This is a genomic window from Streptomyces sp. WAC03905 (assembly GCF_057371075.1).
Genome location: NZ_JBXYDZ010000003.1, coordinates 4,195,001 through 4,306,651, shown reverse-complemented (window position 1 = coordinate 4,306,651; position 111,651 = coordinate 4,195,001). Strand labels below are relative to the sequence as shown.

Sequence of the window (111,651 nt, the reverse complement as noted above, 5' to 3'; positions counted from 1 at the left end):
GGTTCACCCACCACCACCTCTACGACGTGCCGCGCGAGCCGGTCTTCGACGCGGAGTTCCGGCGCCGGTGGGCCTCGTACGCGGCGTACAACGAGGCCTTCGCACGCGCCCTCGCCGAGGAGGCGGAGCAGGGGGCCCGCGTCCTGGTGCAGGACTACCACCTGGCGCTGGTCCCGGGCCGGCTGCGGGAACTGCGTCCGGACCTGCGGATCGCGCACTTCACGCACACGCCGTGGGCGTCGCGGGAGTTCCTGGACATGCTCCCGGGCGACGTCCGGGAGCAGCTGGTGCGGGGGATGGCCGGGGCGGACGTGGTGGGCTTCCACACCCGGGCCTGGGCCGACGCCTTCGCGGACGCCGCGCACCCCGACGACGAACGCCGCGTGGCCGTCTTCCCGCTGGGCGTGGACGCCGACGAGCTGCGGGCGCTCGCGCACCGGCCGGAGGTGGACGAGAAGCTGGCGGAGCTGCGGGCCGAGGTCGCGGGCCGCAGGACGATCGCCCGGGTGGACCGGACGGAGCTGTCGAAGAACATCCTGCGGGGCCTGCACGCCTACCGGGAGCTGCTGACGGTCCGGCCCGAATGGCGCGGCCGGGTGGTGCACCTGGCCTCGGCGTACCCGTCGCGGCAGGACCTTAAGGTGTACCGGGACTACACCGCGGCCGTCTCGGAGCTGGCCGCGGACATCAACGCGGAGTTCGGCACGGAGGACTGGCAGCCGGTGCTGGTGTCGGTGAAGGACGACTTCGCGCGCTCGCTGGCGGTCTACCGGATGGCGGACGTGGCGCTGGTCAACCCGGTGCGGGACGGGATGAACCTGGTGGCGAAGGAGATCCCGGTGGTGTCGGAGGCGGGCTGCGCGGTGGTGCTGTCGACGGGGGCGGGGGCGTACGAGGAGCTGCGCGAGGACGCGCTGACGGTGAACCCGTACGACGTGTCGGCGACGGCCGAGGCGTTGCACGCGGCGCTCTCCATGCCGGATGCCGAGCGCGAGGAGCGCACCAAGCGCCTGGCGGCCGCCGCGACCGCCCTCCCCCCGGCCGCCTGGTTCCGCGCCCAGCTCACGGCCCTGGAGGCCTGACGGATTCGGCCCCGCCTGCGTTCGAGGCACGGGGCCCGGGGCGGCGCCCCCGCAGCGGCGCCGCCCGGCAGCGAAGGGTCAGCTCCGCAGGGCCACGGCCAGGGCGGCCAGGAAGGTGGCCACGGAGCCCGGTCCGGGGAGGACGAGGTCGGCGCGGGCGGCGAGTTCGGGCACTTCCGCCGAGCCGCTGCACACCAGCAGCCCCGGCAGTCCCTCGGCCCTGCGCTTCTCGACGGCCGAGTACGCGGCGAGGTCGCCCAGGTCGTCCCCGGCGTAGAGCACCGTCTCGGCGTCCCGTTCCGCCAGGAACTCCGTCAGGGCGACGCCCTTGTCCATGCCCGGGGGCCTGAGCTTCCAGGACCGCCCGCCCCGGCTCGACCATCAGCCCGTGCCGGGCGGCCAGCTCGGTCAGGGGCTCCCGCAGCGCCGCGAAGGCCGCCGCCGGGTCCTCGGCGCGGCGGGTGTGGACGGCGAGCGCCCGGCCCTTCTCCTCGATCCAGGTGCCGCGCCAGGCACCGATCGAGTCCAGGAACCCGGGCAGCTCGGCCCGTACCGCCGCCACCCCGGGGTGCTCGGCGGGGGCGTGGACTATGCCCGTCACGGCGTCCCAGCGTTCCGCGCCGTAGTGGCCGAGGACCACGAGGTGCTCCAGTCCGGGCACCCCGGCGAAGCCGCCGTAGCGGACCGCGACGCCCGCCGGGCGTCCGGTGACCACGGCCACCGAGTCCACTTCGGGGGCGAGCGCGGAGAGCGCGGGAACGGCTTCGGGATGTGCCCTGGCCTGGTCCGGGTCCGGGACGATGTCGGCGAGGGTGCCGTCGAAGTCCAGGGCGACCACGGACCGGCGGGGTGCGCGGAGCAGGGCTTCGAGCCCCTCGCGTCCGGCTGCGGTGTCGGGCATCGGCAGGTCGTGCGGATGGGTCCCCATACGCACGACCCTAACGGGCCGGGGGGACGACGGCTACGGCTACCGCCTCGCTCGCTGGGCTTCGCGGATCCTGCGCAGGCGGTTGACGGTGCCCGGGGCGTGGGCCAGTGCCCGCGGGTCGTCCATGAGGGCGTTGAGCAGCTGGTAGTAGCGGACGGGGGTCATCCCCAGTCCTTCCCGTATGGCCCGTTCCTTGGCTCCGGGCCCCGGCCACGTGCGTCCCTCGTACGCGAGCACCGCGGCCTCCGTGGCCGTCAGCCGCCCCTCGTCCGTCATACCGCCACACTAACGCCGCCGTCCGACAGTCGGCGGCGCCGGGTCAGCGCGGGTCCGCCGCGCGGGCCGCCGTGGCGATGTCCTCCAGCACCTTGGCGGGCTGTCCGCCGGGCTGGACGGTCCTGCCGATGTTCTGCTTGATGTCCTCGCTGACGCCCGCCCAGGACTTCTTGCCGGCCGGGTACAGGCGTGAGCCGGGCAGCGCCGCCAGGAAGGGCTTCAGCCGGACCGCGGGACCGCTGGTGGCGGCCTGCTTCGCCTGGTAGCCCGTGGTGGTGGCCGGCAGCAGGTCGTACTTGTCGGTGAAGGCGGTCACGTTGTCCGGCTGGTACAGGTAGTCCAGGAACTTGCCGGTCTCGGCGCGGTGGCCGTTCTTGAAGGCCATCACCCAGTCGGCGACGCCCATGGCGGGCTGCGGGGAGCCGTCGGACGTCGGCAGGGTGACCATGCCGTACTTCACGCCCTTGGCCTCGGCCTGCTTCATCAGCGTCGGGTGGCCGTTGAGCATGCCGACCTCGCCTTTGGTGAAGGCCTCGAAGGCGGCCTGCCGGTCCAGCCCGCCCGGCTCCACCGGGCCGGTGAGGCCCTGTCCGACCATCTTGTCGCGCAGGAATTCCAGCGTCTTGACGTTGTCGGCGGAGTCGAGGGAGTAGCCCTCTTCGTTGTCGGTGTAGCCGCCGCCGCCCGCGAGCATCCACATCATCGTCTCGGCCTGCGCCTCCTCGCGGCCCAGCGGCAGCGCGAAGGGGGTGGGGACGTTCGCCGCCTTGAGCTTCTTGGCCGCGGCCTCCAGGTCCGCCCAGCTCTTCGGCTGCCAGCCCTTGGCGTCCTTGCCGATCACACCGGCGTCGGTGAGGAGCTTCTCGTTGTAGAAGAGCAGCCGGGTGCTGGAGACGAAGGGCATGCCGTACTGGGTCTGCTTGACCTTGCCGGCGTCGGCGAGCGGGGCGAGGAAGTCGGCCTCGGTCTTCACCGAGAGCAGCTCGGCCGTGGAGTACAGCTTGTCGGCGGCGGCGTAGTCGGCGTAGGCGCCGATCTGCGCGATGTCGGGGGCCTTGCCGGCCTTGACCATCTCGGCGACCTTGGCGTCGACCTCGGACCACGAGAAGACCTGGACCTCGACCTTGATGCCGGGGTGGTCCTTGTGGAAGCCGTCGGCGAGGCCCTTCCAGTAGGCCGTCGAGGAGTTCTGCGGATTGTCCCCGTAGTCGGCCGCCACGACCCGGAGGGTCACCTCGTTGTCTCCGGTGAGTCCGTCGACGGCTCCGCAGCCCGTCAGCGTCACAGCGGTCAGGCACAGCGCGGCGCCCGACGCGGCCAGGCTCAGGTAACGGCCCTTCACAGGTATCGATCCACCCCTTGTTGTACGTACGATCCACGTAAGGTCTACACCACTTTGGCGGCTCGTCCACATCGGGCTCCCCATCAGCACGCCCGATTTGTATGGTCACTCAACAATCCCCCTCAATGGACTAGACCTTTCCCCGCCGAGCACGCGAGACTGTCTCTGTGAAACCCGTGAAACACGTCATCGCCCTCGATGTGGGCGGCACCGGGATGAAGGCCGCCCTCGTCGCCGCCGACGGCACCCTGCTGCACGAAGCGCGCCGCGCCACCGGCCGCGAGCGGGGCGCCGACGCCGTCGTCGAGACGATCCAGGACTTCGCCGCCGAGCTCCTCGCCACCGGCCGGGAACGCTTCGGACGGGCCGCCTCGGCCGCCGGCGTCGCCGTCCCCGGCATCGTCGACGCCGACCACGGGATCGCCGTCTACGCGGCGAACCTCGGCTGGCGCGACGTACCGCTGCGCGCGCTGCTCACCGCGCGCCTCGGCGGCATCCCCGTGGCCCTCGGCCACGACGTGCGCACGGGCGGACTGGCCGAAGGCCGCATCGGCGCCGGCCGGGGCGCCGACCGCTTCCTCTTCGTGCCGCTCGGCACCGGCATCGCCGGCGCCATCGGCATCGCCGGCCGCATCGAGGCCGGCGCCCACGGGTACGCGGGCGAGATCGGACACATCGTGGTCCGCCCCGGCGGCCCCGACTGCGGCTGCGGCCAGCGCGGCTGCCTGGAGACCCTCGCCTCCGCGGCCGCCGTCAGCCGCGCCTGGGCGGCCGCCTCCGGCGACCCGGCGGCCGACGCCGCCGACTGCGCCAAGGCCGTCGAATCCGGCGACGCACGCGCCCACGAGGTCTGGCTGGCCGCGGTCGCCGCCCTCGCCGACGGGCTGGTCACCGCGATCACCCTGCTGGACCCGCGCACGCTGATCATCGGTGGCGGGCTCGCCGAGGCCGGGGAAACCTTGTTCACACCACTACGGAAGGCCGTGGAGGAGCGCGTGACGTTCCAGCGGCTCCCCCACATCGTGCCGGCGGCCCTCGGGGACACCGCCGGCTGCCTGGGCGCAGGGCTGCTCGCCTGGGACCTACTCGCCACGGAGGTACCGGCCTGATGTCCGGAAGCGCACACAGCACCGTTCTCTCCGGCGCCAGGGTGGTGCTGCCCACCGGGACCGTGGCGGGCGGCCGGGTCATCGTCGACGGCGACCGCATCGCCGGCAGCGCGCGCGAGGACGCCGGGATCGTCGACCTGACCGGCCACTGGATCGTCCCCGGCTTCGTCGACATGCACAACCACGGCGGCGGCGGCGCCTCGTTCACCTCGGGCACCGCCGAGGACGTGCTCCGGGGCGTACGCACCCACCGCGCGCACGGCACGACCACCCTGGTCGCCTCCACCGTCACCGGCGACCTGGACGAACTGGCCCGGCGGGCCGGGCTGCTGGCCGAACTGACGCAGGCGGGCGAGATCGCCGGCATCCACTTCGAAGGGCCCTTCATCAACCCCTGCCGCAAGGGCGCGCACAAGGAGGACCTGCTCCGCGACCCCGACCCGGCCGAGGTCCGCAAGCTCATCGACGCCGCGCACGGCGCCGCCCGCATGTTCACCCTGGCCACCGAACTGCCGGGCGGCCTCGACTCCGTACGGCTGCTCGCCGAGCACGGGGTCGTCGCCGCGATCGGCCACACCGACGCCAGCTACGAGCAGACGCGCGCCGCCATCGACGCGGGCGCGACCGTCGCCACCCACCTCTTCAACGCGATGCCCGCGCTCGCCCACCGCGAACCCGGCCCGATCGCCGCCCTCCTGGAGGACGAACGCATCACCGTCGAGCTGATCAACGACGGCACGCACCTGCACCCCGCCGCCCTCGAACTGGCCTTCCACCACGCGGGCGCGCACCGCGTGGCGCTGATCACCGACGCCATGGACGCGGCCGGCTTCGGCGACGGGACCTACCACCTCGGCCCGCTGGAGGTCGAGGTCAAGGGCGGGGTGGCCCGCCTCGTCGAGGGCGGCTCCATCGCCGGCTCGACGCTCACCCTGGACACCGCCTTCAAGCGCTCGGTGACCCTCGACGAACTGCCGGTGGAGTCCGTGGTCCAGGCGATCTCCGCCAACCCGGCCAAGCTGCTCGGCCTGTACGACGAGATCGGCTCGCTGGAGCCCGGCAAGTACGCGGACCTCGTCGTCCTGGACGCCGCCTTCGACGTGCGGGGCGTCATGCGGCGCGGCGAATGGGTCGTCAGCCCCGGCCTCTGAAAGCGGCCCTGACGGCCGAGCGGCTGGAGCGGACGAGGCGGTCGGCCCCCGGGACTGGGCCGACCGCCTCGTGTTTGGCATGATCCCGGCAGCAACAGACCCGGGAGTGCCCATGATCCTGACCGTGACGCTCAACACCGCGCTCGACGTCACGTACCGCGTGCCGCGGCTGCTTCCGCACGCCTCGCACCGGGTCACCACCGTCACCGAACGGCCCGGCGGCAAGGGGCTCAACGTCGCCCGCGTCCTGGCCGCCCTCGGACACGAGGTGACCGCCACGGGCTTCGCCGGCGGCCCGGTCGGCTCCGTCGTACGGAACATGCTGGCGGGCTCCCCCGGGGTGGTGGACGCCCTGCTGCCCTGCGCGGGCGCCTCGCGCCGAACCCTGGCCGTGGTCGACGAAACCTCCGGCGACACCACGCAGTTCAACGAACCGGGCCCGCTCATCACGTCCGCCGAGTGGTCCCGGTTCCTCGCGCACTACGAGGCGCTCGTCGCCCGGGCGCGGGCGGTCGCCCTGTGCGGCAGCCTCCCGCCGGGCGTGCCCGTCGGCGCGTACGCCGTGCTCGTACGGGCCGCCCGCGCGGCCGGGGTCCCCGTACTCCTGGACACCAGCGGCGAGGCCCTGCGGCGCGGAATCGCAGCCCGCCCCGAGATCATCAAGCCGAACGCCGCCGAACTGGCCGAGCTCACCGGCTCCCGCGACCCGCTCCCCGCCACCCGCGACGCCCGCCGCCGCGGCGCGCACGCCGTGGTCACCTCACTGGGCCCGGGCGGCCTGCTGGCCGCCACCGCCGAGGGCACCTGGCAGGCGGCCCCGCCGCGCCCGCTGTCCGGCAATCCCACCGGAGCCGGCGACTCCGCCGTGGCCGGCCTGCTGTCCGCCCTCACCGAGGGCCTCGACTGGCCGGCCCGCCTCACCCGCGCGGTCTCCCTCTCGGCGGCCACCGTCCTGGCCCCGGTGGCGGGCGAGTTCGACCCCCGCACCTACGAGGAGGTCCGGGGGTCGGTGAAGGTCACACCCGCCTGAATCCGGCGGTGGGCCGGGTCAGCCCTGTTCGAGCCAGAGCTGGTCGAGGACGACGTCGCACTGGTTGTTGGCCTCGCACGAGATCTTGATCGTGTTGGGGCCCTGCTTGAGGTCCACCAGCGAGTAGGTGTTCGTCCACCCCTTGGCCCAGTCGCCCGCGGCGGCCTTGGAGAAGTTCGCCATGTTGACCGGCCGGGTCTGCGCCTCGCCGTTGACGGTCAGCGTGGTGTTGGCGTCCTTGCCGGGCACCCCGTAGGTCATCTTCAGCTTGTACTTGCCCGCCTTCGGCACGTCCACCGACCACGTGGCCGCCGCACCGATCGCGTTCAGGCCGGTCACGTACTGGCCGTTCTCGCTCTTGGCACCCGGCAGCGTGTTCTGCAGGTTCGCGCCGCCCGTGAGGGACATGCCGCTGCCGCCGAAGTCGGCCTTCGGCAGCGGGGCCTGGGAGGGCTTCGTGCTCGGGGCGGGGCTCGCCGGGTCCTGCGGGGCCGCCGACTGCTGGCCGCCGTTCGCGGTGTCCTGGGGCTTCTCGTCCTTGTCCTTGTCGCCGAAGGCGAGGGCCGCGCCGATGCCGATCACCACGGCGCCGACCACCGCGACGGCCGCGATCAGCAGACCGCGCCGGCCGGACGCACCGGCACCGCCGCGACCGCCGTGGCCACCGTGACCGCCGCCGGGATGCCCCATCGTCTGGGTCTGCGAAGCCTGCGGCTGCTGCGGAACGCCGTAGCCGCCCGCCTGGAGCGCCTCGGGGGCCTGGTACTGGGCCTGGTAGCCGGGGCTCTGCTGGGGCACGGGGCCGCGCCCGCCGCCGTTCCTGCGCTCGCCGACCGTCCGCACCTGGTGGTGCGAGGTACGGGGGACGCCGGGCTGCGCACCGGGGTGACCGCCGGACGACCCGCCGGGGTAGCCGTACCCGCCGCCCGACGTGGGCGGGGTGGCGCCGGCCGCCTGGCCATCCTCGTAGAGATAGCCGAACGGATCATCGTCCTCGGGCTTGTTCGCCCCACCGTGCGAGCCGTTGTTCGCGGGCGTCGTCATCGCAGGTCACTCCTTTCGACCCACGGGAGCCTACCCCGAACAGGTGCACCTACGGGCGACGGACCGGCTCAGCCCGCCCGGCGGTGCGCCTTGGAACGGGACCTCTTCTCGATGTACATCCGCTGGTCGGCGGAGCGCAGCACCTCGTCCGCCGACATGCCGCAGCTGGCCCAGCCGATCCCGAAACTGGCGCCGACGCGCACCGCACGGCCGTCCACGCGGATCGGCGGGATGATCGCGTTGCGCAGCCGGACGGCGAGGTCCGCGGCGTCCGCGGCACCGAGGCCGTCGGCCAGGACGACGAATTCGTCACCCCCCAGCCGGGCGACGGTGTCCCCGTCCCTGACGCCCGTCGTCAGCCGCCGGGCGACCTCGATCAGGACCGCGTCACCGGTGTGGTGCCCGAACCGGTCGTTGATCGACTTGAAGCCGTCGAGGTCGCAGAAGAGCACCGCGAGCCCCTTCGTCCCGTCGTCGACGTCCGTGGCGGGCGCCACCGTGTGCACGTGGTGGTCGTACGGCCCGTCCGTGGGGGCGGTCGGCGCGCCGGGGAAGTCGAAGGGATCGGCGCCGCCGTACCGGTCGGGGCCGTCGGGCTGAAAGCCGTGCTCACCGGCACCACCCGCCTCCGCCCGCACCTCGTACCCGTCGGGGCCGACCTGGCCCGGCTGACCCGCCTGGCCCGGCTGCCCGCCGTATCCGTCCCGCCCCTCGAAGGCCGCGTCCAGGGCCTCGATCGCGCTCGCCCGCGCCGACTGCGGCCTGCGGCACAGCCGCGCGCCGAGCCGCGCCCGCAGCTCGGCGCTGTTGGGCAGGCCGGTCAGCGAGTCGTGGCTGGCCCGGTGGGCGAGCTGGAGCTCGTGGCGCTTGCGCTCCTCGATGTCCTCGACGTGCGTCAGCAGGAAGCGCGGCCCGTCGGCGGCGTCCGCCACGACGGAGTTGCGCAGCGAGACCCAGACGTACGTGCCGTCCCGGCGGCCCAGGCGCAGCTCGGCGCGGCCGCCCTCGGCGGAGGTGCGCAGCAGGGTGCCGATGTCCTCGGGGTGGACCAGGTCGGAGAAGGAGTAGCGGCGCAGTACGGAGGCGGGGCGGCCGAGCAGCCGGCACAGGGCGTCGTTGGTGCGCAGCAGCCGCCCGTGCTGGTCCCCGCCCATCTCGGCGATGGCCATGCCGCTGGGCGCGTACTCGAAGGCCTGGCGGAACGACTCTTCACTTGCGCGGAGCGCCTGTTGCTCGCGTTCCAGCCGGACGAGGGCGCGCTGCATGTTCGCCCGGAGCCTGGCATTGCTGATCGCAATCGCCGCCTGGAAGGCGTACATCTGGAGCGCTTCGCGGCCCCAGGCCCCGGGCCGGCGGCCGTTGCGCGGCCTGTCCACCGAAATGACACCCAGAAGTTCCCCGCCGGACGCGTACATGGGGGCGTAGAGCCGGTCCTCCGGGTGCCACTCGTCCTCGAAGCGCGGATCGGGGCCGTCGGTGTGCCATTGGGGGACGTCGTCCTCCAGGAGGACCCAGCCCTCGGTGTGCGGGATGAAGCGGAGTCCGTCCCAGCACTCACCCATCGTCAGACGGCGTTCCCACGAGGCGCGGGACCCCACGCGACCTGTGATGAGTGCCTCCGCGGCGGGGTCGCCGGCGAATGCGGCGACGACCAGATCGCCGTCCGGGCGAACGAGGTTGACACAGGCGAGTTCATAGCCGAGGCCCACGACGATGCCGTCCACGACGGTCTGCAGAGTGTCCGCCAGGCTCCGGGCCGTATTGAGATCGGCCACCACCCGGTGCAGCTGCCGCAGGGTCGCAAGACGGACGTACGGCTCCGACTCGGTCTCCATTGCTCGCTCTCCCCGAGACCTCGACAGCAACTCCAGGTTTGTCATCGGCGTTTCGTTGCGGTGTCCCGTCCACTGAATCACAGTGAGCTGTGCGGCAGGTACACAGGGTCAACAAATCTTGCCCTCTGTGACTCAAGTCACATGAGATGAATAACGGTGCGCGTTGCGGAGGTTCGGACTGGGAGCGCTCCCCCTCATTCTCGTGAGCAAACGATACGCCTGGGCCTAGGCCGAGGGGTGGGGGCGCGACTCGGACCAGGGCCCGATGTGCGCCACGGGAGGGCGAGATTAGCGTTTCACCGTGCTGAAGACGACCCCCGTACCCGTCCCGCCCGACGCCAGCCCCCATGCTGAGGGGGTGAGCAACGACGAGTTCCGCGACGCGATGTCCCGGCTGGCCGCGGGCGTGTGCCTGATCACCGCCCACGAGCCCCCGCTGACGGCCGACGGCCCGCGCGGCGAGGACGTCGGCATGACGGCGACCGCCTTCATGTCCGTGTCCCTGGAGCCGCCCCTGGTGCTGGTGAGCCTGCGCGAGGGCTCCCGCATGGACGACCTGCTGGCGGACCAGCCGCTGTGGGCGGTCTCCGTCCTCGCCGACCACCAGCTCCAGATCGCCGGCCGTTTCGCCATGAAGGGGCGCATCAGCGACCGGCTGCTCTTCGCCGACCTCCCGTACGCACGGGGCGAGGCCTCCGGCGCGCCCCTGCTCAGCGGCGCCCTCGCCACCCTGGAGTGCCGTACGGAGAAACGCGTCGAGGCGGGTGACCACACGCTGGTCATCGGCCGGGTCCTGACGGCCGCGCTGCCGTCCCCGGACTCGGCGCCCCTGACGTACTTCCGCGGGCGCTACCGGCACCTGGGCTGAACCCGGCCCGCGCTCCCTTCCCGGCCACCGCACCGGCCACGGCCAGCGGACCGGCCACGGCCACCGGGCCTGCTTCGGCCGGCGAACCGGCCACGGCCGGCAGCGGACCGGGTACGGCCACCGGTCGCGGTCGCCCCCTTCGGCCGACGAAGCCCCGCCGCTACCAGTCCCGGCCGGTGCGGCCCCGCTTGGTCTCGGCCCGCGCCTTCTTCTCCCGCAGCCGCCGCTCGTTGATCCCGCGCGGGATCTTCGTCGGCCGGCGCTGCTTGGGCGGCGGCGCCGTCGCCTCGGCCAGCAGCGAGGCCAGCCGGACCAGCGCCATCTCCCGGTTGCGCAGCTGCGAGCGGTGCTCGGAGGCACGTACGGTCACCACCCCGCCCACCAGCCGGCCGGCGAGGCGCTCCAGCGCCCGTTCCTTCCACACCTCGGGCAGCGCCTTGGTCGCCGCCAGGTCGAACAGCAGCTCCACGCGCGAGTCCGACGTGTTCACGTGCTGCCCGCCGGGCCCGGAGGACCGCGAGAAACGCCAGGAGAGCTCCCCCTCGGGGAGCGCGACCGAACCGCGGATGACATAAGGACCAGGCATGCCCCTATGATCCGTGCCCGCCCGGTCCGCGTCACCCGCATTTGCCGTCATCCGGAATGCGGAGCGGGAACCCGACGGGCCTCTCGTCGCGTTATAGGGGTCAGCGGTAGTTTGACCGCCTGTACGTGCATGTCGGATGAGGAAAGGGACATTCCCATGGCTGTCAGCCTGTCCAAGGGCGGCAACGTCTCGCTCACGAAGGAGGCCCCGGGCCTCGCTGCCGTCACGGTCGGTCTCGGCTGGGACGTCCGCACCACGACCGGTGTCGACTTCGACCTCGACGCCTCGGCCATCGCCGTCAACGCGACGGGCAAGGTCGTCTCCGACGGCCACTTCGTCTTCTTCAACAACAAGTCCACCCCGGACCAGACCATCGTCCACACCGGTGACAACCGCACCGGCGAGGGCGCGGGCGACGACGAGGCCATCAACGTCAACCTCGCGGGCCTCCCCGCCGACGTGGACAAGATCGTCTTCCCGGTCTCGATCTACGACGCCGAGAGCCGCAGCCAGAACTTCGGCCAGGTCCGCAACGCCTACATCCGCGTGGTGAACCAGGCCGGCGGCGCCGAGATCGCCCGCTACGACCTCTCCGAGGACGCGGCGACCGAGACCGCCATGGTCTTCGGCGAGCTCTACCGCAACGGCGCGGAGTGGAAGTTCCGCGCGGTCGGCCAGGGCTACGCCTCCGGCCTCACCGGCATCGCCCAGGACTTCGGCGTCAACGTCTGAGCCGTCCTGCTCCGCAGGACCGGGCCGGCCGCCGAGGCCGGCCCCGGGACACCGGCGCGGGCGAAGCCCCCTCCCGGCCGTCCGGGGAGGGGGCTTCGCTACCGTTCCACAGGTGATCCTCCAACCGCTGGTCCCCGTGGACGGCGCCCTCCCGGGCCCGGTCCTGACCGAGATCGCCGCCCTCTACTCGACCAACCACGCGTTCTTCGAACTCAGCGGCGACTTCCCCGATCCGAACCGCATCACGGTGGAACAGGTCGCGGCCGCCCTCGCCGACGAACTCGCCCACGACAGCGCCGAGATCCTCCTCGCCCGCAGCGCGGGACGCCTCGTCGGCCTCGCCGCCACCCTCGCCCACGACCCGGCCGCCGCCCCCGCGGACGACGACCCGTGGATCGGCCTGCTGCTCATCGACGCCACCGCACACCGCGAGGGATACGGCCGCGCCGTGGCCACCCTCGTCGAGGACCGCTTCCGCGCCGCCGGACGCATCGGCCTGCAGATCGCCGTACTGGACAACAACCCGAAGGCCCTGGCCTTCTGGCGCTCCCAGGGCTACTCCCCCCTGCGCCGGGCCAAGGACCGCGAACTGGGCCGCGACTGCACGGTGCTGCGCAAGCCCCTCGGCCCGGCCTAGGTCCGACAGGACCTAGGGCCCCTGGTGCCGGGCACGGCCTACTTGGGGCGGCCCTCGCCGTACAGCCAGACGTCCCAGACCTTCTTCAGGTCGTGGCCCGTCCGCTCCTGCGCGTAGGCGGTGAAATCGGCCGTACTCGCGTTCCCGTGCCGGTGGTCGGTGGCCCAGCCGCGCACCATCGCGAAGAACTTCTCGTCGCCGACCTCCTGCCGGATCCGGTGCAGCACCATCGCGCCGCGCTGGTACACCGGGCTCCCCGAGATGTCCTCGGGACCGGGCGGATCGGCCGGCGGGAAGGCGGCCCAGTCGGAACCGGCGGCCTCGTCCACGTCCGTGTCACCGGTCATGAGGGCGTCGAAGTGCTCCTGCGCCGTGGGCCCGCCGTGGTCCTCGTCCCACAGCCACTCGGCGTAGGTCGCGAAGCCCTCGTTGAGCCACATGTCCTTCCAGGTCTTCGGCGACACCGAATTGCCGAACCACTGGTGGGCCAGCTCGTGCAGCACCAGCGCCTCGTCGCCGGGCGCACCCGGGTACACCGGCTTGGTCTGCGTCTCCAGCGCGTAGTCGAGGGTCCCGGCGGGCAGGACGACCGCACCCGCCGTACCGAAGGGGTAGGGGCCGAACCGGCGGCCGCCCCACTCCAGCATCTCCGCCTGCCGCGCCAGCGTACGCTCGCTCGCGGCCGCCTCCTCCGGCGAGACCGCGTTGTAGAGGGACACCCCGGAGGGCGTCCGCCCGGTGGTCACCTCGTACGGGCCGACGACGGCGGTGGCCAGGTAGCTCGCCATCGGCTCCGGGCTGTGCCACGCGAACCGCGTACGGCCGTCGCCGCCGTCGGTCCGGGACTTCAACTCCCCGTTCGACACGGCCTCGTAGCCGCGTGGAACGGTGATCGTGATGTCGTAGGCGGCCTTGTCGCCGGGATGGTGGTTGCCGGGGAACCAGGTCATCGACCCGACCGGCTCGCCGACGCCGACCGCGCCGTCCTCGCCCGCGATCCAGCCCTCCTTCGAGCCGTCCGCGTCCGTGAGGGCCTTGGGCCGCCCGCTGTACTCGACCTCCGTGCGGAACACCTGGCCCTTCTTCAGGTCGTCGGCCGGGCGCACGGTCAGCTCGTTGCCGGTCCGGTTGAACCGGGCCCCCTCGCCGTCGACGCTCACGTCCTCCACGCGCAGACCGCTGAGGTCGAGGTTGAAGGAGCTGAGCCCCTGCTCGGCGCGCGCGGTGATGACGGCCCTGCCGTGCAGCACCCCGTCGGCGGGGTCGTAGTCCAGGTCCAGCCCGTAGTGCTCGACCTGGTAACCGCCGTTGCCGGCCTTGGGGAAGTACGGGTCGCGCAGCCCCGACGCACCCGGCCGCCCCTGCACCGGGCCTCCCGTGCACGCCGCGGTGACGGCGAGCAGGGCGGCGACGGCAGGGGCGGCGAGGCGGGTGAGCGCGCGGTGGTCCACACACTCGATCCTAAGCGGGCAAACCGCGCACTCTACTTGCCGAGCGCGTCGACGCCGGCCTTGGCGAACTTCTCGTCCAGGTCGCCGCTCGGGGCACCGGCCACACCGATGCCGGCGACGGGCGCGCCGTTCGCCTGGACCGGGGTGCCGCCCCCGAGGAAGAGGGTGCCGGGGATGTCCTTCAGGTTCGGGGCCTGGGCCAGCCGGCCCACGAGCACCGAGGTCGGGGCGTTCCACGACACGGCGGTGTACGCCTTGCGCTGCGCCGACTCGTAGGACTGCGGGCCGGCGCCGTCGCCGCGCAGGGTGACGATGGTGTTGCCGTTGCGGTCCACCACCGCGACGGTCACCTTCTGGTTCTCGTCCGCGGCGGCCTTGAGGGCGGCCTGGGCGGCGCGGGTGGCGGCGTCGACGGTCAGGTGGGTCGTCGTCGTGAAGTTCTTGTCGCTCGGGCCGTCCTTCTTCCCCGCGACGGCGGCGGCCTGAGCGGTGGTGGGGGCGGCGGGGGTCGCGCTGGCGCTCACGGCACCGAAGGCCCCGGCGCCCAGGGCGACGGCGAGGGCGGTACCGGTGAGGACGCGGGTGCGGGTGTTCATCTCTGCAGCTCCTGAGAACGGTGGCTTCGGTGACGCGGTGAGGCCATCGGATCGGCCCGGGCCGGTCGGACCGGCTCCTTCACTGCTCCAAGCCTGTGCCCGCACCCCCCTCCGCCCCGTCCCCGTACCGGCTCGCCCCGTCCACCGCACCGGCTGACCCGGGGGTCAACCGATCGGCCGATGCGCATCGCCTCCCGGCGGGGCAACCATGACCCCGGACCTCCCCCGCTCTTCCAGCCCCACCGGCGTGTGAGGCGCGGGGCCCGGGCCGGAGCCGCGCTCTTCCAGCCCCACCGGCGTGTGAGGCGCGGGGGCCCCGGGCGGAGCCCCGCTCTTCCAGCCCCGCCGGCGTTTGAGGCGCGGGGGCCCCGGGCGGAGCCCCGGGAGCGGCACTGCAGGCGACAATGGACGCAATCCCCCCACACCAGGAGCACCGGTGAGTCACCCCGCGATCAGGCCGGACACCCGAACCCTCGCGACGGTCGCGCACACCGCCTTCTTCCTGCTCCTCGGCGCCTCCGTGGCCCGCTTCCTGCTGCGCCACCCCGGCGAACCCCGCACCCCATGGGTCCTCGCCCTCAGCATCACCCTGGCCCTGCTCTACGTACTCGGCCCGGCCCTCGGCGCCGCCCCCACCCGCCGCCGCCTCCTCTGGCTCGGCCTGGTCGTCACCACCTGGGTCGTCCTCGTCGTCCTCGCGCCGAGCTTCGCCTGGTGCGCCGTACCCCTCTTCTTCACCGCCCTGCGCACCCTCCCCCCACGCGCCGCCATCGTCCTCGTCGCCCTCCTCACCGCCTTCGTCGTGACCGCCCAGCTCCAGCTGTCCAAGTCCTTCGACCCCAACCTCCTCCTCGCACCACCCGCCGTCGCCGCCCTCGCCACCGCCGTCTTCGTCCACATGGAACGCCAGGCCCAGGCGCAGCGCGCCCTGATCGACGACCTGATCCGGACCCGCCGGGAGCTGGCCGCCACCGAGCGCCGCGAAGGCACCCTCGCGGAACGCCAGCGGCTGTCCATGGAGATCCACGACACCCTCGCCCAGAACCTCTCCAGCCAGCAGATGCTCCTCCAGGCCGCCGACCGCACCTGGGACACCGACCCCGCCACCGCCCGCGGGCACGTCCGCACCGCCACCGGCATCGCCGCCCACGGCCTCGCCGAGGCCCGGCGACTGGTCCACGACCTGGCCCCGTCCGAGCTCGCCGACGGCGCCGGCCTCGCCGACGCCCTGCGCGCCCTCGACGCCGGCCCCGGCATCGAGGTCCGCTTCCACCTCGAAGGCACCCCGGCCCCCCTCCCGGACCGCGTCCAGTCCGCCCTGCTGCGCATAGCCCAGGGCGCCCTCGCCAACGTCCGGGAACACTCCGGCGCCCGTACGGCCGCGCTCACCCTGAGCTTCCTCGGCGACCAGGTCGTGCTCGACGTCGCCGACGACGGCCACGGCTTCACCGAACCCGGCACCGAACCCGGCACCGGTCCCCGATCCGGACCCCGCACCGGACCCCGCACCGGATCCCGCACCGACGCCGACCGGCGCGGCCACGGCCTCCCGGCGATGCGGGCCCGCGTCCGCCGGCTCGGCGGCACCCTGACCATCGAATCCACGCCGGGCGAGGGCACCGTCCTCTCCGCGGCCGTCCCCCTGGAGCCCGCTCCATGACCACGATCCTGCTCTGCGACGACCACGTGGTGGTCCGCGCCGGCCTCCTGGCCCTTCTCGGCAGCGAACCCGACATCGAAGTCCTCGGCGAGGCCGGCAGCGGCGAGGAGGCCGTCGCCCTGGCCGCCAAGCTGCACCCCGACGTGGTCCTCATGGACCTCCAGCTCGGCGAGGGCATCGACGGCGTCGAGGCCACCCGCCGCATCACCGCCCTCCCGCGGCCCCCGCACGTCCTCGTCCTCACCACCTACGACACGGACGCGGACATCACCCGTGCCATCGGCGCGGGCGCCACCGGCTACCTCCTCAAGGCGGAACGCCCCGAGGAGCTCTTCGCCGCGATCCACTCGGCCGCCCAGGGCCGCACCACCCTCTCCGCACCGGTCGCGAGCCGGGTGATGGCCCACATGCGCGGCAGCCGCCCCACCCTCACCGACCGCGAACTCGACATCCTCGGCCAGCTCGCCCGCGGCCTCGGCAACCGCGACATCGCCCGCGCCCTGTTCATCAGCGAGGCCACGGTCAAGACCCACCTGGGCCGCATCTACGACAAGCTCGGCGTCGACACCCGCGCGGGCGCCGTCTCCGTCGCGAAGGAACAGCGCCTCCTGCCCTCCTGACGCCCAGGTGGGGACACCCCGGGACCCGTGACACCATCGGGTACGTGCTCGACATCGGCTACTCCCTCTCCCGGCGGTTCCCCGACCCCCCGCAGACCGACTACCGCTCGGCGGACGTCCGCGCGCTGCGCCACGACCTGTTCTGCGGGGACGTGTACCTCGCCGACACCCACTCGGACCGGGAAGTGTCCACAGCCTGGGGATGGGTGCCGGTCCTGGACTTCGCCTGGGCCCTGTGCGACATCGTCGAGCAGCTCGACCGGGACCCGCGCGGCAGCCGCTCCGCCAACCGCCAGTACGCCGAGATCGACTTCACCGAGTCCACGGACCGCATGCTCTTCGAGCGCCGCTTCGGCTGGGTCGACGTCGAGGCCGACTGGATGCCCGCCGAGGAGGCCCCGCTGACCTTCAGCCACCGGCTGCTGCGCCGCGAGGCCCGCGACTTCCTGCACGACCTGCTCGCGGACCTGATCGACATGCACGACGGCCTCGGCGACAACCCGGCCATCTGGACCCTCCAGGCCCGCTTCCCGCGCGTACCGGCGTAGTCAGAAACGCCTGCCGGACACGCCGGGCACACTCGCCGCGCCTACCGCGCCTGCCGCGCCTGCCGCGCCCGTCACGCCTGCCGCGCCGGAGAGGGACTCCCGGAAGACCCGCGTCGACCGCGGGTTCTCCCCGCACTGCCACACACCGTGCGGGCAGTAGTCGGTGATGCTCTGGTAGAGCGGCTCGTGCTCGGCGAACCAGGCCAGCATGCCCCGCACGTAGTCGGGGTTGTCGCCGTGCCGGAACAGCCCCCACTCGGGGTACGAGATCCGCTTGCCGTGCGCCTTCGCGAAATCGACCTGCTGCCGGAGCCCGTAGGGCTGCGCGACCTGCTCGTCGAAGGTGGCGCCGGGCTCCTGGTCGTAGGAGTCCATGCCGACGATGTCCACCACGTCGTCACCGGGGTAGCAGCTCGTCCACGCGATGGCGTCCCGCCCGCGGTTCGGGGCGAAGTCGAACCGGAACCGCTGCCCCTTCACCGACCGCATGGCGGCCACGATGCGCCGCCAGTACGTCTTCCAGTTCTCCGGGTCGGGACTGCAACGGTGGGCGTAGTCGAAGCCGTTCATCTCCCACCCGAGCACGATCACCGTGTCCGGCACCCCCAGGTCGACCAGCCGCGCGGCCAGCCGCCGGAAGTGCTCGTCGTTCGCCCCCCGCGCGCCGGCGCGGATCAGCTTCGCGACCCCGTCGTCGGGTGTCCCGGCCTCGTTGTGCTCCTGCATGGGCACGTTCAGGACGAACAGCCGGTCGGCCCTCTCCCGGCGCCACCGCGCCCACGTGCGCAGGGAGTCCGGCGCCCCCTCGATGTTCGCCCAGGTGTCGCCCGGCAGGTAGGTGTGCCCCGCGCGCAGCTCGGTACCGCCGAGCCAGCGCGACAGCTCCGCCATCCGCTCGACACCGGGCGAGCCGTAGTGGAGGTAGGCGCCCACGGCCGTCCCGCCGGCCTCGCTCCCCGCACCGCCCCCGGGCCGGGATCCCGACCCCGCGCGCGGCGGCCGCGTGCCGACGAAGACCGCCACGACGAGCAGGGCGACGGCGACCGTGCCGCAGCAGGCGGCCGTCAGGCGGCGGAACCGACGGGTCATGACACCTCCACGGGTTTCGGGCACCGGTGCGTCTGCCTGCGACGGTAGGCAGCGCACACGGCGGGCGCCCGGCCGAGTATCCGGACACTCGGCCATCCGCCGCAGTCGTCCGCGCCCGCCTGACCCGACCGGGTGACCCCGTCGGCGGGACGGACGAGGCGCCCGGTGCCGCCTACGGCACCACCCGCACCCCCAGCTGCGCGGCGAGCGCCGGGGCCAGGTCGAACAGCTGCGCCGGACTGATCACCGCCCCGGCCAGCGCACCGATCCCCCGCGCGATCTCCAGTACCGAGGCCTCCCGCAGATCCACCTCCGTCATGCGCACCCCGGAGAAGTCCGCACCGCGCAGCGCGCAGTCCCGGAACTCCACCCGCTCCAGCACCGCGTCCCCGAAGTCCGGCTCCACGAGCACGCAGCCCTCGAAGACCACGTCCCTCAACCGTGCCTTGCGCAGGTTCAGATAATCGATCTTGCCGCCGCGGACCACCACCCGCTCCAGCGCGGCCCCGTGCAGCTGCACCCCACCCAGGCGGGCGTCCACCAGCTCCACGTCGCGCAGCGACGCCCCCGACAGGTCGGTCCCCACCCCGCGGACCCCCTCCAGCACCGAATCCAGGATCCGCGCCTTCGCCAGCCCCGCCTCGTCCAGCGCGCACCGCCGCACCGCGCAGTCCATGAACCGCGCCCCGGCCCCCTCCTGCCCGGCCAGATCCAGGTCCGCGAACTCCAGCCCGTCGTAGTCCCCGTCCGGCTCCAGCTCCGGCCCCTCCCAGGCCGTCAGCCCCGGCAGCCGCAGCTCCGGCCTCCGCGCCGCCTTCACCGACTGCTGCCGCCCGTTTCGCACCATGCCCCCCATCGTGACCGACGGCACTGACAACGGCCCGCGCGCTTGACCGTCCGCCCCGTCCCCGCCCCCGGCCAGGTCCACAACGGGCAAGGTCGTCCTCGAACCCTGACTTCGGCGGAGCGCGGGCGCGGTCATCGGGACGTCCACCACGCAGTGAATCCGGAGCAACCGACCGCGGCCAGCAGGCTCATCAGGCGCACGGGCGCCTTCTGCACCACGAGGTGGAATCCTCCCGCGCGGAGTTCCAGAAATGGCTTCTTCGACTCGATCTCGGACACGGCACGCTCCGGAAGGTCAGCCGGCCAACGGGACGATTCCTTGCCGATCGGCGGCGCGCGCCGCCATCTCAACAACAGTGCACAGTACGCCAGTTATGACTATGTGAAGATAGCCCATTCGGGCTATGCGCAAAAGGGTCACGGCAGCGCATTGACACCCTCCGGCTATGCCTGTCGGCCCAGCTCCGCCAGCGCCCGGTCCGTCAGCCGGTACACCGACCACTCCTCCTGCGGCCGCGCCCCCAGGGCCTCGTAGAAAGCGATCGCCGGCGCGTTCCAGTTCAGGACCGACCACTCCAGCCGCTCGTAGCCTCGCTCGACGCACGTACGCGCCAGCTCCGCCAGCAGGGCCTTGCCGTACCCGCCACCGCGCACGCCCGGCCGTACGTACAGGTCCTCCAGGTAGATGCCGTGCACCCCGCGCCACGTCGAGAACGACAGGAACCACACCGCGAAGCCGACGACCTCCCCGTCCGCGCTCTCCGCCACGTGCGCGAACACCGCCGGGCGCACCCCGAACAGCGCCTCCCGCAACTGCTCCTCGGTCGCCCGCGCCTCGTGCGGCACCTTCTCGTACTCCGCGAGCTCACGGATCATCGCGTGGATGACGGGGACATCGGCCACTTCCGCACTACGGATCATGCCCGCACCCTACGGGGGGCTCACCGGGCCGGTGCCCGGGCGCTGCCCGGACCCGCGCCTCAAACGCCGGCGGGGCTGGATCGTCGATCCGGGTCGGCCTGGTCGGTACGGGGTGCCGCGCCGAGGAGACCCTCGTGCGGGGCACCACCCCACACCGAGACCCCGCCCAACCAGCCCCGCCGGCGTTTGAGGCGCGGGTCCGGGCAGCGCCCGGAACACCCGCCCGCACCGCCGAGCCGCCCGCAGGGCAAGCGGCAGCCAGCCGCGTATCAGCCCCCGCCCCCCGACACTGCGTCCCTGGCGCCCCGAGCGGAGAACCGGGTAGCAACTCTCCCATGACGATCAACGGCGGCATTTCCTTCTGGTACGCGACCGACGCCCCCACCACCCCGCCCCGCCCGCCCCTCACCGCCCACACCACCACCGACGTCGTCATCGTCGGCGGCGGCTACACCGGCCTGTGGACCGCCTACTACCTCAAGCAGGCCGCCCCCGACCTGCGCGTCACCGTCCTGGAGCAGAAGTTCTGCGGCTACGGCGCCTCCGGCCGCAACGGCGGCTGGCTCTACAACGGCATCGCCGGCCGCGACCGCTACGCCGCCCTCCACGGCCGGCCCGCCGCCGCCCGCCTCCAGCAGGCCATGAACGAGACCGTCGCCGAGGTCGTCGACGTCACCACCAAGGAGGGCATCGACGCCGACGTCCACCGCGGCGGCGTCCTCGAAGTCGCCCGCACCCCCGCCCAGCTCGGCCGCCTGCGGGCCTTCCACGCCGCCGAGCTCGCCTTCGGCGAGACCGACCGCGAACTGCACGACGCCGCCGCCACCCGCGCGCGTATCGACATCGCCGACGCGGTCGGCTCCAGCTGGAGCCCGCACGGTGCCCGCATCCACCCCCTCAAGCTGGTCCGGGGCCTGGCCGCGGCCTGCGAACGCCTCGGCGTGGTGATCCACGAGTCCACCCCGGTCACGGAGATCGCCACGGGCCGGGCGGTGACCCCCTACGGCACCGTCCGCGCCCCCTTCGTCCTGCGCTGCACGGAAGGGTTCACCGCCGCCCTCAAGGGCCAGAGGCGGTCGTGGCTCCCGATGAACTCCTCGATGATCGCGACCGCCCCGCTGCCCGCCGAGACGTGGGCGAGGCTCGGCTGGTCGGGCCGCGAGGTCCTGGGCGACATGGCCCACGCGTACATGTACGCCCAGCGCACCGCCGACGACCGCATCGCGATCGGCGGGCGCGGGGTGCCGTACCGCTTCGGTTCGCGCACCGACCACGACGGCCGCACCCAGCCGGCCACGGTCGCGTCGCTCCGCGACCTCCTCTTCTCCTTCTTCCCGGCGCTCGCCGGCACGGAGATCACCCACGCCTGGTCGGGCGTGCTGGGCGTCCCCCGCGACTGGTGCGCGACCGTCACCCTGGACCGCACCACCGGCGTGGGCTGGGCGGGCGGCTACGTCGGCTCGGGCGTAGCGACCTCCAACCTCGCCGCCCGTACCCTGCGCGACCTGGTCCTCGGCGAGTCCACCGGGCTGACGACCCTGCCGTGGGTGAACCACCGGGTCCGCCGCTGGGAGCCGGAGCCCTTCCGCTGGCTCGGCGTACAGGCCCTCTACGCCGCCTACCGCGAGGCGGACCGCCGCGAGGCCGCCACCCACACCCCGACGACGTCCCCCCTGGCCCGTCTCGCCGACCGCGTCTCGGGCCGCCACTGACCGCACGGACGCAAACGGGCCCGGCACGCGTGACGCGTACCGGGCCCGCCGCTTCACCGCGGGGAGGCGTCAGCCGTCGTGCCCGGGCTTGTGACCGTGCTCGCGCCCGGGCTCGTGATCGTGGCCGGGCCTGTCGCAGTCCTTGTGGTCGTGCCTCTTCTTGACGTGGATCGTGACGGAGCAGGTGCGCGCCGACGAGCAGGAGCCGCCGGGCGCGGTGGGTGCGACGTAGTTGACCAGGGTGCGGTCGCCGGTGTCCGGGGTGTTGACCCGCACCTGGTAGCTGACGGTGGCGGTGCCGCCGGGTGCCAGCGTGCCGGTCCAGGACAGCGTGTTCCCGGTGAGGTCCGCGGAGCCGCTGGTGGAGGTGAGCGAGCCCGGCACGAAGGTGGCGTCGTCCAGGACGTCGCTCAGGTCGTCGGTGAAGTCGCCGTTCGCGGCGACGGTGCCGGTGTTCGTGACGGCGAGCCGGTAGGTGACGGTGTTGCCCTCGTTCACCGGGCCGGTCGGCGAGGCCGACTTCGCCACCGTGTAGGCGGGCACGACGCAGCCGCCGCTGTCCTGCGCGGAGGTGGCCCCGTAGAAGCCGCGGCCGGTCGCCTCGACGGTCGTCACCGGCAGCGGCGCGGTCGACGGCGTGGTGGGCAGGCTGGTCAGCAGGTTGATGTCGCCGTTGGAGGCGAAGGCGTAGACGCTGCCCGCGGACTTGGCCGCGCCGAAGGTCTGGGGGACCGTGCCGATCTGGACGACGGTGTTGTCGGGGCGGATCCGGAACACCGGGGAGAGGCTTCCGGCGCCCGTGGCGCCGAAGGCCAGGACGTCGCCGTCGTCGAGGGTGATGAAGTCACCCGCCGAGACGACGCCGGCCGGGAAGGATGCGGGGAACAGCGAGGAGACGCCCGTGGCGGGGTCGATCAGGAAGATCTGGCTCGAATTGAACGAGCCGGCGATCAGTGCTCCGTCCGCGCGGGCGGTCAGGCCGTTGACGGCGGGCGTCGACGTCACCGCTGCCAGCGGCCCCGAGACCGGCCGGCCGGACGTCTCCGCACCGGTGACGGGGTCGATGGTGTAGAGCGAGGTCGCGCCGGCGGCCCCGGGGAAGTCCACCCCGTACAGCGTCGAACCGTTGGGGCTGAACGCGATGTCGCCGTAGTCGCGGGCCAGCGGGACGTTGCTGAGCGCGTTGCCCGTCGTGTCGTACTGGATGAGCCGCTGGTCGTTCCCGCCGGTGTTGGCCCACAGCGGCGTCGGCGGGCACACCGCACGCGCCTTCGACGCCGGTGCCGTCCCCGTGGACGCCTGCGCGGGTCCCGCGGCGCCGGTGACCGCCAGGACGAGGCCGATCGCCGCGCCCGTCAGCACACGTCGTACGCTGCTCTGCCCGTAACACGCCATGAAGGCTCCTCACTTCTCCCGCAGCCGGCCGCCCGGCTGATCCAGTCGAGGCAGGGTTCCCTCAGCGAAGCCCATGATCACACCGGCCGCGGGGAGCCCCCCTTCCGGCCGAGCACCACCACTCGAACAGGCTGGCCCCCGCGCCGACCCCCGCCCCCGACCGCGCCCGCAGCCCACAGGCACGAAAAACCCCAGGTCACGACAGGTGACCTGGGGTTCACGGAGCCCCCTGTCGGATTCGAACCGACGACCTACGCATTACAAGTGCGTTGCTCTGGCCGGACTGAGCTAAGGAGGCACGACCCACTCGCGCGCACGCCGAGCGAAGCCGCCATCACTCTACACAGCACGCGATTCCCCCTGCCATCACATTGGCCGGCCCCCCACGGGGTACCCCGTCGCCGCAACGGCCTCCGCCACGGCGCCGGGGTCGGCCTGCGGGTTCAGCGCCTTGACCACGTCGCCCGTGAGGGGACGCAGGGCGAACACGTGACGGATCGCGTCCAGGTCCATGGGCCGCTCGTGATACTCCTCGGCAAAGTCGCGGTAGGCCTCCGGTGTGCCCGCCGCGAGCACCTCGAAGAGGGCCCGGGCGCCGTCGCCGTAGCCGCCGGGACCGCCGGGGATCTCCACCGGTCCCGTGTGCCACGCCCCGTCCTCCGCCTCGCGCCAGAACACGACGGTGACGCGTGGGACGGCGGGGCCGTCGTCGTCGTCGTCGCAGAACGCCGGCTCGGTCACGTACGGGCGGAAGGCCTCGGGCACGGCGTCCAGCAGCCCCGGCCAGACCTCCAGGTCGTCGCCGGCCCACGGGCTCATCGCGGACTCGTGGGCGAAGCCGCGCGCGTACGCGCCCGCCGCCGAGAAGACGATCGCGTAGTCGTCGCCCGAGCCGTTGTCCATGAGGGCCGCCTCCTCCGTCTCGGACCAGTCGGCGGCGTACGCGAAGAACTGGTCCCGGGTGTCCATCACCGTCTCCAGCGCGGCCAGGGCCCGGCACCGGTCGCGCAGGACGGGGACGTCGGGGAGGGCCGGGAGGATCTCGTACACGCTCACGGGCGCATGGAAGCAGGCCGCACCGACAATCCCACACCCCCGCAGTGCTGACAGACGCCGTCACGGGAGGTAGCGTCGGGCGGAGTCCGGTTTCTGGACTAGACCTTCCACTCGGATCGTCCGGCACGTTCCTGCCGGTAGAAGGGATTCCTCACCATGGCTTCTGTCACTTTCGACAAGGCGACCCGTCTGTACCCGGGCGGCGACAAGCCCGCCGTCGACCAGCTGGAGCTGGAGATCGAGGACGGCGAGTTCCTCGTCCTCGTCGGCCCCTCCGGCTGCGGCAAGTCCACCTCGCTGCGCATGCTCGCCGGTCTGGAGGACGTCAACGGCGGCGCCATCCGCATCGGCGACCGCGACGTCACCCACCTGCCGCCCAAGGACCGGGACATCGCGATGGTGTTCCAGAACTACGCGCTGTACCCGCACATGAGCGTCGCCGACAACATGGGCTTCGCGCTCAAGATCGCCGGCGAGGACAAGGCCACCATCCGCAAGAAGGTGGAGGACGCGGCGAAGATGCTGGACCTGACCCAGTACCTCGACCGCAAGCCGAAGGCGCTCTCCGGCGGCCAGCGCCAGCGCGTCGCCATGGGCCGCGCCATCGTCCGCAAGCCGCAGGTGTTCCTGATGGACGAGCCGCTGTCGAACCTCGACGCCAAGCTCCGCGTCTCCACCCGCACGCAGATCGCGGCCCTGCAGCGCGACCTCGGCATCACCACCGTCTACGTCACCCACGACCAGGTCGAGGCCATGACGATGGGCGACCGCGTCGCCGTCCTCAAGGACGGTCTGCTGCAGCAGGTCGACACCCCGCGCAACATGTACGACCGCCCCGCGAACCTCTTCGTCGCCGGCTTCATCGGCTCCCCCGCCATGAACCTGGTCGAGGTCCCGATCACCGACGGCGGCGTGAAGTTCGGCGACAGCGTCGTCCCGGTCTCGCGCGCGGCGCTGTCCGCCGCGGCCGACGCCGGCGACCGCACCGTCACGGTCGGCGTCCGCCCGGAGCACTTCGACGTCGCCGAGACCGGCGGCCTGACCATCACCGTGAACGTCGTCGAGGAACTCGGCGCCGACGGCTACGTCTACGGCTCCACCTCCGCGGCCGAGGGCTCGCAGGACCTCGTCGTCCGCGTGGGCGGCCGCCAGGTCCCGGAGAAGGGCTCCAGCCTGCACATCGTGCCGCGGGCCGGCGAGATCCACGTCTTCTCGACGTCTTCCGGACAGCGACTGTCCGACTAGTCGTACCGGAAAAGGAGTTGGAGGGGCGTCCCGCGCAAGGGGCGCCCCTCCGCCGTCCGTTGCGGAAGAGCACCCCCCAGGAACCCCGGCAGACCGGGCCATTCGGACGCGTCCGTCAACCGTCAATTCGAAAAGCCACGTCGAACCATCCCCCGACAGGGTGACTAAATGTCGCCAAATCCTCACCGAGCGCTACTCTCGCCCTCGTGACCCACACTGCCCGCCGAATCGGCCGTTCCCTCGCCCTGGTCCTGCCCGTCGTCCTGGTCCTGTCCGGGACCCTCGCGGTCACCATGGTCCCCTGGGCGGACACCTCCTCCTCCCAGCTCGTCACCGCGTCCGCCGAGGGCGTCTCCACGCCCGCGAAGCCGCGCGCCGCCCACGAGGTGCTGCGCACCCAGCTCGTCGGCGAACTGCAGCAGGGCCAGGCGCCCGGTGACGTCCTGACCCACCTCCAGCAGGAGGTGAACCGTCGCCCGTCGCTCGCCGAGCACTGCGTGGGCATCGCCCGTGCGCTCGGCCGCGCCGCCGTCGAGGCGTACGGCCCGACGAAGGCCCAGTCGTTCTCCCGGCCCGTCTGCGACACCTCGTACGCCTCCGGCGTCGCCTCCATGGGCTGACGCGACCCGTCCCTACGCTGGCCGTCATGACCGACGACGACCCCCGATCCGCCCCCTCCGCAGCCGCGTTCCCCGCCGCCCCCGCCCAGGCAGTCGTCCTGGCGGGCGGCCAGGGGTCGCGGCTGCGTCCGTACACCGACGACCGCCCCAAGCCGATGGTCGAGATCCCGGGGACCGGGCTGCCGATCATCGGGCACCAACTGGCCTGGCTGGCGGCCGAAGGGGTCACCGACGCCGTGGTCTCCTGCGGGCACCTCGCCGGGGTGCTCCAGGAGTGGCTGGCCGAAGCCCCGTTGCCGCTCCGCGTGACCACCGTGGTCGAGGAGGAGCCGCTGGGGCGCGGCGGCGGCCTGAAGTACGCCGCGCGGCACCTCCCCGACCCCGACGGGGCCTGGTACGCGACGAACGGCGACGTCTGGACGCGCTTCTCGCTCCGCGAGATGGCCGCCTTCCACACCGAGCGCGGGGCGGTGGCGACGCTCGCGCTGGCCCGGCCGCGGATCCCGTGGGGGGTGGTGGAGACCAATGAGTTCGGGCACGTACTGGACTTCATCGAGGCCCCGCCGTCGCCCTACCCGGTGAACGCCGGCGTGTACGTCTTCGGGCCCGAATTCGCCGCGCTGCTCCCCGACTTGGGGGACCACGAGCGCACCACCTTCCCGCGGCTGGCGCGGGAGCGGCGGCTGGCCGGCTTCCCGCTGCCCCAGGGCGCCTACTGGCGGGCGATCGACACGGCCAAGGACCTGACCGAGGCCGCACGGGAGTTGGCGGCGCAGACGGGCTCCTGAGGCCCCGCAGCACACGCCACCCCCGGGCCGCGCCCCCCGGTCCCGCCCGGCCCCTCCCGCCAAGGACCCGCCGAGGACCCGCCGAGGACCCGCCAAGGACCCCGCCCAGCGCCCCGCCCGGGCCCCCGCCACGGCTCGGTCGCGCCCCGACCACCGCCCCGGACACACCGCAGGGGCCCGGCACGCTCTCGCGTCCCGGGCCCCTGCGGGCCGGCCCCTGGCGGAGGGCTCAGCCGATGAGCCCGCCGATCAGGCCGGGCTGCTTGGTCGCAGTGGTGCCTCCCCCGCGCGTGCTGCTGCCCGACGAGGAGGACGACGACTTCGGCGCCGTCGACTGCCGGGGCGTGCTGCGCGGGGTCTGCTGCTTGCCGGTCGCGCCCCGGGTCGCCGTCGGCGACTCCGAGCCCGTCCCGGCGGTCCCCCGGGAGGGCGCGCCGGACGCCGTCTTCCCGGCCTTGGCGGACGGCTCGGACGGGGAGGGCGTCGGCGAGGACGACTGCCGGTTCGGCTGCTGCGGTGCGGGCTGCTGCTTGGCCGGCGCCTGGGGCAGCGGACGGCCCGGAAGGTAGTTGCTGGGGGCCTGGCCGGGCCCGGGGACGGTGACGACGGTGGTGGAGCGGACGGCGCCGCCGAGCAGCGAGCCGATGAGCAGGGTGAGGCCGCAGACGACGGTCGCCATGACGGCCCCGCGCCGCAGTACGCGGCGGCGCAGCCGCCAGACCTCGGAGCGGGGGCCGAGGGTGCGCCAGGCCTCGCCCGCGAGCCGCCCGTCGAGGGAGTAGACCGGGGCGCCCGCGATGATCAGCGGGCTCCAGGCGGCGAGGTAGATGATGTCGGGGGCGTCGTAGGCCGGGACGGTCTTCCAGCTGACCGTCATCAGCAGGGCGGCGGACAGCAGCGCCCCGAAGCAGGCGGCGAACCGCTGCCACAGGCCGAAGACCGTCAGCACGCCGACGATGACCTGGAGGAAGGCCACGCTGAGGCCCGCGCCCACCGGGTGCGCGAGCGCGAAGTCGCGCAGCGGCTCGGCCAGCGCCCACGGGGTGAGGGTGTGCAGCCAGGTGACCATGGAGCCGCGCTCGCCGCCGTCGAAGTAGACGGGGTCGCACAGCTTGCCCATGCCGGCGTAGATGGAGATGAAGCCGAGGAAGACGCGCAGCGGGAGCAGCACGACCCCGAGGTTCATCCGGCGGCCGGGGTAGTAGGAGGCCTGCCCGCGGTTGTCGGCCGGGGGGCGCCGGGTTTCCGGCGCGCCGCCGGCCCCGGAACCGGGCGGCTGCTCGTACGGGAGGTCCCGTACGGCGGCCAGCGGGCGCGTCTCGGCCGGGTCCCCGTAGCTGCGCTGGCCGATGACGGTCGGCGTGGCGAGGGTGTCCTCGGCGAGGTCGTGGGCCATGTCGACGCGCGGGATGACCTGGGTGGCTCCGCCGTCGTACTCGTCGTGGCCGCGCCCGGCCTCGCGCACTGCCTGGAGCAGTCCGCCCATGGCCGCGGCGGCGTCTCCGCTGTCGGACTTGCCGCTCCAGACCACGGGGGCCCGGCGGCGGGTGGCCCCGGCGGCCGCCACCACGGCGCCGCCCAGGACGGGCGCGCGGCCGGGGGCCTTCGCGGGCTTGGAACGCGCGCTCGGGCTCGGTGCGAGCCGCACGCGGAAGCTGGCGTGGTTGACGATGACCTGTGCGGGGTCGCACGGCACCTTGACCATGCTCAGCGCGGGCTGGTCGTCGAACCCTGACGTTCTGGTGTCCACACTCATCTAACCGAGTGATCAGTGTTTAGGACACTGCCTTGACATCAGGGATCTGTCCGAGACCCGTCAAGATCAAGCCACCCCGCCCGAAACGGGCGGGGTGGCACGCTCACGGGTCATTTTCCGTGAGCCAAGTGGATCAAGGCGATCAGGTGCGCGGCTGCGTGGCGCGGCGGCGGGCCGCCTCGTAGAGCACGACGCCCGCGGCAACACCGGCGTTGAGGGACTCGGCGCCGCCCGGCATCGGGATGCGCACGAGGTAGTCGCAGTTCTCGCCGACGAGGCGGCCGAGGCCCTTGCCCTCGGAGCCGACGACGATGACGACCGGACCGCCGAGCGCCTCCAGGTCCTGCACCTCGTGCGTGCCCTCGGCGGCGAGGCCGACGACCGCGATGCCGGCCTTCTTGTACTCCTGCAGGGCGCGGGTGAGGTTGGTGACGCGGGAGACCGGGGTGCGGGCGGCGGTACCGGCCGAGGTCTTCCAGGCACCGGCGGTCATGCCGGCGGCGCGGCGCTCGGGGATGACCACGCCGTGGCCGCCGAAGGCGGAGACGGAGCGGACGATCGCGCCGAGGTTGCGCGGGTCGGTGACGCCGTCGAGGGCGACGATGAGGGGGTCCTCGCCGTTGTCGTAGGCGGCGTCGGTGAGGTCCTCGGGGTGCGCGTACTCGTACGGCGGGACCTGCAGGACCAGGCCCTGGTGGTTGAGCCCGTTGGTCATCCGGTCGAGCTCGGGGCGCGGGGCCTCCATCAGGTTGATGTTGCCGCGCTCGCCGGCGATCTGGAGCGCCTCGCGTACGCGCTCGTCGTTGTCGATGAACTGCTGGACGTAGAGGGTCGTGGCGGGGACGCCGTCGCGCAGCGCCTCGAAGACCGGGTTGCGGCCGACGACCATCTCGCTGGTGCCCTTCGGGCCGCCGCGGCGCGGGGCGGGGCGGCGCTTGGCCGCCTGGCGGGCCATGGCGTTGGCGATGCGGTTCGCCTTGTGCTTCTTGCGGTCCTCGGCCTTGGGCGTGGGGCCCTTGCCCTCCAGGCCCTTACGCCGCTGGCCACCGCTGCCGATCGTCGCGCCCTTCTTGTTGGACGTGCGGCGGTTCCTGCGCTGGCTGTTCCCGGCCATGACCTCTACCTGTTTTCGTTGATGCTGCGATATGTACGTATGAAGAGTGTGCCGCCCGGAAGGCCGGGCGGCACAGTCGGACTGCTCCGGGTGCCGGGGGCTCAGCGGGCGCCGAGCGTCCAGCGCGGCCCCGTCGGGCTGTCCTCGATGACCAGGCCGGACTGCTGGAGCTGGTCGCGGATGGCGTCGGCGGTCGCCCAGTCCTTGCGGGCCCGGGCGGACTCGCGCTGGTCCAGGACCAGGCGTACGAGCGTGTCGACGGCGCCGTGGAGGTCCTCGCCGCGGTCGGTCTCACCGGCCCAGTGCGGGTCGAGCGGGTCCAGACCGAGGACGCCCAGCATCGCCCGCACCTCGGACAGGCGGGCGATGGCCGCGTCCTTGTCGTCGGCGGCGAGCGCGCTGTTGCCCTGGCGGACGGTGGTGTGGACGATCGCGAGCGCCTGCGGGACGCCGAGGTCGTCGTCCATGGCCTCGGCGAAGGCGGGGGGGACCTCCTTCGCGGCCTCGACGGGGCCGCCGGCCTTCTCCACGACGCGCTGGACGAAGCCCTCGATGCGTGCGAAGGCCGACTCGGCCTCCCGCAGCGCCTCCTCGCTGTACTCGATCATCGACCGGTAGTGCGGGGTGCCGAGGTAGTAGCGCAGGACGATCGGGCGCCACTGCTTGACCATCTCGGAGACGAGGACCGAGTTCCCGAGGGACTTGGACATCTTCTCGCCGGCCATGGTGACCCAGGCGTTGTGGACCCAGTAGTTCGCGAACGCGTCGCCGAAGGCCTTGGCCTGGGCGATCTCGTTCTCGTGGTGCGGGAAGATCAGGTCCAGGCCGCCGCCGTGGATGTCGAAGGCCTCGCCGAGGTACTTGTGCGCCATGGCGGAGCATTCGAGGTGCCAGCCCGGACGGCCGCGGCCCCACGGGGTCTCCCAGGAGGGCTCGCCCGGCTTGACGGACTTCCACATGGCGAAGTCTCGGGGGTCGCGCTTGCCCGTCTCGCCCTCGCCGGAGGGCTGGAGCAGGTTGTCGAGCTCCTGGTTGGACAGGCTCAGGTAGCCGGGGAAGGATCGCACGTCGAAGTAGACGTTGCCGTCGGCCTCGTAGGCGTGACCGCGCTCGATCAGACCGCGCATCATCTCGATCATCTCGGGGACGTGGCCCGTGGCGCGCGGCTCGTAGGTGGGCCGCAGGCAGCCGAGGGCGTCGTAGCCGTTGTTGAATGCCTGCTCGTTGTCGTAGCCGATGGACCACCAGGGGCGGCCCTGCTCGGCCGACTTCGTGATGATCTTGTCGTCGATGTCGGTGACGTTGCGGATGAAGGTGACGTCGTAGCCGCGGTACTCGAACCAGCGGCGCATCATGTCGAAGTTGAGACCCGACCGGATGTGCCCGATGTGCGGGGCCGCCTGCACGGTGGCACCACAGAGGTAGATCGAGACGCAGCCCGGAACGAGCGGGGTGAAGTCGCGGATCTGCCGGGCGTTGGTGTCGTACAGGCGAATAGTCACGGCATCCAGGGTAGTGCGCCTGTAGCAGTGCCCCGCGACCTTTGGGGCCGCGGGGCCGCTTTGTTGCCGAAGATGTGCCGTCCCGGCGGGCGTTCAGGCCCGGTTCGTCCGGTACACGAGGGCGGTGGCGAGGGCGGCGAGACCCTCGGCACGGCCGGTGAGGCCCAGTCCGTCGGTGGTGGTGCCCGATACGGAGACGGGGGCGCCCGCGGCGGCCGCGAGCGCCTTCTGTGCCTCTTCGCGCCGCTTGCCGATCTTGGGGCGTACGCCGATCACCTGGATGGCGATGTTGCCGATCTCGAAGCCCTCCGCGCGCACGATCCGGGCGGCCTCCGCGAGCAGGGTGACCCCCGCGGCGCCGGACCACTCGGGGCGGGAGGTGCCGAAGTGGGCGCCGAGGTCGCCGACTCCGGCGGCCGAGAAGAGGGCGTCGCAGGCGGCGTGCGCGGCGACGTCGCCGTCGGAGTGCCCGGCGAGGCCGTCCTCGCCCTCCCACAGCAGGCCGGCGCACCACAGCTCGCGGCCGGTCTCGAAGGCGTGCACGTCGGTGCCGATCCCGACGAGGGGGATCAGCGGCGCGGCGGGGTCAGTAGGCATCGGTGGCCCTCCTGCGGGCGAGTACGGCCTCGGCGAGGACCAGGTCGAGCGGACGGGTGACCTTGAAGGCCTCTTCGTGTCCCGGGATCACCACGACGGGGACGCCGAGGCGTTCCACCATGCCGGCGTCGTCGGTGGCGCCCTCGCCGTCCACGGCGATCGCGGCGTGCGCCTTCAGCAGCGTGGCGAGGTCGAAGCCCTGCGGGGTCTGCACGGCGCGCAGCCGGGCCCGCTCGGGCGTGGCGACGACCGGCTCTGGCTCGCCCGGCCCGCCGGGCTCGACCTCCTTGACGGTGTCGGCCAGCGGGAGCGCGGGGACAACGGCGGGGGCGCCGTCGCGCACGGCCTCGACGACGGCGTCCACGGTGTCCACCGGGACGAGCGGGCGAGCCGCGTCGTGGATCAGTACGGAGGTGACGTCCTGCGGCAGCGCGTCCAGGCCGGCCCGTACGGACTCCTGCCGGGTATCGCCGCCGGGGACGACCAGGACCTCGGTCCGCTCGGGCAGCGCGTGCTCGGCGAGCAGCAGGCGCACCTCGGCCGCCTCGGCGGCGGGGGCGACGACCACCACGACGGACACCGCGCGGGAGCGGGCCATCGCGCGGACCGCGTGGACGAGCATCGGGGTGCCTCCGAGGGCCCGCAGGGCCTTGGGGGCGCCGGGACCGAGGCGTACGCCGCGGCCGGCGGCCGGGATCACCGCGGCCGTGCGGCGGGGGCGCGTTACGTCAGACATCAGTAGCTCCGAGCCAGGTTTCCGAGCCAGGTTTGTGACTTCGGCCGACATGGGTATGGCCTCAAGGGTGCCGGGTGCGACGCCCCTCGCCCCTTCCGTGACGACCGGTCGAGCAGGCTGCCCGGACCCGGCACGCCAGTGAGAAGTGCAGAGTGACGAGTACTTCATGCGTACGGCTGGGCAGGCTGGGCACCAGCGGTACGGGTGGGGCAAGAGGTATCGGAACAAGAGGTACGGATACAGACATGCCGCAGCGCCCGGCAACAGGTCTCTCCCGGAGGAGAAACCTTGTCATCGGGCACCGCGGCAAGCTGTGCACACCGTGCACGGGGCCTCGCGTCAGGACGCGAGCACCTCGTCGAGGAGGGCCTCGGCCTTGTCCTCGTTCGTGTTCTCAGCGAGCGCGAGCTCGCTGACCAGGATCTGGCGCGCCTTCGCGAGCATGCGCTTCTCGCCCGCGGAGAGCCCGCGCTCGCGCTCACGACGCCACAGGTCACGCACCACTTCGGCGACCTTGATGACATCGCCAGAAGCGAGCTTCTCCAGATTTGCCTTGTAGCGCCGGGACCAGTTCGTCGGCTCTTCTGCATACGGTGCACGAAGCACCTCGAAGACCCGGTCCAGCCCGTCCTGGCCGACTACGTCGCGAACGCCGACGAACTCCGCATTGTCCGCAGGCACACGAACCGTCAGGTCGCCCTGGGCGACCTTGAGCACCAAGTAGGTCTTGTCCACGCCTTTGATCTGGCGAGTCTCAATGGCCTCGATCAGCGCGGCCCCGTGATGGGGATAGACCACGGTGTCGCCAACCTTGAACGTCATGTGACAGGTACCCCTTCCGTGGCTATCCAGGGTAACACGAGAACTGACCGTTATGAATGGCGTTTTCGCAGGTCAGGGCACATCTCGGGGCTTGACAACAGCAACAGGAACGTGCTGCGGAAGGGTTCCGGAAGGGGGTATTCGCAGGTCGGGGGCGCTGCGCGGACCGGGCGAAAGGGCCACGCTACACCCGCCGCACACCCCCACCAGTGTGACGTACGTCCCGTTTTGCCGGGTTGAGAGTCGCGAAACCGAACTGCTCCGTTCGGCTGGCGAGCGCGCGTGCGGGAGCGGGTTCCGGCCCAATCCGGAATTGATCACCGCGCCGCGTTCGGAGGAATCCCGGAATTGATCAACGCGCGGGGACGCACGATATGCGAGCGCCCCATGATCGGCGAGGTGAACGGGAAGCCGAACGGCGAGGTGGACCCCGGCCGGAATGCAAGATCGTGGACCACCCCCAGGGCGGCGGCCGCCCTGCGGAGGGTCGGGTGCGGGGGCGGGGCGGCGGCTCGGTAACCTAAGCGCGCTGACACACCCTTAGAGCGGCTTCGCCTCGGCCGTTCCGGGGGTACCTCCCAGCGGTTGCCGGGAGAGCCCACCCTCCGTTTCCGTTCGTCCAAGGAGTTGCCGCCGCCGTGAGCCGCAGCCTTCGACGCGGCGCCCTCGCCGCCACCGCCGTCGTGTTCTCGATCGCCTCGCTGGCCGCATGCGGTGCGGGCAACGACGCGCAGACTCTCCAGATCAAGCCGGACAACGCCGCCGTCACCAAGGGCGACATCGAGATCCAGAACGCCCTGGTGATCACCCAGGGCGAGAAGGACAAGAAGGGCCCGGCCGTCGTCTCGGCGACCGTCTTCAACAACGGCACCAAGGCGCAGACACTTGACGGCATCACCCTTGCGGATGGCAAGGGCAAGGTCGTGCTGAAGCCGGCCGAGGGCGGCGGCAAGATCACCGTGCCGGCCGGCGGTTCCGTGGTGCTCGGCGGCGCGGGCAACGCCTCCGCCGTGGTCGAGAACGGCTCCGAGGCCGCCAAGAACGGCGACGTGCAGAAGGTCGTCTTCCAGCTGAGCAGCACGGGCGGCGTCGAGCTCCAGGCCTTCGTGGTCCCGGCCACCGGCATGTACGCGGGCTTCGGCCCGTCGGCGGCCCCGTCCGCCGCCGCCCCGTCCGGCAGCCCGTCGGGCTCCCCCTCCGGCTCGCCCTCCGGTTCCCCGGCCGCGACCCCGGCCGCCGGTGCCAGCCCGTCCGGCAGCGCCTCGGGCGCCGCCGCCTCGCCGTCGGGCTCCGCCTCGCACGCGGCAGGCCACTGACCCGGGTCACGACGCAGCTCCGTACGCGTCCGTACACGCACGGAAAGGGCCCCCCTCCGCACCGGCGGACGGGGGCCCTTCGCACGTACCTCGGGGCCTACGGCTCGAACTTGTAGCCGAGGCCGCGGACCGTCACCAGGTAACGCGGGGCACCCGGGTCAGGCTCGATCTTGGCGCGGAGGCGCTTGACGTGGACGTCGAGGGTCTTGGTGTCGCCGACGTAGTCGGCGCCCCAGACCCGGTCGATCAACTGCATGCGGGTCAGTACGCGGCCCGCGTTGCGCAGCAGCATCTCCAGCAGGTCGAACTCCTTCAGCGGCAGGTCCACCTTGCCGCCGGCGACGGTGACCACGTGACGGTCCACGTCCATCCGTACGGGGCCCGCCTCCAGCGCCGCCGGGGTGACCTCCTCCGGCTCTCCGCGGCGGCGCAGGACCGCGCGGATGCGGGCGACCAGCTCCCGCGAGGAGAAGGGCTTGGTGACGTAGTCGTCCGCTCCTATCTCCAGCCCGACGACCTTGTCGATCTCGCTGTCCTTGGCGGTCACCATGATCACGGGAACGTTGGAGCGGCCGCGCAACTGCCGGCAGACCTCGGTGCCGGGCAGACCGGGCAGCATCAGGTCGAGGAGGACGAGGTCGGCGCCGTTGCGCTCGAACTCGTCGAGCCCGTCGGGGCCGGTCGCCGCGATGGCGACCTCGAAGCCCTCCTTGCGGAGCATGTAGGACAGGGCGTCGCTGAAGGATTCCTCATCCTCGACGACGAGCACTCGGGTCACGGAAGGACCTCCGGGGCAGGAATGGCTGGAGCGGTTCTGGTTCAGGCTGGGGTCGGGTGCGTGCGGGGGGCCGCCGCCGGGGCCGAAGCGGCCGCTTCGGGCAGTCGCAGGGTGAAGGTGGAGCCCTGGCCCTCGGAACTCCACACCGACACCTCGCCGCCGTGCGAGGCGGCCACGTGCTTCACGATCGCGAGGCCGAGGCCGGTGCCTCCCGTGGCGCGGGAGCGGGCCGGGTCCACGCGGTAGAAGCGCTCGAAGACGCGCTCGCGGTCCTTCTCCGGGATGCCGATGCCCTGGTCGGTCACGGCGATCTCGATCAGGTCTCCCCCGGGGGCCGTCACCCGGCGCGCGGCGATGCCGACGCGGGTGCGGGCGGGACTGTAGTTGACGGCGTTCTCGACGAGGTTTCCGAGGGCGGCCGCCAGCTGCCCCCGGTGTCCCCACACCCGCAGGTCGGCGGTGCCGCCGGCGGCCATGGTGATCTGTTTGGCGGTGGCCGTGTGGCGGCACCGGTCGATGGCCTCCGCCACCAGCGTGTCCACGCGTACGGGCTCCGCGTCCTCCAGTGCCTCGTCGTTCTGCACCCGGGAGAGGTCGATCAGCTCCTGGACGAGGTTGATCAGGCGGGTGGACTCGATCTGCATGCGGCCCGCGAAGCGGGTGACCGCCTCGGGGTCGTCGGCCGCGTCCATGACGGCCTCGGACAGCAGCGAGATCGCTCCGACCGGGGTCTTCAGCTCGTGCGACACGTTGGCGACGAAATCGCGGCGTACGGCCTCGATGCGGCGTGCCTCGGTGAGGTCCTCCACCAGGAGGAGCACCAGGCGGGAGCCGAGCGGGGCGACGCGCGCCGAGACGGCCAGGGCCTCGCCCCGGCCGGTGCCGCGGCGGGGCAGGTCCAGCTCGACCTGCCGTATCTCCCCGTCCCGGCGGGTGTCGCGGGCCATGTGCAGCATGGGCTCGACGGCCAGCTTGCCGCCGCGCACGAGCCCGAGGGCGTAGGCGGCGGACGAGGCCTTGACGACGGCGTCGCCCTCGTCGAGGACCACGGCCGAGGAGCGGAGCACGGACAGCACGGTGTCCACGCCGGGCGGCAGCACCGCGTTGATGTCGGGGCGCATGGAGCTCCGGGTGGGGCGGGCCTGGTCGCGCTCGCTCCAGCGGAACGCCAGCATCGCGATGACGCCGGTGCACAGACCGGCGATCGCTGCAGCTGCGGCGACCGCCGCGTTCACGTCCATGGATCCAGGTTAAGCAGGCGCGACGACACTTCCACAGCCGTTCGGGTGGCACCTCGAACAGTCGTCGCCCAGAGTTCACCCTGGCGACGGGGTTGATTCACTTGTGGTGCCGGAGTCGGACGCGTTTGCGGCTCACCGTGTCAACGTGGGGCGGAAGGCCACCCCCGGACCGCCCCGGGCACCACCGCAGCAGTAGGCAGCAGCAGTACCAGTAGGCCTAGAGAGGGACACGAGACATGCGCGACGCGTACCACGAGGAACTGGACTCGATCGGAGAAGGCCTGGTCGAGATGGCCCGGCTCGTCGGTTCCGCGATCGGGCGGGCCACGACGTCCATGCTCGATGCCGACCTCAAGCTCGCCGAGAGCGTCATCGCCGCCGACCAGAAGGTCGACGACCTGCAGCACGACCTGGAGGCCCGTGCCATCGCGCTGCTGGCCCGCCAGCAGCCGGTCGCCACCGACCTGCGGATCGTCGTGACGTCGCTGCGCATGAGCGCCGACCTGGAGCGCAGCGGCGACCTGGCCCAGCACGTGGCGAAGCTCGCCCGGCTGCGCTTCCCGGACCGTGCCGTCCCGCGGGACCTGCACGCGACGATCCTGGAGATGGGACAGCTGGCGCAGCGCCTGATGGCGAAGGCCGCCGAGGTCATCATCACGAAGGACGTCGACCTGGCGCTCCAGCTGGAGCAGGACGACGACGAGATGGACCAGCTGCACCGCACGCTGTTCCAGCACCTGATGGACGACCGCTGGAAGCACGGCATCGAGACGGCGGTGGACGTCACGCTGCTCGGCCGCTACTACGAGCGCTTCGCGGACCACGCGGTGTCGGTGGCCAAGCGCGTGGTGTACCTGGTGACGGGCGAGCACGCCGACGACCTCCAGCAGCCGACCCAGATCGAGGGCGTCTGACGGAAAGCGCCCGGGCGGCGCCAGCCGGCAGGCCGAACCGAGCTTCCGTGCGCCGTTGACGCGCCGGTCCGGCCGGGCATGAATGAGGGCGAGGCGGCCAGTCGCACGAAGTCCCGTACGCCGCGGGGCACCGCCTCTCCGAGGAGGAACCATGCCCGATTCCCCCGTCCCCATCACCCCGGAGCAGGAGCAGCCGCCGAAGCCCGAGCCGCTGCGGCTCCCGCTGCTCGCGGCCTGCGGCTGCGGCTCCGGCTGCGGCTGCGGCTGCCAGTCCGGTGCCCCCTGCCAGTGCGGCGGCTGACCGGGCCCACCCGGCCCGGCACCGCGCCCGGTACCCCCAGAGGCCCCCTGCCCGCGGACGTCCCGCAGGCGGGGGGCCTTCCGGGTCCCTACCGCAGGAGCCAGGTCCGGGTCAGGCCCATGACCTCCGCCCGGCTGCGGCCGCCGTGGTCGGCGGCGATGAAGTGGGAGCCGATCCGCAGGGAGAAGGTGATCAGGGAGCGGACCTCGACGTCGTCCTCGTCGGCGCAGAAGGCGCGGAACAGTGAGCGCAGGTACTCCATGCGGCGGCTGTCCGCCCGGCGCAGCCGCTCGGCGACGGCCTCGTCGCGGCGCGCCCAGTCGCGGATCGCGAGGTCGGCGTCGACGCCCACCACCGGCCCCTCCTCGTAGGAGGCGACGATCGTGAACAGCCGGTCCAGCCTGGCCCGGGCGTCTCCCCCGCCGCTCTCGACCAGCTCGATCACCGCCTCGGTGACCTCCCGCTCCCAGGTGTCGAGCATCTCGGTGAGGAGCGCGCCGCGGCTGCCGAAGTAGCCGTAGAAACCGCCCTTGCTGACGCCGAGGGCCTGCGCGAGCGCCTCGACGCGGACGGCGTCGGGGCCTCCGGCGGCCAGCGCCCGCAGCCCCTCCTCGATCCACTTGCCGCGTGGCGTGCGGGTCGTACCCATGGGTGTGTCCTCCTCACTCCTCGTTGCGGAGCCCGTGTATACGGTGCCGTATAGAGGAGTGCTAGTCTCGATCTATACGGCATCGTATAGATAGGGGCCAGCACATGAGACTCCCCAGCACCGCCCACACCTCGCGCCCCTGGCGCATCCACGAGATCGCCGGCGACTTCCGACTCGAAGACGTGTGGGCCCTGCCGACCCCCGGCGGCCCGGACGACCTGGCGCGCCTGGTCCGCCAGTTCGCGCGCGGCACGGGCGACCCCGTCCCCTCCCGCGCGGGGCGGGCGCTCTTCGCGATCCGCTGGAAGCTCGGGGCCCTGCTCGGCTGGGACGAGCCGTCCGGCGGCCTGCGCTCACGGGTGCCGACGCTCCGGGACCGGCTGCCGGCGGACCTCCGCGAGGGCGACCGCGGCCCGGACCTCACCGCGGCCCCGTTCACGTCCGTCTACCAGACGCGCGACGAGTGGGCGGCGGAGATCGCCAACAAGACCATGCACGGCGTGCTGCACATCGGCTGGGTCCCGGACGGCCACGGCGGCCACCGCGGCCAGATGGCCGTCCTGGTCAAACCCAACGGCCTGCTGGGCGCCGCCTACATGCTGGCCATCAAGCCCTTCCGCTACGCGGGCGTCTACCCGGCCCTGATCCGCTCGATCGGCGAGGAGTGGCGCAGGACCACCCCCGCCCCGACCGCCAGGGGCTGACCGCGGCCGCGACACGAAGAGCCCCCGCCCGCTGCCGAACAGCGGACGGGGGCTCCGGCGCAACGCCGCGGGCTACTTCTTGCCCTGGTTCTTGACGGCCTCGATGGCGGCCGCGGCAGCCGTCGGGTCGAGGTAGGTGCCGCCCGGGTTGAGGGGCTTGAAGTCGGCGTCCAGTTCGTAGACGAGCGGGATGCCGGTCGGGATGTTCAGGCCCGTGATGTCCTCGTCCGAGATGCTGTCGAGGTGCTTGACCAGACCGCGCAGCGAGTTGCCGTGCGCGGCCACCAGGACCGTGCGGCCCGCCAGCAGGTCCGGGACGATGCCGTCGTACCAGTACGGCAGCATGCGCTCGACGACGTCCTTGAGGCACTCGGTGCGCGGACGCAGCTCGTTCGGGATCGACGCGTAGCGCGGGTCCTCGGACTGGGAGAACTCCGTACCGTCCTCGAGCACCGGCGGCGGGGTGTCGTAGGAGCGGCGCCACAGCATGAACTGCTCCTCGCCGAACTCCGCGAGGGTCTGCGCCTTGTCCTTGCCCTGCAGCGCGCCGTAGTGGCGCTCGTTGAGGCGCCAGGAGCGGTGCACCGGGATCCAGTGGCGGTCCGCGGACTCGAGCGCGAGCTGCGCGGTGCGGATGGCGCGCTTCTGGAGGGAGGTGTGCAGAACGTCGGGCAGCAGGCCGGCGTCCTTCAGCAGCTCACCGCCCCGGACCGCCTCCTTCTCGCCCTTCTCGGTGAGGTTGACGTCCACCCAGCCGGTGAACAGGTTCTTCGCGTTCCATTCGCTCTCGCCGTGGCGGAGGAGGATCAGCTTGTACGGTGCGTCGGCCATGCGTACGAGCCTAATGGACGCGCGCGGGTGTCGATTGACGGCTCGGGTCAATTGGGTGGCGCTCGGAGCCCGCCCCCTCGTAATGTGCCGATCGGTATAGCGACACTTACACCGCCGGGGGGATTCCGTATGTCCGCAGACCGTCTCATACGGGCCGTCCGGGAGAGCGTCTCGGGTCTGCCCCGGGCGTTCTGGTGGCTCTGGACGAGCACGCTCGTCAACCGGCTCGGGGCCTTCGTCGCCACCTTCATGACCTTGTACCTCACCCTGGACCGGGGCTACTCGGCCTCCTTCGCGGGGCTCGTCGTCGCCCTCCACGGGCTGGGCGGCGTGGTGTCCTCGCTCGTCGCGGGTGTGATGACGGACCGGCTGGGGCGGCGCCCCACGCTGCTGGCGGCCCAGGCCTCGACCGCCTTCTCGGTGGCGCTGCTGGGCTTCATGGAGCACCCGGCGGCCATCGCGGCGGTGGCCCTGCTGGTCGGCGCGACCTCCAACGCCTCCCGCCCGGCGGTCGCCGCGATGATGGCGGACATCGTCCGTCCCGAGGACCGCGTACGGGCCTTCGCGCTCAACTACTGGGCCATCAACCTGGGCTTCGCCGTCAGCGCGACCGCGGCGGGCCTGATCGCCGAGTACAGCTACCTGGCCGGCTTCCTGGGCGAGGCCGCGCTGACGCTGGCCTGCGCGGTGCTCGTCTACGTCAAGCTGCCCGAGTCCCGGCCCCAGGGCGGCGGGGCCGGCGCGTCCGGCGCCTCGGGCGCGTCCTCGGGCTCGCCCGCAGGGAAGGGCGGCGCCGGAGCGGGGATCGGGCTCGGGACCGTGCTGCGGGACGGGCGGTTCATGGGCGTGGTCGGCCTGTCCTTCCTGATCTCGCTGATCTTCACCCAGGGCTCGGTCGGCCTGCCGGTCGCGATGGGGTCCGCCGGGTTCTCACCCGGGGACTACGGGCTCGTCATCGCCGTGAACGGCCTGCTGATCGTGGTGCTGCAGATCCCCGTCACCCGCCTCATCGAGCACCGCGACCCGCAGAAACTGCTGGTCGTCTCGGCCCTGCTGGCCGGGTACGGCTTCGCGCTGACGGCCTTCGCCGGACCGGTGTGGGCGTACGCGCTGACGGTGTGCGTGTGGACGCTCGCCGAGATCGTCAACTCCCCGACCCAGATGAGTCTCGTCGTACGGCTCTCGCCGGTCCACGGGCGCGGGCGCTACCAGGGCGTCTACACGATGTCCTGGGCGGTGGCCGCGCTGGTGGCGCCGCTGATGGCGGGCTTCATGATCGACCGGTGGGGTGCGGACCGGCTGTGGGCGGCCACGGGTGTGCTGGGCACGGTGGCGGCGGCCGGCTACTGGCTGCTGATGCGGAACCTGCCCGAGGGGGACAGGGGTACGGGCCCGGCGGCGGCCGGCGGCGGCCCCGCCGCGGCACCGCAGGCGGCGGAACCGCTGCCCACCGCCCCGGCGCTCGCGGAGCCGGCGCTCACCGCATCCGCACTCCCGGAGCCGGCGCTCACCGCACCCGCACTCGCCGAGCCGGTGCTCACCGCACCCCCGCTCGCCGAGCCGGCGGCGCTTCCCGATGCGACGGGGTCCGGCCCGGGCCGGGTGGGCTGACCGGGGGCGCGCCCGTGGCGGCCCGGCCGGCCGGCCGCGTCAGTCGGCCGGGCCGCCGCCGGGCGCGGCCGGCGACTCGTCCTGCGGCCGCGTCAGGTGCTTGAAGGCGTCCAGGTTGAAGGTCGGTTCGCCGCGCGAGACCCGCCACTCGTACTCGCGCCGGATCGCGCTCGCGAAGCCCAGCTCCAGCAGCGTGTTGAACGACCCGTCCGCGGCCTCCAGCACCGTGCCGAGCAGCCGGTCCAGCTCCTCCGGGGTGACGACCGACAGCGGCAGGCGGGCCGTCAGGTAGATGTCGCCGAGGCGGTCCACGGCGTACGCCATCCCGTACAGCTTGAGGTTGCGCTCCAGCAGCCAGCGGTGGACGCCGGCCTCGTTCTCGTCGGGGTGGCGGATCACGAAGGCGTTGACCGACAGCGAGTGCCGGCCGACCCGGATCGAGCAGGTGGTGCTGAGCTTGCGCGTCCCGGGGAGCTGGACGACGTACGTGCCCGGGTGGGGGCTCTCCCAGCCCAGCTCCGCGCCGGTGAGCGTGCTCTCGATGATCTCGGCGGTGTCAGCCATGGTGGGAGCGTACGCGACGGCGATGATCGTGCATCGCCGCCGTGTAGACGTCGGCCGTACCGGCGGCCGCCGTGTCCCAGCCGAAGAACTGCGCGTGCCGCGCCGCCTCGGCCCCCATCCGGTCCGCGAGGCCGGGCTCGTCGACGAAGCGGCGCAGCTGCCGCGCGTAGTCCGCCGGGTCGTGCCCGGGTACGAGGATCCCCGTGACGCCGTCGTTGACGGCGACGGGCAGCCCGCCGACCTCGGCGGCCAGCACCGGGGTGCCGGCGGCCTGGGCCTCTATCGCGACGAGCCCGAAGGACTCGCTGTAGGACGGCATGACCAGCACGGACGCCGCCCTGAACCAGTCGGCGAGGCCGTCCTGGGCGACCGGCGGGTGGAAGTGCACGAGGTCGGCGATGCCGAGCTTGGCCGCGAGTTTCTGCAGCCCCTCGGGCTTGGCGAGGCCGCTGCCGCTGGGCCCGCCGACGACGGGGACGAAGAGGCGGCGGCGCAGCGAGGGGTCGCGGTCGACGAGGACGGCGACGGCGCGCAGCAGGATGTCGGGGGCCTTCAGAGGCTGGATGCGGCCGGCGAAGAGGGGTATGACGGCGTCCTGCGGGAGGCCGAGGCGGGCGCGGGCCGCGGCCCGGCCGTCGCCGACGGTGAAGCGGTCGAGGTTCACACCGGGGTGGACGACGGCCACCTTGGCGGGGTCGGCCTCGTAGTGGCGGACGAGCTCGTCGGCCTCTTCGGCGGTGTTGGCGATGAGCCGGTCGGCGGCGGAGACGATCTGGGTCTCGCCGATGACGCGGGCGGCGGGCTCGGGGGTGTCGCCCTCGGCCAGCGCCGCGTTCTTGACCTTGGCCATGGTGTGCATGGCGTGCACGAGGGGCACGCCCCAGCGTTGCGCGGCGAGCCAGCCCACGTGCCCGGACAGCCAGTAGTGGGAGTGGACGAGGTCGTAGTAGCCGGGGCGGTGGCCGGCCCAGGCCTGCATCACGCCGTGGGTGAAGGCGCACAGCTGGGCCGGGAAGCTCCTCCTTGGCGAGGCCCTCGTACGGCCCCGCGTCCACGTGCCGCACGAGGACGCCGGGGGTCAGCTCGACCACGGGCGGGAGCCCGCCGGTGGTGGCACGGGTGAAGATCTCGACGTCGATGTTGATCGCGGCGAGGCGGCGGGCCAGCTCCACGATGTAGACGTTCATCCCGCCGGCGTCGCCGGTGCCGGGCTGGTGCAGCGGTGAGGTGTGCACGCTGAGCATGGCCACGCGGCGCGGTTTGCGGTGGTGGCCCACGGCCGGCAGGCGCAGCCGGGGCGGTTCGTGACGGGTGGCGGCGCGGGCGGCGGCGAGGCGCCCGCTGAGGCTGCCGCCGAGGCGGGACACGTACTGGCTCAAGGAAGCGCTTCCTCTCGGCTCGGACGGTGCGCGCTCGGACGCTCGCTCGGACGCTGGCTGGTTCGGTACGACGGACGGCATGCCGGACGCCCTGAGGCACGACATGACGGACGGCATGACCGCATGACTGCGGGGGCGCGTAGGACGCCCTGCAAGGAGTGCAACCCGGATGGCCGTCCCCCGCATTCCGGGGCGCCCGGATTTCCTGCGCGCTCCCCCGTTTCTTGGTGCTTTCTTGGGGTGCGCCGCGCGGTCCCCGGGGTGTGCGGGCGGTTTTCGCCGCCCGCGGGCGGTTTTCACCGCGAGGGGGCGCTCCGCTTACCCTCGCCCCATGGCCTCCCGCAGTACCCCGTCACCCTCACCCAGTCGTGCCTCCGGCCGTCCTGTGGGTTCGGTGACGCGCGGGACGACGAACCCGAACCGGTTGCGCCGGATGGACCGCTGGATCGCGGCCGTCCACGGGGCGGAGCTGCGGCGGGCCGGGGATCCGGTGGCGGTGGACCTCGGGTACGGGGCCGCGCCCTGGACGGCGGTCGAGCTGCTGGCGCGGCTGCGGGGCGCGGCGCCGCGGGTGCGGGTGGTCGGCATCGAGATCGAGCCGGCGCGGGTGGCGGGGGCGAAGCCGTACGAGCGGGAGGGGCTGAGCTTCCGGCACGGCGGCTTCGAGGTCCCGCTGGAGGGCGGGGAGCGCCCGATGCTGATCCGCGCGGCGAACGTACTGCGCCAGTACGACGAGGAGCAGGTCGCCGAGGTGTGGGCGCGGCTGTGCGCGCGGCTGGCGCCGGGCGGGCTGCTGGTGGAGGGGACCTGCGACGAGATCGGGCGGCGGCACGTGTGGGTGGCGCTGGGCCCGGAGGGGCCGCGCACGGTGACCTTCGCGACCCGGCTGGGCTCGCTGGAGCGCCCGTCGGACCTGGCGGAGCGGCTGCCGAAGGCGCTGATCCACCGGAACGTACCGGGCGAGCCGGTGCACGCGTTCCTGCGCGACTTCGACCGGGCGTGGGCGGCGGCGGCCCCGTACGCCTCGTACGGGGCGCGGCAGCGCTGGATCCGCACGGCGCGGGCGCTGTCCGCGAACTGGCCGCTGGCGGACGGGCCGGTGCGGTGGCGGCAGGGGGAACTGACGCTGCGCTGGGAGGCGTTGCGCCCCGTGGGGTGAATGCGGCGCGGCGGGGAACCGGGGGCGGGGGTGCCCCGTTGATCCGTGAGGGGCAGGGCTCGGGGTCCGTTGGGGCAGACAAGATCGAAACGGCATCCACAAGGGTGTCGGATTTCATCGACTCGTGGCACCATCCCGATGGCAGTGCGAAGTTACTGATGAATAGTCAGATCTGAGACCAGGTCTGACTCGGGTGCCTGGGGGGACCATGGGGTCGGTAGGGCGACGACGGGGCGCGAGCTCTCTCGTACTGCTGTGCGCGATGGCGGTGCTGACGGCGGGTCTCGCGACGGGCACGGCGCACGCGGCGCCGGCCGCACCGGGGGCTCCGGCCCCGGCACCGGCCGTACCGGGGTCGCCCGCGCCCGCACCGGGGCCGGACGGAAAGTCCCTGGAGCAGGTCCGCAAGGACATCGACGAGCTCTACCGCCAGGCGGGCACCGCGACGGACGCGTACAACCTCGCCGAGGCCGAGACCAAGGCCCAGTCGGACAAGATCGTCGAGATCGCCAACCTGATCGTCGCCGGCAAGGAGCGGATCGCCACGCTGAAGAGCCGCGCGGGCGCCGCGGCCCGCGCGCAGTACCGCTCGGGCGGCCTGCCGCCGGGCGCCCGGCTGGCGTTGAGCGAGGACCCCAACCAGTTCCTGGACGGCGCCGACCGGTTGCGGCAGGGCGAGAAGGCCGCCTCGGACCTCCTGTCCGAACTGGACCGCACCCAGACGGACTTGCAGCGCTACGCGGAGGAGGCGAGCGAGCGCTGGAAGAAGCTGGAGGAGAACCGGGTCAAGCAGGAGGACTCCAAGAAGCAGATCGAGGAGAAGATCAAGGCGGCGGAGGAGCTGGAGAGCAAGCTGGAGGCCGAGCAGAAGGCCCGACTGATCCAGCTGGAGCAGGAAGCGCAGTACCGGGCGCAGACGGCGTGGCTGTCCACGGGCGCGATGAAGGACGTCAACGGCAAGGCGACGGACGCGGGCAAGCGCGCGGTGCAGTTCGCCACGGCGCAGATGGGGAAGCCGTACAAGTGGGGCGCGGTCGGCCCGGACTCCTTCGACTGCTCCGGCCTGACCTCGCAGGCCTGGCGCGCGGCGGGGCGCGGGATCCCGCGCACCTCGCAGGAACAGCTGCGGCTGCTGCCGAAGGTCGCGCTCAAGGACATGCGGCCGGGCGACCTGATCATCTACTTCGACGACGCGAGCCATGTCGGTATGTACGTGGGCGACGGCGCGATGGTCCACGCCCCGCGCCCCGGACGCAACATCACCCTGGCCGGCGCCGGCTCCATGCCGATCAAGGCAGTGGTCCGCCCGGACGCGTAACGCCTCCGGCGCCGGTCGGCCGTGTCCGCCCTGGCCGGGCGGCGGACTTGCCGGGCGGCGGCCTTGGCCGGGCGGCGGCCTTGGCCGGGCGGCGGCCTTGTCGGGCGGCGGCCTTGGCCGGGCGGTGCGCGGGTATTCCGGGTGCGGGCGGGTGGCTGCGCCTCAAACGCCGGCGGGGCTGGGTTCGGTGCCCCCGGGCGGGGTCCGGACGGGGGTCGGGTGCGGGACCGCCGGGGGGTGTCTCCTCGGCTCGGCGCGCGCGGCCACGTCCCGGCTGTCGGGCGGTGGTCGCGCCTCGTCCTGCGGGGACACCCCCCACCGTCCCCGCACCCCGACCCTGGCGGAGTCCGGGGCCGTCGGGCGGGGACACTGCGGGGGCTCCCCGCAGGACGAGGCGCGAACCGGCCGCACGGCCGGGACAGGGCCGCGCGCGCCGAGCCGAGGAGAGCCCCCGGAGGGGCACCGCCCGACCCGAAGCCACCGACAACCCGACCGCCCGACCGCCCGACCGCCCCACCGCACCTTCCGGCCCCGCCCGGCCAGGGCGAGCCCGGCCACCGCCCGCGCCCGGAACGCACACGCACCGGCCGGGGCGAGCCGGCCAACGGCCCGCAGACGGCGGAGTGCGGCACGCGGGCGGCCGGGCAGAGGCAACCCCGGGGGTGTGGGGCACGTCTCGTTGGGCGGGACGGAACGCAGCCCCCGCCGTGACCTTTGTCATCCTGTGAGGCCGATTTTCCCCCGTGATGACGGCATATGACGGAGGCCCGCGCCAAGAACGGCATTCCGTTCGCGGGGCAGGGACCGCTAGGGTCTGCCGGACGAGCGCACCCTCGGGGGGAGGGAAGGAACCGGAAACGATGCCCGTACCCGTACCGCGGCAGAGGGAGACCCCCGCCACGGAGAGCGGTCAGGCCGTTCTGCACACCGCCGCCCCGCCTGCCTCCATGGGCGTCGGCGTCGCGCAGGCGACCCCTCAGCCCACCGCCCTGACCCTCCTGGTCATCGAGGACGACCCCGCGGGCGGACTCACCGTCCCCGAGATCCTCGACACCGACGGCCACCGCATCCGGATCCGCAGCGCGCGCAACCTCACCGAGGCCGAGCGACTGCTCACCCCCGACGTGCACTGCATCCTGCTCGACCTGTCGCTGCCCGGCGCGGGCACCGGCTCCGGTTCGGGCTCCGGGGCCGGCTTCGGCACCCGCAGCCCGGTCGCGACCGCCACGGCGGCGACCGGCACGACCACCGCCACGACCACCGCCACGACCGCCGCCACCGGCGCCGACCCGCAGCTCGCCGTCCTCCACCAGGTGCTGCGCCTCGCCCCGCGTCACGCCGTGCTCGTCCTCACCGACGAGGACGACGCCGAGCGCGCCGCCGAGGCCGTCCGCGTCGGCGCCCAGGACTTCCTCTTCCGGGACGAGCTCGACGGCCGGCTGCTGAGCCGCGCCATCCGCTACGCCGTGGAGAGAAAACGGGCCGACATCGCCCAGTACAAGCTTGCAGAATCGAAACTGCGCGCCCAGGAGAACGCCCGCCTGGAGCGGGGCCTGCTCCCCACGCCCCTCCTCGACGGCTCCGATCTGCGCTTCGCCGCCCGGTACCGCCCCGGCCGCAGCCGGGCCCTCCTCGGCGGCGACTTCTACGACACCGTCCGCACCCCCGACGGCACCGTCCACGCCATGATCGGCGACGTCTGCGGGCACGGCCCCGACGAAGCCGCCCTCGGCGTCGAGCTCCGCATCGCCTGGCGCGCCCTGACCCTCGCGGGCCTGTGCGGCGACGACCTGCTGGCCACCCTCCAGGAGGTGCTGGAGGTGGAGCGCCCGTGCGAGGAGATCTTCGCGACGCTGTGCACCGTCGACATCGCCCCCGACGGCCGCCGCGCGGGCCTGTGCCTGGCCGGCCATCCGGCCCCGCTGATCTCCCGGCCGGGACGCCGCGCGCGGCTCCTCCCGTACGAGAACAGCGGCCCGGCCCTCGGCCTGCTGCCCCGGGCCCGCTGGCCGCGCCGGCAGGTCGAGCTGGGCGGCACCTGGAGCCTGATGCTCTACACCGACGGCCTCATCGAGGGCCGGATCGGCGAGGGCAGGGAACGCCTGGGCCAGGACGGCATGGTCGAGATGATCAACCGCCACCTGGACCTCGGTCTGAGCGGCGAGGGCCTGCTGGAGGCCTCCGTCACCGAGGCACGCCGCCTCAACGGCGGCGAGCTCACCGACGACGTGGCCGTGGTCCTGCTCTCCCGCTCCGAGGGCTGACCCGCCCCCGCGGGGCCCGCCTACCGGCCGCCGTTGTAGGGGCCGTACGGGCCGTCGCTGCTGCTCCCGCCGCTGCGGCGGCCGCCGCCCGAGACCTGCTTGAGGGCCGGCCGCACGTCCACGAAGAACACGATGGTGGCCACCAGGCCCGCGATCTCCAGGAAGAGCATCCCCAGGAAGGCGTCCACCAGCACGGTGATGCCGAGGATGACCAGCCAGAAGGTCTTGCTCTGCTTGTCGGCCGCCCGGTACGCGTCGTCCCGCGCCACCAGCGCGAACCCGAAGGCCACGACGGCGAGCACCAGCATGGCGAGCCCGAGAAGCGGGACCACCCCTCGATCGAACCCGTCCATCAACATCGCTTCGACCGCCTTCTCCCGCTCGCGTACGGACCTTCCGGTGCCGCCTCACTCCACGCTACCGGCACACGCCCCTCCATCAACCACAACGGGCCGGGCCCATGAAGGGTGCCCGGCCCGTGGTCGCCCATGCGGGCGTGCGGCTCAGCTCGCGTCGTCCGCCGTGACGACGGCCTTCTTGGCCGTGCTCTTGCGCGCGGCGGGCTTCTTGGCGGCGGGCTGCTCGTCGGCGGCGGCCTCGGCCGCCGGCTCGGCCTGCGCCTCGGGCTTCGACTCGGGGCGCGGCTCGACGACGACGGCGATGTCGACGATCTCGTCGGAGACCTCGCCGCGCCAGGTGCGTACGGCCTGCTCGCCGTGCTCGGCGACCTTGTCGTAGGTCTCCTTGGCGCGCACCGCGTACTCGGCGGCCACGCCGACCCCGCGCAGCGCCAGGTCCTGGGCGGTCTCCCCGATCTTCTTCGGGTCGATCGCGCCGAGCACCTCGGCGACCTTGGCGGTGACCGCGTCCTGGACGGCCTTGGGGTCGGTGTTCTTCACGGCCTCGATGCGCGCGGGGGCCTCGGCGCGCAGCTGCTCGATGAGCTCCGGGACCTTCTTCGCCTGCTGCACGGCGAGATCGGCGGTGCCGGCGGCGAAGTAGAGGGGGGTGGGGTCGGTGAGGGTCTTCTTCAGGTCATCGGCGATGGCCATGTGCTGGTCCTCCCGGATCAACTTCAGTCGGTCTTCGACGGCATCTCGTCAGCGGGAACGTCGGGACGATCGGGAACGTCGGGGGCGACGGGAACGGCCGGCTCCTCGAGCGCGTTCTCCTTGCGGAACGACTCGTAGATCTGGAGCAGCACCTGCTTCTGCCGCTCGTTGATGGACGGGTCGGCGAGTATGACGGCTCGCGTCTCCACCTCGTCGCGGTCCCGCTCGTCGAGGATCCCGGCCTGCACGTACAGCGTCTCCGCGGAGATCCGCAGCGCCTTGGCCAGCTGCTGGAGGATGTCCGCGCTCGGCTTGCGCAGCCCGCGCTCGATCTGGCTCAGGTACGGATTCGACACCCCCGCGGCGTCGGCCAGCTGCCGCAGCGAGAGCTGCGCCTGCCGCCGTTGCTCACGGAGGTACTCGCCGAGGTTTCCGACGTTGAGCGATGCCATGCCGCAGATCCTGCCCGACACCGCTAACTTTTGCAAGCAGACGCTTGCAACATCTCCCGCGCCGCCGTGTTGCCGCGGGCGCCGCCGCCTCGGCCGCCCTTCGTCATCCGCCTGGCTGCGGCACCGCAGGTGCCGAGCCGCTGCGCGATGCTGGAACTGGTGGCGATGGCGATGCCGGCAGCGGCACACCAGCTCGGTACGGAACGGTGTGATAGGTGTCCGTCTCCGGGCTGCTGAGCTGATCCCCGGCCCCGGTGCCGCGTTCACGCTCGGCCTGCTCGGCCTGCTCGGCCTGCTCGGCCTGCTCGGCCTGCTCGGCCTGCTCGGCCTGCTCGGCCTGCTCGGCCTGCTCGGCCTGCTCGGCCTGCTCAGCCTGCTGGCAGACCACCACGACGACGGACAGCGCATCGGTGCCCTGGTTCAGGCGGGCAGGTTGCTGTCCCAGTGGCGCTCACCGACCGCTGTCCTGTCGCCGCGGCTCGTCGCGCGCCTGGACGATCCAGCCCCCGAGGTCCGCTTTCGAGCAGCCGAGCTGCTGGGCGTCTGAGCCGCAGGTCGGCTGCCCGCCGCTGCGGCTCCTCCGCGCAGGCACAGCGGTCAGCCGCTGAAGCCCAGGGTGAGGGCCGCCACCGCCGGGGCCGCGTAGAGCAGGGGGAAGGGCACGTGCGCGTAGGCCCGGGCCCGGAGCACCGTGAACACCGCTCCCGCGAAGTACGCCGCGATCCCGATCGCCGCGGCGACGCCCACGGCCGGTACGAACACCCCGACCACCAGGCCCACCGCCCCCGCCGCCTTCGCGGCTCCCAGCCACACCCACCACGCCCGCGGGACCCCGTACTGCGCCAGCGGCTCGACCACCCACGTCGCCTTCAGGAACACCGAAGCCGCCGAGAAGCCGACCATGAACGCACCGACCAGAGCGAAGACAACAGCCGTCGTGGACATCCGGAACTCCTCGCAGACGGACGCCGGCGCGGACCGCGCCGGTCAGGTCTCCCGCCTGCCTCACTCCCCTGACCCGCCCCGGCCCCCACGTGTGACGGCCCGGCCCACAGAGATTTCCGGCCCCGGACCCCCGGGACCCGCACCCCGGGTCAGGCCGTGCCGATCACCACCGTCGCGTACAGCTCCTCCGAAGTGACCGCGCGGACCGCGAGGCCCGCCGAGGTCAGTGCCGAGGCCGTCGTCGGGGCCTGGCGCGCGCTCGTCTCGATCAGCAGACGGCCCCCCGGCGCCAGCCAGGGCAGGGCGCCCGCCGCGACCCGGCGGTGCACGTCCAGACCGTCGGCCCCGCCGTCCAGCGAGACCAGCGGCTCGTGGTCGCGGGCCTCCGACGGCATCAGGCCGATCTCCTCCGTGGGCACGTACGGGGCGTTGACCACCAGCACGTCCACCCGCCCCCGCAGCCCGTCCGGGAGCGCGGCGTACAGGTCGCCCTCCCACACCCGGCCGCCGTACGGGGCGACGTTGCGCCGCGCGTACGCCAGCGCCGCCGGGTCGATGTCGGCCACGTGCAGCTCCACCCCGCCCGGGGACTGCGCCGCCACCGCCGCGCCCAGCGCGCCGACCCCGCAGCACAGGTCCAGCACCACCGCGCCCGGCCGGGTCAGCGCCAGCGCCTCCTGCACCAGGAACTCGGTGCGCCGGCGCGGTACGAAGGCCCCCGCGCCCACCTCCACGCGCAGCCCGCAGAACTCCGCCCAGCCCACGACGTGTTCGAGCGGCTCGCCGCCCACCCGGCGGGCCAGCAGCTCCGCCAGGTGCCCGTCGTCCCGGGCGGCGCCGCTCAGCAGCTCCGCCTCCTCCTCCGCGAAGACGCAGCCGGCCGCGCGCAGGGATTCCGCAAGTTCCACAAGTGACGTCACAACTCGGTCCTCGGCGTTCTCAGAAGACGTCCGGGCACCACGGACGGCGCGCGGTGCGGAACACCGCGTCCGCCAGCGCCACCGCGCCCGGCCGCTCCCCGGTGATCCGCCCGAGCGCGGCCAGCCGCGCCGCGGACGCGTCACCCAGGTACAAGGATCCCAGTGCGGACACGTCCAGCCGCAGGTCGGCCGCGTCCTGCGTGCGCCCGCACACGCCCGCCGCCGCGTCCAGCCGGTAGCGGCCGGCCGCCGGGCCCGCCTCGTCGGCGACCTCCAGCACGAGCACCCCCGGCGCCTCGTACGTCCGCGCGCCCAACGCCCGTACGACGTCCAGCACCCGCACCCACAGGAAGTCCGCGGACGTCACCACGCGCGCCGACCGGGGGTCGGGCAGCAGGTCGGGGAGCAGGTCGTCGGGCGCCCGGTAGCCGGTGCGGACCTTCTGCACCCAGTCGATCGAGCACAGGAACTGCCACAGCGCCCGCTCCGCCTGCGGGGTGAGCGCCAGCAGGTCCCGCACCTGCACGGTGTTCAGGGGGACCTTCGCGTCCGTCCAGTGGTCGTCGGCGGTGTAGACGGCCATTCCGGCCACCTCGCCGTCCGCCGCCCGGTACACGGCGTGGAACTTCTCCTTGTAGGGCCGGTGCGAGGACTCCTCCAGCCCCGTGGCCAGGTTCCACCAGCGCTCGTCGCGGTTCACCGCCCCCGGGACGGCCGCCCGCAGCCGGTCGTGCAGCCCGGGGCCGAGGCGTCGGTAGTCGGCCGCGTCCACCAGCTCGATCCGGCCGCCGTCCACGGGGGCCGCCAGCCGCCGGTCCAGCCCGGTGCGCGGGACGTCGATCTCCCACTCCACGAGGGAGGTCGCGGGACCGAAGCCGTACCGCCCGTAGATCGGGTACTCCGCGGCGATCAGCGTCGCCACCGCCTCGCCGCGCGCCGCGGCCGCCGCAAACTCGGCCCGCATCATGCGGGTCAGCAGGCCCTGCCGACGGTGCGTGGGCAGCACGCCCACGTTGGAGACCGCGCCGGCACGGACGGCCGCGCCGCCGGGCACGGTCAGCTCCTGCGCGAAGGACCGGAAAGCCGCCACGCACCGGCCGGTGTCGGTGTCGAACGCGCCCTGCACCCGGGCGAGGTCGTGGTACTTGGCGCGCTGGGCGACATCGGCGTCCGTCACCCGGGTCGCGGTCAGGAAACCGGTGTTGACGGCGCGCAGCCAGTCAGGGAGTTCGGATTCGGCGATCGGCCGGACGTCAGCACTCATAGCGGCCCACGCTAACCGCCACCACCGGCGCGGGTCGCCCGAATTTCCTCAGGCCAGCAGGTCGTCGACCTGCGCCTCTCCCTCCCGGTACCGCCGGGTGATCTCCGCGCTGCACTCGTCCACCGTGCGCTGGAGCTGCTGCCGGCGCCGCGAGACCTGCTGCTCGTAGCGCACCAGCCGCCCCATCCCGTCGTGCAGTTCGCCGTCGGTGCGGGCCTCCAGGTCCGACAGCTCCACGTCGGCGAGCATCTCCGCCGCCAGCACCCGGTACTCCTCGCCGTGCGGGGTGCCCAGGGTGACGTGCCGCGCGGAGGCGCTGCGGCTGGAGGGGGCGTCGGCGAGGATCACCGAGAGCCGGTCCACCACCGGCGCCTCGGGGTCGGTGCGCCGGGCGAGTTCGGCACGCAGGATGTCGATCCGGCCCTGCAGGAGTCTGCGTACGTAGCTCAGGTCGGCCTCGTCGCGCTGCGCGTCGCGGCGCAGCGCGCGCAGTTCGGGCAGCCCCAGGGTGCTGGCCGGGGCCGCCGGCCCCTGCTCCTGCGTCTCGGCCGTGCGCTGCGCGGGCGGTCGGACCGCGGCAGCTGCGACGGAAGCTGGTGACGCAGGTACGGCAGGTACGGAGGTACCAGAAGTATTCATACGAACGAGTCCGTCCCCTCGACCGGTGCGGCGCACCCGCACCGCCTGCGTGCATCGTGCCACTCTCCGTGGCCCCGGTGCAGTCCCACTCCACCCGATCGGCCCCGGACGGGTGCAAGGCTGGTACACAGGTGGTATGCGAGCTGTGGTGCAGAGGGTGGACGGTGCGAGCGTCGTCGTCGACGGCGAGACCGTGGGCGAAATCGTCGGCGAGGGGCTGTGCGTGCTGGTGGGGGTGACCCACGACGACACCCCGGAGAAGGCGGCGGTGCTGGCGCGCAAGCTGTGGTCCGTGCGGATCCTGGAGGGCGAGAAGTCCTGCAGCGACACCGGCGCACCGCTGCTGGTGATCTCCCAGTTCACGCTCTACGGCGACGCCCGCAAGGGCCGGCGCCCCACGTGGAACGCCGCGGCGCCCGGTCCGGTCGCCGAGCCGCTGGTCGACGAGGTCGTCGCGCGGCTGCGCGCGCTGGGCGCGACGGTGGCGACGGGCCGTTTCGGGGCGGACATGCGGGTGTCGCTGACCAACCACGGCCCGTTCACCATCGTCGTCGACGTCTAGCGCGGCGCGTCAGGGCGCGACGACGACCTCCTGCGCCGCGGCCGTGGCGCCCACCAGCAGCGGGGCATCGACCGGGACGTTCCGCTTGACCAGGGCGAGGGCGATCGGGCCCAGCTCGTGGTGGCGCACGGCGGTGGTCACGAAGCCCAGCTGGCGGCCCTCCTCACCGTCCGCGGCGAGCCGTACCGGGGCGCCGTGGGCCGGGAGGACCACCTCGGAGCCGTCCAGGTGCAGGAAGACCAGGCGGCGCGGGGGCTTGCCGAGGTTGTGGACGCGGGCGACCGTCTCCTGGCCGCGGTAGCAGCCCTTCTGCAGGTGCACGGCGGTACCGATCCAGCCCAGCTCGTGCGGGATGGTGCGGTGGTCGGTCTCCAGGCCGACCCTCGGCCGGTGCCCCTCGACGCGAAGCGCCTCGTACGCGAGGAGCCCCGCGGCCGGCCCGTGCGCGGCGGCGAAGGCCTCCAGCTCGCCGCGGGGCAGGAAGACGTCACGGCCGTACGCGGTCTCCCGGACGACGAGGTCCTTCGCGATCTCGGCGATGGAGCCGGCCGGCAGGTGGACGACCGCGAAGTCCTCGGTGCGGTCGGCGACTTCGACGCGGTAGAAGAACTTCATCGACTCCAGGTAGGCGATCAGCTCGCCCTGGGTGCCGGGCTCCACGTGCGCCCAGGTGGTCTCGCCGTCGTCGACGAGGTACAGGGCGTGCTCGATGTGGCCGTTGGCGGAGAGGATCAGCGCCTCGGTGGCCCGGCCGGCCGGGAGCTCGGTGACGTGCTGGGTGATCAACAGGTGCAGCCAGCTCAGCCGCTCCGGTCCGGTGACGCAGACGACCCCGCGGTGCGAGAGGTCGACGAAGCCGCGGCCGTCCGCGAGGGCGCGCTGTTCGCCGTACAGCTCGCCGTAGTGGGCGGCGACGCCCTCGTCGCGGCCTTCGGCCGGGACGGCGCCGGGAAGATGGAGCAAGGGGCTGCTGGTCATGCGACCAAGCCTACGACCCCGTCACGCGGACGCGGCACGCTGCTCGGCGGCGCACTTCCTGCACAGCCCGAAGATCGCGAAGTGCTTCATGTCGGTCTCGAAACCGAAGGTCGTACGGAGCTTCGCGGTGAACTCCGCGGCGATCTCCACGTCCGCCTCGATGACGTCGGCGCAGTCGCGGCAGACCAGGTGGATGTGGTGGTGCCGGTCGGCCAGGTGGTAGGTGGGGGCGCCGTGGCCGAGGTGGGCGTGCGACACGAGACCCAGCTCCTCCAGGAGCTCCAGCGTCCGGTAGACGGTGGAGATGTTGACCCCCGACGCCGTCTTGCGCACTTCCGCGAGGATCTCGTCCGGTGTGGCGTGCTCCAGCGCGTCGACGGCCTCCAGCACGAGCTGGCGCTGCGGGGTCAGCCGGTACCCGCGCTGGCGCAGGTCGGCCTTCCAGTCGGTGCCCGGGGTTCCTTCGGCGCTCTCGGTGCTCACCACCCCGCCAGTGTATGTGTGCGAAGGGGACCGCGGTCGAGCCCGCGGTCCCCTTTCGTGCAAGGCCTGTGGAGGTTTCCGCTCAGCGGAAGAAGGCGATGCCGTCGTCCGGCATGTCCGGGAGGTTGCGCGCCATCTCGGCGACCTCCTCGGGCGTGACGACCTTCTTGAGCTGGGCCGACATGTACGGGCGCAGCTCCACGTCCGGGGTGGCCTTCTCGCCGACCCACATGAGGTCGCTCTTGACGTAGCCGTAGAGCCGCTTGCCGCCGCTGTACGGGCCGGAGGCCGCGGTGCGGGCGACCGCGTCGGTGACCAGGTCGATCTGGGGCTTCTGATCGGCGAGCTCGCCGTACCAGACCTCGACCACGCCCTGGTCGCGGACCATGACGATCTCGACCTTGCGGTCCTTGTCGATGCGCCAGTAACCCGACTCGGACTCCAGCGGCCGCACCTTGTTGCCCTCGGCGTCGAGGACCCAGGTGTGGGAGGTGTACTCCAGGAAGTCCCGGCCGTCGTGGCTGAAGACGACCTCCTGGCCGAAGTTGCACTTCTCCTCACCGGGGAAGTCGAAGACTCCCGCACCCTCCCAGTTGCCGAGGAGGAAGGCGAGGGGGACGAGGCCCGGGTTCAGGTCGGACGGGATCTGGATCATGAATGGCTGCTCAGGCGATCTGTGGGAGGGGTTCCGGGGCGGTCAGCTGAGCCGGTGCTCAGCGCTGACCCTGGTACAGCTTCTTGACGGCCAGGCCGGTGAAGGCCATGACGCCGACGCAGACCAGGACCAGCAGGGAGGTGAAGACTGCCTCAAGCACGGGGTGCTCCTCGGAATCGTTTCGGGGCTGTACGGGGCCGGTCCCCAAGCCTACTGGCCCGGGGACCGACGCACGGTGTGAGGTGGGCCGTACGGCTCCCGCCCGCAGGTCAGCTCAGCAGCTGGCTCTGCAGGATCACCGTCTGGTGGAAGGGGACGGGTGCGACCTCGCCCTTGCGGGTCTGGACGACCATGCCCAGGACGTCACCCGTCCGGAGGCAGCCGACCTTGGTCTGCTCCTCGCCGGTGAGGGGCTTGACCTCCTGGTACACGCTGAGGTCGGTGCCGTCGAAGTTGGCGGCCCCGGGGAAGTCCAGCGCGGTGCTGTTCATCTGCGTGTTCTTGGCCTTGCTCCAGAGGTCGTCCAGGTCGAGGGCGGAGACGCCGGCCAGCTGGGCGTTGCTGTCGCATCCCTTGAAGGCGTCCACGAAGCCCGACGAGTGGAAGCGCAGCAGGTAGACGTGCGTGCGCGTACCGTCCGCCGTGGTCCAGCCCCGGCCGACGAGCTGCCGCAGCCCGTCCCATTCGAGGGAGGTCTTGAGCTTCTCGCGGGCCTCGGGCGCGTACTCCTCCAGGAAGGAGTCGACCGGTACCGCACCGTCCTTGTCCGCCTTGACCGCGTCATCGGCCTTGGCGCCCCGGGGAGCGGGCAGGAGCAAGCCGGTGAGCTGCGCGTAGTGCGTGCCGTCCGCGTTGTCCGGGCCCTGGGGCAGGGGGGCTCCGGCGGGCAGCGCGGGCGCGGAGAGCTCGGGGAACGTCCAGCGGCCGTCGCCCTCGGTGGACAGGCCCGGGACGTCGGTGCGCTCCGCGGCCGTGATCCCGTACGCGGTGCCCGCGCCGACCGCGGCGAAGGCGACGACGGCGGCGGTCCAGCGCAGGACGGCGCGCAGGGCCCGCCGGTCCCTGGGCGGGGCGGGCGCCTCCGGGGCGGCGGCCCAGGGACCGTCGGGCGCGCTCTGCGGCGCGGGGGCGGCTTCGGCGCCGGACGCGGGGGCGACCTCGGGCGCCGCCGCCGGCCCGGCGTCGGGGGCGGGCGGGGGGACGGCGGCGGACACCGGCGCGGGCGCCGCCTCGGGGGTCGCCTGGACGGCCTCGGGGGCGGTGGTCTTCTGCTCGCTCACGCGGACTCCCCGGGGGACTTGAGGTGGTCGAGTTGCTGCTTGAAGAGGCTCGCGGCGTCCTTCGCCGCGAATCCCTTGCTCCCGTACATGCGGAAGGTCACGAGGACGTCCCCTTCGACGGCCACGCAGTCGAGGGCCTCGATCTTCTCCTTGCCGTCCTTCCCGCCCTTGAGCGAGTCGTCCAGCCCGCACTTGGCCTGCGGGTAGCCGTCCACCGGGGGCGCCCCGCCACCACCGGTGAGTTCGATGAGCTTCTTGCTGAACTCACCGAACTTGGCCAGCTGCTGCGGATCGGCCTGGACGAGCCGGATCTCGGCGACGGCGGCGCCGTAGCCCTCGGTACGGGCGTAGCTGCGCCCGGCCATGCCCTTGATCTTCAGGTCGGCCAGCGCCTTGTCCCGCTCGGAGCGCTCGCTGCTGGACAGGCCCGTGCGGGCGCCCTTGAAGCTCTGCAGCGCCTTGTCGCTCGGGAGGTAGTAGTCGTTGCCCTCCGGGTCGAGGTCGGGGCCGGCCCAGTACTCGGCGGGCAGCGGCATCAACTTGCCCGTCAGCTCGTTGGGCGGCACGGACGGGACCGGGGCCGGCGTGCCGCCGGTGGTGTGGTCCTCGGCCAGCCAGTACCGCGTCGGCGAGGTCCGGTCGGCTCCGGAGAGCGCGGCGGCACCGGCGACACCGGCGCCCGCGAGGACGACGACGCCCACGGCCGCCGCCACCAGGGCGAGGGTCCTCCGCTTCGTCCTGCGCACGGGCGCGGGGCCGGGCGCCGCCACGGGCTCGGCCGCGGGTGCCGCCACCGGCTCGGCCGCGGGCACGGCCACTGGCCCGGCCGCGGGTGCGGAGGACGCCACGGGCTCCGCCGCCGGTGCGGCGGCCGGTTCGGGTGCGGGCGCCGACTCGGGCCCGGTCGCGTTCTGCTGCTCGCTCACAGCCGCTCCATCTGTCGCTTGGCCAGTTCGACCAGGGCCTTCTCGTCGACCTCGCCGCGGTTGTTCGTGTACTCGATGCTCATCACGATGTCGCCGCGCCGGACCACGGCCCGGCCCTGCCGGAGCGGGTGGTAGCCGGGCTCCTCGTGCGCCTTGGAGTCGATCCACAGGTGGCCGAAGTCCGCCGGGGCCCCCGGGAGGTCCTTGCCCGTGTTGCCCGCGTGCTCCTTGTCGGGCATGTACTTGACGATCTCCGTGTAGAACTCGTCGGCGCCGCCGCGGTCGCGGAACTGGAGCAGGTTGATCTCGATGAAGTTCCGGTCGTTCTCGGACCACCGGGCGGTGGCGAGGCGCTTGCCCTGGCGGATGAGCGAGCCGACCGCCTGGGAAGGCTCCAGGAAGTAGTCCGCCGAGAAGGCGTCCGTGGACAGGGGGCCCGAGAAGCTGTCCTGGGCACCGCTGGGCAGGTCCAGCAGTTTCTTGGCCAGGTCCTCGTCCGCCTTGTGCCAGCGGTTGGCGTTGATCGAGCGGTGGCTCGTCGCGTCGTTCACGGCCGCCGGCTTGGGCCCGGCCATCTTCTGCTGGGCCAGCGGCGGCAGCGCGGTGGGCTCGCGCTGGTACTGCACCGCGTAGCCGGTGACCGTGCCGGCGAGGACGCCGAGCACGGCCGCGCCCGCGATCAGCAGCACCGTGCGTCTCCCGCGACGGCGCGGGACCGAAGTGTCCGACTCCGGTCCGCTCTCCCCCTCTTTCTGCTGCTCAGAGGTGGTCTGTACGTGTTCCAAAAGGGTCCCCCACACAACCGGAGGCGCGGGCTGGTTACCCGCGCGTACCCCATGACCCGCAGCGGGGGGAAGCAGTTGTACGAAGCCGGGTCACGTTCTCGTCTCGCGGCGTTTCAGTCCTCGCGTCGCCGCTTTCCGTCCAGTTCGTCCCACCACTCGTCGGACTTCGGATCGCCCGAGGGGTCGTCCCACCAGCGGTCTTCCGGCCCGCGCCGGTTCGCGACCATCGCGGCGACCGGCGGGATGACCATGGCGACCACGCACATGGCCACGGCGGCCTCGACCGACCACAGGCGCACGAAGGCCCAGGCGGAGACGAAGAGGACCAGGCATCCGCCCATCATCAGGAAGTAGGCGCGCCGGCGCCGGGCGTACATGCCTCCAAGGGTAGGTCGGCCCGTCCTGGCGGGGAACGGCACGAAGGGCCGCACCCCGTTCCAGTGGCGTCCAACCCCCGGGGGTGCGGCCCTTCGGCCGTTCGATCAGGCGATCACATGTGCGGTGCTCAGACCGCGATCGCCACGTCCGTCACGCCGCCGGCCTCGGCGACCACGACGGCACGGTCCGCCTGGGCACCCGGGACGAGCGCGCGCAGCGTCCAGGAGCCGGTGGCGGCGTAGAAGCGGAACTGGCCGGTGGCCGAGGTCGGGACCTCGGCGGTGAACTCGCCGGTCGAGTCCAGCAGCCGCACGTAACCGCTGACGGGCTCGCCGTCCTTGGTCACCTGGCCCTGGATCGCGGTCTCACCGGGCTTGAGGGTCGCGAGGTCGGGCCCGCCGATCTGTGCTCCACACATGTTCTCTGTCCTGTCCTGGAGAGGTCGTACTACGAGGGCGTCGCGTGCCCGGGGATTACTTGTTGGGGCCGAGCTCGATCGGCACACCGACCAGCGAGCCGTACTCGGTCCACGAGCCGTCGTAGTTCTTGACGTTCTCCTGGCCCAGGAGCTCGTGCAGCACGAACCACGTGAGCGCGGAGCGCTCACCGATGCGGCAGTAGGCGATGGTGTCCTTCGCCAGGTCGACCTGCTCGCCCTCGTACAGGGCCTTGAGCTCGTCGTCCGACTTGAAGGTGCCGTCGTCGTTGGCGTTCTTCGACCACGGGATGTTGCGGGCGCTCGGCACGTGGCCGGGGCGCTGCGACTGCTCCTGGGGGAGGTGCGCCGGGGCGAGCAGCTTGCCCGAGAACTCGTCGGGGGAGCGGACGTCGACCAGGTTCAGGGAGCCGATCGCGGCCACGACGTCGTCGCGGAAGGCGCGGATGGAGGTGTCCTGGGCCTTGGCCTTGTACTGGGTGGCCGGGCGGTTCGGGACGTCCTTGCCGTCGACGAGGTCGCGGGAGTCGAGCTCCCACTTCTTGCGGCCGCCGTCGAGGAGCTTGACGTCCTGGTGGCCGTAGAGCTTGAAGTACCAGTAGGCGTAGGACGCGAACCAGTTGTTGTTGCCGCCGTAGAGGACGACGGTGTCGTCGTTGGAGATGCCCTTGGCGGAGAGGAGCTTCTCGAAGCCCTCCTGGTCCACGAAGTCGCGGCGGACCGGGTCCTGGAGGTCGCTCTTCCAGTCGATCCGGACGGCGTTGGTGATGTGGTTCTTGTCGTACGCGGACGTGTCCTCGTCGACCTCGACGATGACGACGTTGGCGTCGTTCAGGTGGGCCTCGACCCAGTCGGCGTCTACGAGGACGTCGCTGCGGCTCATGGTGTTCTCCTCCGGGGCAGTGTGCGGCGGGGCGGTGCGGGTTGCGCTGTGCTGCGTGCCTGCGGGTGCGCTCGGTCTCCTGCGCGGGGAGGCGTCAGGGGTCAGGAGGCAGGTGCGGTCACGCGGGAAAGGCCTGTCGGGGCCGTCGTCCGGCTGATGGAGCGGATGCGCTCACACGTCACATGGATCGACAGAGCATGGCGGCGACGCGACACAGGTCTACTGCCCGTCGCTTCGTGAGGTCCGCCTGCTGATGCTTCATAGCCATGGATCGTAGGGACGAATCAGCCGCCCTGTCACCGGTGTGTCATATTTCGAGACAGGATCGTCCGCATGGCGGGATGCGGAGCGGCGACCGGGGCGCCCCGGCGCCCCTCCGGCCCCTCGCCGCGGCCCGTCCTTCTGCGGATCGGACCGCTCCGTCTCACGATCCGGCCATCACCACGTTCGAGCCGCCCAGCGCCAGGTGCACTCCGGCCTCGTCCGAGGTCAGCGCCGAGAGCTGGAGCCCGGCCGGAAGCCCGGTGCCGAGGTCCCGGTCGAAGTCCGTCCGCTTGCGCACCTGGCGCTCCAGCCCGGGGATGCCCTCGCCGGGCACCTCTTCGGCGTGCACCCGGACGATCTTGCCGCCCTTGGAGTCCGGCGAGTCCACGAGCGTGATCGTCGAGATGACGCTGCGCGACAGCGTCCGGCCGACGATGTCCACCGAAGCGGTGACCTTCACCTTGCCGGGTGCGCCGCCGTAGGAGAGGGTCGCGCCGGTCTGCGACGCCGCGGTCAGGTCGGCGTAGGTGATGAGGGCGGTACCGGTGGCCCGCTCGGCCGTGCCGCCGCTGTAGTCACCGTTCAGCTTGACGCCGCGGAAGCTCGCGTCGAGCTGCGCGAGCCGCGTCTTGCGCCCGTCCGCCATGACTTCGACGCCCCGCAGGCCGAGGTCGACGCGGTCCAGGTCGTGGCTGAGCGCCTGGGTGAGGAAGGGGAACCCGTGGATCTCCACCTCGGCGCTGCCGGCCAGCCCCTGGCGGGCCTGTATCCGCTCGGCCAGCCGGTTCTCGGCATAGCCGGCCGCCCACCGGTCCACCCCGGTGAACAAGGCGGCCAGCACCACTCCGACGATCACAACGACACGCAGAACCCGCACGCGCCCTCCCCCTGCTAATCGGTACGTGCGTTCTAGTTGACCATGCTCCGCGCCGGACGGGTATCAGCCCGGCACCGGCCCCGGGTGTCAGCCGACCACCCGCCCGATCAGGTAGACGGCGGGAGCGGCGGCCGCGAGCGGCAGCGCGACACCGGCCGTCATGTGCACGAACTTCGACGGGTAGTCGTACGCCGCCACGCGCAGCCCGACCAGGGCGCACACCCCGGCGGCCAGGCCGAGCAGCGCACCGCCCACCCCGACGGAGGTGAGCCCGCCGACCGCGACGCCCGTACCGGCGGCCGAGGCCAGCGAGACGCCGACCGAGGTGGCGGTGGGCAGCGGCAGCGCGCGGACGAAGACGGCGACCGCGACGGCGGCCGCGCCGACGGTGACGGCGGCGGTGCCGGCGGCCAGGTAGCCGGCGCAGATGATCGCGAGGGCGGCCGAGGCCACCGAGGCCATCAGCCCGTACATCCGCTCGTCGGGGTCCGCGTGGCTGCGCAGCTGGAGGACGAGGGTGAGCAGCACCCAGGCACCGAGGGTGCCGACGATCGCCCCGGCGCCGTACGCGTCCTCCACCGCGAGCACGGCCGCGTCGGCGGCCAGGGCCCCGGCGAAGGCGAGGGCGATGCCCTGCCGGGCGGGCCACATGCCGTTGAGCCGGAACCAGCCGGCCGCGGTGAGGCCCTGGAGCGCGATCAGCGGGACGAGCAGCGCGAACTGCCCGAGGACGGCGGCCAGCGAGAGCAGCAGCCCGAGGGCGGCGGTCAGTACGGCCGACTGCGGGCCGGGGTCGATGATCGGCGACCGGCCTTCGGCACGGGCCTGGGCCGGGTCCACCGCGCGCAGGGTGTTCCCGCCGACGGTGGGCGGGGACCAGTCGGCGGCGGCCTCCGACGCCTCGGCGGCGCTCCCGGCCGGGGCCGGGTCGGCCTGGTCCCGGGCCGGGTCGGTCACCGCCTGGGGCGGCAGGTAGGCGGTCTGCTCCGCGGCGGCGCCCGGCTCCGGCCCGGGACCCGGGTACGGCGGCAGGTAGGCGGTCTGCTCCGCGGCACCGCCCTGCTCCGGCCCGGGGCCGCCCGGGTACGGCGGCAGATAGGCCGTCTCGGCGGCGGAGGCGGACGCGGGCGCCTGCGCGGACGGAGCCGGGGCCTCGTCGCGGAACCAGCCCTCCGGGGCCGCGGACCGCGGCTGGGGCTCGGAGTAGGGCGGGAGGTAGGCGGTCTGCTCCGCGGCGCCGCCGTGCTCAGGCCCGGGACCCGGGTACGGCGGGAGGTAGGCCGTCTCGGCGGCGGAGGCGGGCGCGGACGCGGGCAGACCCGCACCGTGACCGCCCGGGACGTGACCGCCCGGGACGTGACCGCCCTGGACGTGACCGCCCGGACCGCCCTGCGACCAGTCCTGCGCCGGGGCGGGAGCCGGGGCGGGGTCCGGGGCGGCCGGGGCCTCGTCGCGGAACCAGCCCTCCGGAGCCATGCCCTGCGGCTCCGGGGCGGGAACGTGGCCCTGCTGCCACTGGTGGTTCTGGTGGTTCTGGTGTTCCTGGTGTTCCTGGTACGGCGGGTAGGCCCCGGCCGAGCCGTCCGGCCACGGCACTCCCGTACCGTCGGCCGGCGCCGGCGCCGGAGTCCCGGCCTCGTCCCGGAACCAGCCGTCGGGCGCGACCGGCTGCCCCGGCACCCCGCCCAGCGGCGGGTGCACCGGCTGGTAGCCGGTGTCCCAGGTGTCGGCCTGCCAGGTCTGGGTCCCGTACGGGTCCTGCGGCGGCTGCTGCGGCTCCGGCGACTGCTGCGACTGCTGGGGTGACTGCTGCTGCGCGTACTGCCGGCGCTGCTGTTCCTCAGGCGTACTCATCGGCTCCCGCTCACCCGCCCGCGAACGGCGGGAGCACCTCGACGGTGCCCCCCTCGGTCAGCGGGACGGAATCGTGCGGGCGCTTGCCCACAGGTTCTTCGTTCACGAGGAAGGAGCAGCGCAGCAGGACCCGGGTCAGCTCCCCGGGGTGGCGTTCCCGCACGCCCTCGAGCGCCTCGGCCAGGGTCCGCGCCGAGTACGGCTCCTCCGCAGTCCCGGCGGCGGCCTTGGCCGCCGCCCAGTAGCGGATGGTTCCGGTTGCCACTGCAGCTCCTATCGTCGGCTCTCTACCGTCGGCCTCCATGATGGCCCCTCGCGCCGCCGCCCCCCGCGTGCCCCGACGCGCCGTGCGTGCGCCCGGGCGGGCGGCCGGCACCCGGACGCGGGCCCCCGATCCGGTGAAACCGGTGCATACGCCGGGGGAAACGTGGCAGGAGGGTGGCAGGAACCACAGAAGACGACGCGGGACGGCTCGGCCCCGAAACGACGGGTGGGCTATTCTGCTGGCGAGAGGATCCGGGCAATGTGGCCCCCGGGTCCTTTTGTGCTTTCAGCACGTTGAACGAACCGAGAACAGTGGTATCCGAGCGGACTCCCGGGGCGCGGGGCCGCGCGGGCACCAGGCGACACGTACGAAGCAGTACCGCGCACGTCCTCGACGGGACCGAGGAGGAACCGACGTGATGGACCAGCGATCCGTGCACCACCGTCCGGCCCGGGCAGGTGGTCGGTCATGAGCTCGCTCCTGCTGCTCACCAACGCGCTGCAGCCGTCGACCGAAGTGCTGCCCGCACTCGGCCTGCTGCTGCACAACGTCCGGGTGGCGCCGGCCGAGGGCCCCGCCCTCGTGGACACCCCCGGCGCCGACGTCATCCTCGTCGACGGCCGCCGCGACCTGCCCCAGGTCCGGTCGCTGTGCCAGCTGCTGCGCTCCACCGGCCCGGGCTGTCCGTTGGTCCTCGTGGTCACCGAGGGCGGCCTGGCGGCCGTCACCGCCGACTGGGGCATCGACGACGTGCTCCTGGACACCGCCGGCCCCGCCGAGGTCGAGGCCCGCCTGCGGCTGGCCACGGGCCGCCAGCAGCTCGGCTCGGACGACTCCCCCATGGAGATCCGCAACGGCGACCTGTCGGTGGACGAGGCCACGTACTCCGCCAAGCTCAAGGGCCGGGTGCTGGACCTCACCTTCAAGGAGTTCGAGCTGCTCAAGTACCTCGCGCAGCATCCGGGCCGGGTCTTCACCCGCGCCCAGCTGCTCCAGGAAGTCTGGGGCTACGACTACTTCGGCGGCACCCGGACGGTCGACGTGCACGTACGGCGGCTGCGGGCGAAACTCGGCCCCGAGCACGAGTCGCTGATCGGCACGGTCCGCAACGTCGGCTACCGCTTCGTCACGCCGGAGAAGGTCGAGCGGGCGGCGGCGGAGGCCGCGGCCCAGGCGGCGGCCAAGGTCGCCGCGCAGGCGGCCGCGGAGGGTACCGTCCGGGCGTCGGGGGCCACCACCCGGTCGGCCTAGGGGGCCGGTGATCGTCCGGTCTTCAGGACGCCCTGCCCAGAGGTAGGTCACCCCGCGTAGACTGCCGCGCGTGGCCAAGGTGACGCGGGATGACGTAGCGCGACTTGCGGGTACTTCTACCGCCGTCGTGAGCTACGTCATCAACAACGGACCCCGGCCGGTCGCCCCGGCCACGCGCGAGCGTGTCCTCGCCGCGATCAAGGACCTGGGCTACCGCCCGGACCGGGTCGCCCAGGCGATGGCGTCGCGGCGCACCGACCTCATAGGCATGATCGTCCCCGATGCCCGGCAGCCGTTCTTCGCGGAGATGGCGCACGCGGTCGAGCAGGCCGCCGCCGAGCGCGGAAAGATGGTCCTGGTCGGCAACTCCGACTACCGCACCGAGCGCGAGGTCCACTACCTGCGGGCCTTCCTCGGGATGCGGGTCTCCGGTCTGATCCTGGTCAGCCAGGGCATGAGCGAGCAGGCCGCCAGCGAGATCGAGGCCTGGGACGCCCGCGTGGTGCTGCTCCACGAGCGCCCGGAGGCGATCGACGACGTCGCGGTCGTCACGGACGACATCGGCGGCGCCCAGCTCGCCACCCGGCACCTGCTGGAGCACGGTCACGAGTACGTCGCCTGCATCGGCGGCATCGAGAACACCCCGTCGGTCGGCGACCCGGTCGCCGACCACGTCGAGGGCTGGCGCCGGGCCATGCTGGAGGCGGGCCGCTCGATCGAGGGCCGGCTGATCGAGGCCCCGTACAACCGCTACGACGCGTACACGGTCGCCCTGGAGGTCCTGGCACGGCCGGACCGGCCGACGGCCATCTTCTGCGCCACGGACGACCAGGCGATCGGTGTGCTGCGCGCCGCGCGCGAGCTGCGCATCGACGTGCCCGGGGAGCTGGCCGTGGCGGGCTTCGACGACGTCAAGGAGGCGGCCCTGACGGACCCGCCGCTGACGACGATCGCCTCGGACCGCCCGGCGATGGCCCGCGCGGCGGTGGACCTCGTCCTGGACGACGGGCTGCGCGTGGCGGGCTCGCGCCGCGAACGCCTCAAGCAGTTCCCGTCGGCCCTGGTGATCCGCCGCTCCTGCGGCTGCCGGTAGCCGCGGCGCCGCTCCGGTTCAGGAGGACGGGGCGTTCGAGGCAGCGCACGGCGGGGCAACGGGAAGCGCCCTTACATCGGGCATACGCGGTTCTGTCGGGCTTCTCAGGCCGGACTCAGGAAGCTCTCATCAACGGCGGGGAGAGTCGTCCCATGACCGAGAGCTTCCGCCGCGAAGGCGAGTACCCGCAGGAACACCGCCCCCAGCACGCGCCGTTCGGCGAGGACTGGCAGCGCGGACGCGACCGGCTGGCGCACGAGGCCGGAGCCGGGACCGGGACCGGGGCGTATCCGCCGCCGCCCGCCTACCCCCCGGCCGCGCCCGGTTGGCACGAGGCGCACCGGCCGCCGGTGCCGCCGGTGATCGTCGGCGAGACCGTCCCGGCGGGCACCGGCGGCGAGGGCGGCACCGACGCCCCGCAGGGGCCGGCCCACGCCGCACCCGACCGGCGCGCGAAGAGGCCCGTCGCCCTGCTGGCCGCCGTGGCGCTCGCCGCGGCCCTGGTGGGCGGCGGCACCGCGGCCGCCGTCCAGCAGCTGATGGACCGGCAGGCCACCGCCGCCGGCGGGGTCAACGGCACGAACGTCTCGCAGTCCAGCACCGGCACCGGCACCGTCTCCGGCATCGCCGACCAGGTCAGCCCCTCGGTCGTCCGCATCGACACCCGCACCGGCTCCGGCCAGGGCACGGGCTCCGGCATCGTGCTCACCGCCGACGGCGAGATCGCCACCAACAACCACGTCGTGGACGGCGCCACCGAGATCCAGGTGACGATGAGCGACGGCAAGAAGTACCCGGCCAAGATCGTCGGCACCGATCCCGACAAGGACCTGGCCCTGATCAAACTCCAGGGCGCGAGCGGCCTGAAGCCCGCCAGGCTCGGCGACTCCGGCAGCGTCAAGGTCGGCGACCAGGTCGTCGCCATCGGCTCCCCCGACGGCCTCACCGGCACCGTCACCAGCGGCATCGTCTCCGCCCTCGACCGCGAGGTGAAGGTCCCCAAGTCCGAACAGCGTTCCCCGCAGGGCCGCGGGCAGGGCGAGGACGGCTGGCCCTTCTCCTTCGGCGGCCGCCAGTTCAACGGGAACACCGGCTCGGACACCACCTCGTACAAGGCCCTCCAGACGGACGCCTCCCTCAACCCGGGCAACTCCGGCGGCGCCCTGGTCAACATGAACGGCGAGATCGTGGGCATGCCGTCCGCGATCTACTCCCCCTCCTCGGGCGGATCCGCCGCGGGCAGCGTCGGCCTCGGCTTCGCCATCCCGGTCGACACGATCAAGGCCGACCTGGACTCCCTGCGCAAGGGCGGCCCCGGCGGCAAGGGATCCTCCGAGGGCACCGGCACCTCCGGCGACTCCTTCGCCAACGGCTTCGGCACCTCCTTCTAGGCGCCCGCCCCGTGCGAGGCTGGAGGCGCCGGAGCACGTCGGGGCCACCGGCCGACCACCACACCTGGGAGACCCATCCATGAATGCCGCCGAAGGCGAAGCGCGGATCCTCGTCGTCGACGACGAACCGGCCGTACGCGAGGCCCTGCGCCGCAGCCTCGCCTTCGAGGGCTACGCCGTGCAGACCGCCGTCGACGGCCTCGACGCCCTCGACAAGGCGGCCACCTACGCGCCCGGCCTGATCGTGCTGGACATCCAGATGCCGCGGATGGACGGGCTCACCGCGGCCCGCCGGCTGCGCGCCTCCGGCAGCGTCACCCCGATCCTGATGCTCACCGCCCGCGACACCGTCGGCGACCGCGTCACCGGCCTCGACGCGGGCGCCGACGACTACCTCGTCAAGCCCTTCGAACTCGACGAGCTCTTCGCCCGCGTCCGCGCCCTGCTGCGCCGCAGCTCCTACGCCGCCCCGCGGACCGGCGCCGACCCGCACGAGGACGCCCTGACCTTCGGCGACCTGCGCATGGACCTCGCGACCCGCGAGGTCACTCGGGCCGGACGGCAGGTGGAGCTGACCCGGACCGAGTTCACCCTGCTGGAGATGTTCCTCGCGCACCCGCGTCAGGTCCTCACCCGCGAACAGATCCTCAAGACCGTGTGGGGCTTCGACTTCGAGCCCAGCTCCAACTCCCTGGACGTGTACGTGATGTACCTGCGCCGCAAGACCGAGGCGGGTGGCGAGCCGCGCCTGGTCCACACCGTGCGCGGGGTGGGTTACGTCCTGCGCGCCGAGGGCGGGCCCGAGTGAGCCCGGTCGCCCGGTTCCGCACGCTGCCGCTGCGCTCGCGACTGGCCCTGCTGGTCGCCGTGGCGGTGGCCCTCGCGGTGACCGCGGTCGCGGCGGTGTCGTGGTTCATGGTGCGCACCCAGCTGCGCGACCAGCTCGACCGCTCCCTGATGGCGACGAACGTCGGCGCCGAGGTGAACCGGATCGTGATCCAGAACGACTGTCTCCCGCCCCCGCAGCAGCCCCGGCAGCAGACCGCCGGGAACCTGGGCGCGACCGTCCAGATCGTCCTGCCCGACGGCCGCCACTGCTGGGTGGCCGGACCGACGGCGCTGCCGGTGACCGAGGCCGACAAGGAGATCGCGGCGGGCCGGCGGGGCCGGACCCTGCAGACCGTGACGACCTCCGCCGGCGTCGAGATGCGCGTCTTCACCATCCCGGTGGTGGCCCCGGACACCGGTCAGGTCTTCGGTGGCGTCTCCATCGCCAAACCGCTCGCCGACATCGACAAGCCCCTGTCGACCCTGGCCTGGGTGCTGCTCCTCGTCTCCGGCATCGGGGTCGTCGGCGCCGGCGTCGCCGGCCTGTGGGTGGCCCGTACCGGGCTGCGGCCCGTGGACGAGCTGACCGACGCCGTCGAGCACATCGCCCGCACCGAGGACCTGACGGTCCGGATCCCCGACGAGGGCGACGACGAGATCGCCCGCCTGTCGCGGTCCTTCAACGCGATGACCGCGGCCCTGTCCTCCTCCCAGGAGCGGCAGGCGCAGCTGATCGCCGACGCCGGTCACGAGCTGCGCACCCCGCTGACCTCGCTGCGCACCAACATCGAGCTGCTGGCGCGCAGCGAGGAGACCGGCCGCGCCATCCCGCCCGACGACCGGCGGGAGTTGCTGGCCTCGGTCAAGGCGCAGATGACGGAGCTGGCCTCGCTGATCGGGGACCTGCAGGAGCTGTCGCGGCCGGACGCGGCCGTACCGGGCCGGCTGGAGGTGGTCGCGCTGCACGAGATCGCCGCGGCGGCGCTGTCACGGGCCCGGCTGCGCGGTCCGGAGCTGGCCTTCGCCTCGGACCTGGAGCCCTGGTACGTACGGGGCGAGGCGGCGGCGCTGGAGCGGGCGGTGGTCAACGTCCTGGACAACGCGGTGAAGTTCAGCCCGCCGGGCGGTTCGGTCGAGGTGACCCTGCGGGCGGGCGAGCTGACCGTACGGGACCACGGGCCGGGCATCCCGGCGGAGGACCTGCCGCACGTCTTCGAGCGGTTCTGGCGGTCCCCGTCGGCCCGCGCCCTGCCGGGCAGCGGGCTGGGCCTGTCGATCGTGGCCCGTACGGCGGCCCGCGCGGGCGGCGGCGCCGAGCTGCGGGCGGCGGCGGACGGTGGCCCCGGTACGGAGGCGGTGCTCCGGATCCCGGGGGCGCCGACACCGCCCCCCTCCGAGCCGTCAGTTGTGCCGGATCAGTGAGGTCACCAGGCCGGAGCGGGTGTTGGGGAAGTCCATGGGGACGATGCCCAGCCCGGTCCGGCCGGCCATCTCCCCGCCGTCGACGAAGCCGTGGACCTGCGGGTTGAGGCGGTCGGAGTTCCAGCGCGGCGGCATGTAGGCGGCGGTGCTGACGTAGTTGACGAAGAGCTTGCCGGGCTGCTGGACGGCCTTGCGGAAGTGGTTCTCGATCCGGCCGCGCTTGGCGAAGGGCTCGGTGTTGTAGTCGTCCTGGATGTCGAAGACGTTGCCGTCGCCGTAGCGCAGGCCCGGGAGGCCGCCGTTGTCGGCGAGCAGGACCACCTTGCCGCGGGCCTGTCCGAGGGTGGGAAGGGTGTCGGCGATGCGGAACAGGGGGCGCCAGCCGCGGTGGTCCAGGTAGTCGTCGAAGACGGCGCGGAAGGTGGCGTCGCTCTCCCCGGAGTACTCCTGCTTGACGCGCATCAGGACGGTCTCGGAGGGGTGGGCGGCCAGGAAGTTCCAGCAGGCGACCAGGACGTCCCCGAACATCAGGTCCTGGAAGAAGGCCGCGTGGTGGATGGCGAAGGAGCCGCCCGTGACCCGGCAGCGCACGTCGAGGAAGCGGATGCCGGAGTCGAGCTGCTGGGCGATCGAGGTGTTCTGGCAGGCCACGTAGAGCCCGCCCTTGGTGGCGCCGGAGTCGTGCGTGCCGGGAATGGTCATCCGCTGGAGGGCGGTGGAGTCACCGAGGCCGGCCATCCAGTCCTGGGTGCCGAGGGCCGCGGCGGCGGCCGGGGCGGACGCGAGGCCGAGTCCGGCGGCGGCTCCCGCGGCCAGCGCTCCGGCCAGGAACGCCCTCCGGCCGATGCCCGTTCCGATGCCAGCGCCCGCGCCCGCGCTTGCGCCCGCGCTCGCGCCCGTGCTCGCGGCCGTGCTCGCGGCCCTGCCCGTGCTCGTGACCGTACCCATGCCCGCCCCTTCGCCGACCCGGTGATGGCCGGATTATGGCGTGCACACGTCACAGTTACTACCCGTCGGTAGCCGTCAGTCTTCGAGCAGTCCGGCCATCTCCCTCAGCCCCCGGAGCAACTCCCCGCCGTCCGGCGCCTGCTCCGGATCGGTCAGGGTCTGCACCATCACCCCGCTCAACAGCGCGATGTGCAGCGAGCCGAGGGCGCGGACGTCCGCCTCCGACACCTCCGCCTCCGGCACCCCGCGCAGCGCCGCGGCCACCGTCCGGCGGTTGCGGCGCTGCCCCTCGGCCAGGATCGCGAGCAGTTCGGGGGAGGACTGGGCGTGCACGAAGGCCTCGACGGAGGCCAGCCAGAGCCAGCGCATCTCGCCGAAGTCCCGGATCTTGCGGTCCCAGGTGTCGGCGTAGCGCTCCCCTGCCGTCCCGCCCTGCCCGGCGAGCCGCCCGGAGCCGGCGGCCCACTCCTCCATCGCGGCGAACAGCGCCTGGTTGAGCAGGGCCTCGCGCGAACCGAAGTGGTAGCCGATCGCGGCCATGCTCACGCCCGCGGCCGTGGCGATGTCGCGCACGGTGGTCCGCAGATAGCCCTTCTCCTCCAGGCAGCGCCGGGCTCCGGCCAGCAGTTCCTCGCGATTTCCCATGCCGGGATCGTAGCCGCGCCAGTGTTTGGGCAAGCGCGCAATACAACCGTATTGCGCGCTTGCCCAAACACTGGCAGTCTGAGGCCCATCGCACAGATCCACGCATCCGCGGGAGGCAGGAACATGCGCCACGAGCTGAAGATCGACGACCGGACCCTCTCCTACCTGGACTTCGGCGGCACCGGCCGGCCGCTCCTCGCCCTGCACGGCGGCATGTCCGAAGCCCTCGCCTTCACCGGCCTCGCCGCCGCCCTCGGTGACGACTGGCGGGTCATCGCCCCCGACCAGCGCGGCCACGGCGACTCCGACCGCGCCCCCGACTACCGCCGCGAGGGCTACGTCCGCGACGCCGTCGCCCTCCTGGACCACCTGGGCCCGGACGGTCCCGTGCCGCTCCTCGGCTACTCCCTCGGCGGACTCAACGCCTACCACCTGGCCGCGGCCCACCCCGACCGGATCTCCGCACTCGTCGGCGTCGACGCCACCGTCGAGATCCGCATCCCCGACGGACCGAACTGGTTCGACTTCCTCGACGGCCTGCCCTACACCGCCGCCACCCGCGAGGAACTCCTCGCCGCCGCCGGACCGGCCGCGCCCTTCGTCGCCGACGGACTGCGCCCACTGCCCGACGGCACCGGCTGGCGCCTGGCCTACCACCCGCAGGACATGCTCGACTCCGTCCACGCCTGCGCCGGCGACCACTGGGACACCTGGCTCGCGAGCACCTGCCCGGCCCTGCTGATCCACGGCACCCGCAGCCAGGCGCTCACCCGGCCCGTCGCCGACGCGATGACCGCCCGTCGCCCGAACACCTCCTACGCGCCCCTCGACGGCGACCACTTCGTCCCGTTCACGGACCCGGACGGCTTCCACCGGGCCGTCGGGACCTTCCTGGCGGCCCTCTGACCCCTCGCCCGCCACGGTCCCCGCGTCACGGGGATGCACGGGGAAACGCCGGAGGGGCGGCGGGCCGACCGGCCCACCGCCCCTCCGGGCGCGCTCTGCGCGGGTGTTGCTCCGGGTGCTACTTGATGACGGTGATCCGGTTCGCCGCCGGCGGGGCGATCGGCGCGGACGCCGAGGAGTTGTTCGTCAGGTAGGCGTTGAAGCAGTCCAGGTCGGACGCGCCGACCAGCTTGTTCTTGTGCTCCTTCAGGACGGTGAAGCCGTCACCGCCGCCCGCGAGGAACTCGTTCATCGCGACCCGGTAGGTCTTCGCCGGGTCGATCGCGGCACCGTTGAGCCGGACCGAGTCCACGACGACGCGGTCCGCGCCCGCCTTCGTCATGTCGAGGGTGTACGTGAAGCCCTTCGACACCTGCAGGATCTTCGGGCTCGCCCCGTTGACCGGCCCGCTGACCTGCTGCTGCAGCGCGGTGATCAGCTGCGCGCCGGTCAGGTCCACGATGTTCATCATGTTGGTGAACGGCTGGACCGTGAAGGACTCGCCGTAGGTCACCACACCGTCGCCCTCGGCGCCCGAGGCCTTGTAGGCGAGGTCCGAGCGGATGCCGCCCGGGTTCATGATGGCCAGCTGCGCGCCGCCCTTGTCCGCCGGGGCGAGCGCCTCCAGCTGCGCGTCGGCGATCAGGTCGCCGAGCGGCTTCTCGAGCTCCGCCGAACCGCGGCCCGGGATGTCCGCCGAGATGAAGCCCTGCGGGCGGTTGGCGATCGGGGCGGCGAGGGCGTTCCAGCGACCGATCAGCTCGGTCATGTCCGGGGCCTTGGGCTGCTCCCGGGTGACGACCTTGTTGACGGGCTTGGGCGAGCTGACCGGCGTGCGGACGATGTCCTTGGTCTGCCGGTCGTAGGTGAGCGTGGTGTCCGTGAACAGACGGCCGATCGAGGCCGCCGAGGTCACCGCGCGCGGGTTGCCCGCCGGGTCGGGGATGTTGCAGGCGTAGGCCTGGTGGGTGTGGCCGGTGACCAGCGCGTCGACCTTGGCGTCGACGTTCTTGGCGATGTCCACGATCGCGCCCGAGATGCCGGCGCCGGCGCCCGGGACGTCACAGTCGTAGTTGTACGCGCCGTTCGCGGGCAGACCGCCCTCGTGGATCAGCGCGACGATCGACTTCACGCCCTGCTTGTTCAGCTCGGCGGCGTACTTGTTGATCGTCTCGATCTCGTCGCCGAACTTGAGGCCCTTGACGCCCTCGGCGGTCACGACGTCCGGAGTGCCCTCCAGGGTGACGCCGATGAAACCGATCTTGACGTCGCCCTTCTTCCACACGTAGGTGGGGGACATCAGGGGGCGCTTGGTCTTCTCGTCCGTGACGTTCGCCGCGAGGTACTGGAAGGTGGAGCCCGTGAACTCCTTGCCGAACTCGTAGCAGCCGTCGACCGGGTGGCAGCCGCCGTACGCCATGCGGCGCAGCTCGGTCTTGCCCTCGTCGAACTCGTGGTTGCCGACGCTGGAGACGTTCAGGCCCAGCTTGTTCAGCGCCTCGATGCTCGGCTCGTCGTGGAAGAGCCCGGACAGCATCGGGCTGCCGCCGATCATGTCGCCGGCCGCGGCGGTGACGGAGTACTCGTGGCCCTTGCGGGCCTCGCGCAGGCTGGTCGCGAGGTACTCGACCCCGCCCGCGGGTATGGCCTTGGTGGTGCCGTCGGCCTGACGTTCGGTCACGGTGCCGGAGGAGCCCTGCGGGGGCTCCAGGGTGCCGTGGAAGTCGTTGAACGACAGCATCTGCACGTCGACGGTCCGGCTCTTGGCCGCACCGCCACCACTCGCGGCACCGGCCGGCAGTGCGGCCGCGACCATCGCTCCGGCCCCGGCGGTGACGGCGAGGGCGGCGAAGGTCAACCGGCGGTTTCGGCGGTGCCGTTGTGGCGTCGCTGACATTTAGTCCCCTTTGTGGACAGCGATACTGCTTGGGAGGTCCGCCGAAGCCTAAGGTCAACGCGCGTAGCTCTACCAGGGGGTAACGGGTATCGCGTTGGTTACGCGCAGAAGAAGGACCGACCCCGCGCCCGCACTCCGCCCGGCGGCCGCGACGGTCGTAGGCTCGTTCCATGACTGACGCAAGCGCGGCCCGGGAGCCGGGACGGCAGATTCAGACCCTCGACGAGCTGACGGGGGAACAGGCCGACGCGGTCCTCGACCTGATCGAGGACGCGGCCCGGACGGACGGCACCACCGCCGTGTCCGAGCAGGGAAGGCTCCAGCTGCGCGGCGGGCCGCGCGCGGGGATCCGGCACTTCCTGCTCACCGACGGCGGCCGGCTCGCCGCGTACGGGCAACTGGAGGACACCGACCCGGTGGAGGCCCCGGCCGCCGAACTCGTCGTCCACCCCGCCCTGCGCGGCCGCGGCCACGGGCGCGCCATGGGCACGGCCCTGCTGGCCGCCTCCGGCAAGCGGCTGCGGGTCTGGGCCCACGGCGGCAAGTCCGCCGCCCGGCACCTCGCCCAGGTCCTCGGCCTGACCCTCTTCCGCGAGCTGCGCCAGCTGCGCCGGCCCCTGGCCGAGGGGGCGCCGCTGCCGGACCCGGTGCTCCCGCCGGGCGTGACCGTACGCAGCTTCCAGCCCGGTACCGACGACGCGGCCTGGCTCGCGGCGAACGCGGCCGCCTTCGCCCACCACCCCGAGCAGGGCTCGCTCACCCAGCGCGACCTCGACGACCGCGTCGCGCAGCCGTGGTTCGACGCCAAGGGCTTCTTCCTCGCCGAGCGCGACGGGGAGCTCGTCGGCTTCCACTGGACGAAGGTCCACGCGGAGCAGCAGCTGGGCGAGGTCTACGTGGTCGGCGTCCTGCCCGGCGCCCAGGGCGGCGGCCTCGGCAAGGCGCTCACCGCGATCGGCCTGCAGCACCTGGCGGCCCAGGGCCTGCCCACGGCCATGCTCTACGTCGACGCCGACAACCCGGCGGCCCTCGCCGTCTACGAGGGCCTCGGCTTCACCACCCACGAGGTCGACCTGATGTACCGCACGGAAAGCTGACGGCCCCGGCCCTCCGCCCTTCCGGCACCCGGCGCCTCATCCGGCCCCGCCGCCTCATTCAGCCCCGCCGGCATTGAGGCGCGGGGGCCGGGGCAGCGCCCCGGCGACGCCGCCGCACCAGCACGCACACCCCCCTGCCCGGGCACGATCCGCGCCCCCGGGAAGGACTCGTGCGCCAGCCGGAGCCGGGAAGCCATGCGCCATTAACCGGGCATTCAGAAGCGCTTGCGACTCTCCCCCAATGCAGCCCCGACTCCGACCGACGGCCGACACGTCCGACGCGCCTGTCCTGCCGCTTGCGCGGAAGAATGGAGTCATGAGCCACAAGCCCAGCGCCGGCCCCACCGAGGTCCCCGCCCAGCACCCGTCCCCCACGTCCGCGCCCGCCGCCGAGAAGGCCGGCAGGACCGGCGGCAGGTCCGCGGCCAAGGACACCGCCAAGGACACCGCCAAGGACACCGGGAAAGCCGCCGGCCAGGGCAACGGCACCGACCGGCCCGCCGCCCAGGCGCCCGTCGCCGCGGCCCACGCCCGCATAGGCTCCATCGCCGCGCACCGCCCGCACGCCGACTTCGACCCCGACCTCGACGCCGACCTGGACGCCTACGACGACAAGGACGGCGGGGAACTCCCCCCGAACCGCTTCCTCGACCGGGAGCGCAGCTGGCTCGCCTTCAACGAGCGGGTGCTGGAGCTGGCCGAGGACCCGACGACCCCGCTCCTGGAACGCGCCAACTTCCTGGCGATCTTCGCGAGCAACCTCGACGAGTTCTTCATGGTCCGCGTGGCCGGCCTCAAACGGCGCATCGCGACGGGTGTCGCCACCCGATCGGCCTCGGGCCTGCAGCCCCGCGAGGTGCTGGACCTCATCTGGACGCGCTCGCGCGAACTCATGGCCCGCCACGCCGCCTGCTTCCAGCAGGACATCTCCCCGGCCCTGGCCGAGGAGGGCGTCCACCTGATCCGCTGGCCCGACCTCACCGAGAAGGAGCAGGCCCGCCTCTTCACGCTGTTCCGGAACCAGATCTTCCCGGTGCTGACCCCGCTGGCCGTGGACCCCGCGCACCCCTTCCCGTACATCTCCGGCCTCTCCCTCAACCTGGCCGTCGTCGTGCGCAACCCCGTCAGCGGCCACCGCCACTTCGCCCGGGTCAAGGTCCCGCCGATCCTCTCCCGCTTCCTGGAGGCCTCCCCGCAGCGCTACGTCCCGCTGGAGGACGTCATCGCCGCGCACCTGGAGGAGCTGTTCCCGGGCATGGAGGTGCTCGCGCATCACATGTTCCGCGTGACCCGCAACGAGGACCTGGAGGTCGAGGAGGACGACGCGGAGAACCTCCTCCAGGCCCTGGAGAAGGAGCTCATGCGGCGCCGCTTCGGCCCGCCCGTGCGCCTGGAGGTCGAGGAGTCCATCGACCCCGGCGTCCTGGACCTCCTCGTGCAGGAGCTGAACGTCAACGCCTCCGAGGTGTACCCGCTGCCCGGGCCCCTGGACCTGACCGCCCTCTTCGGGATCGCCTCCCTGGACCGTCCCGAGCTCAAGTACCCGAAGTTCGTCGCCGGCACCCACCGGGACCTCGCCGAGGTCGAGTCCGCGCACGCCCCCGACATCTTCGCCGCCCTGCGCGAGCGCGACGTCCTGCTGCACCACCCGTACGACTCCTTCTCCACCTCGGTCCAGCGCTTCCTGGAGCAGGCCGCCGCCGACCCCGACGTCCTCGCCATCAAGCAGACGCTGTACCGCACCTCCGGCGACTCCCCGATCGTCGACGCCCTGATCGACGCCGCCGAATCCGGCAAGCAGGTCCTCGTCCTCGTCGAGATCAAGGCCCGCTTCGACGAGCAGGCCAACATCAAGTGGGCGCGCAAGCTGGAAGAGGCCGGCTGCCACGTCGTCTACGGACTCGTCGGCCTCAAGACCCACTGCAAGCTCTCCCTCGTCGTCCGCCAGGAGGGCGACCAGCTGCGCCGCTACGCCCACGTCGGCACCGGCAACTACCACCCCAAGACCGCACGCCTGTACGAGGACCTCGGCCTGCTCACCGCCGACCCGCAGGTCGGCGCGGACCTCTCCGACCTGTTCAACCGGCTGTCCGGCTACTCGCGCCGCGAGACCTACCGCCGGCTGATGGTCGCCCCCCGCTCACTGCGGGACGGCCTCATCGCGCGGATCGACAAGGAGGCCGCCCACCACCGGGCCGGCCGCCCCGCGTACGTGCGCCTGAAGATGAACTCGATCGTCGACGAGGCCCTCATCGACTCGCTCTACCGGGCCTCCCAGGCGGGAGTACCCGTCGACATCTGGGTGCGCGGCATCTGCGCCGTCCGCCCCGGCGTCCCCGGACTCTCGGACAACATCCGGGTCCGCTCGATCCTCGGCCGCTTCCTCGAACACTCCCGGGTCTTCGCCTTCGGCAACGGCGGCGAGCCGGAGGTGTGGATCGGCAGCGCCGACATGATGCACCGCAACCTCGACCGCCGTATCGAGGCACTGGTCAGGGTCGCCGACCCGGCCCACCGCGCGGCACTGGACCGGATGCTGGAAACCGGCATGTCCGACGCCACCTCCTCCTGGCACCTGGGCCCGGACGGCGAGTGGACCCGGCACAGCACGGACGCGGACGGCCAGCCGCTGCGGCACGTACAGGAGACGCTCATAGACGCCCGGAGGCGCCGGCGTGGCTCAGCCAAACCATGACCCAGCCGCGGACGCGGGTGACGTGCTCGCCACGTACCTGCGCTCGCAGGCCACGGCCTTCCTACGGGGGATGCGCCAGTACAGCGCGAGCGCCGCGAGCGGGGCCGACCCCGCCGAGAGCGGCGCCGCGGCGCGCGGCCTGCGGGGGGCCGCGCGCCGCATCAGCGGATCACTGGCCACCTTCCGCGGGGTGACCGAGACCTCCTGGGCCGACGGGCTGCGCACCGAGCTGGTGTGGCTGTCCTCGACCCTGGCCGACGAGCACGCCCACGCCGCCCGGCTGGCCCGGCTCATGGACGCACTGCACCGGCTGTCGGGCTCCCCCGAACTCCCGGCGCCCCGCGGCTCGGCCGGCGCGCTGACGGTGGGCTCGGCGCGCGCCGGCGCACTCCTGGACCGCCAGCTGACCCTCGCCCGTACGCGCGCCCACTCGGCCACCCTCCAGGCGCTCGGCTCGTCCCGCTTCCACGCGGTGGCGGACGCGGTGGCGGTGCTCGCCTCCGAGGTCCCGCTCGACGCCGCCGCGGCCCGCGGCCGGGTGCGGGAGGTCCTCGTGCCCCTGGCGGCCGTGGCCGAAACCCGACTGTCCGCCGCCGTCTCGGCGCTGCCGCCGGCCGGCGGCAGCGAAGCGGCGCCGAGCCCGTACGACGCGGACCACGACGGCCTCTGGCACGAGGTGCGCCGCCTCCTGCGCGTCCACCGGTACGCGCGGGAGGTCCTCGGCGAGGACGTGACCCTGGCGGCGGCCGCCGGTGAGGCCCTGGACCGCCACCGGGACGCCGCCGAGGCCGCGGCGGCCTCCGCCACGGCCGCCCGCACCCCCCGTATCGCCCCGGCGACGGCCTACGCCCTGGGCGTCCTGCACGCCGACCAGCGGCACGAGGTCGAAGCCGCCCGGACCGACTTCCAGCACCTGTGGCTGCGGGAACCCGCGGCGGTCACACCGAGGTAACGGCGGGACAACGGATGATGGAAAGTGTGCGCGGACGCCCCGGAACGCACCGGGTCGTCCGCCACGGTTCACCGTCCGTTCACTCGCTCCGGTCGGGTGCTTCACCTGTTCTGCCTAATTTCGGTCGTGCACGGAGACGGCGGCCCGCAGAGCGGGCGGCCGGACCGCGCGACCCGACGCAGTAGTCCTCTTCGCACGCCGCCCGGTACGAACGGAAAGCGGCCGGCGGCTTCTGGAAGGAACACCCGAAAGTGAAGCTTCAGCGCAAGAACATGCTTCGTGCCTCCGCCCTCGGTGCGCTTGTCGTGTCCGGCGCCCTGGTCCTCACGGCGTGCGGCTCGGACGACAACAGCAAGACCGGCGACGGCGCCACGAAGGCCGCCGCTCCGGCCGCCGGCGACATCAAGTGCGACGGCGCCAAGGGCAAGCTGCTCGCCTCCGGCTCCTCCGCGCAGAAGAACGCGGTCGACCTGTGGGTGAAGAACTACATGGCCGCCTGCTCCGGCGTCGAGGTCAACTACAAGTCGTCCTCCTCCGGTGAGGGCATCGTCGCCTTCAACCAGGGCACCGTCGGCTTCGCCGGCTCCGACTCGGCGCTGAAGCCGGAGCAGGTCGAGGAGTCGAAGAAGATCTGCACCGGCGGCCAGGGCATCGACCTGCCCATGGTCGGCGGCCCGATCGCCCTCGGCTTCAACGTCGCGGGTGTCGACAAGCTCAACCTCGACGCCGCCACGATCGCCAACATCTTCAACGACAAGATCAAGAAGTGGGACGACGAGGCGATCAAGAAGCTGAACCCCGGCGTCACGCTCCCCTCCACCGCGATCCAGCACTTCCACCGCTCCGAGGACTCCGGCACCACCGAGAACCTCGGCAAGTACCTCAAGGCCACCGCCGGTGACGCGTGGCCGTACGAGGCCGCGAAGAAGTGGCCGGCCCCGGGCGGCCTCGGCGCCTCCGGCTCCTCCGGTGTCGCGACCCAGGTCAAGCAGGTCGACGGTGCCATCGGCTACTTCGAGCTCTCCTACGCCAGCGCCCAGGGCATCAAGACGGTCGACCTGAACACGGGCGCCACCGCCCCGGTCAAGGCCACCGGCGAGAACGCCTCCAAGGCCATCGCCGCCGCCAAGATCGCCGGCACCGGCTCGGACCTCGCGCTCAAGCTCGACTACACCACCAAGGCCGAGGGCGCGTACCCGATCGTCCTGGTCACCTACGAGGTCGTCTGCGACAAGGGCAACAAGGCGGAGACCCTGCCCACCGTCAAGTCCTTCCTGAACTACACCGCGTCCGACGCGGGCCAGAAGATCCTCCTGGAGAACGGCTACGCGCCGATCCCCGCCGAGATCAACGCCAAGGTCCGCGAGGTCGTCAACTCGCTGAGCTAGTCCTGAGTTCCGGGCCCGGTCCGCCCCTCCCCCCGTCCGGGGACGGGGCGGGCCGGACCCGGAGACCCTTCCCCTCCACCCGGGGGAATCCGGTGCACCGCCGCCAGGGGGCCTGCCCCCCACACAGACCGGAAAGACCATGGCTTCCACCACACCCACCCAGATAGACACGGCTCCGCCCGTCTCCACGAGCACGAGGTCCACCGGCCGCGCCGGTGACAAGATCTTCGCGGGTCTCTCCAAGGGCTCCGGCATCCTGCTCCTGGTGATCATGGCGTCGATCGCCGTCTTCCTCACCTACCGCGCCTCGATCGCCCTGTCGAAGAACGAGGGCAACTTCCTCACCACCTTCGACTGGAACGCGTCCGCCAACCCGCCCGTCTTCGGCATCGCCGTCCTGCTCTTCGGCACCGTCGTCAGCTCGATCATCGCGATGGTCATCGCGGTTCCGATCGCCGTCGGCATCGCCCTGTTCATCTCGCACTACGCGCCGCGCAAGCTGGCCGCCCCCATCGCGTACGTCGTCGACCTGCTGGCCGCCGTGCCGTCGATCATCTACGGCATCTGGGGCGCCCTCTTCCTCGTCCCGCAGCTGGCGGGCCTGAACCTCTGGCTCGACGAGTACATGGGCTGGACCTACGTCTTCGACAAGACCCAGGTCGGCGTCGCGCGTTCGCTCTTCACCGTCGGCATCCTGCTCGCGATCATGATCCTGCCGATCGTGACCAGCGTCAGCCGCGAGGTATTCCTCCAGGTCCCGCGCATGAACGAGGAAGCCGCCCTGGCCCTCGGCGCGACCCGCTGGGAGGTCATCCGGATGTCCGTGCTGCCCTTCGGCCGCTCCGGCGTCATCTCCGCCTCGATGCTCGGCCTCGGCCGCGCGCTCGGCGAGACCATGGCCGTCGCCACCGTCCTCTCGCCGAGCTTCCTGATCTCCGGTCACATCCTCGACCCGGGCGGCGGCACGTTCGCGCAGAACATCGCCGCCAAGTTCGACGAGGCCAACGAGTTCGGCCGCGACGCGCTGATCGCCTCCGGTCTGGTCCTCTTCCTGCTCACCCTGCTGGTCAACGGTGCAGCTCGGCTGATCATCGCTCGCCGCAAGGACTTCTCGGGGGCGAACGCCTGATGAGCCACGCACTCCAGGACCACCGGCCCTCCAGGGCCCCCCGGTCCGCCGCCCCCACCAGCCTCACCCGGGGCGGCCTGCCCGGCTGGGCCCCGGCCGGCATCGCGGTCCTCTCGATCGCCCTCGGCAGCGGCATCGGCCTCGTCTTCGACCTCCACAGCAAGATCCAGTGGGGTCTGATCGCCGCCCTCCTCTTCGTCGCGATCACCTACACCGCCAGCGCGGTGGTCGAGAACCGCCGCCAGGCCAAGGACCGCATCGCGACCTCCGTCGTGTGGGTCTCCTTCGTCCTCGCCGTCATACCGCTGCTCTCGCTGATCTGGACCACGATCAGCCGCGGCATCGAGGTCTTCAGCGGCGACTTCCTCAGCCACTCGATGAACGGCGTGACCAGCTTCGAGGAGGGCGGCGGCGTCTACCACGCGCTGCTCGGCACCATCGAGCAGATCGCCCTGGCCACCCTGATCGCAGCCCCGATCGGCCTGCTGACCGCCGTCTACCTCGTCGAGTACGGCAAGGGCACGCTCGCCAAGGCCGTCACCTTCTTCGTCGACGTCATGACCGGCATCCCCTCCATCGTCGCGGGCCTGTTCATCCTCACGACCTGGAACCTGGCCCTCGGCTTCGGACCCTCCGGCTTCGCCGGCGCGATGGCCCTGTCGATCCTGATGATGCCCGTCGTCGTCCGCTCCACCGAGGAGATGCTCAAGCTCGTCCCGAACGAGCTGCGCGAGGCCGCTCTGGCCCTCGGTGTGCCGAAGTGGCGCGTGATCCTCAAGGTCGTCCTCCCCACCGCCATCGGCGGCATCGCCACCGGACTGATGCTGGCCGTCGCCCGCATCGCCGGCGAGACCGCCCCGATCATGCTGCTGGTCTTCGGCACCCAGCTGATCAACGGCAACCCCTTCGAAGGCGCCCAGTCCTCGCTCCCGCTCTACATTTGGGAGCAGTACAAGGTCGGCAGTGACGCCTCCTACGACCGGGCCTGGGCCGCAGCGCTGGTCCTGATCGCCTTCGTCATGATCCTCAATCTGGTGGCCCGCGGCATCGCCCGCTGGAAGGCCCCGAAGACCGGTCGCTGACGCGACTGTATGAAAGCGAAGTGACCCCCATGGCGAAGCGAATCGACGTCAGCGGACTGTCCGCCTTCTACGGCAACCACAAGGCCATCGACGACATCTCGATGACCGTCGAACCCCGCTCGGTGACGGCCTTCATCGGCCCCTCCGGCTGCGGCAAGTCCACCTTCCTGCGCACCCTCAACCGCATGCACGAGGTCACCCCCGGGGGCCGCGTCGAGGGCAAGGTCATGCTGGACGACGAGAACCTCTACGGCGCCGGCGTGGACCCCGTCGCGGTCCGCCGCACGGTCGGCATGGTCTTCCAGCGCCCGAACCCCTTCCCCACCATGTCGATCTTCGACAACGTGGCGGCGGGCCTGCGGCTGAACGGCAACTTCAAGAAGTCCGAGCTCGGCGACATCGTCGAGCGCTCCCTCCAGGGCGCCAACCTCTGGAACGAGGTCAAGGACCGCCTGAACAAGCCCGGCTCCGGCCTCTCCGGCGGCCAGCAGCAGCGTCTGTGCATCGCCCGCGCCATCGCGGTCGAGCCCCAGGTCCTGCTGATGGACGAGCCCTGCTCCGCCCTCGACCCGATCTCCACCCTGGCGATCGAGGACCTGATCGGCGAGCTGAAGGAGCGCTTCACGATCGTCATCGTGACGCACAACATGCAGCAGGCCGCCCGCGTCTCCGACCGCACCGCCTTCTTCAACCTCTCGGCGGTCGGCCGGCCCGGCAAGCTCATAGAGATCGACGACACGGACCGGATCTTCTCCAACCCGTCCGTGCAGGCGACCGAGGACTACATCTCGGGCCGCTTCGGCTAGGGCGAGATGTGCGAGACGTCCCGCGGTGCTGCATGGCGGTGCCACCGCGGGACGGAAGAAAGAAGAGGGCCGGCTCCCCCTGGGTGGGGGGAGCCGGCCCGCTTTCGTCGCGCTGCGTCCGGTACCGCTAGCCGAAGGCCAGGTTCACGATCCAGAAGCTGACCGCCGCCACCAGCGCCGCGGCCGGCATCGTGATGAACCAGCCCAGGATGATGTTCTTCGCGACGCCCCAGCGCACCGCGTTCACGCGCTTCGTCGCACCCACGCCCATGATCGCCGAGGTGATCACGTGCGTGGTGGAGATCGGCGCGTGGAAGAGGTAGGCCGAGCCGAACATGATCGACGCACCGGTGGTCTCCGCCGCGAAGCCCTGCGGCGGGTCCAGCTCGATGATCTTGCGGCCGAGCGTCCGCATGATGCGCCAGCCGCCCGCGTACGTACCCAGCGACAGCATCACGGCGCACACGATCTTGACCCAGACCGGGATCGGGTCGTCGGCGGTCTGGACGTCGGCGATGACCAGCGCCATCACGACGATGCCCATCGTCTTCTGCGCGTCCTGGAGGCCGTGGCCGAGCGCCATGGCCGCGGCCGAGACGGTCTGCGCGATGCGGAAGCCGTGCTTGGCCTTGTGCGGGTTGGCACGGCGGAACATCCACAGGATGACCACCATCACCAGGAAACCGGCGACCAGGCCGACGACCGGCGAGGCGAACATCGGGATGACGACCTTGTCGACCACGCCCGACCAGATGACCTCCGTACCGCCGGCCAGCGCCGCACCCACCATGCCGCCGAAGAGCGCGTGGGAGGAGGACGAGGGCAGACCGAAGTACCAGGTGATCAGGTTCCAGACGATCGCGCCGACCAGCGCCGCGAAGAGGATCCACATGCCCGTGGAGCCCGTGGGCGTCTCGATCAGGCCGCTGCTGACCGTCTTGGCCACCCCGCTGCCCAGGAAGGCGCCCGCGAGGTTCATCACGGCCGCCATCGCGAGCGCCGCACGCGGGGTCAGGGCCCGTGTGGAGACGGACGTGGCGATCGCGTTCGCGGAGTCGTGAAAACCGTTCGTATACGTGAAACCGAGCGCGACACCGATGGTCACGACCAGAGCGAAGGTGTCCACGAGGTTCAGGACTCCTTGACCGCGATGGTCTCCACCGTGTTCGCGACGTGCTCGAACGCGTCGGCCGCCTCTTCGAGCACGTCGACGATCTGCTTGAGCTTCAGCACCTCGATGGCGTCGTACTTGCCGTTGAACAGGTGCGCGAGCAGCTTGCGGTGGATCTGGTCGGCCTGGTTCTCCAGGCGGTTGACCTCGATCCAGTACTCGGTGAGGTTGTCCATCGTCCGCAGGTGCGGCATCGCCTCGGCGGTCAGCTCGGCCGCCCGCGCCAGCACCTCGATCTGCTGCTCGACGCCCTTGGGGAGCTCCTCCACGTTGTAGAGGACGACCAGGTCGACGGCCTCCTCCATGAAGTCCATGATGTCGTCGAGCGACGACGCCAGGGAGTAAATGTCCTCGCGGTCGAACGGCGTGATGAAGGAGGAGTTCAGCTGGTGGAAGATCGCGTGGGTCGCGTCGTCCCCCGCGTGCTCCGCCGCCCGCATCCGTTCCGCGATCTCGGCCCGGGCGGACGAGTCCGCTCCGAGCAGTTCCATCAGGAGCTTGGAGCCCGTGACGATGTTGTCCGCGGATGCGGCGAACATGTCGTAGAAGCTCGTCTCCCTGGGGGTCAGACGAAATCGCACGTGAGGTCCTCGGGGTGCATTGGATTCGGTCAGGCTGATGCTAGGCGCATCCCCCGGCCACGGCTAACCGGCGGTTCCCCAGTGTCCTCCATCAGGCAGAGTGAGGAACACGGGCCCCTGCCTCTCGGGCGCGAGCCCGGTACCCTATACCCATGAGGGGTATGCATTCCCCTCGCTCGTTCGACCACGGGAGGACGCATGACGACCATCGAGGCGGAGGGCACCGGAGCCGGAGCGGGCACTGCGGCCGCCCCCGACACCTCCCACGACGGCGGCGCCGTCCACGGCTACCACCACCAGAAGGACGAGCACCTCAAGCGGCTGCGCCGGATCGAGGGCCAGATCCGCGGCCTCCAGCGGCTCGTCGACGAGGACGTCTACTGCATCGACATACTCACCCAGGTCTCGGCGAGCACGAAGGCCCTCCAGTCCTTCGCGCTCCAGCTGCTGGAGGAGCACCTGCGCCACTGCGTCGCCGACGCCGCGGTCAAGGGCGGCGCCGAGATCGACGCCAAGGTCGAGGAGGCCTCCAAGGCCATCGCCCGGCTCCTGCGCACCTGAGCCGCCCGGCCCCGCCCGCCCGCCCGCGGCGGGCGGGAGCCCGGGGGTGTCTCGGCAGGACACCCCCTGGGCCCTGTCGTCAAAGTTGCACCTGGCCCGCGGCGCCCGGCACCGCACCTCGCCGCGTTGTCGCGGCGCCCACGTACGTCCAGTACTCGGGCACCCCTCCGCCTTGCGATGCACGGCACCGGACACCGCGGGCCTGACCGGCGCCACTTTGACGACAGGACCTAGCGGCCCAGCAGCACTTCGTCGATGCGGTCCAGGCTCAGCCGCTCCTCGGCCGCCGCGGACGCGGCGATGATCAGCTCACCGCACAGTTCGATCTCGGCGAGCGCCACGTGGTCCTGCACCGTCGTACCGCCTGCGGGAGTCACGCGTGTCACCTCAATCTGCCACCGGCCACCGGCCGTCATCGGTCATGCCGCACCACTTGCCGGCGCCCGGCTTCTCAGCGTAGGGAGGACGCCCCTCCCCCCGCATGACACGGATGGACCATTTCCGGATACCCGGCCATGGCCCGATCGCGCCGCTCCCGGCCCGCCCGCCCCGCTAGTCGGCGATCTTTCCGGCGTAAATGTCCCCGCTCGCGGGCAATACGACGGTCACCGGCGTCCCGAATCCGTACAGGAGCGTGGTCGACGACACATCGATCACGCCATTGTTGACGTAGGTGAAGCGGTGCCTGACCTTCCGCAGCCGCCCTTCCTCGTCGAGGTAGGCGTCGAAGGGCACCGTGTCCTTGCTGAACCCTTTCGCCGCCGCCTCCAGTGCCCCGCGCATCTCCGCCGGCGCGCTCCCGGCCGCCCGCCCGATGTCGGTGGTCCCCCGGTAGTGCCGCACCCTGGTGCCCGCCACCTCGGTCTCCCCCACGTACGTCACCTGCTGCGCGGCCCGCAGCAGCTCGGCCGCGACCAGCGGGTCGGTGGCTCCGCCGGTGACCAGGTTCCCGTCGGCGAGGGTCGTCGTGTCGACGCGCACCCACTTGTCGGCGGGGACGCCCGCGCCGCGGTTCTTCATGTAGAGCGCGCCGGGCACGAGCAGCTCGGTGATGGGCCGGTGCTCGTCCTCGCCCTTCACGTCGGCCGGGAGCAGCACCAGGAGCTGCCCCATCCGCTTCTTGAAGTCGACGCCGCCCTCGCCGCGGATGGTGACCCGGGTCCCGCCCGTGGCCATCTCCATCGCCGTACGGGCCCGGGCGCTGCCCGTGCGCGCCAGCGCGTCGGCGGCGCCGCGGACGGCCGCCGACGCCTCCGCCGACGCCTCCGCCGGGGACCGGTCGTCGCTCGCGGCGCTGCCGACGGCGCACCCGCCCGTCGCCGTGACCGCCAGGGTGACTCCGGCGGCGAGCACCACCTCAGCCGCGCGCCCGCGCAGCAGCCTGTGCCGGTGAACCACCATCGCCTGCCAACCCCCAACGCGTGACCGCTGTTTGCCCGAGGTCCCCACCCGCTCCGGTTAACGAGGCCCCGGGTTTCCCGTCACGGGCCCACACCTTGCCCGCCCCCCGAGTGCCCCCGGTACCGTGGAGAAGTGGAACCGCACATCGACGCGACCCCGGTGCCCGCGCCGGCCGCCGTACCGCCCCCGAGGCCCCAGCAGCAGCCGACCGGCCACACCACCTCCACCGCCGACCGCGGATCGTTCTGTCTGGCCGTCTGCACCTGCGGCTGGAAGGGGCCGGCCCGCCGCTCCCGCGACCTCGCCCGGAAGGACGCCACCGCCCACGAGGCCGCGGGGACCGCGGGCCCTCCGTAGACCGCGCCGGCAGGGCGTCTCGCCCGTTCGGACGGCCCGGCTGGCCGGGGGGCGCGACAGCGGATGCCCTTGACTCATGCCTGGTTCCGCAGCCCGCCTCGCGGCCCTCCTCTGGGCCCTGCTCCTCGTGTTCGCCCCGGCCGCCGCGGCCGCCGCGGCGTGGGCCAGACCCGTGGGCTCGGCGGACGGCCCGGCCGACGTGGCGCTGGCCATCGGGCTCACCTCGGCCGCCGCGCTCGGCACCGGCCTCTGGCTGCGTTCCCGCTACCGCCGCGAGGGCGACACCGACGCGGGTGACCAGTGACGCCCCGGCCCCGCCCGCGGGCGGTCCTGGTGTGCTTCGGGGTGGCCGCGCTGTGCCTGCTGACGGCGGCGCTGCTCGCCGTGTGGGACTCGTACGGGACGGGCTGACCCGCCGGCAGCCCTTCCGTCGGGCGACGGGCGACGGGCGACAGACGGGGGACAGGCGACGGCGACGGGCGACAGACGAGGAGCGCCAGGTGTCGGGCGTCAGGCGGCCAGGTCGTTGTCCTGGGTGCGCTGGCCCGTCGGTGGGGTCCGGGGCTGCGCGAGGCCGACCGGCAGCGGCCGTGCCCGACCACCGGCCCGTACGAGCCGGCCGAAGCGCGGGGAGGCGGCCACCGCCCGGACGAGGGGGTTGAGCAGCGCCAGCGCGAGCGGCGCGAGGACCAGGACGACGGCGGTACCGAGCGCGAGACCACCGATCACGTCGGTGGGGTAGTGGACGCCCATGTAGACGCGGCTGAGTCCTTCGAGGAGGGCCAGCGCGATCCCGGCGAGCCCGAGCCTGCGGTGGGCCACGAACAGCCCCACGCCCAGGGCCATCGCCACGGTGGTGTGACCGCTGACGAAGGAGTACTCGGTGTTCCCGAGTCCCGCGCCCCAGCCGGGGTCGAGGACCTGCAGCCCCTCGTGCTGGCGGAAGGGCCGCTGCCGGCCGACGAATTCACGCAGCGGGACGTTCACGAGCAGGGCCAGACCGGCGGCGAGGGGGGCCCACACGAGCGCCGTGAAGGTCTCGGCGGCCGTGTTCCCGTCCTGCCGGCGGGCGCCTCGCCAGCACCACAGGACCAGGAGCACCAGGGCCAGCAGGATCCCGTACTCACCGGCCAGGCTCACGGCCGTGTCCAGCCACGACGGGGCGCGCCGGGCCGCTCCGTTGACCTCGTACAGCAGGCTGACATCCACGTTCGGCCCACCTGTCGTGAGTCCAGCCATGGTGACGCGGCCCCTTGCTCTTGCCGTGGTTCCCCTGCGGGCGCACCCGGGTGCGCGCCCCTTCGACACCCACTTGATCAACCCCCGCGTTCATGGAACGCCCGTTCTGACGGCCGGGTTCCACTCTCCACCGAATGATCACGGCAACGTTATCGAAGAGTGACTGGTCGTCGCAGCTCAGGGCCTTTGCCTCACGGAGAGTTGCTACGCCGGACGGCCGGCGGCCGCCCGCTCCGGAAGGGATTCCGCCCCGTCCTTCGTCACCCGGGTCGCCCCGAAGTAGTCGGGAGTGTCGATCTTGTCGAAGCGGATCACGGCCCCGGTGAAGGGAGCGTTGATCATGTAACCGCCGCCCACATAGAGGCCCACGTGCCGGATCTCGCGCGAGTTCGTCAGATCATCGGAGAAGAACACCAGGTCTCCGGGCAGGAGTTCGTCCCGCGAGGGGTGCGGACCGGCGTTGTACTGGTCGTTGGCCACGCGCGGCAGCTGGATCCCGACCGTCTCGTACGCGGCCTTGGTCAGCCCCGAACAGTCGAACCGGCCGTCCTGGTCGGGCGTACCGTTGCCGCCCCACAGGTAGGGCGTGCCCAGCTGCTTCTGCGCGAAGTAGATCGCCCCGGCGGCCTGTTGCGAGGGCGCCACCCGCCCCACGGGCCGCGCGAAACTCTTGGCCAGGGTGGTGATGGCCTTCACGTACCCCTGGGTCTCCTTGTACGGCGGCACGCCCCCGTACTTGATGACCGCGTAGGCGCCGGCGTTGTAGGCGGCCAGCATGTTCGACGTCGGGTCACCGGGCACGCTCCGCACGTCCCTGGCCAGCTCGCAGTCGTACGAAGCGGCCGAGGGGATCGCGTCGTTCGGGTCCCAGATGTCCCGGTCCCCGTCCCCGTCCCCGTCGATGCCGTGACCCGCCCAGGTGCCCGGGATGAACTGCGCGATGCCCCGCGCGTCCGCCGGGCTGACGGCGCTCGGGTTCCAGCCGCTCTCGGAGTACAGCTGCGCGGCGAGCATCGGCGGGCTGATGGCCGGGCAGAGGGTGCCCCACTTCTCCACCAGTGCCTGGTACTTCGCGGGCACGGCACCCTTGGTCAGGCCCACGGCACGGCCGCCGGCACCCGATCCCACGAGTCCCGCCGCCGCCGAGTACGTCCCCACGACGAGGAGCGCCACGAAGGTCAGACACAGCCCGATCCCGATCCCGCCGGCCATCCAGAATCTGCGCACCCGTCAACCCTCCCCCATCCCGGTCACTTCAACGTGCGATTCGGCCGTGTCGCATGTCCTACTACCCCACTTGGAAGCCCGTGCAGGCGATGCTCGCGTACTTCGCAGGGTCATCCTCGACGTGGTAGAAGACCACCGTCCAGTCCCCGCGGTCGGCGGACAGGGGCACGGCCGGCCAGGTCCTGCCCCCGCCGTGCATCGTGAAGTCGTCCGGATACGTCAGCTCCACGTCACCGCCCGACTGCCAGTGCGTGTAGATGTCGACCGGCTTGCTGGTGTATCCGACGGCCCGGTTGTCCGTGGGGAAGGGCTTGCCGGTGTCCGGTTCGATGTCGTGCGGCGATTTCACCGCCACCGACACGTAGTACGGAGCGGGCCTGCTCCGCTCCATCTCCGCGTACTTGATCCGCATCTTGATGCTCGCCGATCCGCCCGGCACCCCGTCCCGGCTCGTCGTCGACACGGCCGACTGGAACCCGGCGCCCGGCGTCTTCTCCTCCGCCGGCTGGTTGCACTGGCCGATGCCCTGGGCCGCCTGCACCGGATCGGGGGCGCCCGTCCACAGGTAGCGCGAGACCCTGTTGCCCTCGATGTACTCGGCGGGCGGCTTGCCACCGCCCTGCGGGGCGGCCGGAGCGGTCTCGGGGGTGGCCCGTGCGTCCGTGCGCCCCTGTGCGGAGGCCCCGCCGGCGCCGGACCCCTCGTCTCCCCCGTCCCCCGCCGGCGGGAGCAGCTGCCAGGCCGCCAGGGCGAGGGCCACCACCGCGGCCGCCCCGACCACGACCCGGACGCCGCGCCGCCGCCCACCCCTTGTCGGGGGGTGGCCGGGCACCAGCCCGGGCCCCTCGGTCGGCGCCGCGTGCAGCGCGGCCGAGGCCTCCGCCGGTACGGGTACGGATACGCGTACGGGTACGGACGCCGGGACGGGCTCCGCGAGCGCGCCGAGCCCGCGGTACGCCGGGTCGTCGACCAGCGCGTCCCGCACCCCGCAGCGGGCGATGACCTCACGCAGCCCGGGCCGCCGCCCCGGGTCCTTCGCCACGCAGGCCTGGATCAGCCCCGCCAGACCCGGCTCCACCCCGGCCAGGTCCACCGGCTCGTGCACCGCCCGGTAGCTCACCGTCGCCGGATCACCCGTACCGAACGGCGGGCGCCCGGTCGCCGCGTACGCCATCGTCGCGCCCAGCGCGAAGACGTCCGCCGGGCCGTCGTCCCCCGTCCCGCCGCCCACCAGCACCTCCGGCGCGGTGAACCCCGGCGTGCCCGGGGCCTGCCCGTCCTGGGTGAGGGCGGTGGCCCCGACGCCCTTCGCGATCCCGAAGTCGATCAGCTGCGGCCCCTGCGCGCCCAGCACGACGTTGTGCGGCTTCAGGTCCCGGTGCGTCACCCCGTACGCGTGGACGCTCGCCAGTCCCTCCGCCAGCGCCGCGAACAGCCGCAGGCAGGTCTCCGCCGGCAGCGCCCCGCGCTCCGCGACCGCCCGGCCCAGCGTGGGTCCGGCCACGTACTCCGTGGCCAGCCAGTACGGCGGGGCCGCCAGCGAGGCGTCGATCAGGTTCGCGGTGTAGGCCGACCTGACCGCGCGCACCGTCCCGGCCTCCCGCCGGAACCGCGCCAGCGCCTCCGGATGCCCCGTGATCTCGTCCCGGATCACCTTGACCGCGACCAGCCGGCCGCCGGGCGAACGCCCCAGGTACACCTGCCCCATGCCCCCGGCCCCCAGCCGGGCCAGCAGCACGTGCTCCCCGATGCGGGCCGGATCGGTCCCCCTCAATGCCTCCATCCGCACGAGGCTGCCACACCGACTCCCGCGCACCGCAACGGGGTTGGCACGGCACCCGGCTCAGCGCGGCGCGACGTACAGGCTCTGCGCGCTCCGCCCGATCGGGCCCTTCTCGTCGTGGAGCCGCGCGTCCGCGAGCCCGATGCCGGCCGCGTCCACGCTCGTACGGGCCTGCACGCACGCCCATTCGCCCACCGGGTGGCGGTGCAGGTGGACGGTCAGGTCGCTGTTGACGAAGACGTACGCCCCGAAGTCCATCACCGCGCTGATGCCGTTGCCCGAGTCGGCCGCGATCAGCACCCGGTCCAGCGGCCTGGTCCCCTCACCCGCGATCAGCGGCACCTTCATCCGCATCCAGCAGGTACCGGGCCCCGGTTCGACGAAGGCGCCCTCGGTGAACCGGGTCTCCATGGCCGAGTGGTAGCCGATCTCCCACGGCACCGGGAAGAACGGCGTCACTCCCACCTCCCCCGGCGCCGGCAGCTGCGGACCGCTCACCACCGCCGGTACGGACTCCTCGGCGACCCGGATCCGCAGGGCCCGCGCCAGCATCACGGGCGCGGCGCCCACCGGGGCGAGCGCGGCCTCGACCACCTCCGTGCTCCGCCCGGAGCGCAGCACGGAGGTGGTGACCTCCAGCTCGCCGATCGGCACCGGGCGCAGGATCTCGTACGTGATCCGGGCGATCCGCATGTCGGCCCGCGCGCCCGGCCGCTCCTCGACGGCCCGCCCCAGCAGCGCCGCCGGCGGACCGGCGTGCTGCGAGGCCGCGTCCCACGGCCCGCGCGTGCACTCGGTGGCCCGGAACCGCCCGGGCCCGAACCGCTCGAAGAACCCCTCGTACGCCGTGTGCCCCTCGGACACCTCGGACCCTTGGGACACCTCGTACTCTTTGGACACCTCGTACCCCTCGGCAGCACCCATGCCCGTCACGCTACCGACTGGTAACCACGCCCACCAGCCCCCGGGAGACGGGTCAGCGGGCGAACCCCAGACCCACCCCCAGCCCCACCAGCACCGAACCGATGGCCCGGTTCAAGGTCTTCTGCGCCTTCAGCATCCGCTCACGCAGGCTGGAGACGGAGAAGAACACCGCCACGGCCCCGAACCACCCCAGGTGCGCCGCCGACATGAACAGCCCGTATCCGGCCTGCTGCCACAGCGGCGTCCCCGGATCGACCACCTGCGTGAAGGTCGACACCACGAACAACGTCGTCTTCGGATTCAGCACGTTGGTCAGGAACCCCGACCGCATAGCCCCCAGCCGGGTCAGCTGCGGCTTCGACTCCAGGTCCACGGTCACCTCCGCCCGCGCCCGGAAGGTCCGGATCCCGATCCACACCAAATACGCCGCACCCGCCAGCTTGATCACGGTGAACAACGCGGTGGAAGAGGCGATCAGCAGGCCGACCCCCAGCATCGTGTACGAGACGTGGACCAGCACCCCGGCCGCGACCCCGGCGGCCGCGAACAGCCCCGTGGGCCGCCCGTAGAGATAGCTGTTGCGCACGACCATGGCGAAGTCCGCACCCGGACTGATCACGGCGAGCAGGGTGATGACGGCAACTGCGATCACTTCTGTCATAGGGCGATGCTCGCCGCCCGCCCCCCGACGATCAACCCCCTACTCCCGTCCACCACTTGCCGCACGCACCCCCGCCCGGCACCCGACAGGCCGACAACCTGCGGATCCACCCCGCGAAGGGGTCGGGACGACAGAGACGGCCAACGCGGCCGAGACGGCCGAGACGGCAGCGACGGCAGCGACGGCAGCCGGCGTACCGCGGAGCGGCCACCGGATGAACCCCACCCACCCGACCGGCGACAATGAAGGCGTGTCCCACGAGCCCCACAGCCTGCCCCTGCTGCAAGCCGACTGCGCGAACTGCTTCGCGCTCTGCTGCGTCGCCCTGCCGTTCGCCAAGTCCACCGACTTCGCCGTGAACAAGCCCGCCGGAACCCCCTGCAAGAACCTCCGGCAGGACTTCCGCTGCGGCATCCACACCGGGCTGCGCGACCAGGGCTTCCCCGGCTGCACGGTCTTCGACTGCTTCGGCGCGGGCCAGCAGGTCTCCCAGGTCACCTTCGGCGGTCGCGACTGGCGCAGCCACCCCGAGACCCGCGGGGAGATGTTCGAGGTCTTCCCGGTCATGCGGCAGCTGCACGAGCTGCTCTTCTACGTCGACCAGGCGCTGTCCCTCCCGGCCGCCGCCCCGGTCCACCCCGAACTGCGCCGCGCACTCGCCGAGACGCAGGAGTGGACGCGCGCCGACGCCGGCGCCCTCGCGGACCTCGACGTCGGCGCGCTGCGGGGACGGATCAACACGCTGCTTCTGAAGACCAGCGAACTGGCCCGCGCCAAGGTCCCGGGCCGCAAGAAGAACCACCGCGGCGCCGACCTGATGGGCGCCCGCCTCTCCGGGGCCGACCTGCGCGGGGCGAACCTCCGCGGCGCCTACCTGATCGCCGCCGACCTCTCCCGCGCCGACCTGCGCACGGCCGACCTGATCGGCGCGGACCTCCGCGACGCGAACCTGCGCGGCGCGGACCTCCGCGAGGCCGTCTTCCTCACCCAGCCACAACTGAACGCGGCCCACGGCGACCCCACGACCCGCATCCCGTCGTCCCTGACCCGCCCCACCCACTGGACCTGAAACCCGGAGCCCGGTGCGGCGCCCGGCCAATGCACGGAGCCCGGCCGATCCAGCCCCGCCGGCGTTTGAGGCGCGGGGGCCGGGAGGCCGGGGGCCAGGGGGCAGCGCCCCCGGCAACGGCGCCGCACCCGCACCCGCATCCGCACTCGCACCCGCACTCGCACTCGCAGCGGTCAGCCGCCCGAAGGAGCCGGAATCTCCTTCATCCGATCGACGACGCTCCGCGTCATCACGGCATTGGTGGACACCACCGTGCCCTCCTTGATCAGCCCACCCTCACCCGCGTCCCCCCGCACCTGCACGACCCGCTCCCCGAGGAACTCCAGCGTCTGCCGATCGAAGATCCATTCCTCCCGCTGGCCGGTCGTCTCGTCGAGCCGGGCGACCGCGACCCCGTGGCGCCCCGCCGCGTCGACCGCGTCGTCCACCGTCACCACCCCGGGAATCTTCGCCGCGGTCCTGTACAGCGCGGCGGCCAGTTCCGCCGGCGGGTAACTGCCGCGCAGCAGGTCGCCGATCGTGGTGAAGGCCTCCTGGTCGGGGGCGCGCCCCATCCCGCGCGTCTCCTCGTAGATCTTCTTCAGCAGCACGTCGGGGTCGGTGGGCAGCGCGGCGAGGTAGTCGTGCGTCGGCGCGTTGAGGTACGGCGTCGGCGTCTCGCCCCTCTCGTTCTTCCCCTCCAGCGTCACGCCCTTCGGGCCGGTGTTGCCGGGCTCGATCAGCCAGCCCTTGAGGCCGTCCGGCGAGTTCCACGTGTGCCGCATGTGCAGCTCCTGGCTGACCAGGACGTCCTTGTCCCCGACGCTCTTCACGTAGGTGTGGGACGTCTTGCTGCCGATGTAGATGAACTGGTCCGGCCGCACCTGCACCCCGGGACCCGCGGAGGCCGCCGCCAGGGAGATGCGGTCCAGGAGCTGCTCCGTGCCCTTGGCATCGGCGGTGCCGATCCGGGTGGTCATGGCCGGGCCCGTCGCGATCGTGGAACCGGCTCCGTCCGCGTCGCCCCGGTCCACGTAGGTGAGGAAACCGGCGGCGAGCGCGCCCGCCAGGGCGAAGGCCCCGAGGGGTACGAGGATCCCGCGGCGCAGGAGGGGGCTGCGCACTCCCGTCCTGCGGACGGTCACGGGGGCGGTCTCGGCGTCAGCGGTTCGGAGGTCTTCGTGGATCCGGGCCATCAGTCGCTCCTTGTGGAACTGGTGGCGGCCCGCGGGAAGTTCCCGTTCGGCGAACGGCAGGGGGAGCGAGTCGTCCTCCCGGCCGGCCGGGCGGCGCCGGAAAAGGTCGGCGTTCATCAGATTCCCTCCTGTGCGGACCGGACCGCCTTCGCGCGGTCCTCATATGCCTGTCGGGACCGGGCCGCGAGTTCCCGTCCGTTCTTCTTCAGTTCCGCGTCGGCGAGCCTGCGCAGCTTCGTACGGGCCCGCGACAGCCTCGACCGCACGGTGCCCACCGGAATGCCGAGGACCCGGGCCGCCTCGGCGTACTCCAGGCCCTCGCACAAGCACAGCAGCAACACCTCGCGCTCGGGCCGGCGCAGCGCACCGAGCTGCGCCAGCGTGGCCGCGATCTGCCGCCGGTCGTCCAGCCGCCCGGCGACGTCGTCGGCGTGGTCGGGCACGGCCCCGGCACTGGCCGCCGCCGCTGCGGCCGCGGCGGCGGCCCGGAAGCGGCGGTTGCTGCGGCAGTGGTTGCGGGCGATGTTGGTGGTGATCCCCAGGAGCCAGGGCCGCAGGGAGCCGCCCTCGGGGTCGACGCTGCCGCGCAGCCGCCACGCCTCCAGGAAGGCCGCCGACATGACGTCCTCGGCGACGGCCCAGTCCCCGGTCATCCGGAAGGCGTGGTTGTAGAGGGTGCGGGAGTAGCTGTCGAACAGCTCCGCATAGGCGTCCGGATCCCCGGACCGCACCCGAGTTCGCATCTCTGTGGTCACTCCTGTCGGCTGTCCGCCACCCCGGCCCCAGTTCCCGTGACCCCGATCACACGCCCACCCACGCCGCGCCGACGGGATCCTGACCCGCAGACGTTCCCGGCACCACGGGACGCAGACCTGCACGGTACGGCCGGGCGCCCCGACGGTGGATGCCGCCAACTGCTGAGCCGTGTGGGCAGGCGGCCGGTCGCCCGCGGCGAGCCGTACCGGGTGCAGGTGACCGGCGCCGCGGGGCGGTCCGGGGCGTGCGCGTCAGGGCAGCCACGCCGCGCGGGAGGCCGCCGGATCGGTGACCGGCCCGGGGTGACGAGGTTGCCGCCCGGCCCGCAGATGGCCAGTGGCACGGGAAACTGACGGCGCCGAGGCATCACGCTGGCAACACCGCGGCTGCCGCGTAGCGGGGGCTGCCGGGCGACGGAGACTGCCGGGCAGCGAAGCCGCCGGGCAGCGGAAGCCGCCGGGCAGCCGAGACGCAGGGCGGCGGAGACTGCCGGCGGCGGAAACTGCCGGGCAGCCGAGACGCCGGGCGGCGGAAACTGCCGGGCAGTGAAAGCCGCAGGCGGCGGAGGCCGCGCCGGGCCGTGAAAGCCGCCAGGCAACGAAGGCCACCAGGCAGGGGAAGCCGCCGGACAGCGAAAGCCACCAGGCAACGAAGACTGCCGGGCCCTCTCGGGCTGGCGCAGCCCAGACCCTCAGCGGATCACCCGGCAGCACTGCCCGGCCCTGCCCCACCCCACGCCCCAGCCCCGTCCACGCGGCACCGCCAACCCCGCACCCGGCACCCGGCACCCGGCACCCGACACCCGGCCGACCCTTGGGCCAGGCATCCGCAGTCCCCCTTCTTCCAGCCCCGGCACCCGCGCCCGCCGACGCAGCTGAACCCGCTCCCCAGCAGCGACGCAGCGCCCCGGAACCAGAGCCCGCCCACGGACCGGCCGGCACCCTCATCACCCACCCCGGCCGCGCCGCCAACCCGACGCCCTCGACGTCCGGCGAAGCCGACCCAGGGCCCAGCCCACCACCAGCAGCACAGAGACACATCAGCCCCACCCACCTCCGCCACGGCCGGCGGCCCGGGGCCGGCCCTAGGGGGTGTCCGGCGGATCAAGGTCGGACAGTCCGGGCTGTCCGGTGCTGTGGATTGCAAGGCGGAGGAGGGAGTCGACGCGGAGCGTCGGCGACCGACGACAACGCGGCAAGGCGCGGCGCCGGGCGGGCCGGGCCGGGCCCGGCCATGATCCGCCGGACACCCCCTAAGCCCCGGCCGGCAGGCCGGCAGGCCCACCGGAACGCCAGCCCGGCGGCCCGGCGGCGGCCCACCGGAACGGCGTTCAGGCGAAGACGGCGGAACGCCGGCCCGGCGAAGCGGCGGCGGCGGTCACACGGTGGTCGCCCGGCCCACCCGCGCCAGGAAGTCCCGCACGGCGGCGAAGTACCCCTCCGGGTCCCCCACCCGCACCGCGTGCCCCGCCGGCAACTCCACCAGCCGCACGCCCGCCCTCCGCACCGTCATCTCCCTCGCGTGCTCCGCCGACAGCACTCCGCTCCGGTCCCCCCGGACCAGCAGCGTCGGCGCGTCCACGCGCAGCCAGTCCTCCCAGTGGTCCCCGTTCAGCCCCCGCTGGGACTCGACCATGTCCTCCACCTCGAAGGCGGCCCCCCACCCGTCCGGGTACTCCCGTACCGCACCCTCCAGGTACGGCGCGGAGCTCCCCACCCCCGCCAGGAACCCGGCCCGGGTCGTGGCCCGCCGCGGCCAGGCCCGCGCGAACGACAGGTCGCCGTCGACCACCGCCCCGATGTCCTCCACCACCACCGCCCGCACCAGGTCCGGCCGCCGCGCGGCCAGCTGGTAGGCGTTGACCCCGCCCAGCGAATGCCCCAGTACCACCGCGGGTCCCAGCCCGACGTGCTCCAACAGCGCGACCGCGTCCGCGACGTACCCCTCGCGGGTGTACTCCCCCGCCCGGTCGGACTCCCCCTGCCCGCGCTGGTCCAGGGCGATCACCCGCCACGCCGGACCCACCTCGCGGGCCAGCCGCTCGAAGTCCGCCCCCGTCCCGAAGTGCCCGTGCAGCGCCAGCAGCGGAGCCCCCGGCCCGCCGAAGTCCGTGTAGACCAGGCGCCGCCCGTCCCGCGCCACCATCACCCCCGGCAGCGGTCCCAGCTTGTCGATCACCCGCTGCCGCAGCAGCTGGTACTCCTCCCAGCGCCGCTTCAGCCGACCGCCCGGCCGCTTCACCACGCGCCCGGGCGTGACCGTCTCACCCCGCCGGAACTGCTCCCGCGTCAGATCGACCCGGATGCCACCGGGCAGCAGGTTCCACCAGTGGTAGCCCTCCTGCCGCCCCTCCTGGAACACCTCGCCCAGCACCAGGTCCCCGCCCACGAGGTCCTGCACGACCAGCGCGGTGATGTCACATTGCCCCCAGGCCGGATTCTCCGCGGTCCAGGGCACCCGGCTGATGTCGGCCGGCTCGCAGGTCTCGGCGGACCATCCCGCCCGGATGGCCGCCTCGAGATCCGCAAGAGTCCAGGTAGTCGTCATCCCTTCAGCCTGCCGCACCCCACTGACAACCCGGCCCCAGTCCCGCGCCGCCGCGGACCCAGGCCCGCACGGCCGACCCAGGCCCAGGCCCCCAGGCCCGCCGGCCGCCCCCGGCACACCCGGCAGCCCCAGGCACACGCGGCAGCCCCGAGCACACCCGGCGGCCTCAGGGATTGATGACCGCGGCCCAGCCCAGCGTGCAGGTCAGCGTCAGCGTGCACGAGGTCTCGAAAACCGCCCCGCCGGTGGTGAGCACCTTCACGTAGACCCGGTCGGCGACCTTGACCGCCACCCCGCAGGCGTTCCGCGGATACCCCGGCGTCTGCCGGTAGTTGGTCAGGTCCTTCCACGCGTACGCACCCGTCGGCGCGCTCCGGTACCCGACGTACGTCCGGCCCCGGCTCAGCGCCGCGCTGTACTCGGCACCCGACATCGACCCCGGCACCCCGACCGTGTCGATGTCCACGCACGGCCCCGGCGGCCCGGGCGGCCCCGCCGGGCCCCGCTCCGGCTTCGGCTTCGGCTTCGGCCCCCCGCGCTGCGTCGGACAAGCCGTACCGCGGCCACCCGGCGTCCCCTTCGGACTGCCCTTCGCGGCAGCCGTCCCGGTCTTCCCGCACACCTCGGCCACCCCCGACGCCATCCCCGGCGCCACCACCGGCGCGACCACCGGCGCGACCTCCTGCACGGCCGCCGCCGCGGGCGCCTGGACACCCCCGAGCACCAGCACCAACGGCACGGCCAGACCACCGGCCGGCCACACGCGCCGGGCCGCCCTGAACACGGAACCCATCCTTCACTCCCTGCGTCGTCCTGTCTGACGACGTGGAGCTTCACCCGCGATCCGTTGTACGGATGGAATACTGACGGAATGTCGGACTTATGTCAGCGGGTCGGCCCAACGACACGCGACCCCGCTGCTCCGAACGGCGGCCCCTCGCCCCGCCCCCCGTACGCCGAGAGGACAATCATTGCCCGGCGTCACCCCCCGTGATACACAGAGTGACCGCACGTTCTTGCGGATGGACGACGGCCCGGCCCAGGTCAGAGCGCGGAAGACGGTCACGGGCCGCGAGATCGGGTAAAGAGAGCCGACAAGTCGACGACGGCGGCGGTTTCATCAGCGAAGATAGTGCGTGACCCCTGCCGTCGGGCAGCGGGCATCCGGAACTACCCATACAGGGGCGGTGAGTTACATGATCCTGGCAGCCGAAAAGGGCGACATCACCACCATCATCGGCGGAATCGCCCCGAACTGGGGGCCGTTCGGCAGTCTCGGCAACGAAGCGAAGGTCATGATCGAGGTGGTCATGGCCGTGGCGATCCTCCTCTGCCTCGGCATCGCCATCTGGGGCGCGGCCAAACAGCGCATCGGCGCGACCGCCCTGCGCGACACGTTCAGCGCGGAACAGGGCAAGGGGCTGATCGTCGCCGGCCTCACGGGCGTCTTCATCATCGGCTCCCTCGGCACGCTCTTCACGATCGTCTACGGAATGGCCGTCTAGCCCGACCGACCACCGGTGGCCCCGACCTGATGAGGACTCACCACACCGCATCCACGCGGGAACCAGCGCTACCGTCGTACGACGCGGAGGGGGCGGAAACGGAATGAGCAACGACGACCAGTACGGCGGCGCCGGCTACGGCGAGGTCGGCGGCACGGGCCAGACCCGCACCCGCCTCCCCGACGCCCCCGCCGACCCGTACGGCCCCGCCCGCCGCACCTCCCGCGCCCCCCGCAGCCTGGTCACCGTGGTCGGCGTGGTCGTCCTCCTGATCGCCGCCATCGCGTTCGCGAACCAGGCCCCGGACACCCCCGACGCCAAACCCACCGACGACACCCCCTCCTCCACCTCCACCACCGCCACGGGCACCGACCCGGTCACCGGCAAAACCGCGGGCATCCCCAAGGGCTTCGCCCACGACGAACAGGGCGCCCAATCGGCGGCCGCCAACTACGCGGTCGCCCTGGGTTCCGACGCGATGTTCGACGCCGCCCGCCGCCAGACGATCGTCCAGACCGTCTACCTGCCGGACGTAGCCACTGCCCGCCAGAACGACCTCGACAAGATCTACGCGGACCCGGGTTTCCTGGCTCGAATCGGGCTCGACGCCGCAGGCAAAGCTCCCAAGAACCAGACCTTCATCTCCCGCACGAACCCGGTGGGCACGAAGGTGGAGAAGTTCGCCGGCGACACCGCCACCGTCTCCGTCTGGTACTCGGCCCTGTTCGGCCTCGCCGGAGAGGGGTCGAAGAACCCCGTCTCCGAGAGCTGGTACACGAACACCTTCGAGCTCAAGTGGCTCAATGGCGACTGGAGAGTCTCCGACTACACGCAGAAGGACGGTCCCGCCCCCGTGGGCAGGGACCAATCCGCCGCCACCGCGGAGGAAATGGCCGCGGCAGTTTCACAGTTCGGGGGGTTCACCTATGCGCGCTAGCCGTCGCGGCTTGCAGGTCACGGCCGCCATGGCGGTCGTGCAGACCGCAGTCGTCCTCCTGGCCACTCGTGCGGTGGCGGCCCCCACGCCGAGCCCCACCCCCAGCACCCAGCCGAGCAACAACCCCTGCGACCTCATCCGCGGCCCCGCCAAGGACTACTGCGAGCGCGGCGAAGGCGGCGGAGCCCCCCGTACCGGCCTCGCGCCCAGCGACCCGGCCGACGCCCTCAACCCCCTCGCCTCCCTCGCCAAGGGCTGCGCCGACGCCGCCGCCTGGATCGTCACCAAGCTCAGCGAAGCGGTCAAGGGCAGCGCCAACGTCGACTTCACCAACGCCACTTTCCTCAAGCAGTACGCCGTCGTCTTCGCCGCCTCCACCATCCTCACGCTCGTCCTGTGGCTCTTCGCCGTCGCCAAGCGAGCCGTCCGCGGCGTCCCCCTCACCACCGCCCTCTCCGAAGCCATCGGCTTCCTCTGGCTCACCGTCCTCGCCTCCGCCTTCACCCCCCTGATCCTCTACACCGTCGTCTCCGCCACCGACGGCGTCACCGAGGTCATCGCCTCCGCCACCGGCGGCCAGACCGACGTCTTCTTCGGCTCCTTCTCCGAGGCCCTCAAGAAGGGCGACGACATCGGCGGCGGCCCGATCATGCTGATCGTCGTCGCCCTCGTCACCGTCCTCGCCGCCGGCATCCTCTTCCTCGAACTCTTCATCCGGGCCGCCCTCCTCTACGTGGGCGCCCTCCTCGGCGTCGTCGTCTACTCCGGCCTCGTCGACCGCAACCTCTGGGGCCACGTCCGCCGCTGGGCCGGCATCATGATCGCCGTCATCCTCGTGAAGCCGGTCATCGTCATCGTCCTCGGCCTCGCCGGAGCCCTCACCGGCGAACAAGGCCCCAACGCCTTCTCCGCCGTCGTCACCGGCCTCGCCATCATCCTCCTGGCGATCTTCGCCTCCGCGATGATCTACCGCTTCGTCCCCGGCTTCGGCGACGAGATCGCCTCCGCCCGCGCCGGCCGCAGCAAAGCCACCGACGGAGCCCAGGCCGCCGCCGTCATCAGCTCCCCGGCCTCCCTCGTCTCCCAGGGCATCAAGACCCACAGCAGCCGCGGCGCCCACCGCGGAGGCGGAGGCGACGGCGGCGGCAGCGCCCCCCGCCCCGCCAACCCCCTCTCCGGAGGCGTGGCCGCCCACAGCAGCCGCCCCACCTCCGGCGGCGGCGCCGGCGGCGGCGGATCCGTCCCCTCCGCCGCACCCCCGCCCCGCACGAGCTCGAGCACGAGGAACACAGGAGGTGACGGGCGTTGACGACCCAGTCCCACCAGCTGCACCCGGTCGCGCCCCGCCGCACGTATCTCATCGGCCGCGCCCGGCCGAACGCGATCGTCGGCAAGAACCGCGAGACCGGCGAGATCGCCCTCATCATCACCGGGGCGTTCTTCGGCATGATGAGCGGACTGCTCGTCCCCGACCTCACCCTGCGCATCGTCAGCCTCGTCGGCTTCCCGCTCCTCGCGCTCGCCGCCGTGTACGTCCCGTACAAGGGCCGCACCTTCTACCGCTGGTTCGAGATCAGCCGCAGCTACAAGCGCACCCTGCGCCGCGGCACCACCTACCGCTCCGGCGCCATGGAAGCCGGCATCCGCGCCGCCGACGGCCGCGAGGTCGAGGTCGGCCCGCCCCCCGGCATCGGCCGCATCAACTGGCTCGCCGCCCCCTTCGGCCCCGACGAGATCGCCGTACTCCTCCACGCCGACCGCCGCACCGTCACCGCCGCCATCGAGATCGAAGGCCCCGGCGTCGGCCTGCGCGACAGCGAGGACCAGGAAGCCCTCGTCGACCGCTTCGGCACCCTCCTCAAGCACGTCGCCAACGGCGACGGCTTCGTCACCCGCCTCCAGATGCTCGCCCGCACCCTCCCCGCCGACCCCGACGCCCACGCCAAGGACGTCGCCCAGCGCGGCGACACCCAGGCCCCCGTCTGGCTGCGCGACTCCTACGACCAGCTCCAGTCGATGGTGTCCACCTCCTCCGAGCAGCACCGCGCGTACCTCGTCGCCTGCATGCACTACACCCGCGACCTGGCCGCCGAAGCCGTCACCATCGCCCGCGCGACCACCCCCCACAAGGGCCGCAAGCTCGACCGCGACTCCGGCCTCGCCATCGTCATGGCCCGCGAGCTCACCGACATCTGCGCCCGCCTCGCCGAAGCCGACATCCGCGTCCGCCAGCCCCTCGGCCAGGGCCGCCTCGCCTCCCTCGTGCACTCCATGTACGACCCGGACCACCCCATCGACCACATCCAGGCCATGACCAAGCGCAACGCCTGGCCCGCCGAACTCGACGCCGTCGAACCGACCTTCCTCCAGGCCAAGACCCGCGAGTCCTCCACCCGCGCCCCCTGGTGCCACGCCACCGCCTGGGTCAAGGAATGGCCCATGACCCCCGTCGGCGTGAACTTCCTCGCCCCCCTCCTCGTCCACACCCCCGACGTCATCCGCACCGTCGCCGTCACCATGGACCTGGAACCCACCGAGGTCGCCATCGAGCGCATGCTCACCGAGAAGACCAACGACGAGGCCGACGCCTCCCGCGCCGCCAAGATGAACCGCACCGTCGACCCCCGCGACATCGCCGCCCACGGCCGACTCGACCAGAGGGGTGAAGATCTCGCCAGCGGCGCTGCCGGAGTCAACCTGGTCGGGTACATCACGGTGTCCTCACGTTCACCGGAGGCCCTCGCCCGCGACAAGCGGACCATCCGCGCCTCGGCCGGCAAGTCCTACCTGAAGCTGGAATGGTGCGACCGCGAGCACCACCGCGCCTTCGTCAACACCCTGCCGTTCGCCACCGGCATCCGACGCTAGCTGGAGGGAAGACCCGCCCATGCGAGATCCCATGACAGCGCTGACGGACGCCTTCACCAGCTTCCTCTTCGGCAAAGTCGAAACCACGCGCCTGCCCGTACGCACCTCCACCGGGCAGGCGCAAGCCGTCTACCTCCCCACCGCCGCCCCCGGCCTCGGCGACTCCGGCGTCATCATCGGCCGCGAGGTCTACAGCGGCAAGGGCTACATCTACGACCCCTTCCAGCTGTACGGCCAGCAGCTCCCGGCCCCCCACTGGCTCGTCCTCGGCGAATCCGGCAACGGCAAGTCCGCCCTGGAGAAGACCTACGTCCTGCGCCAGCTCCGCTTCAAGGACCGCCAGGTCGTCGTCCTCGACGCCCAGGGCGAGGACGGCGTCGGCGAATGGAACCTCATCGCCCAGCAGCTGGGGATAACCCCCATCCGCCTGGACCCCATCGCCGCGAACGACTCCGGGATCCGCCTCAACCCCCTCGACCCGGCCATCACCGCGACCGGGCAGCTCGCCCTGCTCCGCACCATCATCGAAGTCGCCATGGGCCACGGCCTCGACGAACGCGCCGGCTTCGCCCTCAAGGTCGCCCACGCCCACGTCGTGGACACCATCCGCGACCGCCAGCCCGTCCTCACCGACATCGTCGAGCAACTGCGCCACCCCGAGGCCGAATCGGCCCTCGCCATGAACGTCGACATAGACGATGTCCGGGCCTGGGGCCTCGACGTCGCGCTCGTCATCGACCGCCTCGTCGACGGCGACCTGCGCGGCATGTTCGACGGCCCCACGACCGTCGGCATCGACCTCGACGCCCCCCTGATCGTCTTCGACCTCTCCCACATCGACCGCAACTCCATCGCCATGCCCATCCTCATGGCGATCGTCGGGGTCTGGCTGGAACACACCTGGATCCGGCCCGACCGCAAGAAGCGCATCTTCCTCGTCGAAGAGGCCTGGCACATCATCAACAGCCCCTTCGTCGCCCAGCTGTTCCAGCGCCTCCTGAAGTTCGGCCGCCGCCTCGGCCTGTCCTTCGTCGCCGTCGTCCACCACCTCTCCGACGTCGTCGACGGCGCCGCCGCCCGCGAAGCCGCCGCCATCCTCAAGATGGCCTCGACCCGAACGATCTACGCCCAGAAAGCCGACGAGGCCCGGGCCACGGGCCGGGTCCTGGGCCTCCCCCGCTGGGCGGTGGAGATCATCCCGACCCTCACCCCCGGCATCGCCGTCTGGGACGTCAACGGCAACGTCCAGGTCGTCAAACACCTCATCACCGAAGCCGAACGCCCCCTGGTCTTCACCGACCGCGCCATGACCGAGTCCTCCACCCCGACCCGCCTCCCCGCCGACCTCCTCGCCGCCGAACTGGAAGCGGAGGAACGCGCCCTGTCCATCGAACGCAGCCGCGGCAGCGGCAGCCCCGGATCCGCGACCACGGTGGCCTGACCATGCACGACGCACGACGTACGGACCCCTCCGCGCGCAGCGGCGGCGTCCCGGACGGCCTGCTGGTCGCCCTGCTGGCCTTCCTCCTCGGCCTGGCCGTCCTCGTCTGGACGGCCACCGGCCTGGCCGCGCTCTTCGCCAAGGGCTTCTGGCCCGACACCGTCACCTTCACCCGCACCCCGGCAGCCGTCCGCGCCCTGATAGCGCAGCCCCACGACATCCCGGGCGCCTGGCCGGACACCGACCCCACGGCCCTCTCCGGCTGGGGCCTCTTCTGGGGCCTGTTCGTCAGCCAGCTGCTGATCCTCTTCGTCCTGACGGTCTTCGTGATCGGCGTGGTGGCCCGCACCAAGTCCCGCCGCGCCCTCGCCGCACAACCAGCACCCGCGGCAGCCGTTCCGGCGTTCGAAGCACACGGGCCCGGTGGCAGCGCCCCAGGCAACCCGAACGCCGCACGCACGCAGGCTCCGGCGCACCCTCTGCCGGCCACGCCGCCCGTTCCCGCCTCGCCGGCGTTCGAGCCGCAGGAACCCGGGGGCAGCGTCCCCGACCAGCACCGCCCGGTACCCGCCCCCGCAGCGCCCGTCCCGGCCCCGCCGCCGTCCGAGACGCGGGGGCCCGGGGGCGGCGCCCCCGCCACCCGTACCGGCCCGAACGACGAGGCCTACCGCTACGGCTTCGGCTACGCGCCCCGGCCGACAGCTGCCACCGTCACCCCGGCCGTCACCCCGGCCGTCGCCCCCACGGTCGCCCCCACCGCCACCCCCGGTGCCACCCCGCGGGGGATCACGTACGCCGCCCCCGACGACCGCCTCCGCACCGCCACCCAGCGCATCGGGGAGACCGAGGGAGCCGCCCTCGTCGTGACGTCCTCCCCCGCCCTCTGGGCCGAGACCAAGGACGCCCGCGCCAAACTCGGCCCGGTACTCCTCTACGACCCCTCCCACCTCTGCGACACCCCGGCCCGCCTGCACTGGAACCCCGCCGACGGCTGCGCCGACCGCGACACCGCCGCCGCCCGCGCGATCGCCCTGCTGGCCCCCGTACGCCCGCAGGCCCGGATGGACGCGGCCGTGGCCGACACCGCCGAAACGCTCCTGCGCAGCTGGCTGCAGGCCGCCGCCCTGGACGGCAGACCGTTCAAGCAGCTGCACCGCTGGGCCCAGGGCAACAGCGCCCAGGACCCGGTCCGCATCCTGCGCACCCACCCCCAGGCCGCCGCGGGCGCGGCCGGCGAACTGGAGAGCGCCCTCACCGCCCACCCCGAACGCCGCGAACTCGCCCTGGCCCTGACGGCCCGTGCCCTCTCCTGCCTGACGTCGATCCACATCCGCGAAGCCTGCAATCCGAACCGAACAGATGCCCTCACCTTGGCTTCGTTCGTCGCCGAAGGGGGAACCCTTTATCTGGTGGGTGAAGCACTGGAGGACCCCCGCACCCACCCGGGTGCGATGCCGTTGCTGACCGCACTCGCCTCTCACGTGGTCGAGCACGGCCGCCGCATGGCCGCACGGTCATCCCACGGTCGGCTCGACCCACCACTCTCCCTGGTGCTGGACGACGTGGCGGCCGTGGCCCCGATCCCCCAGCTCCCGGAGCTGCTGACCGGGGACACGCTCCCCCTCCTGGCCCTGTGCCGCAGCCGCGAACAGGCCCGCTCCCGCTGGCCCGGAGCGGACCTGTAGCCGCCCCCTAACCCGCGGGCCGCCGCAGCACGTACTCCAGTTCCTTGGCGCCCGGGTTCCCCGGTACGGGCACCACGACGCCGGTCGGCTCGAAGCCGTACCTCCGGTAGAACGCGCCGGCCCGGCCGTTGTCCTCGTGCACGAACAGCCGTACCCGCTCCAGCGCCGGCTCCTCCAGCCCCCAGGCCCAGTCCAGGGCGGCGGCGAACAGGGCCTCGGTCAGCCCGGTCCCGCGCTGCTCGGCCCGTACGAACACCCCGACCACATGGCCCTGCGTCCGCTCGACGTCCTGGTCGAAGAAGTCGACGGACCCGCCCTCCTCGACGAGCACGGTCACCGACCCGTCCCACCGCCCGTCCGCCGCCTCGGCGACGAACTGCCGGGCGGCCCGCCCTCGCGACGCGCCCTCGGCCCGCCCCCGCCAGAACTCGTCGGGGTGCCCCTCGGCCTGCTCGACCGTCTCCAGGAAGGCGACCGGAGCCGCCGGATCCTTGAGCCCGGCGATCCGCAGCTCCTTGACCTGCTCCCACTCCTCGGCACGGACCGGACGTATCACATGCTGCACTTCGTTCATGAGCGGTGATCCTAACCATCCATCAACAAGACCACACCCACGAATCTGCACGTCAGAGCCATCAAACACGTCACTGCGCGCTCCTTCGGCCAGCCCCTGGACCCGGTCGACGAACTCCGCCGCCACCCCGAATACCGCGGCCAGGAGTACGTGGACCTCGGCGCGGACATCGCCGTGGACGGCTTGCTGCCCCCCACGTCCTGGGCGAAGAGGCCCGCACGGGCCGGCACGACGAACAGGCCCTCAAGCGGGTCTGGCACTACCTGGCCCGCTTCGGCATGGCACAGCACCCTGACCGAACCCGCCCGTGAACGCAGAAAAGCCCCGCACCGAACCCGTAACGGGCTGGTGCGGGGCTTTCCCACAATGATTGTTCGGCGGCGTCCTACTCTCCCACAGGGTCCCCCCTGCAGTACCATCGGCGCTGAAAGGCTTAGCTTCCGGGTTCGGAATGTAACCGGGCGTTTCCCTAACGCTATGACCACCGAAACACTATGAAATTTGAACGCTGGCATGGACACAGCTGTTCGTTATTTCAGAACTAACACAGTGGACGCGAGCAACTGAGGACAAGCCCTCGGCCTATTAGTACCAGTCAGCTTCACCCGTTACCGGGCTTCCACATCTGGCCTATCAACCCAGTCGTCTACTGGGAGCCTTACCCTCTCAAGGAGGTGGGAATACTCATCTTGAAGCAGGCTTCCCGCTTAGATGCTTTCAGCGGTTATCCCTCCCGAACGTAGCCAACCAGCCATGCCCTTGGCAGGACAACTGGCACACCAGAGGTTCGTCCGTCCCGGTCCTCTCGTACTAGGGACAGCCCTTCTCAATATTCCTACGCGCACAGCGGATAGGGACCGAACTGTCTCACGACGTTCTAAACCCAGCTCGCGTACCGCTTTAATGGGCGAACAGCCCAACCCTTGGGACCGACTCCAGCCCCAGGATGCGACGAGCCGACATCGAGGTGCCAAACCATCCCGTCGATATGGACTCTTGGGGAAGATCAGCCTGTTATCCCCGGGGTACCTTTTATCCGTTGAGCGACGGCGCTTCCACAAGCCACCGCCGGATCACTAGTCCCGACTTTCGTCCCTGCTCGACCCGTCGGTCTCACAGTCAAGCTCCCTTGTGCACTTACACTCAACACCTGATTGCCAACCAGGCTGAGGGAACCTTTGGGCGCCTCCGTTACCCTTTGGGAGGCAACCGCCCCAGTTAAACTACCCATCAGACACTGTCCCTGATCCGGATCACGGACCGAGGTTAGACATCCAGCACGACCAGAGTGGTATTTCAACGGCGACTCCACCCCAACTGGCGTTGGGGCTTCAAAGTCTCCCACCTATCCTACACAAGCCGAACCGAACACCAATATCAAACTGTAGTAAAGGTCCCGGGGTCTTTCCGTCCTGCTGCGCGAAACGAGCATCTTTACTCGTAGTGCAATTTCACCGGGCCTATGGTTGAGACAGTCGAGAAGTCGTTACGCCATTCGTGCAGGTCGGAACTTACCCGACAAGGAATTTCGCTACCTTAGGATGGTTATAGTTACCACCGCCGTTTACTGGCGCTTAAGTTCTCAGCTTCGCAACCCCGAAAGGTCACTAACCGGTCCCCTTAACGTTCCAGCACCGGGCAGGCGTCAGTCCGTATACATCGCCTTACGGCTTCGCACGGACCTGTGTTTTTAGTAAACAGTCGCTTCTCGCTGGTCTCTGCGGCCACCCCCAGCTCACGGAGCAAGTCCGATCACCAGTGATGGCCCCCCTTCTCCCGAAGTTACGGGGGCATTTTGCCGAGTTCCTTAACCATAGTTCACCCGAACGCCTCGGTATTCTCTACCTGACCACCTGAGTCGGTTTAGGGTACGGGCCGCCATGAAACTCGCTAGAGGCTTTTCTCGACAGCATAGGATCATCCACTTCACCACAATCGGCTCGGCATCAGGTCTCAGCCTTGTATGAGGGACGGATTTGCCTACCCCTCGGCCTACACCCTTACCCCGGGACAACCACCGCCCGGGCTGGACTACCTTCCTGCGTCACCCCATCGCTTACCTACTACAAGTCTGGTTCGTCGGCTCCACCACTTTCCTTTCCCCGAAGGGTCCGGAACGGCTTCACGGACTTAGCATCGCCTGATTCGATATTGGGCGTTTCAAAGCGGGTACCGGAATATCAACCGGTTGTCCATCGACTACGCCTGTCGGCCTCGCCTTAGGTCCCGACTTACCCTGGGCAGATCAGCTTGACCCAGGAACCCTTAGTCAATCGGCGCACACGTTTCTCACGTGTGTATCGCTACTCATGCCTGCATTCTCACTCGTGAACCGTCCACAACTAGCTTCCGCTGCTGCTTCACCCGGCACACGACGCTCCCCTACCCATCACAGCCTCCGTTGGGAGTATTGCTGCAATGACACGACTTCGGCGGTACGCTTGAGCCCCGCTACATTGTCGGCGCGGAATCACTTGACCAGTGAGCTATTACGCACTCTTTCAAGGGTGGCTGCTTCTAAGCCAACCTCCTGGTTGTCTCTGCGACTCCACATCCTTTCCCACTTAGCGTACGCTTAGGGGCCTTAGTCGATGCTCTGGGCTGTTTCCCTCTCGACCATGGAGCTTATCCCCCACAGTCTCACTGCCGTGCTCTCACTTACCGGCATTCGGAGTTTGGCTAAGGTCAGTAACCCGGTAGGGCCCATCGCCTATCCAGTGCTCTACCTCCGGCAAGAAACACACGACGCTGCACCTAAATGCATTTCGGGGAGAACCAGCTATCACGGAGTTTGATTGGCCTTTCACCCCTAACCACAGGTCATCCCCCAGGTTTTCAACCCTGGTGGGTTCGGTCCTCCACGAAGTCTTACCTCCGCTTCAACCTGCCCATGGCTAGATCACTCCGCTTCGGGTCTAGAGCGTGCAACTCAAACGCCCTGTTCGGACTCGCTTTCGCTACGGCTTCCCCACACGGGTTAACCTCGCTACACACCGCTA

Annotated in this window: 108 protein-coding genes, 1 tRNA gene, 2 rRNA genes and 4 pseudogenes (2 of these 115 only partly in view); 49 read left to right on the top strand and 66 right to left on the bottom strand. The window is 72.2% G+C overall.

All coding sequences use genetic code 11. The annotated features are described in order from the left end of the window. Positions 1–1,082, top strand: partial view of an alpha,alpha-trehalose-phosphate synthase (UDP-forming) gene (locus AC2RP6_RS22070; protein ID WP_486447739.1) — the 3' portion only. It extends 280 nt beyond the left edge of the window; 1,082 of the gene's 1,362 nt are visible here — the last part of the coding sequence; its start codon lies off the left edge, out of view; it ends in the stop codon at positions 1,080–1,082. Between the two features lie 78 nt (positions 1,083–1,160). On the opposite strand, the pseudogene otsB reads toward AC2RP6_RS22070, so the two are convergent. The 3 genes and pseudogenes from otsB to AC2RP6_RS22055 all read right to left on the bottom strand — a co-directional run bounded on the left by otsB (position 1,161) and on the right by AC2RP6_RS22055 (position 3,628). Continuing rightward, positions 1,161–2,010 (bottom strand): annotated as a pseudogene (gene otsB, locus AC2RP6_RS22065) (trehalose-phosphatase). A 39-nt stretch (positions 2,011–2,049) separates the two neighbouring features. Then, entirely contained in the window at positions 2,050–2,286 is a 237-nt protein-coding gene (locus AC2RP6_RS22060) for a DUF3263 domain-containing protein (RefSeq protein WP_183067937.1), read from the bottom strand. A gap of 43 nt (positions 2,287–2,329) precedes the next feature. Further along, the gene (locus AC2RP6_RS22055; protein WP_486447738.1) at positions 2,330–3,628 is read right to left on the bottom strand and encodes an extracellular solute-binding protein; all 1,299 of its coding nucleotides are present in this window, start codon (positions 3,626–3,628) and stop codon (positions 2,330–2,332) included. Between the two features lie 176 nt (positions 3,629–3,804). On the opposite strand from AC2RP6_RS22055, the gene AC2RP6_RS22050 reads away from it, so the two are divergent. The 3 genes from AC2RP6_RS22050 to AC2RP6_RS22040 all read left to right on the top strand — a co-directional run bounded on the left by AC2RP6_RS22050 (position 3,805) and on the right by AC2RP6_RS22040 (position 6,918). Then, positions 3,805–4,737 carry an ROK family protein gene (locus tag AC2RP6_RS22050; protein ID WP_486450400.1) on the top strand — a complete coding sequence of 311 codons (933 nt, stop codon included), beginning with the start codon at positions 3,805–3,807 and terminating at the stop codon, positions 4,735–4,737. Next, entirely contained in the window at positions 4,737–5,888 is a 1,152-nt protein-coding gene (gene nagA, locus AC2RP6_RS22045) for an N-acetylglucosamine-6-phosphate deacetylase (protein WP_486447737.1), read from the top strand. Before AC2RP6_RS22050 ends, nagA begins: the two co-directional genes overlap by 1 nt. A 112-nt stretch (positions 5,889–6,000) precedes the next feature. Continuing rightward, a complete protein-coding gene (locus tag AC2RP6_RS22040) occupies positions 6,001–6,918 on the top strand; it encodes a 1-phosphofructokinase family hexose kinase (RefSeq protein WP_486447736.1) in 918 nt (305 codons plus the stop codon). A gap of 18 nt (positions 6,919–6,936) precedes the next feature. On the opposite strand, the gene AC2RP6_RS22035 is transcribed toward AC2RP6_RS22040, so the two are convergent. Together AC2RP6_RS22035 and cdgB are read right to left on the bottom strand one after the other, a co-directional pair. Continuing rightward, positions 6,937–7,962: a CBM35 domain-containing protein gene (locus AC2RP6_RS22035; protein ID WP_486447735.1), complete on the bottom strand. Its 1,026-nt coding sequence runs from the start codon at positions 7,960–7,962 to the stop codon at positions 6,937–6,939. Between the two features lie 68 nt (positions 7,963–8,030). Beyond that, positions 8,031–9,797, bottom strand: coding sequence for a diguanylate cyclase CdgB (gene cdgB, locus AC2RP6_RS22030; RefSeq protein WP_486447734.1), 1,767 nt, complete (start codon positions 9,795–9,797; stop codon positions 8,031–8,033). 301 nt (positions 9,798–10,098) lie between these two features. On the opposite strand from cdgB, the gene AC2RP6_RS22025 reads away from it, so the two are divergent. Continuing rightward, the gene (locus AC2RP6_RS22025) at positions 10,099–10,665 is read left to right on the top strand and encodes a flavin reductase family protein (protein WP_486447733.1); all 567 of its coding nucleotides are present in this window, start codon (positions 10,099–10,101) and stop codon (positions 10,663–10,665) included. Positions 10,666–10,825: 160 nt separating this feature from the next. Here the strand turns inward: AC2RP6_RS22025 and arfB are convergent, their stop codons facing one another. Continuing rightward, a complete protein-coding gene (gene arfB / locus AC2RP6_RS22020; protein WP_030663206.1) occupies positions 10,826–11,251 on the bottom strand; it encodes an alternative ribosome rescue aminoacyl-tRNA hydrolase ArfB in 426 nt (141 codons plus the stop codon). A gap of 156 nt (positions 11,252–11,407) precedes the next feature. Between arfB and AC2RP6_RS22015 the strand changes: the two genes are divergently transcribed. Continuing rightward, the gene (locus tag AC2RP6_RS22015; RefSeq protein ID WP_030031143.1) at positions 11,408–11,983 is read left to right on the top strand and encodes a TerD family protein; all 576 of its coding nucleotides are present in this window, start codon (positions 11,408–11,410) and stop codon (positions 11,981–11,983) included. A gap of 112 nt (positions 11,984–12,095) precedes the next feature. Further along, positions 12,096–12,620 (top strand): GNAT family N-acetyltransferase, encoded by a 525-nt coding sequence (locus tag AC2RP6_RS22010; RefSeq protein WP_486447732.1) that lies wholly within the window; start codon positions 12,096–12,098, stop codon positions 12,618–12,620. A 38-nt stretch (positions 12,621–12,658) separates the two neighbouring features. Here the strand turns inward: AC2RP6_RS22010 and AC2RP6_RS22005 are convergent, their stop codons facing one another. Beyond that, on the bottom strand, positions 12,659–14,071 hold the full coding sequence (locus tag AC2RP6_RS22005) for a M1 family metallopeptidase (RefSeq protein WP_486447731.1): 1,413 nt from the start codon (positions 14,069–14,071) through the stop codon (positions 12,659–12,661). A 32-nt stretch (positions 14,072–14,103) separates the two neighbouring features. Then, positions 14,104–14,667 carry a GlcG/HbpS family heme-binding protein gene (locus AC2RP6_RS22000; protein ID WP_486447730.1) on the bottom strand — a complete coding sequence of 188 codons (564 nt, stop codon included), beginning with the start codon at positions 14,665–14,667 and terminating at the stop codon, positions 14,104–14,106. A gap of 436 nt (positions 14,668–15,103) precedes the next feature. Here AC2RP6_RS22000 and AC2RP6_RS21995 point away from each other — a divergent pair, with 436 nt between their 5' ends. Genes AC2RP6_RS21995 through AC2RP6_RS21985 form a run of 3 tightly spaced genes read left to right on the top strand, consistent with a single transcriptional unit; the run spans position 15,104 to position 17,495 of the window. Further along, positions 15,104–16,327 carry a sensor histidine kinase gene (locus AC2RP6_RS21995; RefSeq protein WP_486447729.1) on the top strand — a complete coding sequence of 408 codons (1,224 nt, stop codon included), beginning with the start codon at positions 15,104–15,106 and terminating at the stop codon, positions 16,325–16,327. Next, a complete protein-coding gene (locus AC2RP6_RS21990; RefSeq protein WP_030663223.1) occupies positions 16,324–16,947 on the top strand; it encodes a response regulator in 624 nt (207 codons plus the stop codon). Before AC2RP6_RS21995 ends, AC2RP6_RS21990 begins: the two co-directional genes overlap by 4 nt. Before the next feature lie 44 nt (positions 16,948–16,991). Next, on the top strand, positions 16,992–17,495 hold the full coding sequence (locus tag AC2RP6_RS21985) for a hypothetical protein (RefSeq protein WP_486447728.1): 504 nt from the start codon (positions 16,992–16,994) through the stop codon (positions 17,493–17,495). Here AC2RP6_RS21985 and AC2RP6_RS21980 read toward each other — a convergent pair whose 3' ends face one another. The 4 genes from AC2RP6_RS21980 to AC2RP6_RS21965 all read right to left on the bottom strand — a co-directional run bounded on the left by AC2RP6_RS21980 (position 17,496) and on the right by AC2RP6_RS21965 (position 20,351). Beyond that, complete coding sequence (locus AC2RP6_RS21980) at positions 17,496–18,584, bottom strand: glycoside hydrolase family 26 protein (protein WP_486447727.1); 1,089 nt, start codon at positions 18,582–18,584, stop codon at positions 17,496–17,498. Positions 18,585–18,756: 172 nt separating this feature from the next. Further along, positions 18,757–19,440, bottom strand: coding sequence for a pentapeptide repeat-containing protein (locus AC2RP6_RS21975; RefSeq protein ID WP_486447726.1), 684 nt, complete (start codon positions 19,438–19,440; stop codon positions 18,757–18,759). A gap of 122 nt (positions 19,441–19,562) precedes the next feature. Next, on the bottom strand, positions 19,563–19,709 hold the full coding sequence (locus AC2RP6_RS21970) for a hypothetical protein (RefSeq protein ID WP_486447725.1): 147 nt from the start codon (positions 19,707–19,709) through the stop codon (positions 19,563–19,565). A gap of 165 nt (positions 19,710–19,874) precedes the next feature. Continuing rightward, positions 19,875–20,351 carry a GNAT family N-acetyltransferase gene (locus AC2RP6_RS21965; protein ID WP_486447724.1) on the bottom strand — a complete coding sequence of 159 codons (477 nt, stop codon included), beginning with the start codon at positions 20,349–20,351 and terminating at the stop codon, positions 19,875–19,877. Positions 20,352–20,686: 335 nt separating this feature from the next. On the opposite strand from AC2RP6_RS21965, the gene AC2RP6_RS21960 reads away from it, so the two are divergent. Then, complete coding sequence (locus AC2RP6_RS21960) at positions 20,687–22,063, top strand: NAD(P)/FAD-dependent oxidoreductase (protein ID WP_486447723.1); 1,377 nt, start codon at positions 20,687–20,689, stop codon at positions 22,061–22,063. 69 nt (positions 22,064–22,132) lie between these two features. Here the strand turns inward: AC2RP6_RS21960 and AC2RP6_RS21955 are convergent, their stop codons facing one another. From AC2RP6_RS21955 to AC2RP6_RS21945, 3 genes are all read right to left on the bottom strand, one after another. Then, positions 22,133–23,458, bottom strand: coding sequence for a DUF7927 domain-containing protein (locus AC2RP6_RS21955; protein ID WP_486447722.1), 1,326 nt, complete (start codon positions 23,456–23,458; stop codon positions 22,133–22,135). A 223-nt stretch (positions 23,459–23,681) separates the two neighbouring features. Next, positions 23,682–23,756 (bottom strand) — tRNA-Thr (locus AC2RP6_RS21950). A gap of 68 nt (positions 23,757–23,824) precedes the next feature. After that, complete coding sequence (locus AC2RP6_RS21945) at positions 23,825–24,514, bottom strand: hypothetical protein (RefSeq protein ID WP_486447721.1); 690 nt, start codon at positions 24,512–24,514, stop codon at positions 23,825–23,827. 156 nt (positions 24,515–24,670) lie between these two features. Here AC2RP6_RS21945 and AC2RP6_RS21940 point away from each other — a divergent pair, with 156 nt between their 5' ends. From AC2RP6_RS21940 to AC2RP6_RS21930, 3 genes are all read left to right on the top strand, one after another. Beyond that, positions 24,671–25,759 carry an ABC transporter ATP-binding protein gene (locus AC2RP6_RS21940; RefSeq protein WP_030658977.1) on the top strand — a complete coding sequence of 363 codons (1,089 nt, stop codon included), beginning with the start codon at positions 24,671–24,673 and terminating at the stop codon, positions 25,757–25,759. 206 nt (positions 25,760–25,965) lie between these two features. Further along, complete coding sequence (locus AC2RP6_RS21935; RefSeq protein WP_486447720.1) at positions 25,966–26,379, top strand: hypothetical protein; 414 nt, start codon at positions 25,966–25,968, stop codon at positions 26,377–26,379. Positions 26,380–26,405: 26 nt separating this feature from the next. Continuing rightward, positions 26,406–27,167, top strand: a complete 762-nt coding sequence (locus tag AC2RP6_RS21930) for a nucleotidyltransferase family protein (RefSeq protein ID WP_486447719.1) — start codon at positions 26,406–26,408, stop codon at positions 27,165–27,167. A 229-nt stretch (positions 27,168–27,396) separates the two neighbouring features. On the opposite strand, the gene AC2RP6_RS21925 is transcribed toward AC2RP6_RS21930, so the two are convergent. The 6 genes from AC2RP6_RS21925 to AC2RP6_RS21900 form a co-directional block, all read right to left on the bottom strand. Further along, positions 27,397–28,923, bottom strand: a complete 1,527-nt coding sequence (locus AC2RP6_RS21925; RefSeq protein WP_486447718.1) for a DoxX family protein — start codon at positions 28,921–28,923, stop codon at positions 27,397–27,399. 142 nt (positions 28,924–29,065) lie between these two features. Next, positions 29,066–30,037 (bottom strand): 23S rRNA (guanosine(2251)-2'-O)-methyltransferase RlmB, encoded by a 972-nt coding sequence (gene rlmB, locus AC2RP6_RS21920; RefSeq protein WP_486447717.1) that lies wholly within the window; start codon positions 30,035–30,037, stop codon positions 29,066–29,068. Positions 30,038–30,138: 101 nt separating this feature from the next. Then, a complete protein-coding gene (cysS, locus tag AC2RP6_RS21915) occupies positions 30,139–31,539 on the bottom strand; it encodes a cysteine--tRNA ligase (RefSeq protein WP_486447716.1) in 1,401 nt (466 codons plus the stop codon). Positions 31,540–31,632: 93 nt separating this feature from the next. Beyond that, positions 31,633–32,136: a 2-C-methyl-D-erythritol 2,4-cyclodiphosphate synthase gene (gene ispF, locus AC2RP6_RS21910; protein WP_486447715.1), complete on the bottom strand. Its 504-nt coding sequence runs from the start codon at positions 32,134–32,136 to the stop codon at positions 31,633–31,635. Beyond that, a complete protein-coding gene (gene ispD, locus AC2RP6_RS21905; protein WP_486447714.1) occupies positions 32,126–32,872 on the bottom strand; it encodes a 2-C-methyl-D-erythritol 4-phosphate cytidylyltransferase in 747 nt (248 codons plus the stop codon). The genes ispF and ispD overlap by 11 nt, the downstream gene beginning before the upstream one ends. Before the next feature lie 339 nt (positions 32,873–33,211). Beyond that, complete coding sequence (locus AC2RP6_RS21900) at positions 33,212–33,694, bottom strand: CarD family transcriptional regulator (RefSeq protein WP_003953493.1); 483 nt, start codon at positions 33,692–33,694, stop codon at positions 33,212–33,214. A 638-nt stretch (positions 33,695–34,332) separates the two neighbouring features. Here AC2RP6_RS21900 and AC2RP6_RS21895 point away from each other — a divergent pair. Beyond that, a complete protein-coding gene (locus tag AC2RP6_RS21895) occupies positions 34,333–35,010 on the top strand; it encodes a DUF461 domain-containing protein (RefSeq protein WP_486447713.1) in 678 nt (225 codons plus the stop codon). Positions 35,011–35,107: 97 nt separating this feature from the next. On the opposite strand, the gene phoP is transcribed toward AC2RP6_RS21895, so the two are convergent. Both phoP and phoR read right to left on the bottom strand, forming a co-directional pair. Next, entirely contained in the window at positions 35,108–35,779 is a 672-nt protein-coding gene (gene phoP, locus AC2RP6_RS21890) for a two-component system response regulator PhoP (RefSeq protein WP_465270294.1), read from the bottom strand. A 104-nt stretch (positions 35,780–35,883) separates the two neighbouring features. Next, a pseudogene (phoR, locus tag AC2RP6_RS21885) lies at positions 35,884–37,029 on the bottom strand (two-component system sensor histidine kinase PhoR); the annotation flags it as partial. Positions 37,030–37,265: 236 nt separating this feature from the next. Here phoR and phoU point away from each other — a divergent pair. Continuing rightward, complete coding sequence (gene phoU / locus AC2RP6_RS21880; protein WP_030658995.1) at positions 37,266–37,943, top strand: phosphate signaling complex protein PhoU; 678 nt, start codon at positions 37,266–37,268, stop codon at positions 37,941–37,943. 151 nt (positions 37,944–38,094) lie between these two features. Continuing rightward, positions 38,095–38,244 (top strand): hypothetical protein, encoded by a 150-nt coding sequence (locus AC2RP6_RS21875; protein WP_167350612.1) that lies wholly within the window; start codon positions 38,095–38,097, stop codon positions 38,242–38,244. A gap of 88 nt (positions 38,245–38,332) precedes the next feature. On the opposite strand, the gene AC2RP6_RS21870 is transcribed toward AC2RP6_RS21875, so the two are convergent. Continuing rightward, on the bottom strand, positions 38,333–38,893 hold the full coding sequence (locus AC2RP6_RS21870) for a TetR/AcrR family transcriptional regulator (RefSeq protein ID WP_486447712.1): 561 nt from the start codon (positions 38,891–38,893) through the stop codon (positions 38,333–38,335). A 104-nt stretch (positions 38,894–38,997) separates the two neighbouring features. Here AC2RP6_RS21870 and AC2RP6_RS21865 point away from each other — a divergent pair, with 104 nt between their 5' ends. Further along, positions 38,998–39,597 (top strand): DUF2867 domain-containing protein, encoded by a 600-nt coding sequence (locus AC2RP6_RS21865; protein WP_486447711.1) that lies wholly within the window; start codon positions 38,998–39,000, stop codon positions 39,595–39,597. A 72-nt stretch (positions 39,598–39,669) separates the two neighbouring features. Here AC2RP6_RS21865 and AC2RP6_RS21860 read toward each other — a convergent pair whose 3' ends face one another. Further along, positions 39,670–40,428 carry a phosphoglyceromutase gene (locus AC2RP6_RS21860; protein ID WP_486447710.1) on the bottom strand — a complete coding sequence of 253 codons (759 nt, stop codon included), beginning with the start codon at positions 40,426–40,428 and terminating at the stop codon, positions 39,670–39,672. A 129-nt stretch (positions 40,429–40,557) separates the two neighbouring features. Here AC2RP6_RS21860 and AC2RP6_RS21855 point away from each other — a divergent pair, with 129 nt between their 5' ends. Continuing rightward, positions 40,558–42,039 (top strand): MDR family MFS transporter, encoded by a 1,482-nt coding sequence (locus AC2RP6_RS21855; protein WP_486447709.1) that lies wholly within the window; start codon positions 40,558–40,560, stop codon positions 42,037–42,039. 39 nt (positions 42,040–42,078) lie between these two features. On the opposite strand, the gene AC2RP6_RS21850 is transcribed toward AC2RP6_RS21855, so the two are convergent. Next, positions 42,079–42,603 carry a type III secretion system chaperone family protein gene (locus AC2RP6_RS21850; protein ID WP_486447708.1) on the bottom strand — a complete coding sequence of 175 codons (525 nt, stop codon included), beginning with the start codon at positions 42,601–42,603 and terminating at the stop codon, positions 42,079–42,081. After that, positions 42,596–43,982, bottom strand: a pseudogene (mshA, locus tag AC2RP6_RS21845) (D-inositol-3-phosphate glycosyltransferase). Before mshA ends, AC2RP6_RS21850 begins: the two are co-directional and overlap by 8 nt. Positions 43,983–44,313: 331 nt before the next feature. Here mshA and AC2RP6_RS21840 point away from each other — a divergent pair. The 3 genes from AC2RP6_RS21840 (at position 44,314) to AC2RP6_RS21830 (ending at position 48,723) form a co-directional block, all read left to right on the top strand. Next, the gene (locus tag AC2RP6_RS21840; RefSeq protein ID WP_486447707.1) at positions 44,314–45,141 is read left to right on the top strand and encodes a class I SAM-dependent methyltransferase; all 828 of its coding nucleotides are present in this window, start codon (positions 44,314–44,316) and stop codon (positions 45,139–45,141) included. 262 nt (positions 45,142–45,403) lie between these two features. Next, positions 45,404–46,459 carry a C40 family peptidase gene (locus tag AC2RP6_RS21835; protein ID WP_486447706.1) on the top strand — a complete coding sequence of 352 codons (1,056 nt, stop codon included), beginning with the start codon at positions 45,404–45,406 and terminating at the stop codon, positions 46,457–46,459. An 860-nt stretch (positions 46,460–47,319) separates the two neighbouring features. Continuing rightward, positions 47,320–48,723, top strand: coding sequence for a PP2C family protein-serine/threonine phosphatase (locus AC2RP6_RS21830; protein WP_486447705.1), 1,404 nt, complete (start codon positions 47,320–47,322; stop codon positions 48,721–48,723). A gap of 20 nt (positions 48,724–48,743) precedes the next feature. On the opposite strand, the gene AC2RP6_RS21825 is transcribed toward AC2RP6_RS21830, so the two are convergent. The 3 genes from AC2RP6_RS21825 to AC2RP6_RS21815 all read right to left on the bottom strand — a co-directional run bounded on the left by AC2RP6_RS21825 (position 48,744) and on the right by AC2RP6_RS21815 (position 50,227). Further along, entirely contained in the window at positions 48,744–49,082 is a 339-nt protein-coding gene (locus AC2RP6_RS21825) for a DUF2516 family protein (RefSeq protein WP_486447704.1), read from the bottom strand. Positions 49,083–49,226: 144 nt separating this feature from the next. Further along, positions 49,227–49,775: a hypothetical protein gene (locus tag AC2RP6_RS21820; RefSeq protein ID WP_486447703.1), complete on the bottom strand. Its 549-nt coding sequence runs from the start codon at positions 49,773–49,775 to the stop codon at positions 49,227–49,229. A gap of 23 nt (positions 49,776–49,798) precedes the next feature. Further along, positions 49,799–50,227: a helix-turn-helix domain-containing protein gene (locus AC2RP6_RS21815; protein WP_486447702.1), complete on the bottom strand. Its 429-nt coding sequence runs from the start codon at positions 50,225–50,227 to the stop codon at positions 49,799–49,801. Between the two features lie 208 nt (positions 50,228–50,435). On the opposite strand from AC2RP6_RS21815, the gene AC2RP6_RS21810 reads away from it, so the two are divergent. Beyond that, a complete protein-coding gene (locus tag AC2RP6_RS21810) occupies positions 50,436–50,774 on the top strand; it encodes a hypothetical protein (protein WP_486447701.1) in 339 nt (112 codons plus the stop codon). A gap of 50 nt (positions 50,775–50,824) precedes the next feature. Here AC2RP6_RS21810 and AC2RP6_RS21805 read toward each other — a convergent pair whose 3' ends face one another. The 4 genes from AC2RP6_RS21805 to AC2RP6_RS21790 form a co-directional block, all read right to left on the bottom strand. Beyond that, entirely contained in the window at positions 50,825–51,172 is a 348-nt protein-coding gene (locus AC2RP6_RS21805) for a DoxX family protein (protein WP_486447700.1), read from the bottom strand. Between the two features lie 149 nt (positions 51,173–51,321). Further along, complete coding sequence (locus AC2RP6_RS21800) at positions 51,322–52,092, bottom strand: putative protein N(5)-glutamine methyltransferase (RefSeq protein ID WP_486447699.1); 771 nt, start codon at positions 52,090–52,092, stop codon at positions 51,322–51,324. A 19-nt stretch (positions 52,093–52,111) separates the two neighbouring features. Next, positions 52,112–53,356: a GNAT family N-acetyltransferase gene (locus AC2RP6_RS21795; RefSeq protein ID WP_486447698.1), complete on the bottom strand. Its 1,245-nt coding sequence runs from the start codon at positions 53,354–53,356 to the stop codon at positions 52,112–52,114. A gap of 48 nt (positions 53,357–53,404) precedes the next feature. Beyond that, entirely contained in the window at positions 53,405–53,995 is a 591-nt protein-coding gene (locus AC2RP6_RS21790; RefSeq protein WP_486447697.1) for an RsiG family protein, read from the bottom strand. Positions 53,996–54,131: 136 nt separating this feature from the next. On the opposite strand from AC2RP6_RS21790, the gene dtd reads away from it, so the two are divergent. After that, the gene (dtd, locus tag AC2RP6_RS21785; RefSeq protein WP_486447696.1) at positions 54,132–54,557 is read left to right on the top strand and encodes a D-aminoacyl-tRNA deacylase; all 426 of its coding nucleotides are present in this window, start codon (positions 54,132–54,134) and stop codon (positions 54,555–54,557) included. Between the two features lie 9 nt (positions 54,558–54,566). On the opposite strand, the gene ygfZ is transcribed toward dtd, so the two are convergent. From ygfZ to AC2RP6_RS21720, 13 genes are all read right to left on the bottom strand, one after another. Then, positions 54,567–55,535: a CAF17-like 4Fe-4S cluster assembly/insertion protein YgfZ gene (gene ygfZ, locus AC2RP6_RS21780; protein ID WP_486447695.1), complete on the bottom strand. Its 969-nt coding sequence runs from the start codon at positions 55,533–55,535 to the stop codon at positions 54,567–54,569. Between the two features lie 21 nt (positions 55,536–55,556). Next, positions 55,557–56,021, bottom strand: a complete 465-nt coding sequence (locus AC2RP6_RS21775) for a Fur family transcriptional regulator (RefSeq protein WP_486447694.1) — start codon at positions 56,019–56,021, stop codon at positions 55,557–55,559. A gap of 79 nt (positions 56,022–56,100) precedes the next feature. Beyond that, positions 56,101–56,673: a heme-binding beta-barrel domain-containing protein gene (locus AC2RP6_RS21770; RefSeq protein WP_030659031.1), complete on the bottom strand. Its 573-nt coding sequence runs from the start codon at positions 56,671–56,673 to the stop codon at positions 56,101–56,103. A gap of 269 nt (positions 56,674–56,942) precedes the next feature. Next, a complete protein-coding gene (locus AC2RP6_RS21765) occupies positions 56,943–57,953 on the bottom strand; it encodes a hypothetical protein (protein WP_486447693.1) in 1,011 nt (336 codons plus the stop codon). Further along, the gene (locus AC2RP6_RS21760; protein WP_486447692.1) at positions 57,950–58,879 is read right to left on the bottom strand and encodes a hypothetical protein; all 930 of its coding nucleotides are present in this window, start codon (positions 58,877–58,879) and stop codon (positions 57,950–57,952) included. Before AC2RP6_RS21760 ends, AC2RP6_RS21765 begins: the two co-directional genes overlap by 4 nt. Further along, a complete protein-coding gene (locus AC2RP6_RS21755) occupies positions 58,876–59,568 on the bottom strand; it encodes a hypothetical protein (RefSeq protein ID WP_486447691.1) in 693 nt (230 codons plus the stop codon). Before AC2RP6_RS21755 ends, AC2RP6_RS21760 begins: the two co-directional genes overlap by 4 nt. Before the next feature lie 209 nt (positions 59,569–59,777). After that, a complete protein-coding gene (locus AC2RP6_RS21750; protein ID WP_365140480.1) occupies positions 59,778–60,041 on the bottom strand; it encodes a DUF3099 domain-containing protein in 264 nt (87 codons plus the stop codon). Between the two features lie 128 nt (positions 60,042–60,169). Beyond that, positions 60,170–60,460, bottom strand: coding sequence for a DUF1416 domain-containing protein (locus tag AC2RP6_RS21745; RefSeq protein ID WP_030030422.1), 291 nt, complete (start codon positions 60,458–60,460; stop codon positions 60,170–60,172). A 55-nt stretch (positions 60,461–60,515) separates the two neighbouring features. Then, the gene (locus tag AC2RP6_RS21740; protein WP_486447690.1) at positions 60,516–61,361 is read right to left on the bottom strand and encodes a sulfurtransferase; all 846 of its coding nucleotides are present in this window, start codon (positions 61,359–61,361) and stop codon (positions 60,516–60,518) included. A gap of 178 nt (positions 61,362–61,539) precedes the next feature. Then, a complete protein-coding gene (locus tag AC2RP6_RS21735) occupies positions 61,540–61,623 on the bottom strand; it encodes a putative leader peptide (RefSeq protein ID WP_350206375.1) in 84 nt (27 codons plus the stop codon). A gap of 162 nt (positions 61,624–61,785) precedes the next feature. Next, a complete protein-coding gene (locus AC2RP6_RS21730; protein WP_486447689.1) occupies positions 61,786–62,502 on the bottom strand; it encodes an LmeA family phospholipid-binding protein in 717 nt (238 codons plus the stop codon). Positions 62,503–62,589: 87 nt separating this feature from the next. After that, positions 62,590–63,978, bottom strand: a complete 1,389-nt coding sequence (locus tag AC2RP6_RS21725; RefSeq protein WP_486450399.1) for a hypothetical protein — start codon at positions 63,976–63,978, stop codon at positions 62,590–62,592. Positions 63,979–64,366: 388 nt separating this feature from the next. Further along, positions 64,367–64,621, bottom strand: a complete 255-nt coding sequence (locus tag AC2RP6_RS21720; protein ID WP_031154250.1) for a MoaD/ThiS family protein — start codon at positions 64,619–64,621, stop codon at positions 64,367–64,369. Positions 64,622–65,089: 468 nt separating this feature from the next. Here AC2RP6_RS21720 and AC2RP6_RS21715 point away from each other — a divergent pair, with 468 nt between their 5' ends. From AC2RP6_RS21715 to AC2RP6_RS21695, 5 genes are all read left to right on the top strand, one after another. Continuing rightward, a complete protein-coding gene (locus AC2RP6_RS21715) occupies positions 65,090–65,872 on the top strand; it encodes a response regulator transcription factor (protein WP_486447688.1) in 783 nt (260 codons plus the stop codon). Between the two features lie 70 nt (positions 65,873–65,942). Beyond that, entirely contained in the window at positions 65,943–66,965 is a 1,023-nt protein-coding gene (locus AC2RP6_RS21710) for a LacI family DNA-binding transcriptional regulator (protein ID WP_030659049.1), read from the top strand. Positions 66,966–67,117: 152 nt separating this feature from the next. Further along, positions 67,118–68,356, top strand: coding sequence for a S1C family serine protease (locus AC2RP6_RS21705; RefSeq protein WP_486447687.1), 1,239 nt, complete (start codon positions 67,118–67,120; stop codon positions 68,354–68,356). 79 nt (positions 68,357–68,435) lie between these two features. Then, on the top strand, positions 68,436–69,164 hold the full coding sequence (locus AC2RP6_RS21700; protein ID WP_486447686.1) for a response regulator transcription factor: 729 nt from the start codon (positions 68,436–68,438) through the stop codon (positions 69,162–69,164). Next, positions 69,161–70,606, top strand: a complete 1,446-nt coding sequence (locus AC2RP6_RS21695; protein ID WP_486447685.1) for a sensor histidine kinase — start codon at positions 69,161–69,163, stop codon at positions 70,604–70,606. Before AC2RP6_RS21700 ends, AC2RP6_RS21695 begins: the two co-directional genes overlap by 4 nt. On the opposite strand, the gene AC2RP6_RS21690 is transcribed toward AC2RP6_RS21695, so the two are convergent. Both AC2RP6_RS21690 and AC2RP6_RS21685 read right to left on the bottom strand, forming a co-directional pair. After that, positions 70,586–71,554 (bottom strand): phosphatidylinositol-specific phospholipase C, encoded by a 969-nt coding sequence (locus AC2RP6_RS21690; protein ID WP_486447684.1) that lies wholly within the window; start codon positions 71,552–71,554, stop codon positions 70,586–70,588. The two genes, AC2RP6_RS21695 and AC2RP6_RS21690, sit on opposite strands and share 21 nt — an antisense overlap. 75 nt (positions 71,555–71,629) lie before the next feature. Next, the gene (locus tag AC2RP6_RS21685) at positions 71,630–72,199 is read right to left on the bottom strand and encodes a TetR/AcrR family transcriptional regulator (protein ID WP_486447683.1); all 570 of its coding nucleotides are present in this window, start codon (positions 72,197–72,199) and stop codon (positions 71,630–71,632) included. A gap of 123 nt (positions 72,200–72,322) precedes the next feature. Between AC2RP6_RS21685 and AC2RP6_RS21680 the strand changes: the two genes are divergently transcribed. Continuing rightward, on the top strand, positions 72,323–73,105 hold the full coding sequence (locus AC2RP6_RS21680) for an alpha/beta fold hydrolase (RefSeq protein WP_486447682.1): 783 nt from the start codon (positions 72,323–72,325) through the stop codon (positions 73,103–73,105). 118 nt (positions 73,106–73,223) lie between these two features. On the opposite strand, the gene AC2RP6_RS21675 is transcribed toward AC2RP6_RS21680, so the two are convergent. After that, complete coding sequence (locus AC2RP6_RS21675) at positions 73,224–75,041, bottom strand: bifunctional metallophosphatase/5'-nucleotidase (protein WP_486447681.1); 1,818 nt, start codon at positions 75,039–75,041, stop codon at positions 73,224–73,226. Positions 75,042–75,211: 170 nt separating this feature from the next. On the opposite strand from AC2RP6_RS21675, the gene mshD reads away from it, so the two are divergent. From mshD to pstB, 7 genes are all read left to right on the top strand, one after another. Beyond that, on the top strand, positions 75,212–76,138 hold the full coding sequence (mshD, locus tag AC2RP6_RS21670; RefSeq protein ID WP_486447680.1) for a mycothiol synthase: 927 nt from the start codon (positions 75,212–75,214) through the stop codon (positions 76,136–76,138). A gap of 316 nt (positions 76,139–76,454) precedes the next feature. Further along, complete coding sequence (locus tag AC2RP6_RS21665) at positions 76,455–78,833, top strand: RNA degradosome polyphosphate kinase (protein ID WP_486447679.1); 2,379 nt, start codon at positions 76,455–76,457, stop codon at positions 78,831–78,833. Then, the gene (locus tag AC2RP6_RS21660; RefSeq protein ID WP_486447678.1) at positions 78,814–79,785 is read left to right on the top strand and encodes a CHAD domain-containing protein; all 972 of its coding nucleotides are present in this window, start codon (positions 78,814–78,816) and stop codon (positions 79,783–79,785) included. The genes AC2RP6_RS21665 and AC2RP6_RS21660 overlap by 20 nt, the downstream gene beginning before the upstream one ends. Positions 79,786–80,036: 251 nt before the next feature. After that, complete coding sequence (gene pstS / locus AC2RP6_RS21655) at positions 80,037–81,173, top strand: phosphate ABC transporter substrate-binding protein PstS (RefSeq protein WP_486447677.1); 1,137 nt, start codon at positions 80,037–80,039, stop codon at positions 81,171–81,173. Between the two features lie 139 nt (positions 81,174–81,312). Then, complete coding sequence (pstC, locus tag AC2RP6_RS21650; RefSeq protein WP_486447676.1) at positions 81,313–82,302, top strand: phosphate ABC transporter permease subunit PstC; 990 nt, start codon at positions 81,313–81,315, stop codon at positions 82,300–82,302. Then, positions 82,302–83,384: a phosphate ABC transporter permease PstA gene (gene pstA / locus AC2RP6_RS21645; protein ID WP_486447675.1), complete on the top strand. Its 1,083-nt coding sequence runs from the start codon at positions 82,302–82,304 to the stop codon at positions 83,382–83,384. Before pstC ends, pstA begins: the two co-directional genes overlap by 1 nt. Before the next feature lie 29 nt (positions 83,385–83,413). Continuing rightward, positions 83,414–84,190: a phosphate ABC transporter ATP-binding protein PstB gene (pstB, locus tag AC2RP6_RS21640; RefSeq protein ID WP_486447674.1), complete on the top strand. Its 777-nt coding sequence runs from the start codon at positions 83,414–83,416 to the stop codon at positions 84,188–84,190. Positions 84,191–84,317: 127 nt separating this feature from the next. On the opposite strand, the gene AC2RP6_RS21635 is transcribed toward pstB, so the two are convergent. Then, positions 84,318–85,316 (bottom strand): inorganic phosphate transporter, encoded by a 999-nt coding sequence (locus tag AC2RP6_RS21635; RefSeq protein ID WP_486447673.1) that lies wholly within the window; start codon positions 85,314–85,316, stop codon positions 84,318–84,320. A gap of 5 nt (positions 85,317–85,321) precedes the next feature. Then, complete coding sequence (locus AC2RP6_RS21630; protein WP_028797706.1) at positions 85,322–85,942, bottom strand: DUF47 domain-containing protein; 621 nt, start codon at positions 85,940–85,942, stop codon at positions 85,322–85,324. A 198-nt stretch (positions 85,943–86,140) separates the two neighbouring features. Between AC2RP6_RS21630 and AC2RP6_RS21625 the strand changes: the two genes are divergently transcribed. Beyond that, positions 86,141–86,503 (top strand): metal-sensitive transcriptional regulator, encoded by a 363-nt coding sequence (locus tag AC2RP6_RS21625; protein WP_486447672.1) that lies wholly within the window; start codon positions 86,141–86,143, stop codon positions 86,501–86,503. A 230-nt stretch (positions 86,504–86,733) separates the two neighbouring features. Here AC2RP6_RS21625 and AC2RP6_RS21620 read toward each other — a convergent pair whose 3' ends face one another. Both AC2RP6_RS21620 and AC2RP6_RS21615 read right to left on the bottom strand, forming a co-directional pair. Next, positions 86,734–86,919 (bottom strand): hypothetical protein, encoded by a 186-nt coding sequence (locus tag AC2RP6_RS21620; RefSeq protein ID WP_486447671.1) that lies wholly within the window; start codon positions 86,917–86,919, stop codon positions 86,734–86,736. Between the two features lie 136 nt (positions 86,920–87,055). Next, a complete protein-coding gene (locus AC2RP6_RS21615) occupies positions 87,056–87,904 on the bottom strand; it encodes an SCO4651 family lipoprotein (protein WP_486447670.1) in 849 nt (282 codons plus the stop codon). Between the two features lie 132 nt (positions 87,905–88,036). Here AC2RP6_RS21615 and AC2RP6_RS21610 point away from each other — a divergent pair, with 132 nt between their 5' ends. Together AC2RP6_RS21610 and AC2RP6_RS21605 are read left to right on the top strand one after the other, a co-directional pair. Beyond that, positions 88,037–88,261: a hypothetical protein gene (locus AC2RP6_RS21610; protein ID WP_486447669.1), complete on the top strand. Its 225-nt coding sequence runs from the start codon at positions 88,037–88,039 to the stop codon at positions 88,259–88,261. Positions 88,262–88,337: 76 nt separating this feature from the next. Continuing rightward, entirely contained in the window at positions 88,338–88,565 is a 228-nt protein-coding gene (locus AC2RP6_RS21605; protein ID WP_486447668.1) for a hypothetical protein, read from the top strand. 206 nt (positions 88,566–88,771) lie between these two features. Here AC2RP6_RS21605 and AC2RP6_RS21600 read toward each other — a convergent pair whose 3' ends face one another. The 5 genes from AC2RP6_RS21600 to AC2RP6_RS21580 all read right to left on the bottom strand — a co-directional run bounded on the left by AC2RP6_RS21600 (position 88,772) and on the right by AC2RP6_RS21580 (position 94,095). Beyond that, positions 88,772–89,500: a phosphatase PAP2 family protein gene (locus AC2RP6_RS21600; protein WP_486447667.1), complete on the bottom strand. Its 729-nt coding sequence runs from the start codon at positions 89,498–89,500 to the stop codon at positions 88,772–88,774. 204 nt (positions 89,501–89,704) lie between these two features. Beyond that, positions 89,705–90,712: a C40 family peptidase gene (locus tag AC2RP6_RS21595; protein ID WP_486450398.1), complete on the bottom strand. Its 1,008-nt coding sequence runs from the start codon at positions 90,710–90,712 to the stop codon at positions 89,705–89,707. A 76-nt stretch (positions 90,713–90,788) separates the two neighbouring features. Then, positions 90,789–92,510, bottom strand: a complete 1,722-nt coding sequence (locus AC2RP6_RS21590; RefSeq protein WP_486447666.1) for a serine/threonine-protein kinase — start codon at positions 92,508–92,510, stop codon at positions 90,789–90,791. Between the two features lie 60 nt (positions 92,511–92,570). Then, the gene (locus AC2RP6_RS21585) at positions 92,571–93,434 is read right to left on the bottom strand and encodes a thioesterase family protein (protein ID WP_486447665.1); all 864 of its coding nucleotides are present in this window, start codon (positions 93,432–93,434) and stop codon (positions 92,571–92,573) included. A gap of 52 nt (positions 93,435–93,486) precedes the next feature. Continuing rightward, positions 93,487–94,095 carry a LysE family translocator gene (locus tag AC2RP6_RS21580; RefSeq protein ID WP_266500014.1) on the bottom strand — a complete coding sequence of 203 codons (609 nt, stop codon included), beginning with the start codon at positions 94,093–94,095 and terminating at the stop codon, positions 93,487–93,489. A gap of 214 nt (positions 94,096–94,309) precedes the next feature. On the opposite strand from AC2RP6_RS21580, the gene AC2RP6_RS21575 reads away from it, so the two are divergent. Beyond that, positions 94,310–95,164: a pentapeptide repeat-containing protein gene (locus AC2RP6_RS21575; RefSeq protein ID WP_486447664.1), complete on the top strand. Its 855-nt coding sequence runs from the start codon at positions 94,310–94,312 to the stop codon at positions 95,162–95,164. Positions 95,165–95,337: 173 nt separating this feature from the next. On the opposite strand, the gene AC2RP6_RS21570 is transcribed toward AC2RP6_RS21575, so the two are convergent. The 4 genes from AC2RP6_RS21570 to AC2RP6_RS21555 form a co-directional block, all read right to left on the bottom strand. Next, positions 95,338–96,456 carry a CU044_5270 family protein gene (locus AC2RP6_RS21570; RefSeq protein ID WP_486447663.1) on the bottom strand — a complete coding sequence of 373 codons (1,119 nt, stop codon included), beginning with the start codon at positions 96,454–96,456 and terminating at the stop codon, positions 95,338–95,340. After that, on the bottom strand, positions 96,456–97,082 hold the full coding sequence (locus AC2RP6_RS21565; RefSeq protein ID WP_486447662.1) for an RNA polymerase sigma factor: 627 nt from the start codon (positions 97,080–97,082) through the stop codon (positions 96,456–96,458). Before AC2RP6_RS21565 ends, AC2RP6_RS21570 begins: the two co-directional genes overlap by 1 nt. Before the next feature lie 1,390 nt (positions 97,083–98,472). Then, entirely contained in the window at positions 98,473–99,642 is a 1,170-nt protein-coding gene (locus AC2RP6_RS21560) for an alpha/beta fold hydrolase (protein WP_486447661.1), read from the bottom strand. Between the two features lie 166 nt (positions 99,643–99,808). Beyond that, positions 99,809–100,108 carry a hypothetical protein gene (locus AC2RP6_RS21555; protein WP_486447660.1) on the bottom strand — a complete coding sequence of 100 codons (300 nt, stop codon included), beginning with the start codon at positions 100,106–100,108 and terminating at the stop codon, positions 99,809–99,811. Here AC2RP6_RS21555 and AC2RP6_RS21550 point away from each other — a divergent pair. The 7 genes from AC2RP6_RS21550 to AC2RP6_RS21520 all read left to right on the top strand — a co-directional run bounded on the left by AC2RP6_RS21550 (position 100,101) and on the right by AC2RP6_RS21520 (position 108,078). Further along, a complete protein-coding gene (locus tag AC2RP6_RS21550) occupies positions 100,101–100,463 on the top strand; it encodes a hypothetical protein (protein WP_486447659.1) in 363 nt (120 codons plus the stop codon). The genes AC2RP6_RS21555 and AC2RP6_RS21550 overlap by 8 nt on opposite strands. Before the next feature lie 375 nt (positions 100,464–100,838). Further along, positions 100,839–101,147: a hypothetical protein gene (locus AC2RP6_RS21545; protein ID WP_008742356.1), complete on the top strand. Its 309-nt coding sequence runs from the start codon at positions 100,839–100,841 to the stop codon at positions 101,145–101,147. A 103-nt stretch (positions 101,148–101,250) separates the two neighbouring features. After that, on the top strand, positions 101,251–102,084 hold the full coding sequence (locus AC2RP6_RS21540) for a hypothetical protein (RefSeq protein ID WP_486447658.1): 834 nt from the start codon (positions 101,251–101,253) through the stop codon (positions 102,082–102,084). Further along, positions 102,074–103,393, top strand: coding sequence for a hypothetical protein (locus AC2RP6_RS21535; RefSeq protein WP_486447657.1), 1,320 nt, complete (start codon positions 102,074–102,076; stop codon positions 103,391–103,393). Before AC2RP6_RS21540 ends, AC2RP6_RS21535 begins: the two co-directional genes overlap by 11 nt. After that, positions 103,390–104,952, top strand: coding sequence for an SCO6880 family protein (locus AC2RP6_RS21530; RefSeq protein ID WP_486447656.1), 1,563 nt, complete (start codon positions 103,390–103,392; stop codon positions 104,950–104,952). The genes AC2RP6_RS21535 and AC2RP6_RS21530 overlap by 4 nt, the downstream gene beginning before the upstream one ends. Positions 104,953–104,971: 19 nt before the next feature. Then, positions 104,972–106,393: an ATP-binding protein gene (locus AC2RP6_RS21525; RefSeq protein ID WP_486447655.1), complete on the top strand. Its 1,422-nt coding sequence runs from the start codon at positions 104,972–104,974 to the stop codon at positions 106,391–106,393. A 2-nt stretch (positions 106,394–106,395) separates the two neighbouring features. Beyond that, positions 106,396–108,078, top strand: a complete 1,683-nt coding sequence (locus AC2RP6_RS21520) for a P-loop NTPase family protein (RefSeq protein WP_486447654.1) — start codon at positions 106,396–106,398, stop codon at positions 108,076–108,078. A gap of 7 nt (positions 108,079–108,085) precedes the next feature. Here AC2RP6_RS21520 and AC2RP6_RS21515 read toward each other — a convergent pair whose 3' ends face one another. Beyond that, positions 108,086–108,643, bottom strand: a complete 558-nt coding sequence (locus tag AC2RP6_RS21515) for a GNAT family N-acetyltransferase (RefSeq protein WP_486450397.1) — start codon at positions 108,641–108,643, stop codon at positions 108,086–108,088. Between the two features lie 114 nt (positions 108,644–108,757). Here AC2RP6_RS21515 and AC2RP6_RS21510 point away from each other — a divergent pair. Beyond that, positions 108,758–108,963: pseudogene (locus AC2RP6_RS21510) on the top strand (DUF3626 domain-containing protein); the annotation flags it as partial. 61 nt (positions 108,964–109,024) lie between these two features. Here the strand turns inward: AC2RP6_RS21510 and rrf are convergent. Continuing rightward, positions 109,025–109,141, bottom strand: a 5S ribosomal RNA gene (gene rrf / locus AC2RP6_RS21505). A gap of 76 nt (positions 109,142–109,217) precedes the next feature. Further along, a 23S ribosomal RNA gene (locus tag AC2RP6_RS21500) occupies positions 109,218–111,651 on the bottom strand; it runs 690 nt beyond the window's last position.

Coding starts and splice junctions, on each gene's coding strand:
- cdgB (WP_486447734.1), bottom strand. CDS start 9,797: ATGGAGACCGAGTCGGAGCCGTACGTCCGTCTTGCGACCCTGCGGCAG.
- AC2RP6_RS21560 (WP_486447661.1), bottom strand. CDS start 99,642: ATGACGACTACCTGGACTCTTGCGGATCTCGAGGCGGCCATCCGGGCG.
- AC2RP6_RS21840 (WP_486447707.1), top strand. CDS start 44,314: ATGGCCTCCCGCAGTACCCCGTCACCCTCACCCAGTCGTGCCTCCGGC.
- AC2RP6_RS21520 (WP_486447654.1), top strand. CDS start 106,396: ATGCACGACGCACGACGTACGGACCCCTCCGCGCGCAGCGGCGGCGTC.
- AC2RP6_RS21735 (WP_350206375.1), bottom strand. CDS start 61,623: ATGAAGCATCAGCAGGCGGACCTCACGAAGCGACGGGCAGTAGACCTG.
- AC2RP6_RS21700 (WP_486447686.1), top strand. CDS start 68,436: ATGAATGCCGCCGAAGGCGAAGCGCGGATCCTCGTCGTCGACGACGAA.
- AC2RP6_RS21875 (WP_167350612.1), top strand. CDS start 38,095: ATGCCCGATTCCCCCGTCCCCATCACCCCGGAGCAGGAGCAGCCGCCG.
- AC2RP6_RS21715 (WP_486447688.1), top strand. CDS start 65,090: ATGAGCTCGCTCCTGCTGCTCACCAACGCGCTGCAGCCGTCGACCGAA.
- rlmB (WP_486447717.1), bottom strand. CDS start 30,037: ATGGCCGGGAACAGCCAGCGCAGGAACCGCCGCACGTCCAACAAGAAG.
- AC2RP6_RS21725 (WP_486450399.1), bottom strand. CDS start 63,978: ATGGCTCCGGAGGGCTGGTTCCGCGACGAGGCCCCGGCCGCCCCGGAC.
- AC2RP6_RS21665 (WP_486447679.1), top strand. CDS start 76,455: ATGAGCCACAAGCCCAGCGCCGGCCCCACCGAGGTCCCCGCCCAGCAC.
- AC2RP6_RS21565 (WP_486447662.1), bottom strand. CDS start 97,082: ATGCGAACTCGGGTGCGGTCCGGGGATCCGGACGCCTATGCGGAGCTG.
- AC2RP6_RS21960 (WP_486447723.1), top strand. CDS start 20,687: ATGACGATCAACGGCGGCATTTCCTTCTGGTACGCGACCGACGCCCCC.
- AC2RP6_RS21805 (WP_486447700.1), bottom strand. CDS start 51,172: ATGTCCACGACGGCTGTTGTCTTCGCTCTGGTCGGTGCGTTCATGGTC.
- AC2RP6_RS21750 (WP_365140480.1), bottom strand. CDS start 60,041: ATGTACGCCCGGCGCCGGCGCGCCTACTTCCTGATGATGGGCGGATGC.
- AC2RP6_RS21795 (WP_486447698.1), bottom strand. CDS start 53,356: ATGAGTGCTGACGTCCGGCCGATCGCCGAATCCGAACTCCCTGACTGG.
- AC2RP6_RS21535 (WP_486447657.1), top strand. CDS start 102,074: ATGCGCGCTAGCCGTCGCGGCTTGCAGGTCACGGCCGCCATGGCGGTC.
- AC2RP6_RS21835 (WP_486447706.1), top strand. CDS start 45,404: ATGGCGGTGCTGACGGCGGGTCTCGCGACGGGCACGGCGCACGCGGCG.
- AC2RP6_RS21575 (WP_486447664.1), top strand. CDS start 94,310: ATGAACCCCACCCACCCGACCGGCGACAATGAAGGCGTGTCCCACGAG.
- AC2RP6_RS21585 (WP_486447665.1), bottom strand. CDS start 93,434: ATGGGTGCTGCCGAGGGGTACGAGGTGTCCAAAGAGTACGAGGTGTCC.
- AC2RP6_RS21770 (WP_030659031.1), bottom strand. CDS start 56,673: ATGATCCAGATCCCGTCCGACCTGAACCCGGGCCTCGTCCCCCTCGCC.
- AC2RP6_RS21745 (WP_030030422.1), bottom strand. CDS start 60,460: ATGTGTGGAGCACAGATCGGCGGGCCCGACCTCGCGACCCTCAAGCCC.
- pstA (WP_486447675.1), top strand. CDS start 82,302: ATGAGCCACGCACTCCAGGACCACCGGCCCTCCAGGGCCCCCCGGTCC.
- AC2RP6_RS21930 (WP_486447719.1), top strand. CDS start 26,406: ATGACCGACGACGACCCCCGATCCGCCCCCTCCGCAGCCGCGTTCCCC.
- AC2RP6_RS21590 (WP_486447666.1), bottom strand. CDS start 92,510: ATGGAGGCATTGAGGGGGACCGATCCGGCCCGCATCGGGGAGCACGTG.
- AC2RP6_RS21595 (WP_486450398.1), bottom strand. CDS start 90,712: ATGGCCGGCGGGATCGGGATCGGGCTGTGTCTGACCTTCGTGGCGCTC.
- nagA (WP_486447737.1), top strand. CDS start 4,737: ATGTCCGGAAGCGCACACAGCACCGTTCTCTCCGGCGCCAGGGTGGTG.
- AC2RP6_RS21740 (WP_486447690.1), bottom strand. CDS start 61,361: ATGAGCCGCAGCGACGTCCTCGTAGACGCCGACTGGGTCGAGGCCCAC.
- AC2RP6_RS21790 (WP_486447697.1), bottom strand. CDS start 53,995: ATGAATACTTCTGGTACCTCCGTACCTGCCGTACCTGCGTCACCAGCT.
- pstB (WP_486447674.1), top strand. CDS start 83,414: ATGGCGAAGCGAATCGACGTCAGCGGACTGTCCGCCTTCTACGGCAAC.
- AC2RP6_RS21570 (WP_486447663.1), bottom strand. CDS start 96,456: ATGAACGCCGACCTTTTCCGGCGCCGCCCGGCCGGCCGGGAGGACGAC.
- AC2RP6_RS21855 (WP_486447709.1), top strand. CDS start 40,558: ATGTCCGCAGACCGTCTCATACGGGCCGTCCGGGAGAGCGTCTCGGGT.
- AC2RP6_RS21860 (WP_486447710.1), bottom strand. CDS start 40,428: ATGGCCGACGCACCGTACAAGCTGATCCTCCTCCGCCACGGCGAGAGC.
- AC2RP6_RS21580 (WP_266500014.1), bottom strand. CDS start 94,095: ATGACAGAAGTGATCGCAGTTGCCGTCATCACCCTGCTCGCCGTGATC.
- AC2RP6_RS21940 (WP_030658977.1), top strand. CDS start 24,671: ATGGCTTCTGTCACTTTCGACAAGGCGACCCGTCTGTACCCGGGCGGC.
- AC2RP6_RS22040 (WP_486447736.1), top strand. CDS start 6,001: ATGATCCTGACCGTGACGCTCAACACCGCGCTCGACGTCACGTACCGC.
- AC2RP6_RS21685 (WP_486447683.1), bottom strand. CDS start 72,199: ATGGGAAATCGCGAGGAACTGCTGGCCGGAGCCCGGCGCTGCCTGGAG.
- AC2RP6_RS21525 (WP_486447655.1), top strand. CDS start 104,972: ATGCGAGATCCCATGACAGCGCTGACGGACGCCTTCACCAGCTTCCTC.
- arfB (WP_030663206.1), bottom strand. CDS start 11,251: ATGCCTGGTCCTTATGTCATCCGCGGTTCGGTCGCGCTCCCCGAGGGG.
- AC2RP6_RS21550 (WP_486447659.1), top strand. CDS start 100,101: ATGTCCACGCACGGCCCCGGCGGCCCGGGCGGCCCCGCCGGGCCCCGC.
- AC2RP6_RS22015 (WP_030031143.1), top strand. CDS start 11,408: ATGGCTGTCAGCCTGTCCAAGGGCGGCAACGTCTCGCTCACGAAGGAG.
- AC2RP6_RS21620 (WP_486447671.1), bottom strand. CDS start 86,919: ATGACGGCCGGTGGCCGGTGGCAGATTGAGGTGACACGCGTGACTCCC.
- AC2RP6_RS22035 (WP_486447735.1), bottom strand. CDS start 7,962: ATGACGACGCCCGCGAACAACGGCTCGCACGGTGGGGCGAACAAGCCC.
- AC2RP6_RS21820 (WP_486447703.1), bottom strand. CDS start 49,775: ATGGCCATCGCCGATGACCTGAAGAAGACCCTCACCGACCCCACCCCC.
- AC2RP6_RS21680 (WP_486447682.1), top strand. CDS start 72,323: ATGCGCCACGAGCTGAAGATCGACGACCGGACCCTCTCCTACCTGGAC.
- AC2RP6_RS21900 (WP_003953493.1), bottom strand. CDS start 33,694: ATGACGTTCAAGGTTGGCGACACCGTGGTCTATCCCCATCACGGGGCC.
- pstC (WP_486447676.1), top strand. CDS start 81,313: ATGGCTTCCACCACACCCACCCAGATAGACACGGCTCCGCCCGTCTCC.
- AC2RP6_RS21980 (WP_486447727.1), bottom strand. CDS start 18,584: ATGACCCGTCGGTTCCGCCGCCTGACGGCCGCCTGCTGCGGCACGGTC.
- AC2RP6_RS21975 (WP_486447726.1), bottom strand. CDS start 19,440: ATGGGGGGCATGGTGCGAAACGGGCGGCAGCAGTCGGTGAAGGCGGCG.
- AC2RP6_RS21825 (WP_486447704.1), bottom strand. CDS start 49,082: ATGTTGATGGACGGGTTCGATCGAGGGGTGGTCCCGCTTCTCGGGCTC.
- AC2RP6_RS21870 (WP_486447712.1), bottom strand. CDS start 38,893: ATGGGTACGACCCGCACGCCACGCGGCAAGTGGATCGAGGAGGGGCTG.
- AC2RP6_RS21965 (WP_486447724.1), bottom strand. CDS start 20,351: ATGATCCGTAGTGCGGAAGTGGCCGATGTCCCCGTCATCCACGCGATG.
- AC2RP6_RS21955 (WP_486447722.1), bottom strand. CDS start 23,458: ATGGCGTGTTACGGGCAGAGCAGCGTACGACGTGTGCTGACGGGCGCG.
- AC2RP6_RS21675 (WP_486447681.1), bottom strand. CDS start 75,041: ATGTCAGCGACGCCACAACGGCACCGCCGAAACCGCCGGTTGACCTTC.
- AC2RP6_RS21690 (WP_486447684.1), bottom strand. CDS start 71,554: ATGGGTACGGTCACGAGCACGGGCAGGGCCGCGAGCACGGCCGCGAGC.
- AC2RP6_RS22000 (WP_486447730.1), bottom strand. CDS start 14,667: ATGAACACCCGCACCCGCGTCCTCACCGGTACCGCCCTCGCCGTCGCC.
- AC2RP6_RS21990 (WP_030663223.1), top strand. CDS start 16,324: ATGACCACGATCCTGCTCTGCGACGACCACGTGGTGGTCCGCGCCGGC.
- AC2RP6_RS21625 (WP_486447672.1), top strand. CDS start 86,141: ATGACGACCATCGAGGCGGAGGGCACCGGAGCCGGAGCGGGCACTGCG.
- AC2RP6_RS22060 (WP_183067937.1), bottom strand. CDS start 2,286: ATGACGGACGAGGGGCGGCTGACGGCCACGGAGGCCGCGGTGCTCGCG.
- dtd (WP_486447696.1), top strand. CDS start 54,132: ATGCGAGCTGTGGTGCAGAGGGTGGACGGTGCGAGCGTCGTCGTCGAC.
- AC2RP6_RS21850 (WP_486447708.1), bottom strand. CDS start 42,603: ATGGCTGACACCGCCGAGATCATCGAGAGCACGCTCACCGGCGCGGAG.
- mshD (WP_486447680.1), top strand. CDS start 75,212: ATGACTGACGCAAGCGCGGCCCGGGAGCCGGGACGGCAGATTCAGACC.
- AC2RP6_RS21545 (WP_008742356.1), top strand. CDS start 100,839: ATGATCCTGGCAGCCGAAAAGGGCGACATCACCACCATCATCGGCGGA.
- ygfZ (WP_486447695.1), bottom strand. CDS start 55,535: ATGACCAGCAGCCCCTTGCTCCATCTTCCCGGCGCCGTCCCGGCCGAA.
- AC2RP6_RS21615 (WP_486447670.1), bottom strand. CDS start 87,904: ATGGTGGTTCACCGGCACAGGCTGCTGCGCGGGCGCGCGGCTGAGGTG.
- AC2RP6_RS21830 (WP_486447705.1), top strand. CDS start 47,320: ATGCCCGTACCCGTACCGCGGCAGAGGGAGACCCCCGCCACGGAGAGC.
- AC2RP6_RS21865 (WP_486447711.1), top strand. CDS start 38,998: ATGAGACTCCCCAGCACCGCCCACACCTCGCGCCCCTGGCGCATCCAC.
- AC2RP6_RS21605 (WP_486447668.1), top strand. CDS start 88,338: ATGCCTGGTTCCGCAGCCCGCCTCGCGGCCCTCCTCTGGGCCCTGCTC.
- ispF (WP_486447715.1), bottom strand. CDS start 32,136: ATGCCTACTGACCCCGCCGCGCCGCTGATCCCCCTCGTCGGGATCGGC.
- AC2RP6_RS21705 (WP_486447687.1), top strand. CDS start 67,118: ATGACCGAGAGCTTCCGCCGCGAAGGCGAGTACCCGCAGGAACACCGC.
- ispD (WP_486447714.1), bottom strand. CDS start 32,872: ATGTCTGACGTAACGCGCCCCCGCCGCACGGCCGCGGTGATCCCGGCC.
- AC2RP6_RS21600 (WP_486447667.1), bottom strand. CDS start 89,500: ATGGCTGGACTCACGACAGGTGGGCCGAACGTGGATGTCAGCCTGCTG.
- phoU (WP_030658995.1), top strand. CDS start 37,266: ATGCGCGACGCGTACCACGAGGAACTGGACTCGATCGGAGAAGGCCTG.
- AC2RP6_RS21815 (WP_486447702.1), bottom strand. CDS start 50,227: ATGGCATCGCTCAACGTCGGAAACCTCGGCGAGTACCTCCGTGAGCAA.
- AC2RP6_RS21925 (WP_486447718.1), bottom strand. CDS start 28,923: ATGAGTGTGGACACCAGAACGTCAGGGTTCGACGACCAGCCCGCGCTG.
- AC2RP6_RS21540 (WP_486447658.1), top strand. CDS start 101,251: ATGAGCAACGACGACCAGTACGGCGGCGCCGGCTACGGCGAGGTCGGC.